Raw genomic sequence first — 115,343 nt, forward strand, 5'->3', positions numbered from 1 at the left:
CCGTGAAGTCGCGTTAAAAGAAGCGGGCTATAATCCATTTCTTCTTCGTAGTGATGATGTTTATATCGATTTGCTGACTGACTCTGGCACTGGTGCCATGAGTGATAATCAGTGGGCTGGCATCATGATGGGGGATGAATCCTATGCGGGGAGTCGAAATTACTACAACCTGTGTGATGCAGTGGAGCACTTCTTCGGTTATAAGCTCACCGTGCCTGCACACCAAGGGCGTGGTGCCGAGCAAATTTTGTTCCCAGCTTTGATTGAGCGTATGCGTCAGGTGCGTGGTGGCGAAACGCCAGTATTTATCTCGAACTACCATTTTGATACCACAGCGGGTCACATTGAACTCAATGGCGGTAAAGCGATTAACGTGGTAACGGAAGAAGCATTCGACACCACTACGCCTTATGATTGGAAGGGCAATTTTGATATCGATAAGCTGGTGGCAACAATTGAAGCGCACGGTTCGCATAACATTTGTGCAATTATCACCACGATTACTTGTAATAGCTCCGGTGGTCAGCCTGTGTCGATGGAAAACATGCGCAGTGTGTACGAGATTGCAACCAAGTACGATATTCCAGTGGTGATTGACTCGGCTCGTTACTGTGAGAACGCCTACTTTATCAAGCAGCGTGAAGGGGGTTACGAGAATAAATCGATTCTGGAAATCATCCGTGAGATGTACCAGTACGGTGATATGCTCACCATGTCAGCTAAGAAAGACCCGATGGTAAACATTGGTGGCATGTGTTGTATTCGTGATCATAAGGAGTTGTTCCAGGCGGTGCAGACGCGCTGCGTACCCATGGAAGGATTTGTAACATACGGCGGCATGGCTGGGCGTGATATGGAAGCGCTCGCTCGCGGTTTGTATGAAGCCGCGGATGAGGATTTTCTTCACTATAGAATTAGCCAAGTTCAATACTTAGGTGAGCGCTTACGTGAAGGCGGTATTCCGATTCAATACCCAACGGGTGGTCATGCGGTGTTTGTGGATGCCGCTAAGATTTTGCCACATATTCCAGCGGATCAGTTTCCTGCGCAGGTATTGTGTAATGCTTTGTACTTGGAAGCGGGTATTCGAGCAGTAGAGATAGGATCGTTGCTGCTTGGTAGAGATCCGGAAACGGGCAAACAAAAAGTGTCAGAGCTTGAGTTGATGCGTTTGACCATTCCACGTCGTGTCTACACAAACGATCATATGGATTACATTGCGGATGCGATTATCGAACTGAAAAATCGTGCACATGAGTTAAAAGGGCTCACTTTCGAGTACGAGCCACCAGTGCTGCGCCACTTTACTGCTCGATTTAAAGAGATCGATTAACTCAAGTTTAAATCTAGATAAGCAAAAGGCCGCGAGTTTCGCGGCCTTTTTCGATTCGTTTATTTCTTAGCGTTACAGTTACGCTAACTCTAATGTGATGCGAACGAACTGGTCGTCTTGATACTGCACTTCATAATTGAAGGTACCACTGGCGTAAATGCTGCCAAGGAAAAGTGAGCGTTGACTCATTGGTCCGCGGAACAGCATCGAAATAGGAGCGATTAGGGCGTTATTATCATCGAAGTGCTGATTTAAGTTCTCAGAAAGCACACACAGCAAACAGCCGTGTTGGTCGTGAGATAAGTCGACGTCTTCCGGTCGCGATAATAACACGGTAGTCCCCAGTTTCTTCTCAATCTCGTTGATCAGCAGCAAGTAGCTATCTAGATCGGGTTGAGGATTTCTGGGTTTGTCTGCACCGACGCAGCGCTCGAGTAATTCTTCCAGATTTCCGTTCTCACCTTTTGCCTGCTGAGTCAAAGACTTTAACGGCTTTTTAATCAGCTTATAGCGATTACTCTTCAGTTTTGGTTTCAGCCATTTCTGAAGTAAGTCATTACGTTCTTTAAGGGAGAGGCCATGCGAGGACGCGTGAATTTTAAAGTGCAGGTGTAATAAAGCGTGAACCGCAAGCTCACTCAGAAGTTGATTAGCATCTGTAGACTGTCTTGCCTGCTTAGAACTTTGCATTACACTCGAACAAAATTAGGGAAGAAGGATAATGGTGCCGAGAGAGGGACTCGAACCCTCACACCAAAGGCACTAGCACCTCATGCTAGCGTGTCTACCAATTTCACCATCTCGGCATCATGATGCTCTGAATACTCAGAGGCCTCGAAAGAAGCAACGCGAATTGTATAACCAAAATCCACCTGTTGGCGAGAGCAAAATGACGAATTTTGGCTCTTTCGAGTTTGATTGCATATTTATTGGTCACTTTTATGTTTTTTACCATCAACGCCTATCCTTATGCCCTTACTTTTATTAATAGTATGACGACAAAAGAGTACTTTTGCCTAAATTTTGAACGCTTGAACGTTTGCGTAAATAAATGTGATGAATATCTCTTTTTGTTGGCTATACTTGCGTCCCGTTTAAGCGGGAATTAGGGTTTAGTTGTTCAGGACCCTTACCCATACAAGCCGTCACATGGAGCAGGCCAAGCAACATGCTCGCCAGCAGTGAATGACCCCACGGACCGGACCAGCTACGTTCAATTGCTTGTATAAGGTAAAAATAAGATGTCGAACTATTCGTTCTGTCTACATTCTGGATCTAAAAGTGAGTTATCACTCGCTGCGTTGTCCCTTTCTTCTGCCAATTCCTTTGGCTCTTTTTTCTTTTTCAACGTTTAGTAGGTCCAGCTCATGAGTGTTCTATTTAGTCTATTTGGTATTGTTGCACTGCTAGGTTGTGCTTTCCTACTTTCTGAGGGTCGTTCTTCCATTAATTGGAAAACTGTATCTCGCGCCTTGATGCTACAAATGGGGTTTGCTGCGTTAGTGCTCTATTTCCCGTTGGGTCAAGCGGCGCTGGCGAGTTTAAGTAATGGTGTCGCGGGGCTACTCAGCTTTGCTGATGAAGGGATTAAATTCCTCTTTGGTGACCTCGCTTCTTCTGGCTTTATCTTCGCTATCCGTGTCCTTCCTATCATCATCTTCTTCAGTGCTCTTATCTCCGCCCTTTACTATTTGGGCATTATGCAAAAAGTGATTCAATTTATTGGCGGCGCTATCCAGAAGTTCTTGGGTACGAGTAAAGCAGAGTCTTTGGTTGCAACAGGGAACATTTTCTTATCTCAAGGCGAGTCACCACTTCTTATTCGTCCATTTCTTTCTAACATGACTCGCTCTGAACTGTTTGCCGTGATGGCTGGTGGTATGGCTTCAGTGGCGGGCAGTGTGCTTGGTGGTTATGCTGGTTTGGGTGTCGACCTCAAATACTTGATCGCGGCAAGCTTTATGGCAGCACCAGGTAGTTTGATGATGGCAAAAATCATCGTTCCTGAGCGTCAAACGCCAAGCGATTACAACAATATTGAGCTAGATAAATCAGAAGAAAGCAACGTAATTGATGCGCTAGCAAGCGGTGCCATGGGCGGTATGAAAGTTGCCGTTGCTGTTGGTACCATGCTTATCGCTTTCGTGAGTGTTATCGCGATGGTGAACACGGGGCTAGAAAACTTGGGTGAGATACTTGGTTTCTCTGGCGTAACGCTACAAGCGATTTTTGGTTATTTGTTTGCACCTCTAGCGTGGTTGATTGGTGTGCCAAGCCACGAAATTCTAGCTGCGGGTTCATACATTGGTCAGAAAGTGGTGATGAATGAGTTTGTTGCGTTTATCGATTTTGTGCAGCACAAAGCGACACTGTCTGAGCATACTCAAATTATTATCACTTTTGCGTTGTGTGGTTTTGCGAACATTGGCTCAATTGCGATTCAGTTGGGTTCTATCGGCGTGATGGCACCTGAGCGCCGCAAAGATGTTGCAAGTCTAGGCCTAAAAGCGGTTGCTGCTGGTACACTCGCTAACCTGATGAGTGCGTGCTTAGCGGGCATTTTTATCTCTCTCTAATTTAGATTGAAGATACACACTAAAAACCCGCCTAAATGGCGGGTTTTGTTATTTCTAAGGCTTGGGCATTAAGCCGTAAGGTATCGATTTAAAAGCCTCTGGGTGCTCTTGATAAGTTGGCGCTTTATGTACCCCTTTCCAATCGAGCAGCATGATGGCTAGTACGTTACGGTGTTCGCCGTACTTGAGATCAAAGTTACCGTCGACCGACGGAATCATCCCTTTTTCTGCGTTGATTGCGTGACGAATGGCTTGGCGGGTTTTCTTTACGACCGGATCATGGTCCAAGCCTGCTAACAAAAACGAAATGCCGACTTCCGCAATCACGTCTTCTTTGGCGCGCAGTAGGATAGTGTCGATATTGTTGCGAAAGTAATCATAAATCCATTGGTGTTTCTTCTCGCTTACTCGCTCCTGATAATACTGTGAATCGGCAAAGATGATGTGCGTCATACCATAAAGTTTGTTCCAATACTGCTGAGCTGAAAGCATCTTATCTTTATCGTCGGGGTAGGTGTCACGGAAGGTTTGAGTGAATTCCTCGACCACATCTTGCTCTCCTAACTGACGAAGCCAGTAGACTTGGTTTGCAAGCTGAGCTGCCCATGCTTCTATCATCTCTTTGTCCGTAACGTAACGCGAGAAATCGTAGCGCCTAATAATTTTTCTCAGCGTTTTGTCTTGTTTATGCTTTAGGCCGTATTCGTTTGCTCTTGCCATTGCGCCAAGCAAATCCACACCAAGATAAAGGTACTCAGGATGGTGTTTAGTCACGGTATAGCGTCGCTGCCCTCGTTCGGTTTCTTTCTCTTGATACGTGGTCAGCCTTTGAGATGAATAGAGAATGATGTCTTCTGGTTCAACAACTTCATTAGCAAATTGGTTTAACCGGCTGGCTACTTGTGCCATGTCGGTCCAAATGGCAGCGTGATATTTCTCATCTAATGTTTGGCGGTACATGCGTAAGCCAAAATGGCCCTCTTTAAACGCCGGGAAAGTGAACAGTTCCTGTTCGTAGGTACTACGAATCAACTGCGCTGATTGAGTATTATCTAGAAGCGGTACCTCTTCCTGTGATGCCTGAGCTGCAAAGGTAAGTGAGCAAGAGAGTAAGACCGCTAAGCTAAGAGGTTTAATACGCATAAATCCATTCCCTATGAAGTCCTGAACCTAAACCTACCATCAATATTAATTGAGAATGTAAAAGCTGAGTCAATAGTTAAAAATTTGCCTAAAAGTCAGGTTGATACGTTCATCTTTGGTTTTCGCGGTTTTTGGTACGCAGTGCTTCCAGTGATGCTGTAGCTCGCCAGCCATAATCAGTAAGGAGCCGTGAGAAAGCTCGTATTCAATCTCAGTTTTACAATGTAAATTTCTAAGCAAAAATCGACGTGTTTCACCTAAGTTCAAAGATGCGATAACAGGGTTTCTACCTAACTCTGGTTCATTATCTTGGTGCCAGCCCATTGAGTCTTGGCCGTGTCGATATAAGTTAGCGAGAACAGAATTAAAAGTGACATCAGCAACTGATTCACAACGCACGTTGAGCTGAGTTAACTCAGGAGTCCAAGGGTGAGGCTGCATGGTTAAGCCTGAGTAAGTATATGCTGCATCACCGTGCCACGCTTGTAAGCGAGGTTGAAGTACTGACTTGCTGAACATAGTAATGTGTTCTTGGTGCCATGGCAGTGTCTTTCGAAGTTGGTCAAAGTAATTATCCGCCTCAAGATGGTTAAGAAATTGAGGATCATAATAAAGTTTTCCTCTTTCTACTTCTTGCCATAGATCGCCGCCAAATAAATCGCCTTGTTGATGCATCATCTCACACCTAAAACATAAAAGTTGTCAATCACTGTTACCTTTCTGATTATGATTGGTTATTCTTGTGATAATAAGAATTTTAACAATAAATAAAAAATCTCGTAGTTGTATACGAGTTGTGGGGAGAAAATGCGTTATTTACCCAGAAAACGATGCTATTTTGCATTGTTCTTCCTCACCTTTTTCGCTTTGTGTATTGGGGTTATCGAGCTGTTAAATCGAAACCAGCAAGAGCTTCACAAAGAGCGAGTTCAAGTTGAGGCCAAAGAACAACTTTCCATTCTCCGTTCCAATTTGGAAGCGGTACTTATGGCGGATATCTACAAAGCCAGTACTTTAGCGACACTCATTACGTTACTTCCTAAAAATCAAGAAGAAGAATTGAGTATCGCCGCTCACCGAATCCTAAATAAAAGTAAACATATTACAATCATCGGTATCGCGAAAAATGATGTAATTAGTCACGTATTTCCACGCCAAGGTAATGAGCGCCTAATCGGCCTTGATTACCGCGCAGTGCCACAGCAGTGGGTACAGGTGCAAAAAGCCAAGGATGTACAAGAAATTTTCATCGCAGGGCCCGTTACATTGATCCAAGGTGGCCGAGGTTTGATCGTGCGTGTGCCTGTTTTTCTTGATCCTCCAATGAATCAGGACTATTGGGGAGTGATCAGTGCGGTGATTGATTTCGATGCTCTGATGAGAGAAACCGGCGTAATTGATTTCTCGTATCGTTACCCTTTAATGATCCGTGGTTACGATAGCGGTGGCTCATTTGGTGATGCTTTCTTTGGCGCGCAAAGTGTAAATAGCATGGTATATGCAAAAGAGATGGTTCATTTTCCTTATGGTGGGTGGAGTATGGTGGTTTTCTCTGGAGGCAAAGCTGATCGCCAAATCTCTTGGCATCAGTTGCATTTAGCTAGAGTAATCGGCTATCCCATTATATTCGCACTTAGCCTCGCGCTGTTCGCCATTTATCGACTGTATACCATTGCAGATGACAGAGCTTTACACGATGAACTCACGAATTTACCAAACCGTCGCTATTTTATGAAGTTTTACAAGCAGCAGTTCGAAATAGCGAAACGTTATAAAAAGCGTTATAGCTTCGCCTTAATTAATATTGACCTAGATAGGTTTAAACACATTAACGATACCTATGGTCACGACGCAGGTGACAAAGTTTTAATCGCTACGGCTGAAAGGGTAAAAAGCTCTCTGCGTAAATCAGACATCGTGGCCAGAATGGGCGGTGATGAGTTTTTAGTTGTAGTCCATCACCCTGGAACGGAAGAAAATGTTCAGTCCCTTCTACAAAAACTTCGATTAGCGCTATGCTCGACGCCCGTCATTTACGATGAAACGCTTATCTATTTGAAAGCCAGTATTGGGTACGCGATATTTGACCCGAAAATGTCATCTCCTGAGCAAATGATGAAAATAGCCGATGAGAGAATGTATCAACAAAAGCATGGCGGATGAGCCTGAACCCAGTTTCAATAAGGGGTTAGAGGAATGGTAAAGTTGGGAGCCCGAAATCTCATCATCATTGAGGTGCAAGAATATGTGACTTCATATGTTCACAGACACTTTGCTGAGAGAGTCGTTATTAGCAGTGCATTCAGTGGAATATTTGCATAATGTTGCATTTTGCAAATGCAGTTTGCGAAATTAATGGTTAATAAAGCAACGATATGCATCTGGATCTACTAAAAAACGGCTTTTTTAAAGTTGGCACGCATCGTGCTTTACTTAGAGTGACCCTTATTAAGCCGAGGGTCACCTAGCCAACTGACGTTGTTAGTGAATACAAATTGTTCACAAGTATATACCGCCAATCACGTTTATTGTGATTGGCGTTTTTTCTTTCTAAAGCCTGATGATATTCACATCGTTGCCCGTCTCATCAGCTTCTCCGCACTTGCTGTAACAACTAGGTTGTCTTGGACAAACCGCCCCTCTGGAGCAGATCAACCTTGCTTGGGTTTGAATCCCGCGCTCTATCCAGTTGATGTTTAATATCTTAGCGATAGTCGTTAAGTCTTTTTTGATGTGGGGAGGAATAACACTACTTCCGCCGGAAGCGACACAAAGGGACTTAAGTTCTTCCGCTATGGAAACGGCATCGCCACCTTGTGCAGAAATGGCAGGGTTAAGATCAATACCGGCACATAGCACCCGATTATTCCCCGCAGGATCAAATACGTTGACCGATTCGCAGCAGTAGATACGTGGCTCGTCACCAACATTTAAAATCGAAATTTGCGCTGAACTTGTATCCAAAGGCTGGGAAAGGCGTCGGAATACGGCCCAGTGCTGGCAAGGGTCGTTCACTTTGCGCATGTTGCCCCAAGGCAATGGAATACCATTTCCGCGATACACGGCTTTTAACTTGCCAGGGCCATAGGCATCAAAATAGTGCCAATGAGGGTAAGGCGAGACCACCGTCATGCGACGCATTGCAACGGAAGGAGAAACCCCCGCCTTTTTGTGAACATCAATCTCGTAACCAGAACGGTCAAGCAACTGACGAAAGGGTACTTTGGGGCAGAGTAGGGCACCGGCAAAGAAGCTGGACTCAAAATCACGCCAAGCTTGCAGGATATCTTGCGAATTGAGTTCAGAGTTCGACACAGGGCTGTCCATTTGCTCCCAATTGTTTTGATGCCCGATAGATAAAACGTTATTCATTGCATCGCTGCTATGGAGCACTCGATGGCCGATATATACCGCCAAGTCATACTTCAATCGGGTTGGATAGTCACGCATTCGTTTATTGAGATAAATAGTCCCAGGTGGCTCCATGAAAGACGTAATCAACTGTTTGGCGCTGACGCCCAGTTCATCAATCACATCTTGTGGCGCTCGGTCTACCCAGCGAATATCCAACCCCATGCTTTTTGCAATGTCGATCAGATCTTCCACTGACAGATTAAGTCGCTTTAAGCCCACTTCTTCCGCTGCCCGTTCTAAGTCTGGGAAATGGTTTTGGTGGTTCTCTTGGTGTGCGCGGATCAGTAAGTGGGCGAATTGACGCCCTGTGATACCTGTTTGGGAGAGCATTTCTGGTATCGCGATTTGAAGAATATCATTGGAGAACAGGAAGCTCGGCTCCAGCGCCATGCCACTAATCCCACCACGATTCCCTTTGTTGGGTGTGATGGCTTCTAATTCGGGTTCATCATCTAAAAACCACGCAGGATCTTTTTGAAAAACTTCCGCGATCACTTCGAGCATATCGATACTCGGTACGCGTTTTCCGCGCTCAATCATCGAAAGGTAAGAAACCGAAGGAGCGTACTCTGGATTAATTCTTACACAACGGGCAGATAAATCCTCCATCGTTAAATGGTTGTTTTTTCTTAGATTACGAATTTTCGTACCAAGAAAATGAGACTGACGAATAAGGCTTTTTGACACAGACATTTTGTAAAATTCACATTGTAAAATTTTTGTTGTGAAATTGTAGTCAATATTTCGCTAGTCTACATAATGAGCAGGCAAGGAAATTAACCATCCACTTCACAGAATTGCCTGAAACTTAAATAAAGGATTTAAGTTTTTACTCTAGGACGAGTTTTTAAGTGCGAGGATATGACGATGAATATGCTGAACTTCGATAAAAAAGAGATGCAACAACAACAACGCCCATTTATCGCTGAAGCCGTATTTGCCGTCGAAGCGGTAAGTGCCGAGCAGCAGAGTGAGAAACAAGTAAAAGCGAAGCAACTGCTTGACCGCATGTTCCCATTGGAGAACGGGTCGCACCAAGACGTATCAAGTTACGTGATTGATTACCGCCATGTTTTGGCTTATTTCAAAGACGGTACACACAGCGGCCTGAAAAGCCCAAAACACTTCGTGGCGTACACTGGTGAAAAGGAAGATCCAAAATCGATTTTGTTTAAAGATGATTCGGGTAATCATGTAGAAGTGCTGTTTGGCTGTCACAAAGGTACTGGTTGCGTGGAATTAGTGGACATTGACGATATTCAATTGGAAACTCGCACGACGTTTCATCCTGAACTAACTGGCAATGCACCAACCGCGATGCGCCATTGGATAAGTCTAATCAAAGGCGACAAAAAAGGTAAGCCGATGGCATGCAGTGAAGATAGGGAATATACCGCAAAAAATGGTGACGACTACATTCTAAGTTACTGTTACAGCGTCGATTAAGATACTCATGATTGGATACAAAAACCCCGCACTTTACGTCGCGGGGTTTTCTTTTTCATCGTAAAAGTCGTTTTCGCTTAGTCAGTTTATTTAAATTGGCATCACGCGGTTACGACCGAGTTGTTTTGCTTCATAAAGCTGTTTATCGGCTTTATTGATTAAGGCTTCAGGCGTATCACCCGGCTCAAATTCTGCTACCCCAAAAGAAGCGGTAATGCTGTGAACTTGTGTGCCTGAGCGCTTATCTCTGATACGCAGTTTTTCTATCATCCGGCGTAGTGTGTCTGCATATTGGCGAGCAATTCGCAGAGATTTGTTAGGTACAATTAACGCGAATTCTTCACCACCAAAACGGTACGCACATATCCCATCTCGACAGCTTTGTTGTAGCCGGCGGGCAATGGCTTTTAACACTGTATCGCCAAAAAGGTGCCCGTAATTGTCGTTAAATGATTTGAAATGATCGATATCAAGCATGATTAAGGTCATTGCCTGATTTGATGCGATAAGTGAAGAGAGATCTTTGTCAAATGCTCGGCGGTTGTATAGGTTTGACAAACCATCGAACAACGCATCTTGCTGTACTTCAGCCAGTTGGTTTTTGAGGCGAGAAATTTCTTCACTCGCGTTAGTCAATTGGCTATTCAAAAACTTTGTTGAGTGACGAATTTCGTGTGACTCTGCGACAAGTTGACGAATCACCACCATCACTTCTTCAATGCTTAGGCTATTGTCCTCAACTTTTTCCAGTTTATTAAAGCTTTTGTCTACCATCTCAGAAAAGGAGGAAGTATCTGAAATCGTATCGCTCATTGAACTGGATACTTCATGTAGCAGAACTTCTACATTGGTTCTAAGATCTTCAAGGCTGGTTTCTGCTTTGCTGGCCACATAGTTGTTGTAAAGCTGTTTATTGGTTGCTGGCGGGCAAATACCGTAGTTTTCTAACACCGTGTCTAACTCAAAGTTGAGTTCTGGAATGGTCTTGTCAACGTAGGTATACCAAAGCGCGTAGTTGGCTGGCGTGGCAGCAACATGGTTTTTGATCATCAGTGGGACCGCTTTTTTTAAATTAGCGGTTGATTTCTTAAACTCGTCGGTCATTTCTGCGATGGTACTAGCAAAATGGGATTGGGCTTAGATTAACGGATATTAACTAATGTCGCTTTAATTTTTATCACTTTTGCATGGTTTATATAGAAAATGAGTGATTAAGATCGTGATCAATACCGTTGGATTCAAATTTTATAAAATATCAGTATGAAACATGTACAGGAATTTGGTGGTATTGCGTGTTTTGAGATATCCAGCAAATGGATTCCGTGTGAACGTTAGTAACCTAATGATCGTCAAACTCTCGTTTTCGTATAAAAGCAAGTAAATCAAAAGGCTTAACGTCAGGGTCTCCGTGAAAAGAACTCGTAGACGAAGAATTAACATCTGAGGGTGCGAATTGAAAAAGAAAATAGGACTTTATTGGTTCACGAACGACTTGCGATTGCACGACAACCCACTGTTGAAAAGCGCCAGTGTAGAAATGGACGAGTTAATTTGCTTGTATTGCTACCCTTCAATGACGCCTTACTTGCATCACTTTGCGCAGGAAGCCTCTTTCGGGCGCGCGAAATTGCAGTTTCTCGACTCATCGCTTAGTGAACTCAATCAATCTTTGAATCACCTTGGTCAGCGATTATGGGCGGTTGAACTAACGCCCGATCAAGCAATCAAGTATGCTGTTAATCGCTTCGGCGTCACACATATATATGCTGACGCCTTTCCCGGTTCGGATGAGCAACAAGCGTTAGATCGCGCAGTTGAAGGCGCGTCTCATGTAAAAATAAAACAGCAAGCAATCCGGACCCTGTTAAGGGAAGAACAACTGCCATTTGACTTGAGCAATCTGCCTACCACTTTCACGCAGTTTAGAAAGCAAGTTGAAGGTTTAGACATCTCTCGGCCCCACGAGAGTGTCCGTTCGTTACCTCCAATTCCCTTAGGTGTGAATCTTCCTTCCGTTACTGCATATTACTTTGACACAAAAGCTGCGTTTCATGGTGGAGAAAGCCGCGGGCTTGAACATTGTCGCCAGTATTTTGCTTCCACACTAGCCAGTGAATACAAACAAACACGCAATGGTTTAGATGGCATGGATTACTCCACCAAGTTCTCTCCTTGGCTAGCTCATGGGTGCGTTTCTCCGAAAACTATTTATGCCATGTTGAAACGTTATGAAGCCGCGAATGGCGCAAATGATTCAACCTATTGGATTTACTTCGAACTGCTTTGGCGTGAATACTTTTATTGGTATGCCCGTCGATACAAGCGGCAGCTGTTCCGATTCGGTGGCATCCAAAATCAAGCACCACTCACCAGCTTTTATGCGCACCGTTTTCAACAATGGAAGAAAGGTGAAACGCCATTTCCTATCGTGAACGCGTGTATGCACCAGCTTAATGAAACCGGTTATATGTCGAATCGTGGCAGACAGTTAGTCGCCAGTTGTTTAGTGCATGAGCTTGGCCTCGATTGGCGTTATGGCGCGGCGTACTTTGAGTCACAACTGGTTGATTACGATGTGGCATCAAACTGGGGAAATTGGCAATACCTAGCGGGCGTTGGTGCTGATCCGCGTGGTTCACGACAATTCAACCTCGAAAAGCAAACCGAAATGTACGACCCGCACATGGAGTTCATCGATAGGTGGCAAGGTCGTTGTCCTGGCGCGCATTTGGATAGTGTAGACATGGTCGATTGGCCGATTGTGATGGGCAGCAGTGACAAAGCTTCGTCATCGGAGAAACCGTAATGCAATTTGAAACCGTACGATTGATCTTGGGCGATCAACTTAACAGTGAGCACTCTTGGTTTCAGCAACCGGATGAGCAAGTGCTTTACCTGATTGCGGAGCTCAAGCAAGAGAATACTTACGTCACGCATCATATTCAGAAAGTGTGTGCGTTCTTTTCCGCAATGGAACAGTTTGCGAAAGAGCGTCAGAGTGAAGGTCACCAAGTTCTGCACCTCACGTTGGATGACACACAATCCTTCGACGATCTTGAGCAAGTCTTGCAACACTACGCGAGTGAAGTTGGTGCAAGTAAGTTTGAATATCAACGCCCGGATGAATACCGTCTTCTGGAGCAGTTAGCCAAACTAAAGCTTGATGGGGTCGTGACGCGTTGTGTCGACTCGGAACATTTTTTGTTGCCGTTTGAGGAAATAGAATCGCAGTTTCCTCAAGGTAAACACATCATGATGGAGCACTTTTACCGCCGTATGCGCAAGCGCTTCGACATCTTGATGCAAGACGGAAAGCCCGTCGGCGGAAAATGGAATTACGATGCCAATAATCGTAACAAGCTCAAAGCCAAAGACATTGAACAACTGCCACAACCTTTGATGTTCAGTACCGACGTGCGCGATATTACTGAGCGGTTGGCACGACATGACATCAAAACTATCGGAAATCTCGAAGGAGACTTGTTGTGGCCGATCAATCGCGCGCAAAGCCTCTCTTTACTCGCGCATTTCTGCCAAGTCTGTCTGCCGTTATTCGGACGTTTTCAAGATGCTATGACAGGCCAGCACGACGCTAAGTGGAGCTTGTATCACAGCCGAATTTCATTCTCGCTTAACAGCAAATTACTGCACCCGAGAGAAGTCATTGATGCTTCACTCAAGGCATTTCATTCCAACGCGGACATCGACATTTCTCAAGTTGAAGGGTTTATTCGCCAAATATTAGGATGGCGAGAGTACATTCGAGGCGTCTATTGGGCGAACATGCCTCATTACCCGAAAAAGAACGAGTTGGGCGCAGAAAGAAAGCTGCCAAACTTCTTTTGGAGTGGCGAAACCAAAATGGCCTGTATGCGCAATGCGATTGGGCAGTCCCTCGATTACGCCTACGCACACCACATCCAACGTTTGATGGTCACTGGTAACTTTTGCTTGCTAACCGAGATCGACCCAGATCAAGTGGATGAGTGGTATCTCGGTATCTATGTTGATGCGATTGAATGGGTCGAAATGCCGAACACACGTGGCATGGCATTGTTTGCGGATGGCGGCATTGTTGGCACCAAACCTTACGCGGCGAGTGGTTCTTACATCAACAAAATGAGCGACTACTGTAAGGGTTGCCATTACGACAATAAGGCGAGGAGTGGGGAAGGATCGTGTCCGTTTAACAGCCTTTATTGGCGCTTTATGAACAAGCACGACAAGCGCCTCGCAGCCAATCCACGAATCGGGATGATTTTCCGCTCTTGGGACAACATGGAAGAACAGCAACGCCAAGCGATTCTTGATACCGCAGAGCACTACATAGAAAACGTGGAGAACTTGTGATGGAAATACTCATCGTCGGTGGCAATGGTGGAATTGGTTTGGCGATGGTGAGAGAAGCCGCAGCTCGGTTTCCTCAAGCTCGCGTGCATGCCACTTATCGTAAGCAGCAACCAGATTGGCAACACCCAAATGTCGTTTGGCATCAAGTGGATGTATCGCAAGACGAGCAGGTAAAAGCGTTCAGTGAGCAGATTGAACACGTCGATTGGTTGGTGAACTGTGTTGGTATGTTGCACACCCAAGAGAAAGGTCCTGAGAAGAATCTTAGCTCGCTCGACGCAGACTTCTTTCAGCAAACCATCACGGTTAATACTTTGCCAAGTTTGCTGTTGGCGAAATACTTCACGCCCAAACTAAAACGCAGTACTGCACCTAAGTTTGCGACCATTTCGGCCAAAGTTGGCAGCATTTGCGATAATCAGTTAGGTGGTTGGTACAGCTATCGAGCATCGAAAGCCGCATTAAACATGTTCCTTAAAACCATGTCGATCGAATGGCAAAGAATGGTCAAACATGGCACGGTGCTGTCACTTCACCCAGGTACTACAGACACCGCTTTGTCGGCACCTTTTCAAACCAATGTGCCAGAGGGAAAGCTGTTCACACCAGAGCGAGTAGCTAAGGATCTATTAGGCTTGATAGAAAAAGCAACCCCGCAAGATAGCGGGGCGTTTTGGGCTTATGACGGGACGTTATTGCCTTGGTAAGAGAACGCGTACAAACGTTAATACAAAGGAAATAGCGTTCTCCAGAGAGGTTCGGAGTGACCTACGTTTTCGTTGATTTATTTCTTCGGCAACGCTCAGAACAATAAACGATTTCCTCCCAATTTCGCGCCCACTTCTTTCTCCAAGAAAATGGGCGCTGACAGACCGGACAGACTTTCATGGGAAGGTTGGATTTAAAACCTTTCATCGCGCTGAATGTTCACTCCTAATTTGGTTAAAACTAGCTACTTATCAAATAGGTACAGGTACTCGCCGTAGCCTAAACTCGCCATCTTGTTCACAGGTACAAATTTCATCGCAGCAGAGTTCATGCAATAGCGTAATCCCGTCGGCTTCGGACCATCTTTAAACACATGACCTAGGTGTGAATCACCAAACTTACTGCGGATCTCCGTTCTAGGGTAGAGCAGTTTATAATCGGTTTTCTCCACGATGTAACCCGGGTTAATTGGTCGAGTAAAGCTTGGCCAACCTGTGCCAGATTTGTATTTATCAGTAGAAGAAAATAGCGGTTCACCGGTCACAATATCCACATAAATTCCCGCTTCTTTGTTGTCCCAGTATTCATTATCAAACGGACGCTCCGTGCCTTCTTCTTGCGTCACGTAATACTGTAGCTCTGTTAAGTTTGATTTGATTTCAGACTGAGCAGGTTTACTGTACGCTTTCACTTTCGAAAGCAGCTTTTTTTCTTCAATCAACTGTCGAAGTGTTTTAGGACTTTCTTTTCGATCTTCACCAAATACTTCGTCGAGATATTTATCGCGACCTGATGCGTAGCGGTAGTATTTGTACTTCAAGCTACTCTTCTTGTAGTAATCCTGATGGTACGACTCCGCAGGGTAAAACTTTTCAAACTCGATCAGCTCTGTTTTCAACGGTTTTGGATAGATCATCGCCTTGTCGATTTCCATCATAAACTGCTTAGCAATCTGCTTTTGCTCCGCATTATGGTAGAAGATCGCTGGACGGTATTGAGGACCACGGTCAACAAATGAACCTTTATCGTCGGTAGGGTCGATATGACGGAAGAAGTAATCCAGCACTTGTTCGTAGTTCACAACAGCAGGATCGTACTTCACCTCAATCACTTCAATATGACCAGATTTACCAGAAGAGACTTGGCGGTAAGTCGGGTTTTCAATATGACCACCTGAATAACCTGATACAACATCGATTACGCCGGGCAGTTGCTCTAAATCCGATTCTGTACACCAGAAACAACCGCCAGCTAGCGTTGCGATTCTTGTATTCTCTGAAGCCTTCAGCTTATCCATCGTATCGGCGGTACCTGTTTTACTCAATAGTAGAAACAAGACTGGAAGTGCGAAGGAGAAACCGGCCAATAACTTAGACATATTCTTCATAGCTACCTCATCGTTATTTTTGTAGAAAGTGTTACTTAAATAAAAAGTGTTACGTATAGAGAAAGGTAACCGAGCGAAAAAATTACAGTAATGTTGAAAATTCCGTTGCCCTTTTATGCGATAGAGCTAAAGTATCGACAAGAAACACACCGCTAGTAAGGGCAACGATGCCTTGAATAAGCGATGCTAAATGAGGTAAATCATGCAAGCTGAAGTTAAATGGATAGAAGATTTTAAATTCCTTGGGCAATCTCAGTCGGGCCACTCCGTAGTGATGGATGGCAATGGTGGTGCAACCGCACCAAGCCCAATGGAAATGGTACTAATGGCTGCTGGTGGCTGTAGCTCTGTCGATGTTGTTGATGGTTTGAAAACAGCAGGCCAAAAGGTTTCGTCAGTTAATGCCAAGCTAACCACAGAGCGTCGTGAAACCGCACCGCGTATCTTTACGCAAGTGAATATCCACTTTGAAGTGTCAGGTGACGAGCTTGACCCAGCAGTCGTAGCAAAAGTGGCGGCTGACTCGCTAGAAAAATACTGCTCGGTTTGCTTAATGCTAGGTGAAGGTGTTGAGATGACCCACAGCTGGGAAATTGTGTAAGCCGACAGACTCCACAAAATATAAAAACAGGAAAGAGAAAAGTCCGGGCTTTTCTCTTTTTTTATTTCGCAATTCACGTACCTTGTGAAGAATCTGAAAGCAGTAATTGCAGGTTGTAGGAGTCTTCCAGTGACAGAACTAGAAAAAATGATGTCTGGCCAGGTCTTTGATGGCATGGACAAAGAAATTGACGCCATTAGAAGCCATGCTCTTCAAGCACTTAGAGCACTTAATAATAACACCGACGAAAGTCAGCGCGACGAATTGCAAAAGCAGCTATTTGGCAAGGTAGGCCGTTGTATTGTCCAGTCCCCTTTTCATTGTGAATTTGGTAAGACCATCGAAATAGGTGAAGAAACCTTTATCAACATGAACGTGGTCATGCTCGATGGTGCCAAAATTACCATCGGGAACCACGTGCTCATTGGACCGAGCGTGCAATTTTATACCGCTTCTCATTCTGTTGATTACCGAAGTCGTCGACGTTGGGAAACGTTTTGTAAACCTATCACGATTGAAGATGATGTGTGGATTGGCGGAAATTCCGTCATCAACCAAGGTGTAACAGTTGGCGCTCGCTCGGTGATTGCGGCGAACTCGGTCGTTAACCATGATGTGCCGCCAGATTGTCTATACGGAGGCACGCCAGCTAAGTTGATTCGTCGTCTCAACGAAGAAGAGTAAGAATCGATAGTGATGGCATGATGACTCGCTTTACAGGCGTAAGAGAATCATGCCAGCAGAAAGGGATAATTCATCAAGGAGTCTAAGATGTCGAACAAGACAGAAGTCCTCATGTGCCCTACATGTGGGGGTAGAAACGCATCATGTCGTGGTGTTAGTTAGAAAAAAAGTGGTTTTGAAGGTGATAAAAATCGCAAAAAGAAAGAGTTCATCGCTGGCTTTCTCAAAAGTGTAGTATTCGGCGCCTTCCTTGCCTCTATGGATGAATTTGAACGTCATTTGATCTGCGAAAACTGTGGTCATAAAACCATTCAATAGTAACTGATAGTCCTTCTTTCTCTGCATAAGTTCATAAGTGCGGTTTGAAGCACTGGTTATTCAAGTCGCATCATCCTCTTTTAGTGCTTTTGCTCTTCTTGTGTTCCTCTCTCAAATATGAGTCACATCAGTACGCATTTTAACCGCTTGGATACAGATAACTCACTGCTATATATAATAAATTTTGGTGGGAAATACGTGTTTCAGCTCGATGTTTAAACTCTGTTCTATCGACACGTTTTGGGTCAGTAAACACTTAAATTTCGTTTGCTTTATGTTGTATGTAGCGCAATTGTGTGAAATTGGTCACATTAACGTTTAATTTATAAAAAAATAATTAATGAATAGTAATTCACAAATATGCTGACCGTATGTGCTATTTAGTTTTGATTTATCTTTTGTGTATTCACTTGGTGAATGTTTTTTTGTTTTTAGATTGACTAAAGGTTTGATTTTCTATTCAAACTTGTGAAAGGTTGAATGGATATATTAGAAAACATGAATTTGATCTTGTTTCTATCTTTTGTTTTAAATGCGAAATTCATTATTAACAACGGATGGTTTTGATGATTTCTCTTATGTGTATCCCACCAATTTTAGAAATTGAAAATTAAACTCTCTCAATACAATAACGACTAAAATTAAACGGAATGATGTTCTTGTATTTTTATTGTATTTTAACTTATACATTTTTACTCATTCATTTTAACTGTTTTTGTTGATTTTAAGTTGTTGATAATAATTATCTTTTAACTTTTGTTTTAATGACGTTGCTTTGCTGCTTCTTTAATGTTGTGGTGTGTGGCTTTATTTATAAAAAGTCATTTTAAAGTACGTTTTTAAGCAAAGTAGAACGCAACAATACTCAGATAAATAGTATTAAAAAGTTAAATAAGGATTTAACCATAAGAGTAATTTTATGGTTGATAGGTTTATTGGGGTTGATTATCTGAATTTTTATGGAATTTCATCCCAATAATCTGTTTGTCTTTAAGTTTATTCAAATGAACTTAATTCTCATGGAAGTTTCAAAACATGCAGCACACAACAAAGTGGATGATGACGCCGCTTGCAATGTTGTTGGGTACGCTGTTTTCAGCGCCATCATTCGCGGTGGAAACGAGTGTAATTGATAGCACTAGCACGCCTGAATCTACACAAAATGAAGGAGATACGTCCTGTATTGTTTGTAAGTTTAGTGGGGCCGTTTACCTATCTTACGATACAAACATTTACGATAAAGACGACTACCGTTCTGTCCGCAATTTCTCGTGGGGAGGCGATCTCGTTTATTCCTTTTCGAGCGACACAAAAGCCTATTTTTCTACGGGGGGCTATCGTGCCCTAGAAGATGAAGTCGGCACCTACGCGACAGATTCGGTGTTGGGCTTGCAATACACGAACCTATATCGCTTTGGAGATACAGGGAAAATCGGCGTTGCGGGTCAGCTCACCATTCCAACTTCAGAAACATCTCGTAAAGATGAACTGCACACCGCGGTTCGTTTAGATGTGCCGATCTCTTTTTCAGTTTGGAGCGTCGATTTTTCGGTTTCGCCAAGACTGAGAAAAAATTTCCACGAATACAAAACCATGGGTGGACGCTCGCTGACTGAGTGGACTTACTCGTTGTTTGCTGTTGCGGAAAAGTCGTGGGAATCGTTCGCAGTGGGGATTACGGCGTTAGGTGGTAACAGCATCAGTTATCAAGGTACGCGCAGAAGCAGTTGGCAGTATGAGGGGGCGTTGTACGGCACATACGAGTTTGATGAAAGCTGGTCATTGCTACTCGCGGCATCATCAACGGGTTTCTATCAAGATGCAGAGCGAGGCACCTTGGGCAACATCGATTTGTTGGACCAAGAGAAAGCGTCTTACATCGTGACAGTGACTTACTCCTTCTAGGAAAACTACAACAATTAAGGATATCCAAATAATGTTTAAAAAATTGACTCTGGTGTCAGCAATAACGGCCGCACTTGCAGGCTGTGGCGCAGATGATCAGGCGTATGACTATGTCGAAAGAGATGCAAAAGAAGTCGCAGTAAAAGATCTTAAAGACGGTCGTTGGTTTTACGTTCCGACGACTGGTGCCGCTCCACGCTTTGCTCTTAACCAATTCCCATTCTTACAAGGTTCACCTCGTTACGTTGAGCTTTGTTTTACCAAAGAAGGTCTGGAAGTTCGCAGTTACGATAAAAACTACCCAGACGCGCATCTAAGCAAAGATGCTAATAACTACTGCGGTGAAGAGAAATTTGTCGCAGACGACGACGGCGTTAACTTCGCGCAAGTGCTGACGATTCCGGGTGACTTTGCGGCGTATCGCTGTCAAGAAGACGCGCATGGTGATTGCACCAACAAAGAAGAAACCAACGAAGACGCAAGCCTAAACTACAAGAAGAAAACCCACTTCACTCCTCGCCCTGAAGATCTCGAAATTGCAGAATTCAATATGGAAGATCTGTATGGCATTACCGAGGGCATTGATGAAATTGGCGCACCACGATTGATCTCGTGGGACTTTGACCCTAAAAACGGTCTTCTCAATTTCGAACTAGAGCGCACGTTCCGTATCGATTTAGATAATATTTCTGACTACATCAACTTTGCAACGAAAGCGAGCTTGGATGAAGCGCTTGTGGATGGCGCGTTTAAATCTCGTTTCTACTACTCGTTAGTGCACGAAAGTGAAGTGGCAACCGAAGGTTACCAACCGATCTTGTACCCAGTGGGTGATGAGAACGACATTGGTTTCTTCACCACATCGACGAAAAAGCTTAACCCAGTCACGAATAAATACGACCGTGATGTGGTTTACCTCAATCGTTTCAACCCAGATCAAGGCTCTATCAAATATTACTTGAGCGACAATTTCTTTGAAGAGAAGAACAAGTTGTTCTTGGATGCAACGCTGCAATCGATCGACAGGATGAACCAAGCGCTGAATGTATTTGGGGCGGATGCAGGCAAGCCTGAAATCGAGATTGTGAACAAAACCAAAGCGGCTGGTATTCACCCAGGAGATCTGCGTTACAACGTGATTAACCTGATTGACGAGCCTTTAGCTAACGGTCTGCTTGGCTATGGCCCGTCGGTTTCTAACCCGATGACGGGGGAAATCATCAAAGGCCACGTGAACCAATACGCAGGCGTTGCAAGAACGGGTGTGCCTTTCTATTGGGATAACTTGGCGCGTTTCTATAATCGTAATCAACTGGACTTAGATGGCTTAGATCCATTGCCAACCAGCAGCGAATCTGTGAAAACAGAAGTTGCGGATAGAATTGAAGCGCTTTCTACAATGGCGGCGATGGCGAGCCTGAAATCGGATGAAAACATTCATGCGCCGCTCGTTTCAAAAGAAGACATCGTTTCTGGAAAAGCAGCGACGAAGAGCCCAACTCAGCTAATGAAAAACTTCAATGATGACATGGAGTTTGAAAAGGTGGTTGAAGCTGAAGAGAACCGTTTGTCTTTCTGGGCAGAGAACAACGTCTATCCAATCGAAGCGTCGTGGGTTTCTTCAACCAACAAGGCCATGTTGGACAACTTGAAGTTGGATGACGAGCGTTACTTTGAGATCAAACTTGATGACGCAGGTAACGAAGTATCGCGTCAGCTTAAGCGTTGGAAATACCTGCCAAAAGAGTTGCAAGTGAAAGCCGCAGATGCGATTACGGTTGCGACTTACAGCAATACGCTTGTTCACGAGCTTGGTCATAACATGGGTCTGCGCCATAACTTTAAAGGCTCAAATGACAAAGCGAACTACTACACGCTAGAGCAAGCGCATCAACTCGGCTTGAACAACATTCCTGCTTACAGTTCGACAATGGACTACGCACCAAGCATGTTGGATGAAACGCCAACTTGGGGTCTGTACGACATTGCGGCGTTTAAGTTCGGCTACGGCCGTAAAGTCGAGACGATTCAAGATTCTTCAGGTTCAGCTCCTACACCTGTTGCGAAACCGGCAGACAGTGCGAGCGATGAAGACAAAGCGGCATATGCTCGTTACCTCGCTGATCAGCAAGCCTACCAACAAAGCTTTGCATACAAGTTTGGCAACAATCCAGACAACACATCGCTGATGGTGTGTTCTGAAGTGAAGGCGCTAACGGGGGACGAGAAAGGCAAATCACTCTACAACTGTGACTTTAGCCGATTCGATATCGCTGCGTTGTCTGATGATCCTGAACTGAATGCGAAAACTCGTTATGGCGCACTTTACTACCTAGATAAAGTGAATGAAATTGAGCGTAAGTCTTACGATTTCTGTACCGATGGGAACGTTTCTCTAAACAGCGACTGTAACCGTTTTGACGAAGGTACAAACCTAGAAGAAATTGTTTCTTACGAGTGGCAGAACTATCTCGATAGCTATGATCGACGCAACTTGGAGTTATATGGGACCACAGGATTATTCTCGTCCGATTATCCTGGTTACTTAGTGCGCCGTTACATGGAAATGAGCGCTATCCGTGACAAGATGGAAGATCTTGAGCGCATCGATAACCTGTACACCAATTTAGGTTACACTTCGTCAACGGATAAGCCGGGTGATTTCTTATTGCGCCTTGCTTCAAACCCTCAATACTGTAGCGAAGGCAAAGCCGATAACTCATGGTTCTGTGATTATGCGAATGGGGCGAAAAAATCCGCGGCGTTCTTCCTTGATATCTTGCGCACACCAGAGCATCAATGTGTGATAGAAAATGCGGCAGGCAACCAAAAAGTGATTTCTTTTGGTCAACTGTTAGACAACAACTCACACCAAATTCCGGCTGATTACGATCTTTCAACAGCCAGCTGTTTTGATGATTTGGCAGCACGCTTTATCGAAGATTCAGATGAGGGCTATATAGCTGTTGCGGAAACTGCGAATGGACGCTTCCTAAACTCAATTGGTAGCTTTGACCCGGATTACCCTTGGTCAAATGCGGTGTCTGTGTTGGGTAACTGGCCAGACAAAGCGCTTGCGAGCCACTTCTTAGCACGTCGATTCTCGAACCGTTTTACCGATGAGGTGAGCTTTGCATCGCTGCTTGATATCCCTGGGGTGCAAGCTGAATACGAAGACATCATGGGCAACATCGTGGCAAATGATGCGTTAAATACGCCAGTTAAATTGGTGGGTAAAGACGGTAAGGAATACACCAATCTAAAAGGTGTTACCGTGAACCTACACATCACTGAGCAAATGGAGTCCCTACCACCAATGCCTCGTGGTATTGCAAGGTTCCTTGATATTGGCGCAGAAGGTCGCGGACGTGTTGGCGATGTCATCTTGAGAATGGGTGTGCGCCAAATGAAGTCTTACGACTACACAGTGAAGACTCGTGGTCAATCTCAGTTTGATACGTTTACGAAGCAACAAGACCGCTACGGTATTATCGCGGGTGACAAGGTTGAGTTTGTTATCGACGGCGAGAAGTTTGTGGCAACAAAAGCAAACAAGCTGGCTTACGACTACGCAAATCAACTGGTGACGTCCAAAGGTTACGATCTAAAAACGTACCTAGATAGCTATGAGCATGCAACACTAAACAAGGTTGCAGAGAGCATCGATAGCGCTTGGGGGCCATTCCGAACAGCGATTGTCCCAGCGTTCCACGATCCTGTATTGCTGCTGGATGCGCCAATGGTCAACGCAATGAAGCGAACCATTGATGCGGATATCGCGGCAGGTGTGCTGTCGTTCAGCCAGTCTTTCATCAACTTTACGACAGCGAATGTGACTTCGGGTGATTTGGTCATCGATGCAACTTCGGGCACATTGAGCTACAAAGGTGGTAAAGCGCACGATGAGCTGAAAGCGTTCGAAGCTTACACTGATGCGATGCTTTTGATTTACAACGATCACGCCGAAGACATGATGTTCGCGGTCGACAATGTGTACGCAGGGTACATGGCGTCTTCAGATGCTGACAAAGAACTTTGGCTGAAAGATCTCAATATGATTCAAGCGTATTTGCGTGGTGATATTGGCGCTGTAGCTGGTGATTACTACAAGATGCTTGATCGCCTACCAACGGCAGTGAGTTTCCAGTAAATAACTCTTAATTCACTCATACAAAGGCCTGCAGCAATGCAGGCCTTTTTCGTCATAGGATTGATGGAATTTAGGAGTGAAAGATGATCTGTCCGTCTTCTGTCATCACAAGTGTCGCTTTGCTTTGTTCGATAAGTTGGGCAGCATAAGAAGGGGTAACTGCCTGCATATCACCTTTAGATCGAAGAGTTAAAGACTCCCACGCTTGATCTCGATATTTCCCTGCTTGGGTGTATTGAATCAGTACTTTCATAGCTTCACGCTCCGGTGTGGTTGACGTGCTACTTAAGTTAACGATCTTAGGTTGGTTGCGCATCTGTTAAAAATGAAACATTAGTTTAACTAAATGTGCCTTTCCAAATATCTCGCATTGAGCAGAGCAATTTGGAATCCTTGTGATGGAGGGATGAAAAATACTCAATCTTTCGATTCATACTGCGCAATATAATGTTTGAGAGATTTGGTTTCCGCACTCTGAAACTCTTCATCGTGCATACGCAGTGCTTGGATACGGTCGAGGCGGAACTGGCGGTAGCCATCGCGCAATTCGCACCAGGCGACCAGCGTCCAGACTTTGCCCCAAAAGAACTGGCCTAACGGTTGGATTTTTCTTTCGGTCACTTGTCCGCTTTCATCTTGGTAATCCAAACTGACCTTAAACTGATGATCAATCGCGTGGCGCAGAAGCTGCCCTCGTTTGGCAGTCTCGGATTGGGTGTGATAATCGGGCACAATCAGCGGACAATCTTCCACTTGTTGTTTGAGCTTATCGGGCAATACCGAAAGTATTTTGGTGGACGCAGAGTGAGACGCTTCGGCGAGTTCAACATCCGACCAGGCTCGAACCATCCGCATACCCAGTTCAAGCGCCATCATCTCTTTTTCTGAGAACATCAAAGGCGGCAGATGAGAGCCAGCTTGCAACAGGTAGCCAACACCTGCTTCACCTTGAATCGGAACACCAGAACTAAGCAACGACTGAATATCGCGATAAATCGTACGTTCGCTAACTTCCATTCTTTCTGCGAGCTCTTTCGCTGTCACGGCGTAACGCTTTGCGCGCAGAAGCGTCAGTAGCTCAAACAGTCGTTCTGATTTGCTCATGATGTTCCTTATCTAGACCTACTGGTTGTTAGTGGTAGTGTGGCTGATTACTTCTCTAGTTCACTGCACATTTTTAAGTTGTGATGTTTAAGCTCGAAGCTTTCGCAGTCAATCATTGATAACAGAGGCTGAAATTCAACGGCTTGCTTAATCTGTTTTCCCGCCTGTTTTGCATCGTCCATTGAACGCCAGTAAATGATGTCTGTCCACACACCGTCAGTCGCTTCGTGACTGAGTGAGCGATACAAAAAGCCCGGCAGATTCTTCACAAACGTTTGTGACTGTTTGGCAGCGGCGATCACGTCTTGCTCTGTTGTGCCTGCGGTTAGACGAAATTGCACAGTTTCGATAACGGTTTCCATATTGTGATTCCTTATTGGTTTTGGCGGATTGCCTGTTGAGTTCCAAATAAGGTTACGCGGATGGAATGTCAGAACATGTCAGTAGTGAAATCTCACTCACTTATCATCAATATGGTTATTTTTCTGGGCTGTTGTAACGATCCCAGTAAGGTAAATCTGTGCCGAGTTTTTCGCTGATAAAATCGATAAAGGCCCTTACTTTCAACGGCATGTGCTTGCGCTCAGGGAACACTGCATAAATGGCGTGTTCTGGTAGAGAGTACTCTTCCATCACCGGTTTTAGATTTCCTGCGGCAAAGTCTCTTCCTGCAATAAATGTTGGCAGTTGCGCAATGCCCGAACCTCTTAACAGCAACTGGCGAATGGCTTCGCTGTTATTGACGATAAAGTTTCCTTTTGGAAGTACCTTGTATTCGCTGCCGTTGTTGATGAACATCCATTCGACGCCGCCACGGAAATAGGAGTAGCGCAGGCAGTTGTGACCGACTAAATCACTTGGTTTTTGTGGTGTTCCAAACTCCTCTAAGTAATCTGGTGAGGCACAAAGCACACTTTTACAAGGGGCGAGACGTTTTGCGATTAGATTGGAAGAGGTGAGTTCACCAATACGGATCCCCAAATCAAAACCGTCTTTAACCAGATCGACCATTTTGTCTTCGAGGTTTAAATCCACTTCAATTTTCGGGTAACGAGCGAGAAACTCGCTGATCAAAGGTGCGATATGCAGTACACCGAAAGACATCGGCACGGTAATTTTGAGCCGACCTTGTGGAGAGCCTTGCAGTTCCGATACCGCGTCTACACCTTGCTGGGCTAGGTTGAGCGCTTGAGAGGCGTACTCAAAATAGCGTTCTCCTGCTTCGGTCAGACTCAGCTTACGCGTCGTTCGGTTAAGGAGACGAATGCCCAAATCGTCTTCTAGTTGGTTGATGCGTTTGCTGATCGCCGATTTCGTCAGATTCAGCTGTTTGGCCGCAAGGGAAAAGCTGCCGCATTCGACAACAGCAACAAAAACGGGCAGGGAGGCAATCGCGTTCACATCAATCTCCTATTATCGTGAAGCATTTATTGTTGAGCACAAGGATACAATTAATTTCCAATTATAGAGATTATCTTCAAGAAGAAAACAATCTAGACTATGCACCAGTATTACGACCTTGATTTTGGGAAGAAGAAAATGAAGTACGATTGGATCCTGTTTGACGCTGACGAAACCTTATTCCACTTTGATGCTTTCAAAGGTTTGCAGCTTATGTTTTCTCGCAAAGGCGTAGATTTTACTGAACAAGATTTTGCTCATTACCAAACCGTAAACAAACCGCTTTGGGTGGATTACCAAGACGGCAAAGTAACGGCAGATGAGCTAAAACATAAGCGTTTTACCGAGTGGGCTGAGAAGTTGAATACCACAACAGCAGATCTCAACAGCGCATTTTTAGAAGCAATGGCCGATATTTGCAGCTTGTTGCCAGGTGCAAAAGAGCTGATGGAAGCGCTGCAAGGCAAAGCTAAAATGGGCATCATCACCAACGGTTTTACAGAGTTGCAAGCAATTCGCCTTGAGCGCACAGGGATGACTGAGTACTTCGATAAAGTGGTGATCTCTGAACAAGTGGGCGTAGCAAAACCGGACTTAGGTATTTTTGAATACGCGATGCAGCAAATGGGCAACCCATGCAAAACGCGCGTACTGATGGTGGGTGACAACCTGCATTCCGATATTCTGGGTGGTAATAATTTTGGTATTGAAACTTGCTGGTTAAATACCACAGGCGCAAGCGTCGATGAGCGTATCGCACCAAATTACACCGTTGAGTCTTTGAGTGAACTAAAGAACATTTTGGTGACGTAACTGAATCGGGTATTATTCCGCACTAACCCTCAGAAAAATCAAGGAATAACCATGTCAGACATCAAACAGCTAGACAGCAAAGTCGTTTACCAGAATAAGTGGATGACGGTGCGTGAGGACAAAATTTTACGTCCGAGCGGCGCAGAGGGCATCTATGGTGTGGTCGACAAACCTGATTGTGCTGCGATTCTGGCTATCGATAACGGGATGATTCACTTGGTTCAGCAGTACCGTTACACCGTAGGTCAACGTTGTTGGGAGATCCCACAAGGGGCGTGGGAATCAAACCCAAATGCGGATCATCTTGAGCTTGCCAAAGGCGAGCTGCGTGAAGAAACGGGCATGCAGGCGAGCGCCATGGCGTATGTCGGCGCGCAGTTTATCGCATACGGCTTTTTGAATCAGACATGTCACGTCTACTTCGCCACTGATTTAACGGACGTGGGCAATCAACTCGACAGTGAAGAAGAGGATTTGATCACTCGCGCTTTTTCTGTTGAGGAGTTCGAACAGATGATGATCGACGGCACGATCAAAGATTGTGTCACCATCGCCGCTTATGGTTTGGCGAAGCTGAAGAAATTCATTTAGTTATCCATGACGATTTTTTAATGAAAACAGCGGCCTAGTGCCGCTGTTTTTAGTTTGGGTGAGCTCGTTGAGCCATCGCTTACTCGTCGATTTTCTTACCTAAGATTTCCACTTGCGCTTTTTTAGTCACCCCCGCGACTTGCAGCGCAGTGCTGCCAACCGATTCATAGTTCAACTCGATTTTGTCTAACTTCGCGTTATCTTTTGTTGGTAGGCTTAAGCTTCTTGATGACATGCCTTTAGTCAGAACACCTAAACTGTCGAACGTCTTTTCCTGACCATCTTTCATGATTACTTTAACGCTTTTCAGATCGACCGTACCTTGCGTACATTTGATTTTGATGTGGCTGAAACGAGCGTTAGCAAATGGTGACAGTGGATTGACTGTGTCGGTTTCCGATTTAAAACTGACGGTTTTATCTGCAATCTTGTCCCAATCGTTGTCTCCAGCAATCGATTGGAAAGAGGCTACAGCCGCTAAAAGACAGAGCGCGATGGTGTTGAACAGTTTCATAACTTTTCCTTACCTTAGGTTTAGATATTCTGTTTAATCAGTTCGATGACGTGTGTGACTTCGTCTTGAGTTAAAGCCCCTTCTTTCACGAGTAAAATTTCACCTTGTTTATTTTGTACGATAATCGCAGAACTTTCTTGCTGCAGATCCCAAGTTGTTGCTAATACGCCATTTTTGTCTAACACCATGGAAGACCAAGAGAATGTCTTTTTGCTGTCCTCTGCCGACGATTTTACAAATGTACCGGTTCCCCAGATGGCGTCTTCTTGGTTGATCACGGTTGTGGTCTGATACTGATCTTCAGGAAAGTGAGCGGCAGTGATTGCTGACATCAGCGGCGCGTTCATCTCTTTGGCTTTACTACGACCTGCAATGGCTTGTATCACACAGACTTTGCCTAACATCTGCTGAGTTGTCCAAGGTTGATAAGCCACATCGTCTCCTTGCAGCGTCATTTCGCCATAGGTATCAATGCTGACGGAAGGGGTGGTTTGACCGACAGAAAGGTTATGAGAGAAGGCGAGTGTCGGGGCGAGTGAGAGTAAGAGTGACAGAACAGATGGAGTTTTCATTGGGGGGGCCTGTAACGAAGTGAGGTTAGAGCGAATCAAAATAAGGGGCAAATACGATGCCCCTTATCGGATTTGGCGATTAGTTAGAAAGTACAACGCGCGCATTTAACGGTTGTAGCGGACGATTGTTTTGTCCCATGACTTCCATAAGTTTCGCGGCTTGATCTTTGGATAAGGTTTGAGTGTCTTTAAGCACAAACCAGCGCACACCTTCTGAACATGGCGGTGTGGTTAAAGAGCCGTTAAATCGATAGTAGTTTGCAGTTTTTGGCAGTAAGTCGTTAATCTCAAACGTATCTTTAAAGAACGTGGTTTGATTCTCTTGTGGGATTGCGTTGATCAGTTTAGACAGTGCTGCGTTTTGACCGCCAGCATCAAACATCACCGAAATTACCGCCAACTCGCCGTCTGTGTTGGCGTGTACAAAGTGCGCTTCAAGTGGATATTGGCGGCCTTTGATTTGGTTTTCTGATGGTGTGTGGAAATGGAACTGTTGCAGCTCGAACGTCTCGCCATCAATGGTGAAGCTGTTACGTCCGTTCACTTGCGCTTGCAGCGTATGACCATTGTTGGTTAAACCAATGACCTGACCAGTGTACGAAAGGTTCAGTGCTTCCAGTTTTGCATCGGCTGGGTTGTCGATGTTGATTGGGCTTTGGTTTTTCGTGGTTGCGCAGTCTTTGGCGATTTCTCCCCAGTGTTCTGGCCCGTGTTTGTCATTGCCATAGCCCCATTCCGAAGCCTGAGCCGCGCTTAGAGTGAGAAGTGAGAGTGAAAAAGCAAGTAGTGTTTTGTTCATAATAATGTCTCTGTTCGGTCGCTTTGATAAGCGTTGTTACAAGGCAATGACCTAGAGGTTTGATCACTGCCTGACAAATTAGAAACGGTGGCTGAGTTGGGCACCAATTAGGAACGCATTTGAATGGGTCACGCCCGTTACCATCGGTGCAGGAACACCTTCATACGCGTACTCTTCTACGTTGACATCTTCACCAATCAAGTACGTCATGCCGATGTCAACCGTGGTATCTGATGACCATTGGTAAGAGGCACCCGCAGATAACCAGTGACGGTTCGAATCTGGGATAGAAAGCGAAGTCAGCTCATCGACAGGTGTTTTGTCGAACATGTAACCCGTGCGAAGTGTCCAACGTTCATTGGCGTACCAAGTCGCACCGATGGAGTAGTGCGCGGAGTCTTGCCACTGAAAATCTTTTAGCAACTGATCATCAGCTTTCAAGCTGTCAAATGCTGACCAACCAATCCACTGCACAGAATAGTGCAGGGCAAATTTAGGTAAGACGCGGTGATAACCGGAAAACTCCGCAATATCCGGTAGCGGCATAGCAAGTGAGTCGTACGATTCGCCAGCAAAGTGGATGTCACCCTTGGCATCGATGTTAGGGCTGTGCTTGTAGCTCAAACCCAAGCGATGACGTTCGTTAAACTCGTACATCATGCCAATGTTCGCGCCAAGCCCAATGCCGCCAGCTTCCACATCAAGTGCGTTGCCTTTTACGGCTCCGCAACGTTGTTCTAGTTCGTTTCCAAGTATGTTCCCACCAACGCAAACACCCACGTCCATATCGCGGTACAGCTCACCAGAGCCGTAAATCACATCAATACCACCACCGATACTAAAACGATCGTTCACCTTGTATGCCAAGCTTGCGCCAAGGTTGACACTCGCTACGCTGGTGACACCGCCAAAAACAGGTGCGCCATAGTTTGGTTTAAACTCCATGTCGGTTCCGAAGTTGGAGTATGCCGATAAGCCTAGATACCAGTCGTCGTTGATAGGGTGAATAAAGTAAAAATTGGGTACAACGGCTGGTTGACCAACGCCATCGACGTCATCAATGTCGGTCACGGTTTGAGAGAAGGACGGGGTAATGTCAACTTGAGGGGACGGAGGAAAACCGCCCATACCAACATTGACATCCGCATTAATGTTAGCTCGATGATATTGCGCATTTTTAACGGTAACGTCAGGTTTGACGTAAGTGACACCGAACGATAAGGCACTTTGTTTAAACAGCGTCATCGCTGCGGCGTTGCGGCTGACTACAGATGCATTATCACCAATGACGGCATCACCAGCAAAAGCACGACCAAGACCCGTCGCAGAATGTTCGTTAATTTGAAAACCACCGGCAAACGCCGTCGAGGAGGCTAACCCGATTAATAAATAAATCGGTGAAAGAGTTAATTGTCGCTGCATGTTTTTCTCATGAATTAATTAGAAGTTGTATTGCAACTAAAATTAGTAAAATAAACAAATCTGACCAGTGTATTTAGGAGTAAAACTAACAGTGTGCTGACAATAAGTAAATTTAACTTAATAAATATTTATTGTTGAATTTATTAATGCTTCATGGCGTGAATATAGTAGTTATTTTAAGTGTAAATTAAACCCTGAACCTCTATTTTTATTTTTGCGGTATTACTTCTCTATTTTTATTGTGCTGACTGTTCCCTAACAAATAGAGGGAAATCCAGCGATAAAGTGTCCGTGATGGAAACTCTGAGTCATTTGTATTTCCATTGCATCCCAACGTTGGTAGTTCGAATTAGCAAGAGAACTATCGTTTTAAACCCACATGACACACCCCTCTCGGTCTTACCTGTGTTATGTGGGTATTTTTTATTTAACTTGTCACTTAACTCCTCTTTAAATTCAATCATCAAAATGGCCATCATGAAATTTAAATTAATGGAATGTTGAATAATTTTGGATTTTACTGGTTTGTTAGTATTTAAAAGTTTTGTTTATAATACTTATAACTTGAATTTCTATATTAAAGATGGTCTTTGTTATATGTATTGAATGATAAAGTTTTGAAGTGACTATAATATCTCTGATTTTTCACGTTAGTGAAGTTATTCATTCAGTTTCTTGACGTTAATTTACCTATCTTTACGTCTCGTACCCTGTACGGCTAAGAAAAATAGCAGTATAAAATCAAAACGACTATTTACTTCACTCCTGCTATGAAACTCAATAAAAAATGGCTCGTTTTGTGTGGCCTACTTACTATTGGTGCTGGTGGTTATCATTATCTGCAACGTCCAGAACCCATTTCTCCTTACGCGACAGAAGTCGTTCGCAAAGGCAATATCGAAAAGGCGGTATTAGCCAACGGCATGTTGCAAGCGTCCAAATTGGTGAATGTAGGTGCGCAAGTATCTGGGCAAATTCAACGCCTCGCTGTGAACTTAGGGGATGAGATCAAACAGGGAGATTTGATTGCACAGATTGACAGCCTGACTCAGCAAAACAGCCTCAAAGAAGCCCAAGCGTCTCTTAATAGTCTCAACGCTCAGTACCAGGCTAAGCAAGCGCAGATTAAACAAGCAAACTATGAATACGTGCGCCAAAAAGGCATGTTGGCAGCGAAAGCGAGCTCACGAGCTGATTACGAGAATGCCGAAGCGACGCTCGCCATCTACAAAGCCGAGTTAGCGCAACTGGATGCCGAAATCGAGAAAGCCAAAATCAACGTCGACAATGCGCAGTTAGATCTCGGTTACACCACCATCAACGCACCGATGGATGGCACGGTGGTCTACACCGCGGTGGAAGAAGGACAAACCGTAAACGCCAATCAAACCACGCCAACTATTATCGAGTTAGCTAAGTTAGATACGATGACAGTGAAAGCCGAAATTTCGGAAGCAGATGTGATTTTTGTTCACCCCGGCCAAACGGCGCTGTTCACCATTTTAGGCAAACCGAATCAGCAGTTTAAAGGCACATTGCGCGCCATTGAGCCGGGGCCAACCATCATGGATGGCGATGACAGCGATTTGAGCATTTCAGATAGCGACGCCATTTACTACAACGCTGTATTTGATGTGAAGAACCCGCAAGGTATTTTGCGCATCGGCATGACTGCGCAAGTTTCGATTGTCCTTGAGCAATCGGAAAATACCTTGATTGTCCCTTCACAAGTGCTGCAAAAATCTGGCGGCAAAGGCAACTATACCGTGCCAGTGCTTGAACAGGGCCAAGTGGTGCAAAAGCCCGTGACAGTGGGTATTAACAACAAAGTGAACGCAGAAATTCTCTCAGGTTTGAAGGAGGGCGACCAAGTTGTTCTTGGCAATGCTATGGATGGAGAATCATCAAGCCGAGGTGATCGTCGTCGACCTCCAATGAGGTTCTAAGATGAGTGACGTGCTTTTAAAAGTTGAGGATTTAACTCGACGATTTGTCTCTGGCGACGAGTCGCTTACCGTGTTGAACCACATTAATTTAGAGATAAAACGCGGTGAAATGGTCGCGATCGTGGGTGCATCGGGCTCAGGGAAATCGACGCTGATGAATGTGCTCGGCTGCTTGGATAAACCGTCCAGCGGTCGATACTTCATTAATGGGCAAGATGTCTCGACGTTGGAATCTGATCAACTGGCGGAACTGCGCCGCGAGTATTTTGGCTTTATATTCCAGCGTTACCATCTGCTGGGGGATTTAACCGCGGTGGCAAATGTGGAAGTGCCTGCGGTTTACGCGGGAGTTCCTCATCGTCAAAGAACGGAGCGAGCGCAGTCGTTATTGGCTCGCTTAGGGCTGGAAGATCGTTTGACTCACAAGCCCAGCCAACTAAGTGGTGGCCAGCAACAGCGCGTGAGTGTTGCTCGTGCACTGATGAACGGTGGTGAGGTGATTCTCGCTGATGAGCCCACTGGCGCATTAGACAGTCACAGTGGGCAAGAGATGATGGCACTGCTTAAAGAGTTGCATCAACTTGGGCATACTATCATCTTAGTGACTCATGATATGAACGTGGCGAACTTTTCGGATCGCATCATTGAAATCAAAGATGGTGAAATCATTGCAGATACGCCAAATGCACAAGTTGTAATCAATGAGCAAGCAGCAAAGACACCGAGCGCGTCTTTTCATCGCCCAGCGCAAGCCGCCAGTAAGTGGTGGAAGTGGGACAGTTTTATTGACGCGCTAAAAATGGCGCTGCTGGCGATGTCTAGCCACAGAATGCGCACGTTTTTGACCATGCTCGGCATCATTATTGGTATAGCCTCGGTGGTTTCCGTGGTGGCCCTAGGTAATGGTTCACAACAGCAAATTTTGTCGAATATTTCATCCATGGGAACAAACACCATTGATGTCAGGCCGGGCAAAGGGTTTGGTGACCGCCGCTCCGGACGAGTGAAAACGCTAACCGCCGACGATGCTAAATCGTTGGAGAGTCTGCCTTTTGTCGACAGTGTCACGCCGTCTTTATCCAACAGTTTAACCGTGCGGTACGCCAATCAGGATGCAACCGCGTCTGTGGAAGGGGTTGGGGAAGATTATTTCCGTGTGCGCGGTTATGAGATCGCCAAAGGTCAGTTTTGGGATGAAGAGAGCGTGAACTCACTCGCGCAAGAAGCAGTGATTGATGACAACACTAGAAAGGAAATGTTTGCGGATAGAAATCCGATTGGTGAAGTGATTTTTCTAGGTTCATTGCCAGTGCGTATTGTGGGTGTCACGCAGAAAAAAGAAGACGCGTTTGGCAACAGCGACGCGCTGAAAATTTGGGTGCCATACACCACCATGTCGGGACGAATGATGGGACAACGCTACCTCAATGGCATTACTGTGCGGATTGATGAGAACGCCCCAAGCGCAGCGGTAGAACAGAGCATCATCAACTTGTTAAAAATGCGCCACGGTACAGAAGATTTCTTCACGATTAACACTGACACCATTCGTAAGAGCATCGAGAAAACCACCGCCACCATGACGTTACTGATCTCAGCGATTGCGGTGATCTCCCTAATTGTCGGAGGAATTGGCGTAATGAACATCATGTTGGTGTCGGTGACAGAGCGCACGAAAGAGATCGGTGTGCGAATGGCAGTGGGGGCGCGGCAAGCGGATATTTTGCGTCAGTTTTTGATTGAAGCGGTACTAGTGTGTTTGTGTGGTGGTATTGCTGGTATTGGCTTGGCGTTTTTGATTGGTTTTGCATTCAGTACATCTGGCAGCAGCTTCCAAATGATTTACTCAATGAACTCGATCATCTGGGCGTTTATTTGCTCAACGTTGATTGGCATCGCTTTCGGCTTTTTACCCGCTCGCAATGCCGCCAAACTCGATCCGATAGAAGCGCTAGCGAGAGACTAAAAATGAGTAACACAATGAAATTCAAAACTCGATTGGTCGCGGCTGCCTTAAGCGCAGTGTGGTTGTCAGGTTGTGGTTCGCTTATGCGTAGCGACTATCAAGCTCCTGAGGTGCAAGTGCCTGCAAATTGGCAACAGATGCATGTTGCGGGTGATGTCAGTATGGATCCTTGGTGGTTGGCGTTTAACGACCCAACTCTTAATCAATACATTACTCAGGTGTTGGCTCAAAATAACGATTTGACGCTGGCAACGCTAACGCTAAAGAAAGCGCGTTTACAGCTGGGTTTAGCGCAAGATGACCTTTTCCCTACGTTGAGTTCTTCCACATCAGGACAAGCTCAAAAATCTCTTGATAGCGGGGAATCGGCAGATAGTTACAGCACTAACTTATCCGTCAATTACGAGTTGGATTTATGGGGAAAAATCTCGGCAGACGTTGACCAAGCCAAGTGGTCGGCGATGGCAAGTCAACAAGATCGCGAGGCGACCGCACAAAGTTTGGTAGCAACGACGGCATCGCTATATTGGCAAATCGGCTATCTGCAACAGCGCTTAAACCTCAGCCAGCGTAATGTGGTAGACGCAGCTCAAACGCTACAATTGATTGAAAAACAGTACCAACTTGGCGCTGTGGATCAGTTAGATGTGCTTGAAGCCAAACGTACGTTGGCAAGCTTACAAGCGCAGCAAAGTGAGTTTGAACAGAGTTTACTTGAGGCAAACAACGCCTTTGCGATTTTGTTCAATCAACCGCCGAAGAGCATCAGTGCAAACATCCAAATGCTGCCTGAAGGCGATATGCCATCGTTGAGTGTTGGTGCTCCGTCTGATTTATTGATCCGCAGACCCGACATTAAAGCCGCGATTTATGACGTCAAAGCCGCGCTAGCAAATAAAGACGCAGCAGATTTGGACTACTTGCCTAAGCTGACGCTCACTGGGGCTTTGGGGGGATCGTCACAAGCGCTCAAAGACCTGCTTTCCAACCCGATCGGCAGTTTAGGTGCGGATATGACGCTACCGTTTTTGCAGTGGAATGAGATGAAAAACAGCCAAGCCATTGCCGATTTAGACTATCAATCGGCCATTGTGAGCTATCGCCAAGTGTTGTACGCCGCATTCCAAGATGTCGAAAATGCCTTGTCAGCACGCGAAAAATTGAAGTATCAGGCGGCGCGTTTACAAGAGCAATATGATGCCGCAAGTGCCGCTGAGTCCATTTATGCTGCGCGGTATCAGTATGGCTCGACGTCGATCATGGACTATTTGAATGCACAAGAAGACACCAGAAACGCGCAAGCTTCTTTGTTGGAAAACCGCTACAACCAGTTTCTCACTCAGGTTACGCTTTACCAGTCTTTAGGAGGAACCGACGTTGCGCCGTTGTAATTAGGGGTCAGCACACACTAGCGAAGCGCCATGCAACAAAGCTTTTTTTGAAGGTATTACTGGTCCCATGAATGGGACCAGTAATAAAAGCTTAAGTTACTTGGCGAACTTCTTGAAAGGTGCATCAACCGGGGTGTCAGCTAGGTGATTGGTGTAGTTACTCATCACTTTTTGCGCTAGACCAAGAACAATTTCAAGCAGTTGCTGCTGTCCGTAACCCGCCGCAAAGAATTTCTCTATCTGAGACTCTTCAACTACACCACGTTGGCGCACCATTTGAAGCGTTGTCTCTCGTAGTGTTTCAAGTTTTTCGTCTGCCAATGGTGTTTGGTTGACGAGAGCATCGACAATCTCCTGATCCACTTTCATTGACGCCGCGATCGCACTATGAGCAGGAACGCAGTAGTGACAACCATGTTCAACGTTGATGGTTTGCCATACGACGGTCAATTCTTCTGCGTTAAATGATGTTTGTTGAAAGAGCTCATGCACAACTTGATAACCCTCAAGCAAGGTTGGCGCTTCAGCCATAACAGCATGAAGATTTGGTAGCATGCCAAACGCTTTGACTGAATTTTCAATCAGATGCTTTGATCCTTCGGGTGCGTTTTCTGCGGTATACAGTTTAAATTCTGCCATGTTTAAATCTCCTGTAATTGGATATGAGCGGATTAGGCAAGAACAGGATAGTTGATTTTGAGCGGTCGCTCAATATAAAATTGAGCATATGTTCAAAATTGATAATTGCTCATGGCGAATACAAAGAAATTCCAACGTGATGAAGTGGTGAAAGCCGCCTCGGATCTATTCTGGAAGAAAGGTTTTCATGCAACATCTACACGTGATTTACAAGATAGCGTGAATCTGCGTCCTGGAAGTATTTATGCGACGTTTGGGTCAAAAGAGGGGCTATATTGTGAAGCGCTAAAAATGTACGTTGCGAACTTGCAAGCCCTGTTTGAGTTGCATTTAGCTCAGAACACAACGGTTCTAGATGCAATAGAAGCTTTCGCGATTGATGTGGTTATCAATCAGCGAGACTCCAATCCCAGTGAAGTGTGCATGTTAGTCAAATCAGCAAGTGAATTTGCTGAGGATTTTAATGCGCTGCGCAATCAAACAAACAGCTTAGCAAACCAATTTGAATCTTTTCTTGCAAAGCTGTTTGAGCGAGCAATCGAGAATGGCGAAATTGAAGCCCAGGATACATTGCTTCTTGCTCAGTTGTTCCAGGTTCAGTTTACGGGTATACGAGCCTACTCATACCGCAGTGATGATGTAACCTTAAAGACGTTGATCTCTATTATGGTGGACAGCTTCCGCGGTAACGTACCAAAAACAGAAAGCTGAATGAGGCTGCTCAAAGTCAACGTCTCTAAATCAACGGCTTGAAGTAAGCGAGCTCAAATAAACCCTTTATCGGGGGTCGATATCGATAAAAAATGACCACGAAGCATCGTGGTCATTTTTATGCAGATTAACTTGCAATGAACAACAACGGCTTATTAAAAGCGAAACTCTTCTAAGTTATTGCTGCTTTCTAACATTTTTTCAGCCACATAACGATGCGTTGCTGTGGTTGGGTGAGTCACATCCCAGAACACGAACTTATCTGCGCCAGATGCTGCACATTCAGAACGTAATGAGTGAGTGTACATGTAGTCAACAGAGGATGAACGGTTGATGTCTAAGCAAGGGTCGCTTGCATTTACGAAACCGTGTTCTTCTGGTGCCGAGGTTAACTTCTCAAACAGTGCGTGTGTATCAAACAATGCGATGTTGTAGCCTTGGGCTTTGTAGTACATCGCTTGTGCTTTGATGAACTCGTTCATTTTCAATACTTTCGCACGAATCGTTTCAATTTCTTCCTGTGTTGAGTATTTGAACTGTGGTGCTTTGGTTGCATCTGGCAGTGTCATCAACATGAAGTTCTTCGCGCCAGCGTCTGTTAAACGAATCAGAGCTTCAGCGTAATCCGCTTTTACTTCCGGCACGCTACGGTTGTAGTTCATGAAATCATTTAAACCAAACTCTAACGTAAACAATGTGTTAGCAGGGTTGTAGTTCTTCGCCAGCTTTGTGTAGGTTAAGTAAGAAGAAACTTGTTCGCCGACACCAGTTAGCGCGATGTATTGGTTTTCACCTGCTGCGCCACCAACTGCCCAGTTGTATAGCGGTAAGTTTTTGGCTTTAGCAACGTATTCCGTCCAAACAAAACCGTTTGAGAAGTGACCCAAGAACCAGCTATTCGGGTTAGGGAAGCGCCATTGGGACGCGTTAAAGATGTTGCCTGTATCAGACAAGCTATCGCCCAAAGCCACTACTTTGTTTATCTGATCTGGTTGCATTGCAGCATCATTGCTCCAGATCGTGTGGTTATAAGAATAACGATTGTCGGCAGCAAAAAATGTAATGTCTGCGTTCTCGTTCGCTAGATCTAGTGTTTCTTCACAACGCTGGCGAATTACGTTTTGTGAGGTATTGGTGTAGAACATGTTTTTAAGTGAAACAGAGCTCCACCAATAACCATCGATAGTGAAGTCACTACCATCTTTGTTTTTTGCCCATTTCCAATCGGTAGCCGCATCGTCCTTAGAGTGGCTCGTACGATACCAGCATCGAACGTACGTATAAGTTTGATTTTCTTGCGCGCTAACCACTTCAGCCGCAGAAACCATTGCTGGTGATAAAGTTGGCTCCTCTGCAATGGCGGAGGCAAGCGGAAGTAATGCAGTTAATAGTGTGATTGTTTTTTTCATCATTCACTCTTCTTGTAATGGTTATTGTTCCGAATGCGTGAATACGCTCGGCTATAACAGTATTTAGATGAGAATTTTTCTCACTAAACCTTCTAATTCTGAGTAAATGCTCAAGACAGTCAACAACTAAATATTCAATATTTCAGTTTTGGCACCACGGTCAAAAAATCCATTCAGCATAGCAATCGATTAAATGGGTGATATTTAGAATAATTACTCACTAACATTAATTTAACATTCACTTTTTGTTAATTAAGTAATTGCTTTATAAGGTTTTGTCGGTGATTTTTAATGTTAACTTAAAGTGTTTATTGAATGATCTTTTGTACAAGTTTGTATATTCATGAAACAAATTGTTTGGCATTTTTGCTCTGTAAACTATAGCTGAAGCTCTCATGCAAACATCATGGTGATGACTTTTCATGAGAATATAGTGAATAAAAATTAGCTCAAATAAGGAATAGGGCAAATGCACTACACAACAAGTAAAAAACAAGGCTTATTTTCGTTGTCTGCCGTAGCAATAGCACTGACCACTTCGATGTCAGCGTTTGCGGCTCCACCAATGGGATTTGATGAATCTAAGTTACCGACGAAGTACATCGTCAAATTCAAAGAAGATGCAGTCAGCCGTTCTTCAATGGGTGGTAACTCATTCTGGGGGCCACGAATCGCGCAGGAGTCTGTTCTAGAACAGGTGAAGGCACGTAAGGTGGAAAAACTAGGCAATCGCGCCATTTACAGCGTTGAATTGGATGGCGATGACTTAGAGCCGCTTCGCAATCGTAGTGATGTGGAATACGTGGAAGTCGATCCACCTCGCTATTTGCTCAGCGAAACGACCCCATGGGGATATGAAGCGGTTAATGCTCAACTGCTAGCTGACTTCAATGCGGGTAATCGCACTGTATGTATTATCGATTCAGGGTACGACATTTCGCACAACGACCTAAGCGGTAACCGCGTTGCTGGTACTAACGATAGTGGTACGGGATCATGGAGTGATCCGGGTAACAACAATGCCCACGGTACTCACGTCGCGGGTACGATTGCTGCGATTGCCAACACCGAAGGTGTAAAGGGTGTGATGCCAAACCAGAATGTTAATTTGCACATCGTGAAAGTATTTAACGAATCGGGTTGGGGTTACTCATCTGGGCTTGTTAAAGCTATCCAGACCTGTGCCGATAATGGTGCTAACGTTGTGAACATGAGCCTTGGTGGTAGTCAATCAAGCCGAACTGAGCAAAATGCACTGCAAAATATTTACGATCAAGGCGTTCTATTGATCGCCGCTGCGGGTAATGATGGCAATACAGCGCACAGCTATCCAGCTTCTTATGACTCAGTGATGTCTGTTGCGGCTGTTGATAATCAAAATGATCATGCAGCGTTCTCACAATCTACTAATCAAGTTGAGATCTCAGGCCCGGGTGTGGCGATCTTATCAACGGTTACGGTAGGTGAAGGTAAACTTTCTGATATTACCTTGAATGGTGTCAGTCAGTTTGATCGTGGGATTGTTCCTCACAATCGTTTGATCAATAACGGTTCTTCGTATGTTCCGGATCCAATCGCGGGTTCAGTAACGGCAACGCTAGATAGCTGTGATGTCTCTGGCGGTAACGTTAACTGTGGTGATATGTCGGGCAAAATTTGTTTGACTGAGCGTATCGGCAACCAGTCTTCAGGAAACTACCCTGAAGTAGATGCGGTTCAGGCTTGTTACAATGCGGGTGCGCGAGCTGCAATCGTGTACAGCAACTCTGAACTACCTGGTTTACAAAACCCTTTCTTGGTAGACACAAACAACGCTTATCGTATGGTTTCGGTAACGGTTGATCGTGCATTTGGTCAAGAGCTGTTGGGGTATGTTGGTCAGGAAATTACTGTTGCAACAACCTCTGGTGAAGATTACGAGTACTACAATGGTACATCAATGGCGACACCGCACGTAACGGGCGTAGCTGGCTTGGTGTGGAGTTACCACCCAACCTGTACCGCAGCGCAAGTACGTAATGCCCTAGTGAAAACTGCAACAGATATTGATGTTGCTGGTCGAGACAACCGTACTGGCCACGGCCTAGTTAATGCTGAAGCGGCGAAGCTGTTCTTGGACGCTGGCTGTAATGGACCTGATGGTGGTAGCTCTTCGGACTCTAGCTTCTCAAATACCAGCCCTGTTGCGATTCCAGATAATAAATCTTCTGGCGCAATCAGTGCAGTAGAAGTCGATCGCTCTGGTGATTCAGGCACAGTAAGTATTGACGTTGATATTAGCCACACTTACATCGGTGATCTACGAGTGACTTTAACGTCACCGACTGGTGGAGAAGTTGTACTTCACAATAATACTGGCGGCAGCGCTAACGATATAAAAAACACGTTCCAAGCGGATTTTTCTGGCTTTGAATCGCAAGGTACATGGGAACTAAAAGCGGTGGACAGTGCCAGAAGAGACACAGGCACCATCAACAGTTGGACTCTGACCTTTCAATAAGGAGTGGCTATGAAGAAGTTGACCTTACTTTCTTTGTCTGCGGTAGGCGCTGCCGCACTATTGGCAATCGGACTGAGCTCAAGCAGCTTGGCAAACAATCAAGGATTTCCTCTCGTGGATGAACGCCAAGATCAAGCCGAGCAGCAACCTGCACGTTACTTTGTTAAGTATCATGAAGGAAAAGAGAGCGAAGTGAGAGCGCTTCTTCGTCAGCACAACATTGAAGTGGTCGACGCTCTGGTGAAACAACACGTGTTGGTTGTGGTGGGTGAACAGGCGGAAGTCGATAAGCTCGCGGATCACGATGCGGTCGAATACACTGAGCAAGAGCCGACAAGAAAGCTGCTATCTAACGGAACTACGCTTCAATAAGCCAAACTTCCTTGAGATAGTGCCAAAAAGAAAAACGCCCCTCACGTGAGGGGCGTTTGTTTCATTTATTTGTGGAAGATGAAGACTAAGGACGTTCACCTGCCGCTAGGCGACGTTCGATATCTGCAACCACTTCTGGGAAGTCAGCGATCGTATCGATAAGGTAGTGCGGCGAGCTCTTGAGCAATTTTGCACGCGCTTTTTCACGGGCGGCATTAAGCGTTGCTTCGTCCGCAGCTTGGTATTCTTCAAACGTTAGACCTGCTTCGTTACCAGAAAGTAATAGACCAACGGTCCACATACCGGCGTTATGACCTTCATCGATGCCCGGTGCGGCGTCATCCACTTTGATACACGTATTAACGTCCGTTACATTCAGCTCAATCACGTTTTTCAGTGCCATAAATGGTGCTGGGCGACCACCTTGCGGCAGGTCATCCGTTGCTACCACGTAATCCGGTTTGTAGCCGTAATCCGCTGCCACTGGAATCAGTACGTCCATCACTTCGCGAGGGTAACCAGAACAAGAACCGATCTTGATGCCTTTGTCTTTCAGAGCGTTCACAACTTCAATCGCATTAAGGATTGGCTCTGCGTGGTCAGCCACTTTTGCTTTTTGCAGCGGCATGAATGCTGCGTAGATAGCGTCGATGTCTTCGCTGGTCATTGAGCGACCAAACTTCTCATTCCAGCGCTTATCAACTGCAGGAATACGACCCACTGCTTGGATGTGATCCCACTTACCAAGACCCATTGGTTCGCGCGCTTCTTCAAGGTCGATTTCAAAATCAAAGCCTTGTTTGAATGCTTCCACAAAGATGCTGGTTGGCGCAAAAGAGCCGAAATCGACGATAGTGCCAGCCCAGTCAAAGATCACTGCTTGAATTGGTGAGTTGCTCATGTTCAATCCTTATTCTTGCTTGCTAGAGCGCTTGCCTACACGTTGGAACCGCGCTCTGGGTAAATTGGTTTATGTTGAGGTTAGAAGTAGTTAAAGTCTTTACACACTTTGGCGATGGCTTCTTCGAAGATCGCCAACGCTTCTGTCAGTTGTTCGCGAGTGATGATCAGCGGTGGGCTGAGTTGAATCACATTGCCTTGCGATACCTTGAAGCTCACGCCATTGTTGAGGCATTGGTACAGCACAGCTTCCGCTTCCTCATACGCGCGCGATTTGCTCTCGTGGTCGGTGACCAGCTCAATGCCCCATAACATGCCGATGCCACGAACATCACCAATCACTGGGTACTTGGCTTTCATCTCTAGCAGCTTTTCACGCATGAACTGGCTGTCGGCTTTGGTTTTATCTAGCAAGCCGTCTTGCTCAATGGCTTCCATGGTTGCCAGTGCTGCAGCACAACCGATAGGGCTCTTCTCGTGAGTGTAGTGACCCATGGAGATTTGCTCGGCGGTGTTGTATTTGTCTTTGGTTACCATGGCTGCGATAGGCACTAAGCCTCCGCCCAAACCTTTACCGACGCAGAGCATATCTGGCTCGATGTCGTAGGCTTGGTAGGTAAACCATTCACCGCTGCGACCCATGCCGTTAGGGATGTCGTCGATGATCAACATGACATTGTGTTTGTCACAGATTTCTCGAATGCGTTTCCAGTAGGCTTTGCTCGGCACTTGTACGTCGGTATTACGAACCGCTTCTGCGATAAATGCGCCCACGCCGCCTTCTTTCTCAATCACGTATTCAAGGTAGTCGGCGTAATGCACGTCGCTGCCGTTCGCGACTGGGAAAGCACCACGATAAGATACGGCTGGTGGAATGCGCTCAACACCTGCCATTAATGGTCCCATACCTTGGCGGAAACACGCTTCGCCGCCCACTGAGATGGCATCCAAAGATGCGCCGTGGAAGGAATCCCACAGAGACACCACCTTGTAGTTGCCCGTGATATGGCGCGCTAGTTTAAGTGCCATGCCCACTGCAGATGTGCCACCTGGAGCAAACAACACGCGGTTCAATTCGCCGCCACAGATTTGGGTGAGTTTTTCGGCACATTCAATCGCGGTTTCGTTGGTAAAACGACGTGGTGAAAACGGTAGTTTGGCAATTTGTTCTTGCACGCGTTTAATCACATGCGGATGACCGTAGCCCAGCTGATGGACGTTATTGCCATGGAAGTCCATGTACTTTTTGCCGGTGGCATCTTGGATGTAGATGCCTTCTGCTGCTTCCAAGGTATCTAAGCAAGGCGTCGACATGGCTTGATGAAGAAAGACCTCCGAATCACGCTTCAATAATGTTTGCGTGCGTTCGTCATCCATCGATGCATTCCAAGCTTGGCGCGCTGGTGTCGTGTTGACATCGCCTTCACTACGAAAATGAGTCGGTTTGATATTCTGAGTCATAACGCTCTCTCAATCAGAAGGCTGCTTTACGCAACTTGCCAGTACATTGCTTTTTCAATCGCACCGATTAAGCGCTCGATATCTGCTGGGTAAACTTCGCCAATGTTGCCGATACGGAAGCAATCTGCGTTCGACACCTTACCCGGATAAATCACGAAGCCTTGCTCTTTCAAACGCGTGTAGAACGCTTTGAATTGATAATCACTGTGAGTTGGAGAGTAGAAAGAGGTGATGATTGGTGAGTGAAGGTCATCACTCAGTAGCGGTTCGAAACCCAGAGAACGCATACCTGCAACCAGTGTTTTCTGGTTAGTTTGGTAGCGGTTATGACGAGCCTCAATGCCGCCTTCTTGTTCCAGCTCTAACAAGGCTTGATAGAAAGCGCGAACCGTGTGCGTTGGAGACGTGAAACGCCATTTGCCGTGGTTCACTTCCATGCACTTCCACTGGTCGTAAAGATCAAGGCTTAAAGAACGTGCCTGACCTTGGCACTTTTCGAGCTCTGTTTGTTTTGCAATCACAAAGCCAAAACCCGGTACGCCTTGAATACATTTGTTTGCAGAGCTGATCATAAAATCGATGCCTAGCTCAGCAATATCGATAGGAATGCCACCAAAGCTCGACATGGCATCGAGAATCACCACTTTACCGTGTGCTTTCGCTGCAGAAGCAAATGTCTCAATTGGGTTAAGCATGCCAGTGGTTGTCTCGCAATGAACAATCGCCACGTGTGTGATTGTAGGATCCGATGCCAATGCAGTTTCCACCTCGTTCAAGTGTGGCTGTGATGTTTCGCCTGGGGAAACTACATGGCATGGAATATTTAGGTAATCAGCGATCTGAGCGATACGCGCACCGTAAGCGCCGTTGTCGACAACCAACAATTTTCCATCTTTGCCAATGGCACTGCCAATCGTCGCTTCTACTGATGCGGTGCCACTACCTTGCATTAGTACGCTGGTGTAGCCGTCTTGCTCCGTCGCCAGTTTTACAAGCTTAGTGCGGATCACTTCTACAATGTCTTTGTTGTATTCATCATCCCAAGTACACCAGTCTTTAAGCATGGCTTCACGTACCGTTTCAGAAGTAGATAGAGGACCTGGAGTCAGTAGTAGGTATTCGTTTTTCATCTCGATTTCCATCAGAATAGGCTAGTTGGTCTACACCAAATTTAAAGTTCACTCTATCGAGGAAGAAAAGGGCAGTAAATAGGCGAATCTTCAATTTCATAAAACTTTAATATCCAGAAAATGGCGGAGCAATTGAACGATTATTCATCGCAAATTTTCGTAAAACTGCCATTTAATGGTCATGATTTCGTCACAAAGGCTCAGTAGGGTGTATATCGTCAACTGGTACAGACCAAATGAAACTTAGCCAAATTAACTGGAGAAAATGATGAAAAACCGTTTGATGAAAGGATCGCTGGCTGCACTTGTCTCTCTGCTAGCTACGAATGCAATGGCAGCACAGGAAGTCACGGTTTACACCGCTTTCGAAACTGACATTCTTGCTAAATACAAGTCTGCGTTTGAGAAAGATAACCCAGATATCAAGATTAAGTGGGTTCGTGATTCAACAGGTATCATGACGGCGAAATTGCTGGCCGAAAAGAACAACCCTCAAGCAGAAGTGGTTTGGGGTCTTGCTGGCTCGTCAATGGCACTGCTTAAAGATGAAGGTCTTCTTAAGCCTTACACACCAAAAGGTTTGGAAGAGCTGCACGCGAACCTAAACGACCCTCAATCAAACCAAGCTTGGTTCGGTAACGATGCGTTCTTTAACGCAGTTTGTTTCAACGAAGCGGTAGCGAAACAACTTAACCTACCGAAACCAACGTCTTGGGAAGACCTAACGAAGCCGGTTTACAAAGGTCACATTGCAATGCCTAACCCAGCGTCTTCAGGCACTGGCTACATGCAGGTTTCTGCGTGGCTACAAAACATGGGTGAAGATCAGGCATGGAACTACATGCGTGACCTAGACAAGAACATTGCACACTACACGCACTCTGGCTCTAAGCCATGTGTTCAAGCGGGCATGGGTGAAGTGGCTATCGGTATTTCGATGGCAAGCCGCGGCGCGAAGTTGAAAACACAAGGCGCGCCACTAGCGGTGATCACACCAAAAGGCATCGGTTGGGAATCAGAAGCCGTTGGTCTAGTAAAAGAGTCGGATGCAGCGAAACGTGTTGTCGACTGGTCAATCTCTAAAGCGGCAAACGAGCTTTACGTAGAAATGTACCCAGTGGTTGCACATAAAGAAGTGAAAGCTACTGTGTCTAACTTCCCTAATGTTCAAGAGAACATGGCGAAGATGGACTTCGCGCAAATGGGCAGTAAGCGTGCAGAGATTCTAGCAGCATGGTCTGAGAAGTTCGATGCGAAATCAGAGCCAAAATCTTAATTGAATTTGCTTTGAGTTGAATGCTGAAATCCACCTCGGTTGAGGTGGATTTTTATTTTGTTTTCTCTTTTATTTCAGAGTTTGCTGAAAGTAGATTCCTAGTCTCACCTAGGTTCGCTGGAATGACGGACTCAAGAAAGTTGGGATCTTCTATCCACACTCACCACGTCATTCTCGAGAGTGACGAAGGAGTGAGTCGGGAATCTCTAATTGTCACCTAAACAAACCTCATCGCCCTTCATCTATTTGTCATCTTCTGGCTATAAATTTGTCATTGGAACGTAACACTCCAAAACTAAAGTTGGTATATACCATTTGGAGCGTGTGTTATGTCAACTAACCAACATTACCTAAATATTGAAAATGTAGTGAAGCAATTCGGACAGTTCACTGCATTAAAGAAAATCTCGCTAGCGATTGAAAAGGGCGAGTTCGTTTGTTTTCTTGGTCCTTCTGGCTGCGGTAAAACCACTCTGCTACGTGCCATTGCAGGTTTAGACTTGCCAACGTCTGGTGCGATTTTTCAAAACGGTCAAGAGACCACATTCCTACCACCAGAGAAGCGCGATTTCGGCATCGTATTCCAATCTTATGCTTTGTTTCCGAACCTAACTGTGCAAGAGAATATTGCAGTGGGTTTGAAGAACCAAGGTATGCCGACCAAAGAAGCGCTAGAGAAAGTAGATTACTGGTTAGAAACCATTGGTCTTCCAACCTCTGGCGAGAAATTCCCTAACCAACTTTCTGGTGGTCAGCAGCAGCGTGTGGCACTTGCTCGCGCATTGGCGTTGTCTCCGGGTCTACTGCTGCTTGATGAGCCGCTGTCAGCGCTGGATGCAAAAGTACGTGTTCACTTACGTGATGAGATTTGTAAGCTACAACGTAAGCTTGGCATCACCACCATCATGGTTACGCACGATCAGGATGAAGCGTTGTCGATGGCGGATCGTATCGTGGTAATGAACCATGGTGTGATTGAGCAAGTCGGCACACCTCAAGAGATCTACCAACAACCAGCAACGCGCTTTGTCGCTGAGTTTGTCGGCAGCATGAACTTTATTGAAACCTCAGCCGCAACGGACTCCCAAGTACGCATTGCAGAAACCCTAATGCCAGCGCCAAGCTTGACTAATCGTAAGATCCAACGCGGTGACCGCTTCGACCTTGCGGTGCGTCCTGAAAGCATCAAGTTCGTTGAAAACTACAATAACTCTTTACCTGTGCGAGTTACCGCTACCGAGTTTTTGGGGGCGTTTTTCCGCATTGATTGCGTATTGCAAAACGACAGTTCAACGAAAACCATCGTCGTGGATGTGCCTGTGGAAACGGTTCAAAAACTCAATATCAAAGCGGGCGATGTACGTTACATCCAGTTTGCTGAAGAAGGGCTGCATGGTTACGCCGTGCCCTCGGTTGATAAAGCGCTAGCAGCGTAGGTGTAAACATGGATGCGAAGACAATGACGATGAATAGCCTAACCACGCAATACAAAGCAAAATCCATACTCGGACGTGTTAGCCGCGACAACCTTGTGTTGTTCGGTTTGCTCGCTGGTTTGTCGACTATGATGGTGCTGTTCATCTTAATGCCGCTTTGGGCAATGTTGACCAAGAGTGTGCAAAATGCCAATGGCGAATTTGTCGGTTTGGCAAACTTTGCGACGTACTTTTCCTCTTCAAGCTTGTGGGTGTCGGTGGGAAACACCTTCACTTTGGGCGTGATTGTGACCTCGGTAGTGGGTGTGCTTGCGTTCGGTTATGCCTACGCGCTAACTCTTTCATGCATGCCGTTTAAAGGTTTGTTCCAAATCCTAGGTACTGCGCCAATCCTTGCGCCTTCGTTGTTACCGGCGATCAGTTTGATCTTCCTTTTCGGTAATCAAGGCATTGCTAAAGAGATGCTGTTAGGAAACTCGATTTATGGCGTGATTGGTATCTCGATGGGTTTGATCTTCTGGACCTTTCCTCATGCATTGATGATCTTAACCACTTCGCTGCGCACTTCAGATGCCCGCTTGTATGAAGCAGCCCGCGCACTTAAAACCTCACCAATCAAAACCTTCTTTATGGTGACGCTACCTGCGGCGAAATACGGTTTGATCAGTACGCTTATCGTCGTCTTTACGCTAGTTATCACGGACTTTGGTGTGCCGAAAGTGATTGGAGGCAGCTACAACGTTCTGGCGACTGACATCTTCAAGCAAGTAGTGGGACAGCAAAACTTTGCCATGGGGGCGGTGACCAGCATTATGTTGTTATTCCCTGCGGTAATGGCGTTCGGTGCAGACCGCTGGGTACAGAAAAAACAAAAGAGCTTATTCGACACACGTTCAGTGCCTTATCAGCCAGAACCTAACAAAGCGCGCGACAGCATTTGTTTGGTTTACTGCAGCATCATTTCTATCGCAGTGTTGGCGGTTTTGGGTATGGCGGTGTATGGCTCGTTAGTTACATTCTGGCCTTGGAACAAAGCGCTGACGCTAAACAACTACAACTTTGCCGAAATGAGCACTTACGGTTGGAGCCCATTCTTCAACTCACTAACACTGGCTGGTTGGACGGCAGTGATTGGTACAGCCATCATCTTTGTCGGTGCTTACTGCATTGAGAAAGGGCGTGCGTTTGGTCCAATTCGTCAGGTGATGCAAATGCTTAGCGTGGTGCCAATGGCGGTACCGGGTATGGTGCTTGGCTTGGGTTACATCTTTTACTTCAACGATGCGAACAATCCTCTGAATGTGCTTTATGGCACCATGGCGTTCTTGGTGATTAACACGGTAGTGCATTACTATACAGTGGGTCACATGACCGCCCTGACAGCGCTAAAGCAGTTGCCATCAGAGATTGAAGCCACAGCAGCATCGGTGAAGCTTCCTCAATACAAGTTGTTCTTTAAAGTGACATTACCTGTGTGTTTACCTGCGATTTTGGACATTGCGACTTACTTGTTTGTTAATGCATTGACCACCACTTCTGCGGTAGTATTCCTTTACTCAACTGATACGATTCCGGCTTCGGTCTCAATTCTGAATATGGACGATGCAGGTCAAACTGGCGCTGCAGCAGCGATGGCTGTGATGATCATGATTGCTGCCGCAATTGCGAAGATTGTTCAGATGACTTTGGGTAAATTGTTAGAAAATCGCACACAAGCTTGGCGCAAAAGATAAGGACACTTCGTGCAATACGTAAAAATTAAAGATTCGATTGTTGAACAGATTGAAGCGGGCATGCTATCGCCGCGTCAAAAACTGCCAGCAGAGCGTAAGTTGGCGGAGTCGTTCGATACTACACGCGTTACTTTGCGTGAAGCTTTATCACTGCTAGAAGCAGAAGGTCGAATCTATCGCGAAGATCGCCGAGGTTGGTTTATCTCACCTGAGCCATTGCGTTACGATCCAACCCAAACTCTGAACTTCCCGAACATGGCGAAAGCGCAAAATCGCGTGCCAAAAACGGACTTGGTCGCAGCAAAAGGGACGTTGGCAAACAAACAAGCGGCGCGCTTGCTGGACTTGCAGCCTTTCTCGGATGTGTATCGAGTCGACCGTGTACGATACCTTGAAGACAGACCTGTGGTGTTCGTAACAAACTACATTCGTCCAGAGCTGTTTCCGAACCTGCTGGATTACGATTTATCAAATTCATTGACGGACATTTACCGCGATCATTATGGCGTGACGTATCAAAAGATTCGCTACCGCATTTCAACCAGCACTTTGTTGGGTGAAATGGCTCAGGCACTGCGTGCGACAGCCGGTACGCCTGCGATGGTAGTGGAGCGCATCAACTACAACCAACACGGTGAGTTGATTGATTGCGATATCGAGTATTGGCGACACGATGCCATCAGCATTGAATCTCTGGCGGAACTCAATCGTTAAGTGGATTTTCTCATTATCTAAGGCTCCATCTCGGGGCCTTTATTTTATTCAGACAGGAACATTGAAATGGATTTGTTGGCGATTGGTCTCGTCGTTTTTTCTGCTGTTCTCCATGCGGGTTGGAATATCCTTGGCAAAAGCAACTCTGGGTCAGGGCTCGCGTTTACCATGGCCGCCAGCTTCTCTGCCTGTGCCATTCTTACCCCTTATTTGATTTGGTATTTGGCAACCATTGGCTGGACATCATTACCGAGTGAGTTTTGGGGATTGCTGTTCATTAGCGGCATTTCACAAATGGTTTATCTGGTTGGTTTGATTGTCGCTTATAAGCACGCTGATGTGGGTGTGGTTTATCCGATTGCTCGGGCACTGCCTGTGATGATGGTCGGCGCAATCAGTGTGGCATTGGGGCATGAGTTATCCAGTCAGCAGTGGTTTGGATTCTTGCTGATTACCCTTGGTTGTATGCTGGTGCCACTGACGAATTTTCGTCAGATGACATTGGGTTCTTATTTGAACGTTGGTGTGTTCTGGGCATTGATTGCCGCGATAGGCACAACGGGTTACTCGGTGGTCGACAAAGAAGCGCTGAGTTTACTCACAGGGCAAGCATCAGAGATCTTGAATGATCAGTACAGTGCAATCTTCTACTTGGGTGTGCAGTTTTGGGCAATTGGTATTCCTGCCCTTGTGTGGTGCTTGGTTACAGGCAAACCAGATGAGATTAAGACAGCGTGGCAGATCCGCAAAACAGCCAGCATGGCAGGGGTAATGATGGCATCCACCTACGGCTTGGTGCTGTTTGCGATGACCATGACAGACAACGTGAGTTTGGTCGTAGCACTAAGGCAAATCAGCATTGTGTTTGGATTGTTTATGGGGATTTGGTTTCTGTCTGAGAAATGGTATCTCACCCGAGGGCTTGGCGTTACTTCTATCGTGGCGGGGATCATTCTCGCGCTTGCGTATTGACCTATATTCACGAAAAAAGGCAGCGAATGAGCCTCTCGCTGCCTTTTGTACTAACTTGTAAGCCTTGTTTAAAAACGCAGTTGCGCACCAAACATCATGCCGCTAGAGTCAAAATCGCTGTTTTTTGAGTACACATATTCTGCATTCAAACCAAAGTGTTTATAGCTCCAGCCGATACCGCCAGCCGCTTCACCTCCGACACTTGAGTGTTCGATGTTCTTGCTCTGACCGTTCACTTTATAAGTGTATTCGAGAGTGTAGAGAGTGACACCTGCCTTGCCGTACAGTTCGAAACCTGAACCCAGAGGATAGCTAGCATAGCCACTCAAGCGAGGTCCGGAGAAGCTCGTATCGGTGACTTCTGAAATCGGACTCACGAGTATCGAGCCGATACCGTCAAACGCGCCTTTATAACCTGCTTCGATACCAAAGTTATGTGTTGGCATGTAGCGGTAATATATTTCACCTAAGAACATGTCGCCTGATTCTTTGCTTGTCGGAGCATCGTAGTTCACATCGCCATAGCCAATGTTTGTACCTATGATGTGCTCACTGGTTTCTGCATTGGTTGACAAAGAAAAAGCCGACAGCACTAAAGCAGTAATGAATGAATAACGCATGAACGCTTCTCCTTAGCTTTTAGCTTGCTCGCCTTTTAATATTTGTTCGAAAGTGACCTTGGTGTTGTCTAGCCATTCATAACGGCGACGATACATCGAACGCTTAGAGCGCGACATGCCTTCGATATCTCGACGGGGTGCATTTACATCAATTGAGTAAAAATGACGATTGTATTCGGTGCCGCCCAATTCTTGCCAGAGTGCATCGTAATCCGTTTTTATTCGCCCTTTGCTGTAACGTTTAGCTGCGTAAGTATGGGACTGCGTTTTCACCGCTAGAATCGTATTTACTTCCCAAATTTGTGCGAGCAAAGTGAGCAAGCTCACCATCAAGCTTTTTGGTCTCTGTCCGTAAAGCTTACGAGTTAGCTTTTTAATTTTCGCGTTGTTTTCTTCACTGCTTCGCGGTCCTTGTAAGCCGCCAATCATAATGCTGCGTCCAGATTCGATGTGACCGAGCGTAAAAGAGAGCGTGTAGAAGTTGCCATCTTCAGCGCTGTGCAGCACTAGGCTCATATCGCCTTCTTTTTGATAACGTGCTTCGTATACTAATCTCACCGAGTACAGGATTTCGTCAATTTCAAAAGAGGCTAATGTTAGGCCTTTCGAGTCTGTGTAGATTTCTTCGATTGTTTGTTTAGAAAACAGTTCTGAAATCGTTTTATAGTGATCAACCACCAAGTTAGAACGATCGAACGCTGAGTTGTTTTTGATGATATACGGACGAAACGGCTTCTCTAAAAATCGATGCGTACGTGTACAAAGCAACTCTAACAATGACGATTCAATATTGTCTGAAAGGTGCTTAAACGCACGTTTGTAATAAAGCGCACGAAAGATGAACTTAGCTCTGTAGGTCCAAATTGGCTTGTAGACATCAGCATAATCATCTGAGTAAATGGTTTTGCTATGGTAAAAAATGGATTTGTTCGCGGTCATTTTCACTCCAGATTAACTTGTGCTCAATAGCGACAATTAAGAACCGACGGACGAGCAGCGAAGAACCCGAAAAAGGAGGAATGCAAAGCACGACTGAAAAGAGGTGGTTTTTGCTGTGTCCGACATTTGTGTGAGGTTTTGAACACTGTTCTTTTGCTGGAATTCTAAGAGAAAATTGACCTTAGGTATTGTATGGTTTGGTAAGGAAGTGTCAGGTTGAAACCCATTGTTCAAAAGGAAGAAAATGCGAATGTCGGCTGAATATGACGTTGAGTTGCTAAGTTATTGTGAAATAAGTTGAACGAAAATTGAACATTATTTGAAATTGTTTTGACGTGTTTTAGGTCTTTATACGTACCTTATAAGTATCGAGCCAATTTTGGCCCGATGTAAAGGTAAGTAAGGAGAGGTTTATGAAACGCTTAACAACTTTAGCAAGTACGATTGCTCTGATTGCTGCACCTTCTATGGCTCTTGCTAGTGGTTATCATTGGACAAACGATACCGAAACTATCCATGGCGACGTAATGGATAGCAAACAAGCGGCTTATGAAATGGGCCGAGACATGATCCAAAGCTACCAAAATAAATCACCTGGACAACTCCGTGATGAGTTTACGAGCCTTACAACGTATGTTGATCGCCAATCGTTTTCTATCACTGACTCAAAAGTCATGGTAAATGAGTTCTTGCAAAGTGACGGGCAAGTTGTTTACCAGCCTATTCTCAATGTTCAATACGAGTACCGCATGCGTGATACCGGTAAATACTAACCAGTAAGACGGACTTGAATTGTTTACCACTAATATTTTTTGCTGTTTGTTTTGGGGAGCCACGAGCTCCCCATTTTGTTTTTGTCGAAAGCGAAAATTTTCACACTCTCAGTGCAACATTTTCTATCGCTCAGCGTTAGATTTTCTTGCTCGTTGATTGTCATCATCGTTTGTAAAGTGTTTGCGGAAATGGATGTAACGCACTAACGAGGATACCCGATGACACATCATTCATATTGGTTCAAGCAGGCAATTGACGCTGAGCAACCAGAAACGCCACAACCGTTACAGCAGAACATTAATACTGACGTTGCGATTGTTGGTGGCGGATACACCGGACTTTGGACCGCGATTATGATTAAGCAGCAATCTCCGGAAAAAAAGGTAGTCGCGATTGAAAAAGGCCTTTGTGGCAGTGGTGCATCGGGCGCAAACGGCGGTTGTATGCTGACTTGGTCGACAAAGTTTCCGACATTGAAACGGTTATTCGGTGAAGAACATGCTGCTTGGTTAGTAAAAGAGTCGGAACAAGCAGTGCTAGAGATTGACGACTTTTGTCAGCAGCACAACATCGATGCGCAATTATCGTTAAAAGGGGTTTATTACACTGCAACCAATCCGGCTCAAACTGGGGGAATGCAGCCAGTTGTGGACGAGTTAAAGCGATTAGAAGTGAACAGTTGGCGTCGTTGCTCGGTGGAGGAACTGCGTGCCAATGCGGGATCGCCGCGCAATATAGAAGGCTTTCACTCTCCAGTTGCAGCCAGCGTTCAACCTGCTTTATTGGCGAGAGGATTAAGACGCGTCGCAATGGAGTTGGGTGTTGAAATCTATGAGAATACGCCGATGACGCGTTTAGATTATGGAAAACCTGCCACTGTCTGTACACCTAAAGGAAATGTTCAAGCGCAGCAGGTGGTGTTGGCATTGAACGCATGGATGGTGGAGCAGTTTAAACAGTTTAAAAACAGTATCGTGGTGGTCTCTTCCGACATGGTGATCACCAAGCCGCTTGGTGACGCACTACCTCAATCTGGTTGGCAGGCAGGTTCTAGCGTGTTGGATTCACGTATCTTCGTCCACTATTACCGAGATACGCCAGATGGCCGTTTGATGTTGGGGAAAGGCGGCAATCAGTTTTCTTTCAATAACCAAGTTGACGCAATGTTTAACAAGCCAACACGCTACCAAGGTCTACTGCGCAAGTCGTTCGATAAGTTGTTTCCTCATTTGAGAGGAGAGGAGTTTGCTTATTCATGGACGGGGGGCTCTGATCGTTCTGCTACTGGTTTCCCTTTTTTCGGCGAGCTAGATAAACAGAGCAATATCTTTTACGGATTTGGTTATTCAGGCAATGGTGTAGCGCAGACTCGAATGGGCGGAAAGATCTTATCTTCATTGATATTGGGAATCGATAACGAGTGGACGAACAGTGGTTTAGCCAAAGGACCGTTGGGGTATTTCCCACCAGAACCGCTTCGCTGGACCGGGGCTATGATAGTGCGCAACGCGGTACGTCGAAAAGAGGAAGCAGAAGATAACGAGAAAACGCCGTTTATCTGGGATAAGTGGCTAGCAAAACTCGCGGGACCAGCAGGCAAAGCGGATAAGCTTGACTAAACTGAAGACTTTAGCCACAAACGAGACAGTTTGCAGTGAAAGTCATTGGGGCGCGATGAAGCCTTGTGTTAGCCTCTGTCTTTCAAGCTCAGATTTAAAAGGTGAGTCATAAAATGAAAGTATTCAGCAACTTCGATAGCGGCAGCATTCACGTAGTGAAAGCGGACGACAAAAACGACATCCAACTCAAAATTCCTAACGACAATATGTCGGAATTCTACCAGTGGTTCCACTTCCGTCTTGAGACAGAAGCCGAGCAATCACACACCATCAAATTGCTTGATTTGGCTAAATCGGCTTATCCAGAAGGATGGCAAGGTTACGATGTGGTTGCGTCTTACGATCGTGAAGAATGGTTCCGAGTACCGGCAGAGTTCGATGGCGACACGCTGACTTTCACTGTAATCCCTGAGCGCAGCTCAATTTACTTCGCGTACTTTGCGCCATACACGTACGATCGTCATTTAGACTTGTTACACATGGCACAAAGCGCGCACCACTGCCAACTTGAAACACTAGGCCACACATTAGACGGCAACGACATGAGCTTGCTTACTTTCGGTGAGCCAGAAGAAGGTAAAAAGAAAATCTGGATGATTGCACGTCAGCACCCAGGTGAGACGATGGCAGAATGGTTCATGGAAGGTATGATCCAACGTCTGTTAGATGAAAACGACACGGTTGCGCGTGCATTGCTTGAAAAAGCGGTGCTTTACGTCGTACCAAACATGAACCCAGACGGTGGTATTCGCGGTCACTTGCGTACCAACGCAGTAGGTGTAAACCTAAATCGTGAATGGCAAACGCCATCAATGGAAAAGAGCCCAGAAGTCTACCTTGTGCGTCAGCGCATGCTGGAAACGGGTGTTGACATGTTTTTAGATATTCATGGCGATGAAGCGATTCCGTATAACTTCGTCGCTGGCTCAGAAGGTATTCCTTCTTACGATGAAAATCTTGCCGCTTTAGAGACATCATTTAAGCAAGCGTTACTGACTATTACGCCAGAGTTCCAAGATGAGATTGGTTACGATAAAGATGAGCCTGGTAAAGCGAATTTGACTGTGGGTTCAAATTGGGTTGCAGAGCAGTTCAAATGCTTGTCTTACACAATCGAAATGCCATTTAAAGATAACAACAATCACCCAGATCCACTTTACGGTTGGTCTCCTGAGCGTAGTGTCTTGTTTGGGCAAGATGTATTAGCTGCAACGTTAACCGTAGCGGATAAAATTTAGCGCGACGAGTTAACGCTTTTTCATTATTTCGAAAACAGCTCATTTAAATGAGCTGTTTTTTTGTGCTCTCCACATCCATGCTCCCCTGTAAAAATTTGTTGCCATTCACAAGCTTAAATGATGATTCTTAAATTTGAGAAAGTGGTTTTTTATGGTGATTTGCGTCACAGAAAGTTGGCTTCTTTGTGATATTCTCCGCAACGAATTGACTATGGCTAAACCAACGCAACGAACTTTATTTTTCGGTTGGGTATGCGGATGAAGCTCATGAATAGATGGTCTTGAGGTTACCTTTTTCCGTTTTACGTCATTGGCGTTTGAATATCATTTTTGATTCTTTCCTACGCTATTTAGCTATTTCTATTCGAAGAAAAGAGAAAGTTACGGCTTCATATTTTACGGCAGTATGCTGCCGCGATGTGTTGCTTTGTGTACAAGAAAAAGGAAAAGAATAATGAAAAAAATCGCTATAGCAGTGGCTACTGTACTTGCTGGTGGTGTGATCTCAAACGTTGCACTTGCTGACACTTACATGGGCGGTAAAGTAGGTTACAACTCTCTAAACGATGCGTGTTACCTAAACGAACCTTGTGACGACGACAGTTTTGCAGCATCTATGCACTTAGGCTACAGCTTCAACAAGTACGTTGCGGCAGAGTATGGTGTTGATTACCTTGGTGACTTCACTGCAAACTTCAAAAAGCCTGGCCTAAACACCGTTGATGGTGATCTTTGGGCATTGACGCTTGCTCCTAAATTTAACCTACCACTAACGGATTCTTGGAATCTATTCGCGAAAGTTGGAGCTGCATACATGATGGCTGGTGACGAGAAAGATTTCGTACCAACTGGCTCTCTGGGTGCTGAATACCAAATCAACTACAACTGGAGCCTACGTGCTGAATACCAACGCTACCAAGATATGTCTGATGATGTAATTGAAGACATGGATTCAGATTTCTTCGGTATCGGTTTCAACTACAAGTTTGGTTCTGAGCCAGTCGTTCAAGAAAAAGCCGTTGAAGAGGTGGTAGAAGCACGTCCTGCAACCCGCATTGTAGATCACGTTTACCCTGCTCAAACAACAGCGACAGTACAATTCGACTTAGAAAGTGCAGAAGTGAAAGATGCGTCGAACCTTTCTGGTACCGTTGATTTGATGAATACTTACCCACAAGCTCAAGTTGAGATCACGGGTTACAGCGATACGACAGGTTCTGCTGCTTACAACAAGCAACTCACAGAAAAACGTGCGAAAGCCGTTGCTGACGAGTTCCAAGCAAAAGGTATTGCGGCTGAGCGTATGACAGTGAAAGGCATGGGTGAAGCTAACCCAGTAGCAAGCAACGAGACACGTCAAGGTCGTCAAATGAACCGTCGTGTTGAAGTAGTTGTCCCTGCGTTTGAATACCAAACCACTGAGAAAGCAGAATAATTCCTGCTTAAGATAAAGTTCCAAAAGCCAGCGTGTATCACGCTGGCTTTTTTGATCCCGCTTAACAAACTCAGCACTTTCATCAATTTGTCATCACCAGTTCATACCATGGCTGCCAAGTGTTTGGGAGAGTGTTATGCAAAGTTTACCGCCGCTCAATTTGCTCCGAGCTTTTGAAGCCACGGCGCGACTACAGAGTTTTACAAAAGCCGCAGAGGAGCTAAATGTGACTCGTGCGGCCGTCAGCCAACAGGTGAAATCGCTAGAGTCACAGCTCAATGCGACGTTATTCGAGCGCAAGGGCACTCACCTTACGCTGACCTGCTCCGCACAAGAATACTGGCCTGTGGTTAATCATGTGCTTCAAACATTATCGACCACGACGCAGCATTTATTTACTCGTCCCAAGAATACGCAAGTTAACTTACATGTCGCTCACAGCTTTTGCTCTCAGTGGTTAATGCCAAGATTGTCTGATTTTCAGCGACAATTCCCAGACATTTCCTTTAAAATCTCGACCACTGCTAATACAGTTCCAAACGCCAGTGCAATTGCGGATATCGAAATTATTAACGGAGATGGAGATTGGCAAGAGCAAGAAGCCATACGATTAACCCAAGAAAACTGGATCGTTGTCGCAAGCCCGGGCTTTATGCATTTAAACCCGATAAATGACCTCTCGCAGTTAGCTAAAGTGCCTAAAATCTGTACTAGCGGTTATCATGAATCTTGGCAAGATTGGCTTGCGCACCAAGGTTATCAAGGGAAGGTGAGCAAAGTCGTCGCCGAGTTTGAGCATTCATTGCTTGCTATTCATGCTGCGATGAATCAACTTGGCGTGTTGTTGGTAAGAGACTTTCTTGTTGAGGATGAGCTGCAACAGGGCGTATTAGTCCAGGTTGGAACTTGGCATATGCCAAGTTCTGGTGCACATTATATGATGGTTCGAGCATCCGAAAAATCACACGTAAACACCTTTGCTCAATGGTTAATACAGAGTCTTTAATGTTCGTTCAGCGAGTGAGTAGAGCGCATGTGTGGTTTGGCTATTATTAGCAGTAGCAAGTCATCAGTCTAGGACTGAGCGACATGCTTAATGACATCTAATAACCACTGATTTACCGGAGCTTGCTGTTGAGAGCGACGACAGCTCATCACGTAGCGAACATCAAGCTCTAGCCCAGCAGGAAGCGCGATACTTCGGCAACCCTTAGGAACATGTCCACTCATCGTTATGCCAAAATGATTCGTTTGCAAAAGCACTTTTTGAATCATCGCTGGGTGCTCAATTTCCACTTTAGGTGTGGTTCTAAAACCCATATGTTTGAGCCTTTCCAACACAGGGTATCGGTAGTCGTTCCATCCCGGCGTTTTAAAAAGTATAAAAGGGTATTCTTCTAGCTCTTGGGAGTTTTGAGCGGGATGATCTTGTCGAACAAAAAATACCGCTTTTCCTCGCCCCAGTTCGGTCTGAACAATTGACTGTGGCAGATCTTCATCAAAGTAATGAATCGCAATGGCGTTTTCACCGTCAATTAATCGTTTTTTTGCTTCGCTACCCCAGCGCAAACATGAGAATTTTGCTTCTGGAGCGTGCTTTAGTAACTCCAAGTAAAACTTGTCACCAAAGTACTCCCAAAACAATGTGTTAGCATAAATAGTGATTGAACCGTCAAAATGAGCTGGTGAAAAATGCTGTGGTTTGATGGAATCAATACTGTTGATTATTTGCTCAAAATGCGCAATATTCGCTTCCACAAAAGCTGTTGGTTCAAAGCCATTTTTGGTCTGAACGAATAGCGGATCATTGAGCTTAGTTTTCATCTTTGTCAGATTTTTGCTGATTGCTCCTGACGTTTTACCGAGTGATTCTGCGACTAACCGGACGTTACGTAACTCATACATCCGTTTTAATACCAAAATATTTTGAATATCCAGATTAACGCTCATACATTGTCTCGCTTGGCTTTTGTCGACAAATCATATCGCTGAATTTCTTAAGAAAAGACAACGCTCGGTCAATTTAAGTTGCTGCCTTATCCCTGATTTATTGAAGGTAACGATAAGTTATTCTTGGTTACACCAGTTTATTAGCATGGATTTCCATTTGGTAAATAATGGCTTTCCTCGTATGAGCGCGTTTCTGTTGTTACAGTTTTTCCACCGAAAGAAAGTTAGAACGATAATAGAGGTGATGTATGAAAAAACTAATCGCACTTGTTTTGATGATTTGCTCAACAAACGTAGCATTTGCTGGCGATGGGTCATACACGGGCACGATTGATATGACGATGGCAACGAAAAATCAGGTTGACGTAGAGCGTGCAGATTCTCAATTGACGCTGAAGGGTCGCAATGAAATGGCCTATGGCGGTGTAACAATCCATTCGGATGCTGCAACTCAAAAAATTGAACTTCGTGGTCGACGTGATTAATCGAATAGTTTCTTGTTAAGAAAATGCCGCGAAGAACGCGGCATTTCTATATGTAATATCATCAGATCACAATTACCAGATAAGCGTATGGTGAGAAGCTAAGCGCAATGACCACTTGCCATTATTCGCATGGCGGTGCCATATGAATGACAGCTAAGCCCCCCAAAGAGGTTTCACGGTATTTTTTATTCATATCTTTACCAGTCTGATACATGGTTTCGATAACTTTATCTAACGAAATTAAGCATTTACTTGTGCGCTTTAATGCCATACGCGATGCATTAATCGCTTTCATTGCTCCCATGGCATTTCTTTCAATACAAGGTACTTGAACCAAGCCGCCAATCGGGTCACAAGTCATACCCAATGAATGCTCCATCGCAATTTCCGCAGCAATACAAATCTGCTCGTTACTGCCCCCTCTTAGCGCTGTTAAGCCAGCGGCAGCCATGGATGAAGAAACCCCAACTTCTCCCTGACACCCCACTTCTGCACCAGAAATTGACGCGTTAGTTTTATATAAGATGCCGATAGCGCCGGCGACTGCGAGAAAGTCTTTTAGCTGTTTAACATCGAGCTCTTTGATGAAGCGATGGTAGTACATCAATACCGCCGGAATCACCCCTGCTGCACCATTCGTTGGAGAAGTGACGACTTGCCCTCCTGCTGCATTTTCTTCACTAACCGCAAAGGCGAAGAGATTGATCCAATCCATGATCTCCATCGGATCGTTTTCAACTGCAGCGTTGGCTTCGAGCTTTTTCAAAAGGTTTGGTGCTCGACGAGTGACATTTAGACCACCTTCCAAAATCCCTTCCGTGTCGAAGCCACGTTGCATGCAGAGCGACATCACTTTCCAAATTTGCTCTGCTCTTTGGTTGATTTCTTCGTCTGAGCGAAATGCGAGTTCGTTTTGGAGGATCATGCCTCCCAAGCTGAAACCGTTCGTCTCGGCTTTTTCCAGCATCTCATCTGCGGATGTAAACGGAAATGGTACTGCGACCTCATTTTGTTGCGTGCCGTTCTCTAGTTCGTCGGCGGTGGCGATGAATCCGCCCCCAATGGAGTAATAAATTTCAAACGCTACTTGATCTCCAGCTGCGTCTAATGCCGTAATCGTCATACCATTTTCATGCAGGGGAAGGTTGTCGCTATGAAAGACGATGTCATGGTCGTAGCTAAACTCAATCTGGTGTGTACCGGCGAGCATGAGCGTATTATTGTCTATGGTATTTTGTAGCGCACTTTTGGCACTGCTCATTCTGATGGTATCAGGTTTATTTCCCATCAAACCAAGGACCGTGGCTCGGTCTGTATGGTGCCCTCGACCTGTCAGTGACAATGAGCCATAAAGGTCCACTTGCACCCGATGCACTTTCGCCATAGAGTCGCTAACTAGCTGAGTGAAATGGAATCCGGCAAGCATAGGACCATTAGTGTGGGAGCTGGATGGCCCGACACCAATTTTAAATATATCGAAAATCGACAGCATAATTGACTTCCTTTAGCAGTGAACCTTTATAAAGGTCTCTAGAACAGTGTTGTTAACTAGATGTTAAAGCTTGTGGGTCGGGAGTGAAAGAAGATTTTTGTAACACTGCCAACTAAGCGCGAGATTTTAAAATGAAGTTAGACAACATCGTCATCGTTTTAGGTAAACGCCTCGTCAATAACAGGTTGACCTCTGAGGGCATAACAAGAGTCGAAGCTTTGTCTTGTAGGACTGCATCACTACCGACAGAGCGAACGGCGATTATTTTTTGTGGCGGAGTAACGCAAGGACAAAGTGTTTCTGAAGCAGAGGCGATGTACGCGTATTTTAGAACCCTAAACGCAGACTCTGTGAATCCGTTCCCTGAACGTCATATACTCTTAGAAACGGAGTCGTTGAACACGTTTCAAAACATGCGTTATGTTTCCCAAGTTTTGTGCAAAAGTGGGTTGTTCGAGTTATGGTCGGGGCATCCGGTTGAGGTTATCTTGCTGTCTAATGACTACCACCTCGAACGAATCATTGATATCCAGAATTTGATGGATGAGCAAGGCTTATTACGAGTACTTAAATCCGATTGCGAATCCATGGGGGTGACTCTCAATATTCCACTGGATATCAGCAAACATATTAGCGTGCCATACCCACATAAAGGGCTTATGGCGGAGACATTCTTGCTACTCGATGAACTCACAACCTACCGAGTTTATTTAGAAGGGGTCAAGCATGGCGTATTTTTCCGAGATTTATCAATTGTCCGAAAAAAGCCACTTATGATCGCAAGAGATGCTATTCACAAATTGCTCTCTTTCCCGCTCGATAAAGAGGCTTTGCAACATATTGGAGAAATGAAAAAGGCCGTCGAAATGACGGCCTTGGATGAATCTATAGGTGCTGCGGAAAAGGCATTAAGTATCTTCCATCCGATACTGACTGCATTGAACCGTCGCTTTGACCCAGAGTCTATTCATTAAGCTCGCGTTTTGTGCGGACGGCGCTTAATGCGATCAAACAGTAGCAAAGCAGTTCTATACCTTCTTCTGAGATATTTTTAACATCACGGATGTAATTTTCGTCCATCACTTGTTGCCAAAAACTACCCATACCATACAAACGAGAGAAGACTAATAATAGCATTACAGCACCAACTAATAGCTTCATATGTGGCACCGTTAAAATGGTCGCCATTTCGTTCATGGTACCTTTACCACCTTGGTAAGCTTTGGCGCAAGCCAGTGCGGTGACAGCAAGTGCTGGGAAAACCCAAGAGCCATGATGAATCATGTCTGTCCAATAGTCCGTTTCGCGAATAATCAGTACTGCAAAAAATCCTGCAATCAAAATAGCCGCATGCTTTAGCTGAGGCTGTTGTTTCGATAAGCTGAAAAACGACCATGATGCAATAGCAAGCATCACAAGCTGGAGCGTTTCTGTAACGGAAAGCTCGCCAAGGCTTGATCCCAACACGACATAATCAAGACGAAGACTAAGGTTAACGAGAATACTTATAGCGACAATCATCAAGGCGTTTAAACTCGATTTATAAATAATGCGCTTTGATTTTTCAGTAACAACGTTGCTTGGGGCTGACTCGGCTTCTTTTACTATTTGTGTTTTCATCTTGCTCACCTGTCCCAGAAAATGTGGAAGAAATGTGAATTAGTGTGATCTGTGTTTGGAATTTTATTGTCCAAGTGGAAAGTTATGTCAGGGGAATGTCAAGAATAGAACACTGTTCGATATAGGGTCGATGTGCGGTAAAGTCAGAGATATGTAAAAACAACGTAAGAACACTTTGATAAATCAAATAAAAAAGGAGCCCAAAGGCTCCTAAGTGATAGAGGGAAGGTGACGTATCGATAAAAATAATTAGTAGTTGTCACCCTCATTTTCTTTGTGATTCTCGCGATAGTATTCCCATTGCTCGACGCGTTCATTGTCCGACAGCACACAGTAAGTGACACGTTCGCCGTTTTCCGACACGGTATCCAGCTCACCACCTTGCTGAACACAGTATACGGCTGCGGGATTTGCAACGGAGGTATACTCAGTTGATCGGGTCGCTCCCTCGTAAGTTGAACAACCAGCCAGTACCAATGTTGCAGCCATAGCCATCATTAAATTTGTCTTTTTCATTCTTTATCTCCGCATGGGGTGGGCGAGTATTGTATTGATTATAGGCAACTTTAAGAGATTATTGTCTTATCGATGTTAAAAGTAAGAGGGACGTATAAGAATTTAGATATTCTCATTTATTGCTGATTAGCACGTCACACTTCTGTTCTTGGCGTATTGTTGTGAAGGTCATATCAATCACTTCCTGACAAGCGCTCGAACGTACTTGGCCTACAACAATGATTTAAAGTGTGAAATTCGGTAATATGCGCACAAAACATTGACCGTGGTATTTTCGATGAGACATTTAAAATCGACCGTTCATCCAGACATAGAGCATTTGGATGACAAAATTGTTTTTCAGCGCAATGCAGCGCGAGCCATTGTACTTGATGGTGAAGATGTGCTGTTGCTCTATACAGAACGTTACCATGACTACACTCTACCAGGCGGTGGTATTGATGATGGTGAAGATGTCATTGCTGGATTAGTCCGTGAATTAGAGGAAGAAACGGGCGCCCAAAATATACATGGTATTAAGCCTTTCGGAATCTTTGAGGAGTTTCGTCCGTGGTACAAGGATGACGCTGACGTGATGCACATGGTGTCGTATTGTTATACATGTAAAATCGAACGTGAGCTAGGCGAAACGGCGTATGAAGATTACGAAGTTAAAAATGGAATGCGCCCGGTATGGATGAACATACACGAAGCAATTGCACACAATGAAAAAACGATGGCAGAAAGCCCGAAAAAAGGCATGAGCATTGAGCGCGAAACGTTTTTACTTCAGTTGATTTCTAAAGAATTACTATAAACAGCTAGTTTGCATCATTACGACTTAGCTTCTGTTGGCTCTATTGTGGGCAAAGATTTTAGAGCAATAAAAAAGTCCGGACTCCCCCCCGGAACCCGGACTTATTCCAGACGCGCAAGCGAAGCGTCATCTTGATATGTTAGATTTGTTTCGAACTATGAAAACAATAGCTGTTTTACATTTAGTGTGTAAATAATTATTAGGTCTGACCATTGGTTTTCATGTTTTTTTGCAAACACAATGTGACGCATATCTACCCAATTGCCAAGCGTAATTGGGGCGCTTTTTAGTAAACCACTACTCTTTCTTATCTTTGAGATACCTTACCTCAACTTTTTTGCACACGTTTGCATAGAGATCACGAGTTTTCAAATTCGCCGAACAGGATCTTGTAATTTTACGTTTCTCTGACATTGAGCTCTGTCGTCGCTTTTATCACAAATTAACTAGCGGAGGCAGTCGGCTAAAGTCGACCAGCGGTTGTGAAATCATAGGAGCGTCTGGAGCAAATAAGAGTAAAGGTTGAAATGATGAGGATTGTAACTGACCGATATCTATCAACTTTTCCAATGCATAGAAGCGGCTGACATATTGGCGAGTCTCGTTAGGCAGCGTGAGTTGTTGGAAATCTCGACTTCCTGCTCGCTGAATAGCACGTGCAACACGTCCTTCTCCGGCATTGTATGCAGCTAAAGTGAGAGCCATATTTTGATCGAATTTGTTGTATAAAAACGCCAGGTACTTGAGCGCGGCCGTTGTGCTGGCTTCTGTGTCAAAGCGATCGTCTTGTTTTGTATTTATCGTTAATCCGAATCGTTTCGCTGTGGTTGGTATCAATTGCCAAAGTCCGGCGGCGTTAGCATGAGAAACGGCTTTGGGATTGTAAGAAGACTCTAACATTGGCACTAAGGCTAGGCTATTTGGTAATGAGTGGTTTTGAAGCTGTTTGAAAATGTGGTTAATTACCGGTTTGGATGAATCGAGACGCTTGGCAATTTGTGGCTTGTATGGGGCTAATACTTGATACTGCGTTTGAATATCGACAGCATTTGGTTTTGCCTGGCATGTGAATGGAAGGTAGGACAGAAAGGCAATAAAAATAAAAAGGCCTACAGTACTCAGCCGAGATGGCGACTGAATCTGTAGGCAAGACGAACATCGTTTAGAACGATTTATCTTCATAAGTGTGTTGCACAGGTTGTTTGAGTTGACTGACCAACTCATGGAACGCCGCAGAGCTGTGGCCATTGCTCTGATTGTATTGTTGGCACTGACTTACCAACGTTTCCAATAGCGCCCATTGTTTTCTAGCTTGCATACCTATTTGGGCAGGCAAAGCATTGAAAATTCGTTTTACGCTGGCGTCATTACACGCTAACCCCAGCGCTCGCATACACTGGCTTCTGTCATTGGCGGAGCGGCTGAGTTTATTGAGTATCGGCATTTGTTTCTGAACATTGTCGTTCAGTGCCTCTCCATCAAACTTTAAGTACAATACCTTTTGCTGCTGAAGCAAAGGAAGCAGTTGTTGATAAAGCTTAATATCCTCAGATATAGAGCGAACAAATTGTTGAATTCGCTGCGATACTGCGCTTGCCATGATGTCTTCCTAGCGTTTTATTACTCGTGACCTGTATGGAACTGCATGATTGCCTTGGATAGCACTTTTGTATCTAGGCTAAGTTCACCACGCGCTAATGCGTTGCGTACTTGTTCTACTTTTTCCATATCAACATCAGGTAGTGATGCCATTTCAGCTTGAGCACGATCTATCGCTACGGTATTCGCTTGAAATGCAGGCTCGTGTACTTTGCTCTGTTCGACGACGTCGACAGGCTGTTTGCTTGCTTGCTGTAATTTTGTTTGTGGGACATGACCGCCCGCGACTTTGTCGATTTTCATGCTGTGGTCCTCATCATCATGTTCTAAATTAAGTAGGCGGTTAGAATGTGATAAACATTAAATATTTTTTTTGTACTCGAAGTTCAGTGTTACTGACGAGAGCCAAAATTAAAAAATGTTACCCCGAGTCAAAAAATCAAAATTGAGTATGAACCTGGTTTAATCCAGTTACGACTGCTCTTATGACCTTGCCCGAACTTGGGTTTTCCACGTCAATTTGTTGCCCTTTCGCTCCATCTTCTAAGGCGACTCCTTTTGTGCTGGCACTAAATCCATTTTTGCTCGCAATGACTATGACTTCATTGCCTTTCTCGATTAGAGGTGGGGCCGACAAATTGGATGGATTAACCACTTGTCCAGCCCTCAAACGACGAGAGGTTTCTAAGCCTACTGCTTGCTCGGGGCGAGTATAAAAATCGTCTTGGCGAGAGATGGTTCGGGTTTCAAGCTTTATGTGTTTAGCCGTTACGACTTCATTTCGGCCAACCGTGGTTGTCGCGACCAAAACAGGCAGAGTCAGCGAAGACTTTATCGTAACGTTAATTCGCCATGGTGATGCGATATTGTCGCAGCTGACTGAGCGCTTGAGGTTACCGACTGGCAACGTGTTGTTGTCACGACCTGTGATAACTAAAGGAGATTCACATTCTGGCAAGTGATTGGCTGAACCGGGCACCCACATGTCGAAGTCTAGTTTGTACTCCCCCCACTGATTGGAGAGCGCTACGCGATCCACCTCTTGTTCGAAATCCGTTGCTACAACGGACCTTATCTCTTCAACGCTTAGGGTTTTGTCATTGGTGTTGGCGAATGCTTGTTCTGATGTCAAAGCGAGTAACGTCAGCATTATTGTTGAGGAAGTAGACACTTTCCTCTTGTTTTTAATGCTTTCCGAGAACCGGAAGTCTGGCTTCCATCCTTGTTTGTAAATCATTGATATATATGGCTATTTTTTATGGCACGTATCTTGTTTGTATGTTGGCGTATTCGAGCCAACTGTAAGGAAGATGCATGGCGATCACATTTGAAAATGCTTTAGGAGTACATCCAGAGGCACTTAATTTTCGCGTTCAGCGTACCAAAGTCCTCGCCAGTAACCTAGCAAATGTTGACACCCCTGGGTATTTGGCGAAAGACCTAAGTTTCACCACCGTAATGAACCAAGTAACGGCAGGTGGTGTGAACAAACCGGTGCCAAAGTTCCAGGTTCAGGCCCAATACTCGGTGCCTTACCAGAATAGCAAAAATGGCAACACCGTAGAGCTTGGTGTTGAACAAGCAAAATTCACGCAAAACAACATGGACTTTCAAACTAGCCTGACGTTTCTCAACATGAAATTTAATGGCTTAGCGAAAGCGATTGAGGGACGTTAATTATGTCATTCACTGATATTTACTCGATCACTGGTTCCGCGATGACAGCACAAACTGTGCGTCTGAATACGGTAGCCAGTAACTTAGCAAACGCAGATGCAGTATCTGCAAATCCAGAAGATGCTTATAAAGCGCTTAAGCCAGTATTTGCGACTGTGTACCAAAAAACGCAAATGACAACAGAAAATGGAGCTTATCCCAATGCAGAAGTTCGCATTGTTGACGTTGTTAAAAATGCTGGAGATGCAGAGAAGCGTTTTGAGCCGAACAACCCACTGGCTAATGATGAAGGCTATGTGTTTTACCCAGATATTGATGTAGTTGCTGAAATGGCAGACATGATGTCCGCAACACGCAGCTTCGAAACGAATGTTGAAGTATTAGCCAATGTAAAAAGTATGCAGCAAGGTCTGCTTAGATTAGGGCAGGGCAGCTAATGAGTATTGCACAATACACCCCTTTATCGTCTGACGCTCCAGTAAATACAAAAGCAAAAGACAGCAACGGTATCTCACCAAACCCTAAAGACATGAACAGCGCTTCTTCATTGGAGAATGAGTTTATTTCTTTGATGGTGGCTCAAATTCAAAACCAAGACCCACTTAATCCCCTTGATGGTACGGAATACGTTGGTCAATTGGCTCAGTTCTCGCAGGTACAAAGTACCGAGAATATGTCTAAGACAATGCAACAGAGCATGGTGTTACTGGACAACATGCAAGTGCTATCAACAGCGGGCCTTGTTGGGCAAACGGTTTACGTCAATGCGGATGAATTTCAGCTTGGTGAAGACGTACAAAACGGAAAAATCGAACTCGCTCATAGCTCAAACCAAGTCACGTTAGTTGTTAAAGATGAATTTGGTCAATCAACTAAAGTGCCACTAGGTGCTCACGGCAAAGGTGACGTCGACTTTTCAATTAATCCTGAAGAACTTGGTCTTAAACCAGGCAAATACTCAGTGGCCGTAGAAGTGCAAGAAGGGCAAGCAAGTCCAAATGTGCTGATGGCAGGCACTGTTGAGCAAGTGCGCATTCCTAATACCGGTGGCGCAGCATTAGTCAATGTCCATGGCGTTGGCAACGTTCCTTTCTATCAAATCACTCAGTTTGGTGCTTAACCAAATACGGAAATCAGAGGTCTATTTATGAGTTTTAACATCGCACTAAGTGGTCTGGACGCGACCAACACAGAGCTAAACACAATCAGTCACAACATTGCCAACGCATCAACGTATGGTTTTAAAGGTGGCCGCACAGAATTCTCCGCTGTATATAACGGCATGCAACCTGGTGGTGTGGAAGTCGCGTCAATTTCACAGAACTTCGACAAAGACGGCAGTATCACAGGAACTGGCCGTGCGATGGACCTAGCTATTAATGGCGGTGGCTTTTTTGTTACTAAAGATAATATGGGTCAAATGTTGTACACACGTTCAGGTGTGTTCTCAACGGATAAGAACAACTTTGTTACGGCTAACAGCGGTGCAAAGCTTCAAGGTTACAGTGTCGATAGCAACAACAACCTAATGACAGGTTCTGTGGGTAATATTCAGGTATCGACTTCCTCGCTGAATGCTAAAGCAACAGACAGCTTAGATTTTGTTGCGAACTTCGACGCAAGCGCGTCTGTTATTGATAAAGCCGTAACGCCATTCAATCCAAAAGATCCAAGCTCATTTAACTCGTCTTACACAACAAAAGTCTACGACTCATTGGGTAACTCGCACACGGTAACTCAGTACTTTACTAAGACTGCTTCTAACTCGTGGGAAGTGAACGTTCAAGTAGATGGCGGTACGACGCCAGTAGCAACTGTGCCTGTAACGTTTGGTAAAGACGGCTCGCTTTCAGCACCAACTGCGCCGTTTAATGTTTCATTCCCTGCAGCAGGCGCGAACGCGATGAGTGTAGACATTAACCTGAAAGGCAGCACGCAATTTGGTGCAGCTTTTGGCGTAAGTACTAATAGCCCTAACGGTTACACATCAGGTGAACTTGCAGGTGTACGCGTTGAAGGTAACGGCATGGTTTACGCGACTTACACTAACGGCCAATCACAGCTACAAGGTCAGGTTGTTCTTGCTGATTTTGCAAACACACAAGGCTTAGCGAAAGTGAGTGGAACATCATGGACTCAAAGCTTTAGCTCAGGTGCTCCAATTATGGGTGTTCCGGGTTCAGGTACGATGGGTGACCTAACTCCGGGTGCATTAGAAGGTTCTAACGTTGACTTAACCAGCGAGCTTGTTGCTCTAATGACTGCACAACGCAACTACCAAGCAAACGCAAAGACAATTTCTACCAGCGACAAGCTTACTCAAGCTTTGTTTAACGCGGTGTAATGGGAGTTTTGCATGGATAGTTTGTTATTTACGGCAACGTCGGGTGCCAGCCGAGTTCTTAAAGCGCAGCACGTTCGTTCAAACAACTTATCAAATGCTGATACTGCGGGTTTTCGAGCGGATATGGAGCGTGTGCGTAGTGTAGAGATGCAAGGCCCAGGTTTTGATGGTCGCACTATGGTTGTGACCAACTCTGCCTCAACACGTTTCGACGCTGGCGATATTGTGAAAACAGGACGTCCGTTGGACGTTGCGGTTATGGGGGAGGGATATCTCTCTGTAGAAACCCCAGCGGGTAACGAAGCTTACACCCGTGCAGGCAATATTCAGGTCGATACTTTTGGCGCTCTAACAATCAATGGGTTCCCTGTCCTGGGTGACAATGGTCCTTTGGTTGTGCCGGATTATCAAAAGATTGAAATCAGCGAGCGTGGTCAAGTCTCAGTGATCCCACCAGGTGGCGGCGCAGAAATTGTGGCAGGCACTTTGAAGTTGGTTAAACCAGAAATTAATCAACTGCAAAAAGAGAGCGATAGCTTGCTGCACAGCGTAGATGGCGTGCCATTCGCGGCAGATGAAACCGTGCAACTCTCTCCTGAGCACATTGAGGGCAGTAACGTATCTGCTATTGATGAATTGGTTAGTGTGATGTCGCTGACGCGCAACTTTGAAATGCAAGTTCGCATGATGAAAACGGCGGAAACTCTAGCAAAAGCTGGTAACAAATTAATGGCGGCGAGCTAAGTCTCGCCCCGCAAGGAGTAAAAAATGCATTCAGCATTATGGGTAAGTAAGACAGGCATGGCAGCGCAAGACACGAAGATGACTGCCATTTCTAACAACCTAGCAAACGTAAACACGGTTGGCTTTAAGCGTGACCGAGTCGTATTTGAAGATCTTTTCTACAGCATTCAGCGTCAACCAGGCGCACAAGTAGACCAAGTTAACGAACTACCAAGTGGTATTCAGCTAGGTAGCGGTGTTCGCGTTGTTGGCACACAAAAAGTGTTCACGCAAGGTAATACCCAAAACACAACGCAAGAGTTGGATCTTGCTGTAATGGGTCAGGGTTTCTTCCAAATAGAAAACTCGGACGGACAGATCATGTATACACGTAATGGTCAGTTCCATCGAAACTCAGAAGGCTTAATGGTGAACAGTCAGGGCCTGCCTTTAGAGCCTCAAATCCAGATCCCAGACAATGCGGTCTCTTTCTCTGTGGGTGTTGATGGCACAGTGACTACAACAACAGCAGACGATCCAACACCTCAGCAGCTTGGTCAAATTACACTTGCAAAATTCATCAATCCAGCCGGCTTAGAGGCCATGGGTGGCAACTTATTCCGTGAAACGGAAGCCAGCGGTCCAGCTGATGAGCTGATTGCAGGGGCTGATGGCGCCGGCATTATCAAGCAAGGTGCACTGGAAGGGTCAAACGTACAAGTAGTAGAAGAGATGGTCGACATGATCACCACTCAACGTGCGTATGAGATGAATGCGAAAGTGGTCTCTGCTGCAGATGACATGCTGAAGTTTGTTTCGCAATCAATGTAAGTATGAAATTGGTGATGATGAAGGAAAAAGCAATGAAATGGCTTTCTAAGAGTTGGGCAGTAGCCGCCGTGTTGCTGGTGGGATGTGCTGGCCGTCAGGAATTTATTCCGCCTGAGCCGAATGCTGAGGAATATGCACCACCAACGCTCGATTACACGCTGCCGGAAACCCAATCTGGTAGCCTTTATCGTCACCAATACACGATGACCCTGTTCCAGGATCGTCGTGCTTACCGAGTTGGCGATGTATTAACGGTTCAACTATCAGAAGAAACCTCATCGAGTAAAAATGCGGGTACTAAGTTCGGTAAAAGTTCAGCAATTAACTTTGTGGCGCCGACCATAGGCACGAAAACTATCGATGAGTTAGGGGTTAGCGTGGATGGCAAACGTAACTTCGATGGCAGTGCATCAAGTTCACAAGGCAACAAGCTTCAAGGTGCCATTACGGTAACGGTACACGAAGTATTACCTAATGGCGTATTGCGTATCAGCGGTGAAAAATGGCTTCGTCTTAATCAAGGCGACGAGTTTATTCGCCTAACCGGTATCGTCCGTGTGGATGATATTAACCGCAGTAACCAAGTTTCTTCTCAACGAATTGCTGATGCAAGAATTACCTACGCAGGTCGCGGAGCCCTAGCTGACAGCAACGCAGCCGGGTGGCTAACTCAGTTCTTCAACAGCCCATGGGTACCTTTCTAATGAAGACAATGCAATCTTTCTTTATGTCTCTCCTATTGGTGTTGACCTTGGGACTACCAGGCACTTCACGTGCTGAAGCGGAAATTCCGATCATGGACTTGGTCGATGTTCGCGGCATTCGAGAAAACCAACTGGTTGGTTATGGTTTGGTGGTTGGCTTAGCCGGCCAAGGTGACCGAAACCAAGTGAAATTTACCTCTCAATCTATTACCAACATGCTACGTCAGTTTGGGGTTCAAATTGATGACAGTATGAACCCTAAGTTACGAAATGTGGCTTCTGTGAGTGTGACAGCGTCCGTTGATCCAATGGCAGGCCCAGGACAAACGTTGGATGTGGTTGTGTCTTCAATCGGTGATGCAAAGAGCCTTCGCGGTGGTACGTTATTGCTAACGCCTTTACGTGGTATTGATGGCGAAGTGTACGCGATTGCGCAAGGCAACGTGGTTGTGGGGGGCTTATCTGCAGAGGGGCGAAGTGGCTCCAAAGTAGAAGTAAACACACCAACGGCGGGTCGCGTTCCGAATGGTGCGACTTTAGAGAGAGAAATCAAAACCGATTTCAACCAACGTGATGAAATCACCCTAAACCTGCGCAAGCCTAGCTTCACTACAGCAAAAAATATTGCGCGTGAAATTAACAACACTTTTGGACCTAACGTTGCAGTTGCGATCAATAAAGCGCGCATTGATATGCGTGCACCAAAAGATACACAGCAGCGTGTCGTCATGATGTCGATGCTTGAAGAAATGAGCGTTGTTGAAGGCCGTAAACCTGCTCGTATTGTCTTTAACTCTCGCACTGGCACAGTGGTGATCGGTAAGAGTGTCAAAGTGAGTGAAGCAGCAGTAAGTCACGGTAACTTAACCGTGCGAATTTCTGAATCACAACAAGTTAGTCAGCCTAATGCGTTTGCAAATGGCGATACGAAAGTCGTTAACCAAACGGATCTTGATGTGAATGAAGATCTCGCTCAGATGGTGATTTGGCCTCCAGGCACGGAACTTAACACCATAGTTAATGCGGTAAATAGTTTAGGTGCCACGCCTACAGACTTGATGTCTATCCTGCAAGCTTTGAGTGAAGCGGGTGCATTGAACGCTGAATTGGTCGTGATATAAGGAGTTAAGGATGAAGCTAGACAGTACCAATGAACAAACTCAGTTAAATTCGATGCTTTATCACGACAACAGTGCATTGGCTAACATCAAGCATAGTCGTGATCAAGAAGGCGCACTTGAAGTCGTCGCAGGTCAATTTGAGGCAATGTTCCTACAAATGGTGTTACGCCAAATGCGTAGCAGTAGTGACGCTCTTGCTGATAAAGACAGCCCGTTTGCCAGTCAGCAACAAGGGGTATTCCGTGATATGTATGACGGTCAGCTGGCGATGGAACTAGCAAAGAAACAGAGCTCAGGCATTGCCAATATGCTCATCCAGCAGCTGAGCCCGTCTATGCGTGAGGTTGCTTTCGATGCTGCGCGCAACATCTCATCCGCTAACGATGGTAAAGGTTCGAATTCTGAATCTATCTCACAAGTAGATTCTAAAGAGGTGGAGAAGAATTCAAGCCTATTTAATACCGCTTCTCAAGCCGTCGCCTCTGTTAAACAGGTATTCGGTGAGGCCGGTATGACTACCGCGTTTTCTCAGCCGTTGATCAGAAAAATGGAGCTGTAAATGAACCTAGTTAATATTGCCCTTTCAGGTTTAGGCGCGAACCGTGTGGCCCTAGACGTAACCGCGCAAAACGTGGCAAACGTGAATACCGTGGGTTACAGTCGTCAACAAGCGTTGATGGCGTCTGTCGATGATGGTAAAGCCAATCGCTTAAGTCCAGGTTTAGGGGTAGAAGTCACTAGCATTCGCCGCGTTACTGATCAATTTCTGATTAAGCAAACGTGGTCGACTAACAGTATGGCGGCATACGCATCTGGATACACCAGTAACATGAGTCAGCTGGAGAATACGCTTGGTGCCGATGGTTTCAGTATATCGGCTGGCTTGGACTCGCTAAACGCTGCGCTTAACGATGCGACCGTTAAGCCGGAATCCATACCTTACCGCCAGCAGATCATTAACGAATCTGAAGCTTTGGCCCGCCGTTTTAATACGCTTACCGAGTCTTTATACAATCAACATAAAGACATGAGCGATCAACGTAATGCAGCGCTTAACCACGCGAATAGCCTTATGGAAAATATCGCGAAGGTGAACAAGCAACTGGTAGAGATGCAAGGTACAGGTGGTAACCCATCACAGTTAATGGATGAACGAGATAGGTTAATCGGTGAGTTATCTCAAACCATTGAAATCAAAACAACACAGCAGCATGACGGCAGTGTTCAGGTCACACTAACCTCTGGTCAACCGCTTGTGATGGGTACGGACCATGGCAAACTGGAAGCCATTCCTGACCCGAGTGATCCTTACTTGGCGGACTTACACGTCACGTTCTCGAATCAAAGTTTTGCGATTGGTGACTCGCTTGGTGGCAAATTAGGTGCGATTAATGACTATCAAACCGAAGTGTTGAAACCAAACCAATTGGCTCTGAATGACATGGCGAAAGCTCTCGCGGATGAATACAACGCCGTGCTTGCGACTGGCAAAGACTTAAATGGCAACCCAGGTAAACCTTTGTTCAGCTATGACCCAGCAAACCCTGCAGCCAGTTTGGATATTACCAAGCTAACTCCAGATGAGCTTGCGTTCTCAAGTGATGGAACACCTGGTAACGCAGATGCGTTGCAATCATTGATCGAGTTAAGCAACAAGCCAGTGGCGGTATCAGGTTACGGCTCAGTAAGCTTGAACGATGCCTTTAGTTCAATGGTGGGTCAAACCGCAATTAAAGCACGCCAAGCTAATGCTGATTATCAAGCGAAGTTAGCCATGAACAAGCAAGCGCACGCAGCTCGCGATAATGTTAGTTCCGTAAACAGCGATGAAGAAGCGGCTAACCTAATGATGTTTGCTAATGCGCACAATGCCAACATGAAAGTGATCAGCACAGCAAATCAACTGCTCGATTCTATTCTGCAGTTATTCTAAGAGGAAAGTTTAGATGCGAATTAGTGACAATCAATTTAGTCAAATGATGTTGCACAGCTTGCAGAGCAATAGCGCGGGATTAGGCGAAGCTCTGCAACAGATGTCTACTGGCAAGCGCTTGACCAAGCTGTCTGACGATCCAATGGCTTCGATCAAGTTGCTTAACTTAGACCGAGAAACCAGTGCGATTGCTCAGTACAAAAACAACATTGAAAACGTAAAAACGACGCTATCGAGTCAAGAAACCCATTTAGATTCGATCAAAGAAAGCTTAAAAAGCATGCGAGACATCGCGCTTTGGGGTGCGAACGGCTCTCTTACTGACGAAAGTCGTGGCGGTATGATTACAGAGCTTAAGAGTTACCGTGATTCTATTGAGTCGTCTTTTAACGCGCAGGATGAAGAAGGGCACTACCTTTTCTCTGGTACTAAAACGGATACTGCGGCTGTAAGTAAAGCGAGCGGCAGCTACGTAATTGAAGGTAATAGTGACAAGCGCGTAGTAACAATTGCTAAAGGCGTCACGATGGATTCCAATATGACTGCAAAAGAAATATTGGACCTTGGGGGAGGCCATAACGTGCTTAACCAAATTGATGCGCTGATCAAAGAGTTTGAGAGCCCTACCGCCAACTTCAGAGCTGAAGTTGAGGCGAGTATCAGTGCTATCGACGATACTTTTTCAAACGTACTAGGGACCATGACTGAGATTGGTGGTCGACACAACAACTTAGATCTTGTTGGTGGCGCGCACAGTGAAAACAAGCTGTTCGTTGACAAAGTATCTGGAGACCTCTCTGCTCTGGACTATGGTGAAGCGTCGGTACGATTGAGTAATTACATGGCCGCTTTGCAAGCAACGCAAGCAAGCTATGTGAAGATCGATGGTTTGTCGCTGTTTGACCGTTTATAAGGTTAGGAAGTTCTTTTTATGGTAATGAGTACAGTAGAGGTTAGACCCCATAGCATACGCTTAGGTGGACAAGAACAAGCCTCTATCATGCCGACCCGTTCTGCAGACTCAAGTACGGCAATTAAACCGCGCCCGGCGCAAATTCAGGCTGACACTGCGTCAGCCTACTCTGTATCTGGTATTCAGCTTACGCAGGGTCAGCAGCAAGCCACGGCGGTTCAGATCGCGTCCAAATCGCTGCAGGTGATTGGCAAAGAGCTCACGCAAATTAAACGTGGTTTGACGCAAGCTGTGAATCAAGGCGTACAAAATGTTCCTAGTTTGCAGGATACATTGGTTCGCTCTAAAGCCACCATCCAAAAAGTCGTTGAGCAAGCACGTTTCGATGGCCAGAAAGTCCTAAATAACGAACTGCACTTAAAACTGGATAAAGCGGACATTCGTCGCTTTTCTATTCCAGGTTTGAATGTTCATCGCTTAAGCGACAAGGCCGAGCAAATCCGTTTGGATTTTCCTCAAGGTCAAGCGGTGATGATTCAGTTTGATGGACAATCAGACGGTGAGCGAACGGTCAAAATGCTGGATCGCAGCTTGATTGCGTTAGGAATGCGAGCCTCATTAGCCGATGATGGCAGCATTTTATTTGAAGCCAGAGACAACGCTTATCAACAAATGCAGCAAAAGGTGATGGTAACGGGGGAAGGGCACCGATTCCCTGCGGGGCAGCCTAACGTTTTGAACTTAAAGTCTGAGCCAGATGGTATTGCGGAGCTCGGGTTTGATTTAGGCTCACGCGACGGCATCAAGCAGACGATTGCCAAAGTAAATCAGCATCTGAAACAAGTTCAAACGAGCTTGCAGGAGGCGAAAGCTTTTCATGGTGAACTGAATACTCAAATGCGTTCTATCCAAACCAAAACCGCACAGCTTTCAGTCAATGAGGTGAATGCAAAACTGGATGGATTCATGCAAAAGTCTGGCGAGTTTACTTCGACTTTTCAGGCATTGAATGCGCAAGCAAACGTGCGTCGTCATACCGTGGTCGCTTTACTGAAGTAACGAACACTCCAATGATTCCCGGCTTTACACTGTTATCGTCCCCCAATAACGAAAACAGCGCACTGTCGGGAATCTCTCTTTGACTCGTCTAGGGCTCGAGTGCTTTTGCCACCGAACGATTCAATTTCTGGAATAGCCATCCAAGTGCTATCAAAGATGCACCTAAGCCTAAGAAGCTTATTGCTCGCCAGAACCCATCCAGAGAGCTCACATCCCATAAGAATACTTTCAGTGCGACACCGGCAAGGACCACTAGACCGACACGCTGCATCATCAGCCCCTGTTGGGTCACGCCGCGCCAAGTCAGCAATCCACCTACGAGCAAGCCAGCCACTGAATAACTGAACAACTCTGCCATGCTGGTTGGCTGATACAGCATCATCGATGTGGTTTGCCAGAATTGACGGATAGACATCCCCAACCAAATGGCTGCAAGTAAAAAGCCTAGACTAGCAATCGCAAATCGATGAACTTGCAACGTATTCCAGCGTTTAAAGGTTGCGATAAGCAGGATGCAAGCTGGTAACAGCCAGCCGATACTCAGCATGTTAAAGATGGGAAGTGCTTGTGCCGAGACGTTATCAGTCACCAACGGCGATTCTGCCGTATTAAGCAAAATAATCAATATAGCGAACGCGCACCAAAGCAAGTAACTATAGATTTCGTAGATACGGCTTAAGCGTTGCGCAAATTGGCTGCGGTAGCTGTATACCAAACCCATAACTAATGCTTGATTGGCAAAGACTGCCGCACTTGTGAAGTCGATGTTCCCCAAGTAACCATATTGCCCCGTTAACCAGTAGTTAGTTTGGGTGAACAATGCCATTAAGAATACATGTAAAAACGCCCCTTCAAACCAGTTGGTCAGTTCTCGGTCCACTTGTTTTAGTGTTGAACGAGCATAAGACAAGATGAAGAGAGAAGGCAGATAACTCACCAGAACCCAAGCCCAATGCCCAGCTTCTACCGGTTGCCATTCGGGTATGAAAGGTAGCAGCGTGAGTCGGATAACCAGTATTCCCATTGCCACTTTAATCGCCCAACTCGCAGGTCGAAATAACCCGACTTGAGCCTGTAAGGCCATTATCGCAACTTGTATTGAGATTGCTGTTGTTAACCAAGTATCACTCAACCAAACAAAAGCGATACCTACGATTAAAGCATGCATAACGGCAGAGCATTCTAATGCCAACGAACGTGCACGCTGACCAAGCACAACGTAGTAAGTGGCCATCAATGCGCAGAATGCAGTCCAATACCACAGGTAGCCTTGCATAAATTCGTCAATATAAAACAACGTAATTAAGCTCATCGCGGGAGCCAGTACCAGCAGAAGCAGCCCACTGAGTTGCGAACGGTCACTAAGTGATTGGCAATATGTTCGATAGCAGATCAGCGCAATACTCACCGCCAATGCGAATAGGATGCTAGCTTCTCGCTCTAACATATACAGCGCATTAAAAGCGATGGTAAGAACAATCAGCGCGGTTGCTGAGACGAGAATGGATGGCAAAAATACACGTAATGACCAGCCTGTACGAAGTGCTGGTAGCCAGATGATCGCAACAAGCAGCGTATAACAGTACGCCATTTGTAGAGTGTTCAGATCCGGCATTCTGGTGACGGCAGAAAAGGTCAATAAAGCAGTTGCGAGAGCGGTAGCGGTCGGCGAGTTTGTCCACTTGCTTTGATAGTGACGAAAGCGAGGATTGAGCATCCAACCCATTCTCGGAACCGCGAAAATGAGATACAAAGTGATGGAGAGATAAATCGCGAGCCACGAGAACAACAGTTCTGTTGGTGTACTCTCAATCAACAGCAACATCCAAATGACATGTGGAATCGCGATACTTGGCGTAATCCATGACCTACGCACTTTTTGCATCAATAAGGTCGCCGCGAACGAAATTGCGCAGATGTATCCGGCTAACAAAAAGTAGTTGGGTTCATTACCCCCAATCCACAGTGGTGCTGTGTAGCCACCAATTAAGCCAAGCACGGCCATTAACGGCCCTTGTCGCAATGATAATGCTAAACTGAAAAATGCCGCTGAAGCCAAGATGATCAACGAGATACTCGGCGTTAGCATTTGATAAACCACAAAGGCAAAAATGACGGTGCAGTAAATGCCCGTTAATCCCGTACCGGTAACAGCAGCAGGAACATACGTAAAGCCTTGGGCTCGTGCTGCCCGTTGCGGATTCTGTTGTTCTTTACGGTGAAACCACTCGCCAACAAGCACCATAAGTAATGAGATCACAAAGGCAAAGGACACTCGCATAAATGGCGAAAACTGGATGTGACTACCAATCACCTGTACGAGATAACCTCCACCGATCAGCATGGCCAATGCGCCTACCCAAACCAACCAATTTTCTTGAATGTTGCTAAGCAGGCTCTGAACTTTACTCTGAAGGAATGACTCATTTTCTTGACTAAAAACATCCAGTTGCACTTCTCTTGTCTGGGCGTACCCTTGATTCGCAGCGCTCTGGTCCAAGTCTAGGTTGGCAGCTGGATCATGTTCCCCAGAGGATGAGACATTTTTCTGTGGTGATTCTATGTGAGGTGACGTCGCTACAGATGGTGTGTCTTTTTCGATGCTGGATTGTTGGTGCGCTTGTGGGTTTGAGCCCCCATGGACACTGGCTCGTAGTGATGTGACTTCCTCACGAAGTTTGGTTAGTTCTTTTTCTAAAAGTGCAGCTCGGTTGGCGGCTTTCACTCCGATGAGGATGGCGAGACACGCCATGAACAGTGCTAGTATTACGTACAATCCATTTCTCCTTGCGTACGTCGCGTGACCCACGATTCTTAACTTTGAGCACTTACGCTAAAGCTTAGTTCATGCTCTATGCCTTAGCCTCATATAGTGCTAGGTTCCGCGCTTTCTTCAGAAATCATTCTACATAATGAAACTCAATGCGTAATGATGAATTCGACAAAGTCGCACACTTGTGTGCCACTTTAAGACCTGATGAACAAAAATGAGTCGTTAAGTCATTGGGGGTCAACTATATTCATAGTTCTGATGCGATCGCCAAAGGACTTCAAACATGTGCGTTTCGTAGCGATGTCATCGAAGGTCAGTCGTTTGATTTGCACGTTCGGTTGTTTCTATTTGACCGTAAGGCTGAATGTATTCGGGTATAGCGCATTCACGCGAAAAAAGACAAAAACAGGTAATTATTGATGCAAGTGGGTAATGAAGCGCTGGTGCTGTCAGCGGTTGGGGTTATTGGTTTAGGTTGCCAATGGTTAGCTTGGCGATTGCGTTTGCCAGCGATTTTATTTTTGTTGTTGGCAGGGCTGATCGTCGGGCCATTTATGCAGTGGTTAAATCCTGATGAGATATTAGGTAATTTGCTCTTTCCGTTGGTCTCTTTGGCGGTGGCAGTGATTTTATTTGAAGGCAGTTTGACCTTAAATTTTAAAGAAATTCGTGGCGTGAGTGGTTCGGTATGGAGCATTGTTTCCATCGGGGCGATCATTTCGTGGGCGGCGACCAGTATCGCAACACACTATTTCCTCGGCTTTACTTGGGAGCTTGCCATGTTGTTCGGCAGCTTAACCGTAGTAACAGGGCCGACGGTCATCGTGCCACTTCTACGAACCGTAAGACCTAACAGTACGCTTGCTAACATTTTGCGATGGGAAGGGATTTTGATTGACCCGCTCGGTGCGCTTTTTGTTGTGATGGTTTACGAGTTTATCGTATCTCACAGCGCGATAAATAGCGTCGAAGTGTTTGGGACGATCATTGCTGTCGGCGTCATGCTAGGTGCGGCCTCAGGCTATGCAGTTGCGACGATCATGCGTCGCTCTTGGCTACCGGAATATTTGCAGCCATTTGCGGTTTTGATGGTGGTTCTAGGTGTATTTTCGGTCTCTAACCACATTGAGTCTGAAGCTGGGTTACTAACCGTCACCGTAATGGGTATGTGGCTCGCAAACGCTAAAGACATCAATATTCAGCAAATTCTGCACTTTAAAGAGCATTTAACCATTTTACTGATCACCGGATTGTTCATCTTCCTTGCGGCTCGAATCAGTCTGGATGATTTTGCTGCGCTAGGTAGCGGTGCGTTATTGTTGTTTGTATTTATGCAGTTAGTGTCGCGTCCGTTATCGATTTTTCTTTCAACCTTCCGCAGCAACTTGCGTCTTAAAGATAAGCTGTTTTTGTCTTGGGTTGCACCGCGCGGTATTGTTGCTGCTTCGATTTCGTCTCTTTTCGCGATCAAATTGACCGAATACGGCATTGATGAAGCGATTTTACTGGTCCCTATGACCTTCATGGTGATTATAGGAACGGTCGTGTTACAAAGTGCGACGGCACGTCCTGTAGCGCTGACGTTGGGCGTTGCAGAGCCAGCACCACGCGGCTTCTTGTTGATTGGTGCTAACCGAGTAGCAAGAGAAATAGGGCAGGCGCTGGCGCGTTATGACCGCCGCGTATTAATGACTGACTCAAACTGGGAGTACATCAGTCAGGTTCGTATGTTGGGATTGGATTACTATTACGGCAACCCTATTTCTAGTCACGCGGACGACAACTTGAACTTGATAGGAGTTGGACAAGTGGTTGCATTAACGCCCGATCAGCATTTCAACATTATGGCTTGCATGCAATTCGTCGACGAGTTTGGGGAAGATAAAGTTCACTGCTTACAAAAAGTGAAAACCAACGGCAATGGCAGCGAGAAGCACTCCGTGGCTCAGGAGTACCATGGTAAATTGCTGATGGGCGGCAATGTAAGCTATACCCAGCTAGCCAGTATGTTAAGTCGTGGTGCAGAGGTTAAACACACGAAATTGAGCGATAACTTCACGTATCAAGATTATTTAGCGCATCACAAAGGTAGTTCAGTTGTACCGCTGTTCCATGTAGAAGAAAAAGGAAAAATTCAATTCTGTGATGATCCCGAACAGTTTGAACCAACGACGACAAGCACTGTTGTGTCGCTAATTCTGTCGGACAGCGTAAAGTAAACTACAGAGCAATGTGATCCATTTGCATCATGGGTATCGTACGCTGATTATCTCAATTTGAAGAGAAACTTGCCGGCTTGTTTAAAACGGAAAGCGAGTTTCTTTTCTTATAATGTCAGGGGCAGTCGAGATTCATTACTCGTTTCGGAAAAGTAATCCGGCAAATTCACAAAATTCGCATTGACGTTACTGATAAGGATCGCAATACTGCGCGACTGTTTTACTTTAGGGTGACATTATGGCTCCGCAAACTAACCGAAAAGATTTACACCTAGATGCTGTTTTACATCATGATATGAGCATGAAGCATAAAACGGCGGGTTTTGAGTCTGTCGAGTTTGAACACTGTGCGCTGCCAGAATGTGACTTTCACGCGATTGATTTATCGACAGAGTTTCTTGGTCATCAATTAGCGCTACCGTTTTTGATTAGCTCTATGACTGGCGGAGCAAAAGACGCAGAAACGATCAATTGTCGTCTAGCTGAAGCAGCAAGTGAATTAGGTATTGCCATGGGTGTGGGCTCGCAACGGATTAGCTTAGAAGAAAGTCAGCATTCGGGCTTGGGTAAAACCATTCGTGAGTTGGCGAAAGAAGTACCGTTGTATTCCAATCTTGGAGCCGCTCAATTGCTCGATAAAGGTAAACTCGATAATGCGCAACGTGCGGTTGAGGCGATTCAAGCAGATGCCTTGTTTGTGCACGTTAATCCAATGCAGGAAGCGTTTCAGAAAAATGGCGACCACAATTGGGTTGGTGTTTTCCAGGCAATTGAGATGCTTAAATCTCGCGTGAAGGTTCCTATCATTATCAAAGAAGTCGGTTTTGGTATTAGCGGACACGTTGCGCAGCGATTAATTGATGCTGGTGTGGATGCAATTGACGTTGCGGGCGCGGGTGGTACAAGCTGGAGTGCGGTTGAAGGGTATTGCCAAGACAATCCGAAAATGCAGCGTGCAGCCGAGCTTTTCCGCGATTGGGGTGTCCCTACAGCAACATGTTTGGCTCAAATCCGCGCACTGCATCCTACATTACCGTTGATCGCCTCGGGAGGTGTTCATAACGGACTTGAAGCGGCGAAAGCCATTCATTTGGGTGCTAATCTCATTGGGCAAGCTGGTGCGGTATTAAAAGCTGCGACGATCAGCACGCAGTCTGTCGTCGAACATTTTGAACAAATGGCATTAGAGCTGCGTTTAGCGTGCTTTGGTACTGGCTCTTCTAAGGTTGGTGAGCTAACGAAAGCGCGCTGCCTATAGCTTTTAGAATGGCGCGCTTTACACAGAGTCGCTCAATAATTTTTCGATGTCTTAACACGTAGACTGATAATTTCGTTATAGTTGATACAAAAGTCACTTCAGCTAGTGACGCCTTTATTCAGACACCTGAATGGGCACGTGTTGAAGAGATTGAGTTTAATTTTACTATTGTTTGCAACTGGAACCTTAAATTTATGAAAAAACTAGTCATGCTGATGTTGGCGGCTTCTGCTTTGACCGCTTGTAGTGATGAAGTGGGCACTGAAGGCTGGTGTAACGACATGCGCGATAAGCCAAAAACAGAATGGACAGCAGACAACGCGGTAGACTTTGCAAAGCATTGTGTTCTGCAAGATGGTGTCGGCAGCGAGCAATGGTGTGAAAACCTGAAAGATAAGCCGAAAGGTGACTGGACTGCAAACGAAGCGACCAGCTTTACTAAACACTGCATTTTTTAAGCACAGCGGAAAGCGCCTTTTCTGAGGCGACATTCTGTGAGGTAAACACCAAGCGTTATTGCTTGGTGTTTTTGTATCTAAAATAGCTCGATTTTTCACGTGTCGAGCGCACTTCACTCTGAATGGAATGTTTTACATTTTCGTTTCATTTTTGAAAACCTGTATTGCCTGTCTTTAATTTTTCGTATTGCAGTGGCATGGTGTCGAGATAGCCATCTAATTCAATTAGATTCATAACAAAAAGGAATTCAAATGGAAGTACTGAAAGGCTCATGTCTGTGCGGCAAGGTAAAGTTGGAAGTGGCAGATGAATTCAAGTACATGGGAAATTGCCATTGCTCTGAATGCCGCAAGTTCACAGGTTCTGACTATTCATCTGCCGGTGGTATTGCGTTGGATAAACTGCTTATTATCCAAGGGAAAGAAGATATTCAAACTTATCAGAAAAGCGAAAATACCATGCTATGCTTTTGTCGCCACTGCGGATCAAGTCTGTATTCGAAAAAGAACAATGGGATCGTCAATATTCGCCTTGGTATCTTGGATGACACACCTTCTCACAAGCCCGATTTCCATATTTTTGTCGCGTCGAAAGCGCCGTGGCTCGAGATATCGGATAACCTGACTCAATTTGATGCAGGGCCAAAATAGAGTTGTTGTAGATAAGTATTTAGAAACAGAGCGCGTTACAATACGCTTGGGACACGCTCTGTGCTTTTACTTTGTATATTAGAACGGAGACGACTATTTGGCGTCTTGTAGTTCTTCTAAGCCACCTGCATTGTGCAGATTCGTAAAGCCTTGCGTTTGTAAGTATTGATACGCTTTGCCAGAGCGGTTACCACTGCGACAGTACAACACGATAGCTTGATCTTTATCGACGTCTTGAAAATGTTTATCAAGTTCAGATAAAGGGAAGTTGACGGCATTATCCAAATGCCCTTCAGAAAACTCTTGCGGCGTACGCACATCGACAATCATCGCGCCCTTGTCAATCAATTGCCACCCTTGTTCAGCGCGTTCAGAAGCCGACACGTTGGGGGAGAGGAAGCTCACGCACAACGTTGCAAGAAATAGAGATACGGCCTTTTTCATTGTTTGATTATCCTTTTTAAGAGTACGTAACCACTCTAGATTTGATTGAGCATATTTTCCATCATAAAGAGATGCTAAGTGGTTGTGAATGCGATAATTCGATAGAAAATTTTATTTAATTTAATAAAAAATTTTTATCAAATTCACCTCTTGAACTCTCATTTTTCGACCTTATTATTTTCATCGAAAGCGAGCTGTCGACTCGCAAATCCATCTTGATGTTTATTTTGTCTTTTATTTTTGGTTCCAAGTAGGAGGCACTTAAAAATGAAAATTCGTCCTTTAAATGACAAGCTAATTGTTGAAAGACAAGAGGTGGAAAATAAATCTGAAGGGGGAATCGTTTTAACTTCTCAGTCGGTGAAAAAATCAAACCGCGGGAAAGTCATTGCTGTTGGTTTAGGTAAACGTCTTGAAAATGGCGAACGCGCTGCGATGGAAGTCAAAGTGGGCGACCAAATCATTTTCAATGACGGTTACGGCGTGAAAACCGAGAAAATTGACGGCGCAGAATACTTAATTCTGTCCGAATCTGATGTGTTAGCAATCGTTGAGTAATTATTTTTGTAGTAGTTTTTTGAGGAGATAACCATGGCTGCAAAAGACGTATTATTTGCTAATGACGCACGTCAAAAAATGCTGAAAGGTGTGAACTTACTGGCGGACGCAGTAAAAGTGACACTAGGCCCGAAAGGCCGCAACGTTGTGCTTGATAAATCTTACGGCGCGCCAACCATCACCAAAGATGGCGTGTCTGTAGCGAAAGAAATCGAACTGAAAGATAAGTTCGAAAACATGGGCGCACAAATGGTGAAACAAGTGGCGTCCAAAGCGAATGATGAAGCGGGGGACGGTACAACGACCGCTACCGTACTGGCGCAATCTTTCATCAATGAAGGTCTTAAAGCGGTAGCCTCTGGCATGAACCCAATGGACCTAAAACGTGGTATCGACAAAGCCACTGAAGCGGCGGTTGAGAAACTACGTGAAATGTCTAAGCCATGCAGCGACAAAGAATCTATCACCCAAGTGGGTAGCATTTCTGCAAACAGCGATCGCGCGATCGGTGAAATCATTGCAGAAGCGATGGAGAAAGTGGGTCGCAATGGCGTGATTACGGTTGAAGAAGGCCAAGGTCTAAACAACGAATTGTCTGTGGTTGAAGGTATGCAATTTGACCGCGGTTACTTGTCGCCATACTTCATCACTAACCAAGAAAATGGCAGCGTCGAGCTAGACAACCCTTACATCCTATTGGTGGACAAAAAAGTCAGCAGCATCCGCGAGCTATTGCCTGTACTAGAAGAAGTGGCGAAATCTTCTCGCTCGCTATTGATCATTGCTGAAGACATCGAAGGTGAAGCGCTAGCGACATTGGTTGTGAACAACATGCGCGGCATCGTGCGTGCGACCGCGGTGAAAGCGCCTGGCTTTGGTGACAATCGTAAAGCGATGATGGAAGACATTGCGGTACTAACTGCTGGTACGGTCATCTCTGAAGAAATCGGCCTAGAGCTCGAAAAAGCAACGTTAGAGCAACTAGGTAGTGCGAAGAAAGTGACCATCACCAAAGACACAACAACCATTGTGGGTGGCGCAGCAGAAGCAAGCGCGATTGCCGATCGTGTGGCTTCGATTGAAAAACAAATCGAAACAACCACCTCTCAATACGATAAAGACAAGCTTCAACAACGTGTTGCGAAGCTTTCTGGCGGCGTAGCGGTGATCAAGATCGGCGCTGCAACCGAAGTTGAGATGAAAGAGAAGAAAGATCGCGTGGACGATGCGCTACACGCTACTCGCGCAGCGGTTGAAGAAGGTATTGTTGCTGGTGGTGGTGTTGCCCTAACTAAGATCGCGAAAGAATTGGCGGATCTAAAAGGCGACAATGATGACCAAAACGTGGGTATCCGAGTTGCGCTACGTGCAATGGAAGAGCCTCTTCGTCAAATCGCAACTAACGCAGGTGACGAAGCTTCTGTTGTGGCGAACGCTGTCAAAGCTGGTGATTCCGATTACGGTTACAACGCTGCAACAGGTGAATACGGCAACATGATCGAAATGGGCATCTTGGACCCTGCGAAAGTAACACGTTCAGCGCTTCAATTCGCAGCGTCTGTTGCTGGCTTGATGATCACCACTGAAGCGATGATCACCAACCACGTTGAAGACAAAGAACTTGATATCTAACGTCATCAATCGTTAGTGATTAAGTAAGCGTTAAAATAACAATAACATTGCAAAACCTAAGCGGGCTCGCTTGAGCCCGCTAATCAGTCATTTGAGGTAAGTGTTATGACCCGTTTACCTGCGTTTTCTTTCTCAATATCTGAGCCGGGCGGTAATGAAGCTTCGTCAACGTGGCCGACTGCTATTCACTTCCCCCTCGTTCCAGCTGGGCCAGAGTTTTCGATCGAAAATGCTCTGCCTAAACGTCCGACAGTGACGATATTCACTATCGATCTGTCTCAGTTATTTAAAGGGGACGCTCGGGTCATCCATTAACTGTATCGAAACAGCCAGCGCACGTTGGCTGTTTTTTCTAATTTAAAGTATTGATAATGTAGATTTTTATTTGATTACTGCCACTTGTTCAATGATCAATTTGAACTGGGGTAATCGGACCGCAAGCGCACTACACCTTTAAGCCCAGCATTGCGCCGAAAATGATCAATCCCGCCCCACATGCTTGATTGAGTCGATGCTTAATCTTCAACAAGAAAGCTTGTAGCTGGGATGACGTGAATAAAACAGCAACGATAGAAAACCAAATACCATGCAGCGCAATCATATAAATCCCGTAAAAAAAGGCGATGTGTTGCTGATTAGAGTCGGGAGAAATCACTTGGCTAAAAATACTCAGAAAAAACAGCATCGTCTTGGGATTGAGTAAATTACACAGAAATCCCTGCATGAAAAATCGCCACATTGAATACTCGCTCTGTTGAATGGTTTCTGAGTTTGACGTAGGCTGCGAGGAGAATATTCCTTTAATCCCAAGGTAGACAAGATAAGCGGCCCCAAGATAGCGCACGAGATTAAACAACCATTCATTTTGTGAAATTAAGTAACTGATCCCCAGCATGGAGTAAGCGATGTGGATGCTGATCGCCATGCTGATACCAATCGCACTGTACACGCCTGCTTTTCGTCCTTGATTTAAGCTATTTCTTAATACCAAAACAAAGTCTGCGCCAGGGCTAATAACAATAAGCACACCTAATAACGCAAGAGTTACAAATTCCATATCGATTTCCTGTTTGAATGATGAAGTCTGGGATGTAGCGGAATTGTAGGCGTCTTTATTACTGACTATAATCGAAAAATATTCCCATATTGGTGAGAAAAACTCACAGATGCGTCACCTGAAATCTTTTTATGTCTTCCACGTTGCGGCGAGTTCTTCAAGCTACACTGAAGCGGCTGACAAACTGAACATTACCCACGGAGCCGTGAGTAAGCAGATCAAGCAACTTGAGCAATATCTGTCTCAACCTTTGTTCTTCAAAGAGGGCAGGAAAGTCGTGTTGACGGCAGAAGGCGAATTACTCAAGACATACACAGAAACGGCATTCCAAACGCTAGAAACAGGCGTGAATACGCTTATGCAAGAGAAGCATCAGCATCTTGAAGTGTCTTGTGAACCGACATTAACCATGCGCTGGTTGATGCCAAGGTTGGCCGCGTTTAATGATGAACACCGTGCTGATGTTCGTTTGTCGACGGCTGGTGGCCCGGTAACATTAGGATCAACTGGGCTTTCGATGGCGATTCGTCGAGACGATTTTGCGCAGCATCACGATTACGACAAAACCATTCTTGTGGAAGAGTGGGTGGGGCCGGTATTTTCTCCTGAGTATTGGCAATCCATTAAAGACAATTTGAAAGCAGCTCGATTGTTGAATAGCCAAACCAGACCGAATGCTTGGGCGGATTGGCAGCAATCAACACGTTGTGAAACTTTCAACGGCAACACTCAGCAATCATTCACGCATTTTTATTTTTGCATACAAGCAGCGGTGGATGGCTTAGGCGTCGCAATGGGATCGTATCCTTTTGTCATGGACGATATTAAGCGTGGTAATTTGGTCGCACCATTTGGGTTTTCTCCATCAAGTTGCAATTACGTTTTATTGAGTCAAGATAAAAAGCGTACAGAACTCGAACATAAATTTATCACGTGGTTACAAACGCAAATGGCAGAGTGTGTGCCACTGTCATCACAGCAGATTACGCAAGGCGAATAGAAGGCATAGAGCGAGATTACGTCAGTCAGTTTTATGGAAAAAGGCTTAGGAAATTGGAAATGGAAAACCTCAATATTGTTGAAATCAAATCATTTGTTCCGGCGAAAGATTACGCGCTATCAAAACGTTTTTATGAGGCGATTGGCTTTGAAATGGCATCGGACTTCGGTGATGTAGCATACTTCTCTCAAGGTAGCTGCGCGTTTCTTTTACAGAATTTTTATGAGCCAGAACACGGCAATAACTTCATGATGCACTTGCTCGTAGAAGACGCAGAAAGCTGGCATCAGCACTTATCCAAAGTGGGTCATGAAGAATTTGGTTCGCGTTTGACTGAGTTGGTCGAGCAACCTTGGGGCATGCGCGAATGTTGTTTGTTTGACCCTAGTGGCGTTTTATGGCGAATTGGCCAGAACATGAATACTGACTAACGCCAGTCTTATTTTCACCACATCTACGCGCAGGTATTGAGATCTCGATATCTGCGCGTTTTCTTTTTTACTTAGCCTTGCCAACGTTTGTAGCGCACTCACGCCTTTTTCGAGGTGGTGTGCGATGGGCTAACGCCAAAAAACTCCTCAAGCAGCATGGCTTTGAGTTCTGCTCTGACTTCTGCGCCACCGATTAACGCCAAAAGTGCGAGTCCTCCTGGAATAAGGATGACCATTAATATCGGTCTTAAAATATACGAAAAGCAGAAGATGGTCGGGAAGAAAATCAATCCTTGGCCTAGTTTGTTTAATACGTACATGAGCGATTCCTTTTGTTTTTATATAAAATGAGCATGCTCAATTTTATAAATGAGCGCGCTCAATTTGTCAATCTCAACCACGCAAGGTATGATCCTTTCAGGCTCATTAAGCAGACACATCAATGACGAAGCGACAACAAACCAGAGATAAAATTCTAAAAGCCGCATGGGCATCTTTTGCTCAAAATGGCTATGACATGACGACCACAAGGCAGATAGCGAGAGAAGCAGGAGTAGCCGATGGCACAGTGTTTAGCCATTTCCCGACTAAACTGTCGATTTTGCGCGAAGGGATGCTGGCGCAACTGCAACAGATCAGCCAAGAAACGCTAGTCAGTGTGGAAGGTAAAACCGATATCGACATTGGTTTGGCGCTGACGGAGAAATACTATCGCTACTATTTTGCGAACGTTGAGCTGAGCCGAGCTTTGTTGAAAGAAGTGATTTGGGATTTGGATTATTATCAGTCGTTTAACCAAGCTTTGTTTCAATCTGTAAACGGAAGCTCCGTCCTTGAGGGAAAAATACCGCTGATTTTTGACTGCTATTTTATGACGTTAATCTCGCACTTGAGCCGTGCAGAACCGGATGTTGAAGCGGCACTTGAAGAGCTTCATGCTAAGTTTCAGCAAATCATTGCGACTGCATAACATGGCCCCAACGCAGGATCTGAAAGAATATACTGCCTGTCATTTTATTTGCTGGGCTCCCATTTTCTCGTTTCAGTTGGCGTCTCACCAAATAGCCGCTTGTAGCTTTGACTGAACTGCCCGAGATGGAAAAAACCAAAGTCAAAAGCGATTTCTGCAATTGTTCGATTATCTTCAGGGTTTTGTAGCACTCTACGTACTTGATTCAGGCGCATTCGATGTATGAACTGCTTTGGGGAAGTATTACAGCAATGTTCAAAGGTGTACTGTAGTGTGCGACGACTGACGTGTACTGCGTCACACAGTTCACTGACGGTTATCGGTGTACGGTAGTCTAGATCCTGTAGCTGTTGTTTTATACGGTGCATCACGTGTTGACGATGAGAGATTGATATCGGACGGCTCGTGTGCAGTGAACTGAGTGAGAACAACTCCAGCACAATATCTTTTAAGATTGCTTGATGTGTGGTTTCAGACCATCTTGGCTCGGCGGAACCAAGTAACGTGCCTAAGTAGTATTTAAGTTGTTGAATGTGTTTTTCCGTCAAACCCGTTAAGTGTAATGTGTTGTTTTGGATACTCCCAAGCTCAAGTTGATTTTCTATGATGTGAACGAAGTTTTTGTCGAGCACTATTCCATAGATAGAAAACTGCTCCGGTGTCATTAACTCAAAATCAGCGCCACCTTGCCTAAGCAAAAGTTGGCTTGAATTAAACTGACTGTGATTTAGGTGTAGCGGCTTATTTTCCGCACTCAAACCCAACCAAATACCTCCCTCTTCAACCCTGCATTGCTGTCTTAGCGAGCGGTTACTGTCTTCACGAAACACATGGAAATTGGGAAATCGTCGTTCTCGAATTTGACCTAAAAATCGACCATCGCTGAGTTGGTCATATTCCTGTTGCCAGTTTATCAGACTCGCAGCTTGTTGGTTTGCATCCTTAGTGTGATGGATGCACAGCATTGGTGCAGTTTGGGGCATTTGGTTACTCATCCTTGTGATGCTCATTCCTTTTTTGTGAGTCATGTTGGAGCAGTATTTACATAACTCATTGTTTATTATTGGTTTATAAATGTTGCCAGTTTTTGATAACGCTACGGAACACATTTGGCAATACTTTCTTAAAGCTTATTGATAGTTCAGCAAAAAGCGAACCAAATAGTGAAGAGGAAGAGCAATGACGGCAACTTATCGTCGGCAACAAGGAAGTAAAGTCTATACCTTTAAGTCATTAGCTGACTTGATGGCGAAAGCGACACCGGAGCGCTCAGGCGATGCGTTAGCCGGGGTTTGTGCTCAGTCAGCGGCAGAACGTGTAGTCGCACAAATGGCGCTGTCTGAGTTACCACTTAAAACGTTTCTTAACGAGGCGGTTATTCCATACGAAAGCGACGATATCACTCGCCTAATTATCGATACGCATGACCTTGAAGCCTTTAAGCAGATTGAGCACTTGACGGTCGGAGATTTTCGAAATTGGCTGCTGAGTGAAGAAGCCGATGGTGAAACGTTGGCTAAAATTCGTCAAGGTTTAACACCAGAAATGGTGGCCGCAGTCAGTAAGATTATGCGCAACCAGGATTTGATTCTCGTTGCTAAAAAATGCCAAGTTGTCACGGCTTTTCGGAATACGATAGGTTTGCCGAGTCGCCTGTCTACTCGCTTACAGCCGAATCATCCCACTGATTCTCTCAACGGTATCGCAGCGACCATTTTTGATGGTCTGATGTACGGAAATGGCGATGCGGTTATCGGTATCAATCCGGCAACAGATAATGTGCCTCAAGCTATCAAGTTAATGAACCTAATGGATGAGGTGATTCAACACTATCAAATACCGACTCAGTCTTGTGTGTTAACTCATGTAACGAACACGATCGAAGCCATTGAAATGGGCGCACCAGTCGATCTCGTTTTTCAGTCGATAGGCGGCACGCAAGGGACGAATGATACCTTCGGAATCGACTTGTCGATTTTGAAAGAGGCCCATGAAGCCGCGTTGTCTTTGAATCGAGGTAGCGTAGGAAACAATGTGATGTATTTTGAAACCGGACAAGGTACCGCGCTGTCTGCGAATGCATTTCATGGGGTCGATCAACAGACTTGTGAAGCCCGTGCTTATGCTGTCGCGAAACAGTTCGATCCTTTGTTGGTTAATACAGTTGTTGGGTTTATTGGCCCTGAGTATCTGTTTGATGGCAAACAGATCATTCGTGCTGGGCTTGAAGATCATTTTTGTGGGAAGCTGCTTGGTTTACCCATGGGTTGCGACATCTGTTACACCAATCATGCCTATGCCGATCAGAATGACATGGATAATTTGCTGACACTGTTAGGCGTGGCCGAGTGCTCTTTCATCATGGGTATTCCAGGGTCTGATGACATCATGCTCAACTATCAAACTACCTCATTTCACGATGCCCTTTACGCAAGAAAAGTACTCGGTCTGAAGCCAGCTCCAGAGTTTGAACAATGGTTAATGGAGATGCAGATTTTCGAGAGCGTGCAAGACGTTCGGTTAAGTGAGCAAATCTCTCGCTCGTTTTCGGGAGCAATTAATCAACTGAATAAGGGGTATTCTCATGGGTAAAGTAATCACCATTGCTCAGTCCCCACAAGATGAGTCTGAAGTTGTCACACACAACCCTTGGGGCAAGTTACGCGACTTCACCTCTGCTCGGATCGCTCTGGGTCGCAGCGGAAACAGTGTACCAACCAACGAGTTACTCTCATTTCAGCTGGATCATGCCCAAGCTATGGATGCAGTGCATTGCAGTTTGAATATTGAGTCTCTCGTTGCTGGTTTGTCGGACTCTTACTCGATTCTTGAAAATACCTTAGAGCCTCCAGTGGTAGTGAGCAGCCAAGTGAGTGATCGGCTTATGTACTTGCAAAGGCCCGATTTAGGACGGCAGCTCGATGAATCTTCTTGGAAAACGCTCAACTCGATAGCAAATGAGCATAACACTGACATTGATCTTGCGATTGTTATTGCTGATGGACTTTCTTCCGTCGCAATTCAAAACCATGCCGTGCCTGTTGTTACGCGATTGATTTCTCTTTTAAGCGCTGATGATGAACATCAATGGAAATTCACACCTATCACAATCGTAAAGCAAGGAAGAGTAGCGGTAGGGGATGATGTTGGTGAATGTTTTAACGCTAAGGCCGTGCTGGTTTTAATTGGAGAGAGGCCCGGTCTAACTTCTCCGGATAGCATGGGTATGTATCTCACTTGGGGGGCTAAACGAGGCTCTAAAGATTCCCAAAGAAACTGCATTTCCAATGTGCGCCCTCAGGGGCTCAACTATGACGATGCCTGTGAACGCGCATTTTACTTGCTCAAGGAAGCTCGAAAATTACAACTGTCAGGAGTGAATCTGAAAGATCGCTCAGATATCAATGAGCCAAGTGGCGCAAGCGTTGAAGATAAACACAGCGACAACTTTTTAATTTCATCAAAGTAGAAGGATTTACTATGTCTAAACATCAGGAGTACTTGGCCAAAAGGCAGCTAAAAAGAGGCACCGCAGGTTGGATTTTACTTGCTGGCTTAGGTGTCTCGTATGTTATATCTGGTGACTTCGCCGGTTGGAACTTTGGCATCGCTCAAGCAGGATGGGGAGGCTTTCTTATTGCTGCTATCGCGATGGCAGTAATGTATTTCACGCTAGTATTGTCTTTAGCTGAAATGTCTGCGGCTATTCCTGCTGCGGGTGGTGGTTACAGCTTCGCAAGACAGGCGATGGGGCCGACAGGCGGCTTTTTCACTGGCTTATCAGTTTTGATTGAATATGCGCTCGCGCCTGCTGCGATAGTGATTTTTATTGGCTCAGCCGTGAATGAATTGGTTGGTATCGATGGCCCTGTTGTTTACGCACTTTTCTACGCCGTCTTTATCGCTATTCATATGGCAGGTGTTGGCGAAGCTCTCAAAGTGATGATGGTCATCAGCGGTTTGGCTGTGCTAGCTATTCTCATTACTGCTGCTGTGCTTATTGGTCACTTTGATGTTAATAACTTATTCGATATTGCTCCGGCGACGGCTCAGGCAACAGAAATCTTGCCGTTTGGGTGGTATGGCGTATGGGCTGCGTTGCCATTTGCAATGTGGTTGTTTCTTGCGGTTGAAGGTGTGCCTTTAGCGGCAGAGGAGGCAAAAAATCCGGCAAAAGATGTTCCCAAAGGCATCATTGGTGCGATGCTGTTTTTATTGCTAACCGCAACTCTCGTAGTCGTCCTTTTGGCTGGTGCGGTTGGCTCAAAGGTCATAGGCGATAGCGCGGTGCCATTAGTTGACGCCCTAAAGCTTACGGGCAATTCAACGGTAGCAATGGCCGTGAACTTACTTGGATTGGCTGGCCTTATCGCTTCTTTCTTTTCAATCATTTATGGTTACAGTCGCTTGGTGTTTGCGCTTTCCCGCGCGGGTTATTTACCGCAAACTTTGTCATTAACCAGTGACAAAAAAGTGCCTTCTCGTGCGCTTTTGGTTCCGGGCGTTTTTGGGTTCTTGGTTTCACTTACGGGTGAGGGGGACTTAATCTTGGCGATGGCTGTTGTCGGTGCGACTGTATCGTACGCATTAATGTCCTTGAGCCATATTTTATTGCGAATTAAACAGCCGGAATTAACTCGTCCATATAAAACGCCTGGTGGGATAATTACTTCGAGTATTTCTCTGGTGCTTTCTTTGATCGCAATGACAGGTGTTTATGCTTTTGATCCCTCAGCCTTTTTCATGACAATGGGATTGTTTCTTATCGGTGGTGTTTATTATGGGTTATACAGCCGCAACAAACTGGTGGCAGCAACCGCCGAGGAAGAGTTTGCCATGCTGTCTGTAGCAGAGCTAGAGCTTGAATCAGATGTCGTACGATAGTCACTTTGATTCTTGTTATTCAGCATATTAAGGGAGCCATAGGCTCCCTTTGTCATTTCTATCAAAAGTGCATAGCGCACAAATGCATCACTTTAACTTTATAAGTGTTTAATCATGTGAAAGTCTAGTCTGGATAACGATGGCGCAGATCCATCACAGGTAAAGGTTAAGTTTTCAAGGAAAGATCATGATAAACAAGGTATTTAATACACTTTTGGGAACAGAGTTACCGATTATTCAAGCGCCAATGGCCGGTGTGCAAGACAGCCAAATGACCATCGCCGTCAGTAATGTTGGCGGGCTTGGCTCGTTACCTTGTGGAATGCTGAACAAAGACGCCATCGTAAAAGAACTTCAACTTATCAAGCAGGCAACTAACCGACCGTTTAACCTCAATTTCTTTTGCCATGAAATGCCGGAGTATGACGCCAACAAGCACGAAAAGTGGCAAAAAACGCTGCAACCGTATTTTTCCGAGGTTGATGCAACCGTTCAGGCTCAGCCAAACGCTCCGACAAGGATGCCTTTCAATCATGATATTGCTGACGCGATTGAACCATTTGCACCGCCAGTGATCAGTTTCCACTTTGGTTTGCCAGACGATGATCTGTTAGCTCGAATTAGAGGGTGGGGAGGGAAGATCCTTTCGTCAGCGACCACGGTGGACGAAGCACTTTGGCTAGAAGCAAAAGGCGTTGACGGTATTATCGCCCAAGGCTTGGAGGCTGGTGGACACCGAGGTATGTTTTTATCGGATGATTTAACTACTCAATTAAGTTTGATGGCGTTATTACCACAAATCGCCAAACGGGTGAATTTGCCCGTTATTGCTGCAGGCGGAATCGCTGATAGAAGTGGGGTGGAAGCCGCGTTGAGATTAGGAGCGAGTGCCGTTCAAGTTGGCAGCGTCTATTTGTTGTGTGATGAGGCGAAAACATCGTCTTTACATCGATATGCCATTGCCAGTGAACGCGCGCAACATACCGCAGTGACCAATGTTTTCTCGGGCCGACCAGCGAGAGGCATTGTGAATCGCGCGATGTCGGAGCTAGGCTACATCAGTGAGTTTGCGCCGAAATTCCCATACGCCTCCATTGAAATGGCTCAACTAAGAGCGCTTATGGAAAAGCAAAACCGAGATGAATTCACACCGTTGTGGTGCGGACAAAACTCGTCGGGTTGTAAGGAAATATCGGCGGCAGAAATGACATTGTCATTAGTGGAAGGCATCGATTTAAACTGATATGCATCTTGCCTTTTAAAGCGATGCTGACTGAATGGTTACGAGTTATCCCTGTATTTATGTAGTAAATCTAATGGGATGTGGCAGTAATCATTCGGAAAGTTTGTGAGTCTGTCTTGGTGCTCATCATCACTTGGCACATAATTTGTGAGTGGCAGTACTTCTACGGCGATCTTGTCGGCGTCCGGTCGTGCTGCGATAAACGCTTTCGCGATGGTGAGATGCTGTTCGTTTTGGCTATAAACACCAGTACGGTACTTCTCACCTACGTCTTCACCTTGCTTGTTAACGCTGTAAGGGTCGATTATCTCAAACAAATACCCCATTAAAGTTTCAACCGAAACTTGCTCAGCATCGAACTGGGTTTTCACGCACTCTGCGTAGCCATCGTATTCGGATTGAGTGTTATCCGTTGTGCCATTTGCTCGCCCGGCTTCTGTGTTGATTACGCCCGGAAGGTGGCGCATAAATTCTTGCACGCCCCAAAGGCAGCCGCCTGCGAAGTAAATTTCTTCCATTACTTTGATCCTAGTCTCTATCGTTGTTGGGATGTAGGGAGTTAACCCCTCTTCTTCCATCCCATTTTCGTTGCCCTATTATCTGTTGATGGGAGCGATATTCGCAAGGTACAGCTTGGCTAATCAGACCACGCGTTTTTTCCTTTTTACTTTCAAGTTCTTTTCATATGAAACATCAGGTGAGTATACTGTAAGCTCATCAATAAGGAGCGAACCTGTGAACCCAAGACAAAATGAAATCCTGCAATTAGTGAACGACCGTAAACGCGTTCAAGTCACAGAGCTTTCTGACATCATTGGCGTGTCGGGTGTGACCATCAGACAGGATTTGAACTTTCTGGAGCAACAGGGCTACCTAAAGCGCGTTCACGGCGCAGCTACCGCGTTGCAAAGTGATGACATTGATGCCCGTCTAGAAGTACGTTTCGATATTAAACAATCGCTCGCAAACCAAGCTGCGGATTTGGTCGCACCGAATGAGACAGTGCTGATTGAAGGAGGCAGTGCCAATGCGTTGTTGGCTCGGACATTGGCTGAGCGCGGCGATGTGACCATCATTACGCCATCGGCGTATATCGCCCATCTCATCCGTAACACTTCTGCCAACATTATCTTGCTTGGTGGCGTGTATCAGCACCAAGGCGAGAGCTTGGTCGGACCGCTGACTAAGTTGTGTATTGAGAACATTCATTTCAGCACGGCCTTCTTGGGTATTGACGGCTTCCATCAAGACACTGGCTTTACTAGCCGCGACATGATGCGCGCTGAGATCGCAGAAACCATCATTGCGAAAAAAAGGCGCAATATTGTTCTAACGGATTCTAGTAAATTTGGGCAAATTTATCCCTCATCAATTGGTAAGACTGACGAAATATCAGTGCTGCTGACTGACAAAGCCGCTCCGAAAAGCGACCTTGAGCAAATCAAAAAGCGAGGTGTGGAAGTTATATTAGGCTGATTAAGCCACGCTTCGTTTTCGCTTCGCGAGCATTGCTGTTGGGGAGAAACCGGTGACTAGCATAGTGCCGCTAAGCACTAGAATTGTTCCTATGATGGTGTTAGAGCCGACGGGCTCATCTAGCACCAAGTAGCCCCATAAGATACCAAAAACAGGAACAAGAAAAGTGACAGTCAGTGCTGACGCTGGGCCGATATCAGAAACTAAGCGGAAATAGAGCAAATAAGCGAACCCTGTACATACAACGCCGAGCGTGACAACAGAGCTCCATTCGAAATGACTTGGTTCTGCACGCATTGGTAAGAATGGTAGCAGCGGCAGTACCCAAATAACCGCCGCCCACATGCTGCCGTGAGCATTGTCAAAAGCAGGCACTTGTGGCGCATTTTTAGTGTAGTTGGTAGCAATGCCATAGCTGAAAGAAGCCATCAAACTGGCGGCAATAGGGAGCATGGCTTCTTCACCTATGGTTGAAGTATCTAAGCCGACCAAGACTGCAACGCCTCCAATGCCTATTAGCATACCGAGAACAGATTTCGCTGTGAGTGGGCTGCGGTACCAAACAAAGCCAACTAGTGCTCCCCATATTGGGGCGGTTGAGTTCAATATTGCTAAAGTTGATGCATTCAGTGTCTGGGCTGCGTACGCAAAGAGTAAAAATGGAACTGCGCTATTGAATAAGCCAATAATAAAGAAGTGTTTAGTATGCGCAGTTAACGTGAGTTTCTTCTTCAAATATACGGCGATCAATAACAAAGCGACGGCGGCAAATGTAACTCGAAATTCGATTAAGTAAGCCGGCCCGAATGTGTTGGCGGCGACTCGCATAAACAGAAACGAGCCACCCCAAATAGCAGCGAGGCAGAGTAAGCGAAAAAAACTGACGGCAGTCATTTGACATCCTTGGTCGAGGTCTAGCGCCTCATCGATTAATTGTTGCGCTAACAGTGAATTAAACCAAGGATGAGGTCAACCAGAAATGTAATGCCAGTTCCGGATCTGGCTAGCTTGGGCTCACGTTGATGGTGTGTTGTTGATTTGTGATGACTTAATGGCTCTCTGACCATACTGCGAATTCATTTCCACTCGGTTCAGTGAAGTGGAATCGACAGCCGCCGGGGAATTCGAAAATAGGGCGGATAATTTTTCCACCATGCTGCTCTACTTTTGTCTGAGTGGCCTGAATGTCTGAGCTATAAAATACTAAAAGTGCGCCACCATTTGCGGTTTGGTTTATAAACTCAGATTTGAAGAATCCGCCATCCAACCCTTGTCCTGAAAATGCAGAATATTCTGGACCATAATCGGTAAAGCTCCAGTCAAAAGCACGCTCAAAAAATTGTTTGGTCGCACTGACATTAGTGGAACCAAATTCAACGTAATTCAATTTTTCATGTTGATGCATGGTGAAATCCTTCTCGGTTACTATCGTTTCTAGGCGAACTTTTCTACGATGATGTCGTCCGCTTTTTCGACAAATAATGTGCCATTATCTCTGAGCTCTGTCAGCACATTCTCTACATTATCAGGCAGCACCGCACGAGTTGAAGCAAGATTAACTACCACATTGTAGCCAAGTTCCAGTGCTTGCATGACGGATTTTTTCACACAAAAGTCTAAGGCAAGGCCACCGATAACTAAGGTATCAATCCCGTTGAACTTTAGAAATTCATGCGCGCCTGTCGTTTTGGTGTCGGCAATATCATGGAAAAAAATACCGTAAGGGTGTGCGTCAGGATCCATACCTTTATTAACTTGAAAATCATAGTCCAACACGGGTGGTAAGCCATCTAGCAGCTCAGAACCTGTTGTGCCAAGCACACAGTGGCGGTTCCACTTTATATCCACATTCGGTAAACCAACGGGCTCAAGCATATTGGCTGGCGATTCTGCATCCCATTTTGCTTTCGGTGGGTGCAAGTCACGACTGACCAGTTTTAATCGGCCTTTGGCATGATTGTTCAAAAGTTCCGGTACGATTTCCAACGCACCTGCAACGGGCAGTTCATCTGGACATAACTCACTAAAGCCTTTCTCTGGATCAACGTCGATCACTGCTGTAGTTTGATAGTTTACTCGAACAGTCATGGCAGACTCCTTGTCTGTCTGATTGTCTGCGTTTATCCACGCAAACAGTTTTGAAAAAAGGTTACTTCGTCGCTAGTCAGCGTATATACCATTGCGGGTTTTCCACCTTTGCCTTTGTTGGTTGAAGCGACTTTATTAGTGGGTTTTAGTACGCCTGAATCTATCAAGCGGCGCTTAATCGTCATTCGGCTGATATCAATACCAAACTCTTGATAAGCAGAAATGATGTCCGCAACCAAAAACTCTTTGTCTAATGCAAACAAAAGAACCGATGTGTATTCAATGGATGCACGAAGCTTTTGCCACGCTTTTTCAATGGTTTTTTGATGATCAAATGCGAGGGTTTCTTCTCCATTGAGAATAGCCTGTAGCGAAAACCATTTAAGTTGGCATTCCGGTACACCTGCATTATTTATTTGCTCTACATTGTTACGATCAACTAAGGCGTAGTGCGTAATGTTTAAGCTCCAGTCTTCTGGATCGCGCTTTGGATCACCGTCGATAAACGCTTCGCTAAAATGGCGAGGGTAGGTATGGATTTTCTCACGGCAAATTCGGCGACGCGCCGCTTCAAAGTTTTCATCGGCCGGGCGTCCGCCTTCACTGGTTAAGTCTTTATCAAAGACAAATCCGCCCGGTAGTGCCCAGACTCCATGGTATGGCCGATTTGGATTTGAACGTTTAATCAACAACACTTCCAATCCCTTATCGGCACAGCCAGATAGCCTGAATGGAATAATGTCGACAGATACGATCATGGTTGGGTCCTAATATTGATTTGTAAGTAATCTAGCGCATAACAAGTGGTCAATCAATGGGTAAGTAACGAGTTGTTAGAAACGTTTTTGGTAGTGTTCGTAATACGGCTTGAGCATAAATTTACGGATGACTCTGACTTATTCACAATGCTTGCTCGAATTCTAGACAAAAAAACCTTATAAAAATGAGTGGTTAGTAACAAAAGTTGACAAACTATAGATGGGTGTTTATTGTTTACGCAAATTAGTTAGTAACAAAAAGTTATATACCCAGGAAGGGCATGTAGAAGGGCACCTAATGACCACCAAACTATTTTCTTCCCGCATCATTCAAAGCGCTTTGGATTTCGATGTCTACAAAGTCAATATGATGAGCGCTGTAACAGCGCTTTACCCTGATGCGATGGTGTCATATAAGTTTATCGTGCGCAGTGAGGAAGACCTCTCTGAGCTTTTGCCCGAGGTAAAAGCCGAAGTCTTTAAACTGCAAGATATTCAATTTACGCAAGAAGAAATTGAATATATTAAGCGTGTCGCGCCTTACCTGAATCCTGACTTTGTTGATGCACTGCGCCATTTCCGTTTCAACCCACAAAGTGATGTCTCTTTCCATAATAAAGCCATGGCTGATGGCTCAAGCCAGTTAAGAATTACCATTAACGGTTTGTGGCGAGATACCATCTTGTACGAAACGATCATCATGAGTATCGTGTCTGAAGTTCGTAGCCGTCAGCGTTGGTCAGATATCCCTGTTGCGCAATTTACCACTGTTTTAGAAGAGAAAGTTCGGCACCTAAAGTCGGAACTAAAACGTCGTAACATTACTAACTTTAAATTTTCTGACATGTCGACGCGTCGACGTTTTTCCTTCCAAGCTCAGCGCACTATGCTGGAATATTTGTGCCAGGAAGTGCCGGAATGTTTGACAGGAACAAGTAACTATCACTTAGCAAAAGAGCTGAATTTGACGCCTATCGGCACCGTTGCTCATGAATGGTTTATGGGACACCAAGCTCTGGTGAATGTGCGAGATTCGCAAAAAGTGGCGTTGCAACGTTGGCAAAAAATGTTTAATGGTGCACTAGGTATTGCGTTAACCGATACGATTGGTATCGATGCTTTCCTTAAAGACTTTGATGAAGAACTAAGTAACGCGTACTTCGGTGTACGTCACGATAGTGGTTGCCCTTATAGCTGGGGTGAAAAAATCATTGCACACTACCAGTCGCTGAATATAGACCCATTAACAAAAACACTGGTGTTTACCGACGGACTTAACTTCGAACAAGCGTTAGATATTTGCGAGTATTTCCAAGGACGTATTCAGGTGAGTTTTGGTATCGGTACTTTTCTTGCCAATGATATGGGTGATTATGTCAATAAAGATGGTGAAGCCTACCAGCCACTTTCTATCGTGATAAAAATGGTCACGTGCAATGGTTCACCGGTCGCCAAAATCAGTGACGAACCTGAGAAAGCCATGTGTGAAGATATCTTCTTTTTGATGAATCTCAAGCGCCGCTTTGAACAACCTCTTGATTTAAATGAGTGTCGTAAAATGATTGATCGTTTAGAAACTGAAGGTCAAAATTATCTCATCGACGCGTAGGCGTTATCCTCTCATCCATGATAAGCACCCTCTATCGTTACGACAAATTTATATAGGTAAACGTGGAGGGTGATTTCGTTATAGTAATATACAGAAGTAACCAGATACAGCGCAGGAAAGCACTCAAAAGTTGATGTGTTATCTGCCTTTGATAGGTGTAAATCGATACGTTACAGCATCGTGGACGGTGTATCTCATCCGACACTAAACTCAGTCTAATCACGTAGTTTATTCCCACGTACCATGAGCTCACTCGGGTATAGACGTCTATCTGCTTTTATGACTTTGGGCTTCACGTAGTTGCTTGAATCAGGAGTCAAAATGAACCTAGTAGTACATTTGCAAAAGAAAGCGATCCGAAAATATGGCTATGAGATGGCCACTCGCCAAGCATGGAGGTGTGGTATCAAGGCAAATCTTGTAAAGCGCGTGATTGGCCTTTTTAAAGGACAAATTGTTTGTGTGGTTGAAGGTTGCCGAGCAGAGTTTTCTTCTCCTCTTAATAACCCCCTTCACGAAGATGACAAGCAGGGGCGATATGTGTTTGTTGGCGGTGTATGCTGGGAACCAAATAACATTATAGCGCCTGGTTTCCCTGATTTTATGTTTATGCACGTGCGTAATCTAAGCCACCGTCATAAGTATTTAACGGATGACGAACTATTTTTGAGCTTGGCTTAAAAATAAATCTCATAGACTAGTCCAGCCCAATCATAATCAGTAGTGATACAGTTTTATCTCTGTTGACATTCTGCTGAGTGTTTCTTGACGTACCTCTTATAAAACAGTGTTTCTTTACTTGTTAATAACAGAGGGTTTGTTTTCGTCTGATGTGATTTCCCTTTTGCGATTTACCATAACGCTCATCAAAGCAAACCATACTGGGATGTAAATCATGAATATGAAATCTATCGCAATTGCAACGGCAGTTGTTGCTGTACTAGCAGGCTGTAAAGACAAAACGCCACCAGCTCCAACTCAAGCAAACATTACTTTGGTTGAAGCGGTGACTGAAACGGTGAAAAAGCCGCACCAAGTATGTAAAGACGTGGTAGTAACCGAGCAAGTTGCCCCTGCGGATGACAATAAAATTATTGGTACGGTTGGTGGCGCAGCAGCTGGAGCAGCGCTGGGCAACCAAATCGGTGGTGGCTCAGGTAAAGTGATTGCAACTGCAGCTGGTACGATTGCTGGTGCACTGACAGGTCGTAAGATCCAGGAGAATGTGCAAAAAGGTGATGTAGTAACAACGACGAAAAAACAGTGTCATACAGAATATACGACATCTGATAAAGTAGTGGGTTACGACGTCACTTACGAAGTTTCAGGTGCACCAACGACGGTTCGTTTGGCGAGCAAACCAGCGACAAAAACGTTCCCAATTCAAGATGGTAACGTTGTTCTACCACAATAGTTAGCGACTTAACCGAAGCGATTAACAAGCCCTTTTATCTTTGAGATGAAAGGGCTTTTTCACATACGCGGCGTTTTCATCTGTTTTCCTATTGGAATGTGCGGCCAGAAATACCCGTTAATTTCCGCGTTCGATACAATCACTTTTCTAAAAGTACGAACGGAAAAAACATGGAAGATTTTTACCTGACCGAGCACGGTCTGGCTGGTTATTTCGAAGCGCAATGGTTCGACAAGTTCATTGAGGATCAACAGATTGAGATGATAACCAGTCGCTCAAAACAAGTCCCACTTTCTTTTTTGTCATCACCTCACTGCTCCCAAGTTGCTGATTTTATTGCGCAGGCGGTAATCGAAATCAGCGTTCAGCCGTGTTCCCTACTTGAGGTTGGGGCGGCGCTGGGAAGAAATTATTATGAGTTAGTGCAACGCTTACCTAACCTTAAAGAAGCGACGCTTGTGGAGCCTTCAAATAGGTTAATGGATGGCTTGAAGCAACTATTAATAGAAGAACAACGCGTCGAGCTTACTTACCTTCACGATGTGAACACCTTAAACACTTTAGAGGTAGAGAATAGAGATATCGTACAGAAATGTGCTCATGTTGATTTGACGCTAATTAATCAGCCTTTTGAGCTCGATACTCTCCAATCTCGCTTTGATTTAGTCGTATGTTTAAATGTGATTGATCAATGTGAGTCGCCACTTAGCGTGATCAATGCTCTAAAAAAAACCACCAAGGTGGGTGGGCTGATCGTTGTCTCTTGCACTTATCAGTGGAACGCGAAACACATCAAAAATAAAGAAGAGGCGGTTGATGATATCAAAGAATACTTTGCTGAAGGCTGGCGTCTAGTGTCGGAAGCCGATCATGAATATCGCATCCGGTTTAATGATCGCTTCGCAAGGCAGTTTTTATCTCACGTAGTCGCTTACGTAAAAACCGATTAGAGCCACATAAAAAAACCGAGCACTTACGGCTCGGTTTTTTAGTCTTTGGGTTAGAGCACAACTTTAAGTAACGTGCGCTTCTTGTTGCTCTTGCAACTTTTTCTTGCGACGCTCTCGTTTAGAAAGCCAAACCAGAGGCACAACAATCATAATGGTTCCTATTGCCATAAATATGTCTGGCACTTCTCCAAACCAAATCAATCCCACAAACACGGCACCAATTAAGCCACTGTATTCAGCGCTGGCAATTTTGTTGCTATCGATCGAGCGGTAAGCGATGACACATGTTGCTGCATAAATCATGATGAACAAACTTGAGCCAGCAGCAACAGGGAAAGCACTCCAGTCCCAAGGTTCTGCTTCGATCAGAACAAGCAAGAAGGCTACTGGAATACCTGCCAAGTTTGTCATCAATAACGTTTGCATCACAGACTGATTTTTTGGCAGTTTTCGAATGAGCAAGTTATTGATTGCTAAAGTAATTGCAACAACTAAAGCTGAAATGGCTGCCCAATCGATTTGGTCTGGACGAATGATGACCAATACACCGGCAAAGCCCATTATCGCTGCGGCGACCGATTGCTTAGACAACTGTTCTCCAAAAAAGATTGCTGCAAGCGGCAACATGATTAATGGCGCGGCGTAAAAGATCGCGTTCGCAGTTGCGAGCGGTAAAGATGAGATCGCCAAAACCATGAATATTGCACCAAGTAACCATACGTGAGCGCGAACAGCATGCCACTTAAACCCTTCAAGAAAGGGCGCATTTTTTGTTAGCAAGTAGACTGGCAGCAGGAAAAGCACCGCTGAAATTTGTCGGAAAAAGACAAATTGAAAAATAGGCACTTCATTTCCGACACTTTTAATTAAAGAGTCCGAAAGCACCGCAATGAGATTTCCAACAATTAATAGCAGCATCGCTGCTCCGACCGATGTAACTTTCACTTTTTCCTCTCCTCTTTCTTTGCCAAAGAGTAGGTGATGTCATAGGATGAAGTGAAGTGATATTTATTAGTTTAAGTATGAGATTTTTAGATAATGAAATTGCCACCACTCAGAGCGGTTCACTGTTTTGAATCTGTTGCCAGAAACTCTAGCTTTTCGCTTGCTGCTGAAGAACTCAATGTGACGCAAAGTGCCGTTAGCCACCAGATACGATTATTAGAAGATTACTTGGGTGAATCATTGTTTATCCGCCAAGGCAGAAAGCTTTCTTTGTCCGATACGGGCACCCGCTATTTAGAGGATATTAGCCCAGCAATTAGCTCAATTGCGATGGCCAGCCAAAAGGTGCGAGAAGGGGACAAAGGCAGCATACGGTTGGCGATTTATAGCTCGCTTGCCGTAAAGTGGCTTATTCCGCGTTTGTCTGATTTTAAGCGCTTACATCCAGAAATCGATCTGACACTCAATATGGTCGTTGGTGATCCTGAACAGACAGACAGCGTTGGCGATTGTTTTATCACGGTAGAGAAGCCAAAGCGAAACTACATGTCGGTAAAGTTATACGCGGAGACGTTGTATCCGGTCTGCAGCCATAAAATTTGGAAAGAGTTGCAAGATCAACCGATTCCAGAAGCGCTTTGGCGATACCCTATTTTGTCGACAGACTCAATTTATCGAGAGAGAGGAAAAGATTGGGCTGAGTGGTGCAGAGCGGGCGGTTACACCTTGCCGAAAGATGTCGATGTTCAACATTTTAGTCATATGTTGTTGGCAATAGAGGCGGCGCGTTATGATCAAGGCATCGCATTTGCGAATGATTTTATGCTCAATGAAAGAGATAAAGCGCACGATTTGGTGTATATCCCTTCTCATGGATTGGAAACCGGCGACAGCTTCTATTTTATTCATAAAAAGAGTCGAGCCAAGCAAGCGGAAATCATCAAGCTCACTAACTGGTTGAAGCAGCAATGCTTGTGAAATGACTAAATTGTCAAAATTAAGAAAGAAAGTGGCAAAGTTGTGTCTAAATATTTCATGTTTTATTGAGTTTTTATTCATTAACATCCACTTGGTTTTGAAACCAAGTGAAATGGATAGCATGGCATGCTTAAGGATGGGCAAAACACAACCTCAATAATTAACAGGCAGTGAAATACAATGTTTAAAAAAACATGGCTAATGACAGCCCTTCTAGCAACATGTTCTGTTGTAAACGCAGCTCCTTACGTTGGTGCATCTGTAGGTCAAGCATCGTTTGGTGATGTTAATGGCTCTATCAATGGTGGTGGTACTAACGCTAGCACTAAACTTAAACTTGAAGATGACTCAAGCCTTTCAGGCAAAGTATTCGGTGGTTACAAATTCAACGAATACATTTCTCTAGAAGCAGCCATTGGTGGTTACGATGCTTTAGACGGCAAAGTTGTTACTGTTGGTGATATGAAGTATCTATCGATTCAGCCAAAAGCGACTCTACCGATTGGCGATCGTTTCAACCTTTTTGCTAAAGCTGGTCTTTCTTACTTCAATGCTGAATTCAAAATTAGCAACTCTGTGATTGACGGTAGCGCAGGCCATACCACCATTTCTGACAGCACTGTAACAGGCATGTACGGTTTAGGCGCAGAGTTCGCTATTACTGAAAACTTTGCTCTACAAGTTGAATGGGAATACATGATGCCTGAGCTAGACATTGCGAAATTTGGCAATGAAAAAGTAACGGTTGATGCAGACATCAATGTATTCTCTGTAGGTATGAGCTACCGTTTCTAAGAATACTTATTCAAGTTACCTCTTGGCTTAGTAAACGTTTGTGACTTCTGTTGGTCGAGCTGAGTCCAAGCTTTGAATTTGTTTAGATATAGCACAGGAAGTTTAGTTGCTAAGCGTCCTGTGCTATTTTTTTGCTTTGGAATAACTCTTAGGAATCTTTGTGAACGATGTCAATCTTAGGTATCTGGATCTACTGTTAAAGCACTTTGAACCTCACCAGTATCACCTTGTTACGCTTTCTGAGCTAGAAGCGGTGGTTTGCACGTCGAGGCGCAATGTTTCTATTGTGATGAAAAAGCTTGCCACTTACGATTGGGTCGATTGGCAACCTGCGATTGGCCGAAGTAACGCTAGCCGTCTCAGTATTAATATTTCCCTCCAACAAGCGATGACCGAGTTTTTGGTTGAGGAGCTTGGCAGAGGAAGAATGAACTCAATAACGAAACTTATTGATTGGTTCGGTCAAACCGCGGTTAGAGCACTAACTATCGCATCTGAAAAAGTGAATCGATTGAATGAATCAAATAACGCTATTTTGATTTCTTCTTACCCTTGGGTATCCAAAATCGACCCTGCGAATACTTACCGTCACACTGAATTACACGTCGCGAAAAGCGTTTATGACGTATTGCTGACCCAAAATTCCAATGGTGGTATCGAGCCATCGTTAGCACACGAATGGAAAATGGAAGGCAAGGTAATGACGTTATGGTTGCGGCCAGGCATATATCGCCATGATGGCGAGCCCCTTAACATACAGGATGTGGTTTGGAGTATAGAAAGACTTAGGGAGATAAAAGGACCAGTTCACGAGCTCTGGCAATGCATTGATAGCGTGGTTGCAGAAACATCTAACTGCTTAAAAATCATATTGAAGTATCCGAACAAGTTGTTTCCATACATGCTAGCAACTCCTCATGCGTCTATTCTGTGTCGAGATGTCGTCTCTTTCGGTTCTAGTTATTCCTACCACATAGGGACTGGGCCATTTAAAATCAGCGGCTGGAACCAGGAGAGTATGACTCTTGAAGCGCACAAAGAGTATTTTTCAGCACGCGCATTGTTAGATCAAATAACGCTGTCTCATGGTGATGTTAAAACCTTAAATATGTTGAGCTTTAACCAAAGCTCCGATCACGTTGAAGTGGAAAAAATTAGCGCATTTTCATATTTGACCTACCGCGAACGCGTGGAATCCCAACTCACAAAAGAGACTTGGTATCAACTCGCTGATTACATCCATGTGCAAAAGCGAATTTATGATGCGCCAAGTGCCGTTGACAGCATTCAGTTAGAGACTCACGAGCAAGATTTATCAATAACAGATGGTGTTGTGATACCTAAACTGAAAGGTAAAGTGGTATTAGCTGAACCTGTCTGGACGATTCCGAGTTTAATTCGTCATTCCGAATGGTTGCACAGTGTGATTCGTGCAACGGGATTAGAGTTAGAGATCATTGTTATTGATGACATTAGTTTTCCTGAGGTAGTGTCTCACCAAGCAGATTTGCTCTTCATTGAGGAAGTCATGGAAGCACCATTTGAATATGGCATCTTCGAATGGCTGTCGATAGCAACTGGACTGCGTTTTAGTTTTGATCAAAGCCAGATGTTAAGCCATAGAGAAAAGGTTCGCAGGGCGATGGCAGATGATCACTCGCTACAGTCTTTATTAAACCTAGAGAAAGCGCTGCGCGATCAGTACCTATATTTGCCTTTGTTTGTTGGCTATGAAGAAGTGACAAAAACACAGCAAGTGCGAGGTGTGCAGGTGAAGAATACAGGCTATAGCGATTTACATAGGTTATGGATTGCTCATTCACACTAGAGTCTGTGTTCAAGATTATGCAAATGTCCAACGCATAAAGCCATCGAAATGATGGCTTTATAAGGGCGTATCGGATTAGAAGTTGTACGACACACTTGCGCCAACAACCCATTGGTTTGCACTATCAACGATAGATGAGTCGCTGATACCGCTGCCTAGGCGCGTGTATTGTGTCATTTGGCTTACTTGCCAGTTGTCGTTGATTGGCATAACAAGTTTGTAGCCCACACCATAGCTTACCGTTGAATCACCTTTGTATGCTTTGCGGTTTGCGTTTGCTTCGCGTTGTTTTACACCAAAGTAGTAATCTACGTAGTCTTCACTTTGATAAGTTAGGTTAGCAAAAGGAACAAAATCAACACTACCGAATTTCATGATGTGGAAGTAAGTCGCGCCCGCTAAGTAACCTTTGTAAGCACCACTGATATCGTGCTGAAGGTACGTAGAAATGACGTTGTTTTGATCCAGTGTAAAGTCTGCGTTTAAACCTAGATCGACGGCGAAACGGCGTTTATCTGTGCCTTTCAGGCTTTTCGCTGTATCACCGTCGCGCATTACACCGCTACCTACAAGGTAGGCACTCATGTTGATTAACTCATTGGTGTTACCGAAGAAGCGGTAGTTAATGCCACTTAGGTCGGCATTAAAGTCGTCACCATGGTAACCACCGTTGAGAATTGGTGCTGTATTATGCTTTTGATCTTTGAAAAGATCGCTGCCTTGAGCCACACCAGCTTCTACGTTCCAACCGCCTTCGTTGTTGTAGATGTTACCGTTACGAATGTAAGTATCGCCAGCGAAAGCTGAGCCAGCAGCTGTCAGAGTAAGTAGTGCAATTAATGTTTTTTTCATCATTTTTCCGAGTTGTTCTGTTTTGTTTTGAACACTGTACAAAATGATGTTGTAAGCATCTATCGGCAAAGCGTATGGAAATGTAATGAACAATCAGGGTAAGAAGCGGAATGTTGCTTCAGAATAGAAAGGTTGCTGGAATAGCGTTCGTTAAAATAACGAAAAATCCGAGCTGGGGTGGCTCGGATTTGGGGTATTTATCAGGTATTGATACTAACTTCTTACTGTTTCGTTAAGTTGTATAGTGGTGCTAGGTCACCCGTTACTTTTTCGCCATTCATGTCTAGCTTCATAAGTACGTTTTCACCAACAAAGTATTGGTTTGGTGCATCTTCATTTGTCAACGTTACGATGCTGCCATTTGCGTCCCAAGTGAATTGACCTTCAGATTTTGATTGACCGTCTTCTTTGTCTTGGTAGCTTTCTTCAAGTACGTAAGTGCCATCTTGATTTAGTGTGATGGTCATATCGATACCAGCACAATCCGCGCAAGGTAGTGTTCCTTTGTAGGTGCCGTTCCAGTCCAGAGCACTTTGTGCGTTGTGTTCAGAGTCTACAAATGTCTCTTCAGTAATTACCTGTTCTTCTTCTACTGGTAACGTGTCAATTGTCTCAGTCGTAACGTCTGCACTGGTGGTGACTTCAGTTTCCGTTGCCTGAGGTACTTCAACTGCGCTTGCTTCGGCAGGTTTCTCATCTTGACAGCCTGCAAGAATGATTACCGCGCCTGTTAGTGCCAACATTGTCTTTTTCATTTTATCCCTCTTTAAATCAAGATTTTGTATGAGAGTAATAGTAGACATTTATCGAGGATTTGCGTCATCAAAAAGCAATAGAATGATCTAACTATGTCAATAAAACCGGATATGAGCATGAAATTGTCAGGAAAATCAGAACAATGTAAATGTTGCTTTGGGTATCAAGCTTGAGCCCACAGATAAATATCTAAAAAGGGGAGTGGGAGCGAGTTAATTGATAACAGCCCACATAGTTGTGAGCTGTATTATCAACATCATCTAAGAAACGTTATTGAAGCTTGAGCGTGAAGTGCCTCGTTTTGTGCTTCGTTGATCAGAAAACAGCTCCGCAATAACCTGACGATTTAATTCGCCTTTCAAATGGCCGTGCTCATTGATGACGGGCAGTGAATGTTCACACGACATGACTTCAGTCAGCACTTGCTCAATGGCTAAATGTGGAGAGATGGTAGGCACCTCTTCATAGATATCATCACGCCAATCTGATAGGTGAGTTAACTTCGCTGCGTTTAGCAATCCTTGCTGTGTTATCACGCCTTGATAGCCTGCATTGGTCTCATGGTAGGCATAATCACGTTTAACACGTTTCATTTCACTCAGCGCATCTTCAATGGTTTCAGCGCGAACACAGTACGAAGGTGGCTGCATCAGCGTTTCGACTGTCAGTGCTCGCGCTCTATTGACGTCTTTTACAAAGGCTTCAACGTACTCATCGGCAGGATGCAGTAAAATTTTGTCTGGTGAACCTTGTTGGACAAGTTCACCGTCTTTAAGAATCGCGATGCGATCGCCAAGTCGAAGCGCTTCATCTAAATCATGAGTAATGAAAATAATGGTTTTGTGCAGCTTCTGTTGCAGCTCTACCAGCTGATCTTGCATTTCGCTCCGAATCAGAGGGTCCAATGCTGAAAAAGCCTCGTCCATCAACAGTATTTCGGCGTCGGTAGCCAGTGCCCGTGCAAGGCCCACACGCTGTTGCTGTCCACCCGATAGTTGAGCAGGATACTGGTGCTTATAACCCGTCAGTCCAACGGTTTCTAACCATTCATTTGCTTTTTCTAAGCGCGCCTCTTTATTCATTCCCTGAACTTCCAAACCATATGCGATGTTGTCGATAACAGTGCGATGAGGCAGCAAACCAAAGCGCTGGAACACCATAGACATCTTGTGACGGCGAAACTGTTCAAGCTCTTTGTTCGAAAGTTGCATGACATCCACCCCTTCTACCAAAATCTGCCCCATGGTTGGATCGATTAATCGGTTGAAGTGGCGAATCATGGTGGATTTTCCAGAACCGGATAATCCCATAATGACAAAAATTTCACCCTTTTGAATTTGCAGGTTGATGTCTTTTAGTCCGACCGTGTGGCCCGTTTCCGTTAAAACCTGCTCTTTACTATGTCCCAACTTAACGCGCTCAATCACGCTATTGGGCTTGGGGCCGAAGATTTTATACAGACCGCTGATTTCGATAAGTGGACTAGTCATGTTTTGAGTCTCCTAAATGAGCTTGAGTGCGTTTCGCATACGCTTGTGAAGCACGATCAAAAAGGATTGCTAGGGCGACAATTGCTAAACCATTGAGAAGACCAAGAGTGAAATATTGATTGGTAATAGACTTTAGAACAGGCTGACCTAAACCTTTTACCCCAATCATTGATGCGATGACCACCATTGACAGTGCCATCATGATCGTTTGGTTAATTCCCGCCATGATGGTTGGCATTGCAAGCGGAAGCTGAACCCCAAAAAGCCGTTGCCGAGTGCTGGCACCAAATGCGGTTGCGGCTTCCAATACTTCTTTATCAACTAGACGAATGCCCAAATTGGTTAAACGAATAACCGGTGGAATCGCGTAGATCACTACTGCGATAAGGCCAGGAATTTTCCCGATGCCCAATAACATCACAACTGGAATGAGATACACAAATGCCGGCATGGTTTGCATGACGTCGAGTAATGGTGTTACCACCGACTGAATGCGATTAGAGCGCGCCATAGCGATGCCGATAGGGATACCAAGTGCGATGGCAAGCATAGTACATACAGTGATGATACTGAGCGTGCGCATAGTATCTTCCCACATTCCAAAATAGCCAATCAGAATCAGCGAACCAAAACATGCAGCGGCCAGTTTCCAAGAGCGGCTAGCGGCATAAACGAGAGTGGTGCAGACACCTAAAATAATGAACCAAGGTGTAGAAATCAGAAGTTTTTCAAACCAGACAAGAAACGCCAGGAGCGGATCAAACAGAGACTCAATGAGTTCACCATACTCGCGAGAGAAATCTCTGTAGGCGCCGTCGAGTGTTTTGCGAATCGCCCTGAGATCAGAGGCATCCATTTCCGGGAATTCGCTGAGCCAATTTGAGTCAGACATATGTACTTCCTTTTTCTGATATACCTAAGCGCTTTCAAGAAACTTAATTTGGCAAGAAGAGTAGGGCACCTAGGCCAAGTAATGGTCGTTCGACAGGTTCTTTATCGAAAGTATTACCCTTTAAGCTCAGGCCAATGTCGTCAAACTTCTCTTTTTCGTTTCTTAGGTATACATCCTTTTAAATAAAACAATCATTAGTGTTCAAACTAATGATTTGCTTGGATTATAGTTTTTCTTCTTCAATAAAATGAACACATTAGCGTGTATTTGTATGAAAAATCTGCGCAAACTAACGTTTTTATTATCCGGTTAATTAGAATTGATCTTTTTGTTCGTTTGTCATCAAAATTCCTAAATTATTAGATGTCTAATTAATGCTGATGTATTACGTATTTGTCGTGTTGATTTTTGCAAACTTAGTTTATTGGCATATGCTAAAAATGTTATTGGCATATGCCAGTTTAAGGCGTAATTTGACTCTGTGTTTTTGAGGGACAATGATGGCAAGACCAAAGATAGAAAGACGAATATGCGGACGTGCGGCTCACCATTGCTTTAAGCCCAATGGCATTCCATTTAATCAGTTGGAGCAAGTCGCCATATTACCAGAAGAGTTAGAAGCGCTACGTTTAGCCGACTTAGAGGGGCTTAGCCAGCAGCAAGCTGCGGAGCAGATGGGCGTTTCTAGACAAACTTTTGGTAACACAGTAAAAAGTGCAAGATTGAAAGTCGCAAAAAGTTTAGTTGAAGGTCATGCAT

Annotated in this window: 112 protein-coding genes, 1 tRNA gene and 1 pseudogene (2 of these 114 cut by a window edge); 68 read left to right on the forward strand and 46 right to left on the reverse strand. The window is 45.1% G+C overall.

The window, feature by feature from the left end:
- Positions 1-1,333, forward strand: the 3' portion of a protein-coding gene (locus R7Q11_RS00255) for a tryptophanase (RefSeq protein WP_158155685.1). 68 nt of this gene lie to the left of the window's left edge; 1,333 of the gene's 1,401 nt are visible here — the last part of the coding sequence; its start codon lies off the left edge, out of view; its stop codon occupies positions 1,331-1,333.
- A 78-nt stretch (positions 1,334-1,411) separates the two neighbouring features.
- Here the strand turns inward: R7Q11_RS00255 and R7Q11_RS00260 are convergent, their stop codons facing one another.
- Together R7Q11_RS00260 and R7Q11_RS00265 are read right to left on the reverse strand one after the other, a co-directional pair.
- Positions 1,412-2,023, reverse strand: coding sequence for a DUF2913 family protein (locus R7Q11_RS00260; protein WP_005384170.1), 612 nt, complete (start codon positions 2,021-2,023; stop codon positions 1,412-1,414).
- Between the two features lie 32 nt (positions 2,024-2,055).
- Positions 2,056-2,139, reverse strand: a tRNA-Leu gene (locus tag R7Q11_RS00265).
- Positions 2,140-2,700: 561 nt separating this feature from the next.
- On the opposite strand from R7Q11_RS00265, the gene R7Q11_RS00270 reads away from it, so the two are divergent.
- Positions 2,701-3,909 carry a NupC/NupG family nucleoside CNT transporter gene (locus R7Q11_RS00270; protein WP_017635515.1) on the forward strand — a complete coding sequence of 403 codons (1,209 nt, stop codon included), beginning with the start codon at positions 2,701-2,703 and terminating at the stop codon, positions 3,907-3,909.
- A 54-nt stretch (positions 3,910-3,963) separates the two neighbouring features.
- Here R7Q11_RS00270 and R7Q11_RS00275 read toward each other — a convergent pair whose 3' ends face one another.
- Both R7Q11_RS00275 and R7Q11_RS00280 read right to left on the reverse strand, forming a co-directional pair.
- Positions 3,964-5,052: a DUF3541 domain-containing protein gene (locus tag R7Q11_RS00275; protein WP_005384167.1), complete on the reverse strand. Its 1,089-nt coding sequence runs from the start codon at positions 5,050-5,052 to the stop codon at positions 3,964-3,966.
- Positions 5,053-5,121: 69 nt separating this feature from the next.
- On the reverse strand, positions 5,122-5,727 hold the full coding sequence (locus tag R7Q11_RS00280) for an alpha-ketoglutarate-dependent dioxygenase AlkB family protein (RefSeq protein ID WP_225466150.1): 606 nt from the start codon (positions 5,725-5,727) through the stop codon (positions 5,122-5,124).
- A gap of 132 nt (positions 5,728-5,859) precedes the next feature.
- On the opposite strand from R7Q11_RS00280, the gene R7Q11_RS00285 reads away from it, so the two are divergent.
- Positions 5,860-7,215, forward strand: a complete 1,356-nt coding sequence (locus tag R7Q11_RS00285) for a diguanylate cyclase (RefSeq protein ID WP_021035911.1) — start codon at positions 5,860-5,862, stop codon at positions 7,213-7,215.
- A 387-nt stretch (positions 7,216-7,602) separates the two neighbouring features.
- On the opposite strand, the gene R7Q11_RS00290 is transcribed toward R7Q11_RS00285, so the two are convergent.
- Positions 7,603-9,159, reverse strand: coding sequence for a DUF3612 domain-containing protein (locus tag R7Q11_RS00290; protein WP_225466069.1), 1,557 nt, complete (start codon positions 9,157-9,159; stop codon positions 7,603-7,605).
- A 174-nt stretch (positions 9,160-9,333) separates the two neighbouring features.
- Here R7Q11_RS00290 and R7Q11_RS00295 point away from each other — a divergent pair, with 174 nt between their 5' ends.
- Entirely contained in the window at positions 9,334-9,912 is a 579-nt protein-coding gene (locus R7Q11_RS00295) for a hypothetical protein (RefSeq protein ID WP_225466070.1), read from the forward strand.
- Between the two features lie 90 nt (positions 9,913-10,002).
- Here R7Q11_RS00295 and R7Q11_RS00300 read toward each other — a convergent pair whose 3' ends face one another.
- Positions 10,003-11,016 (reverse strand): GGDEF domain-containing protein, encoded by a 1,014-nt coding sequence (locus R7Q11_RS00300; RefSeq protein ID WP_005374150.1) that lies wholly within the window; start codon positions 11,014-11,016, stop codon positions 10,003-10,005.
- Between the two features lie 349 nt (positions 11,017-11,365).
- On the opposite strand from R7Q11_RS00300, the gene R7Q11_RS00305 reads away from it, so the two are divergent.
- From R7Q11_RS00305 to R7Q11_RS00315, 3 genes are read left to right on the forward strand one after another with little or no spacing between them, the layout of a single operon-like run.
- Complete coding sequence (locus R7Q11_RS00305; RefSeq protein WP_025768046.1) at positions 11,366-12,718, forward strand: DASH family cryptochrome; 1,353 nt, start codon at positions 11,366-11,368, stop codon at positions 12,716-12,718.
- Complete coding sequence (locus R7Q11_RS00310) at positions 12,718-14,262, forward strand: cryptochrome/photolyase family protein (RefSeq protein ID WP_225466071.1); 1,545 nt, start codon at positions 12,718-12,720, stop codon at positions 14,260-14,262. Before R7Q11_RS00305 ends, R7Q11_RS00310 begins: the two co-directional genes overlap by 1 nt.
- Positions 14,262-14,969, forward strand: a complete 708-nt coding sequence (locus R7Q11_RS00315; protein ID WP_225466072.1) for an SDR family oxidoreductase — start codon at positions 14,262-14,264, stop codon at positions 14,967-14,969. The genes R7Q11_RS00310 and R7Q11_RS00315 overlap by 1 nt, the downstream gene beginning before the upstream one ends.
- Positions 14,970-15,030: 61 nt before the next feature.
- Here R7Q11_RS00315 and R7Q11_RS00320 read toward each other — a convergent pair whose 3' ends face one another.
- Entirely contained in the window at positions 15,031-15,177 is a 147-nt protein-coding gene (locus R7Q11_RS00320; protein WP_005374142.1) for a DUF2256 domain-containing protein, read from the reverse strand.
- 37 nt (positions 15,178-15,214) lie between these two features.
- Positions 15,215-16,357, reverse strand: coding sequence for a peptide-methionine (R)-S-oxide reductase MsrB (gene msrB, locus R7Q11_RS00325; protein WP_225466073.1), 1,143 nt, complete (start codon positions 16,355-16,357; stop codon positions 15,215-15,217).
- 202 nt (positions 16,358-16,559) lie between these two features.
- Between msrB and R7Q11_RS00330 the strand changes: the two genes are divergently transcribed.
- The 5 genes and pseudogenes from R7Q11_RS00330 to R7Q11_RS00350 all read left to right on the forward strand — a co-directional run bounded on the left by R7Q11_RS00330 (position 16,560) and on the right by R7Q11_RS00350 (position 24,015).
- Positions 16,560-16,958 (forward strand): OsmC family protein, encoded by a 399-nt coding sequence (locus R7Q11_RS00330; RefSeq protein WP_172563698.1) that lies wholly within the window; start codon positions 16,560-16,562, stop codon positions 16,956-16,958.
- A 129-nt stretch (positions 16,959-17,087) separates the two neighbouring features.
- Complete coding sequence (locus R7Q11_RS00335; protein ID WP_031780875.1) at positions 17,088-17,642, forward strand: sugar O-acetyltransferase; 555 nt, start codon at positions 17,088-17,090, stop codon at positions 17,640-17,642.
- An 87-nt stretch (positions 17,643-17,729) separates the two neighbouring features.
- Positions 17,730-17,960 (forward strand): annotated as a pseudogene (locus R7Q11_RS00340) (hypothetical protein).
- 1,035 nt (positions 17,961-18,995) lie between these two features.
- Positions 18,996-19,865 (forward strand): hypothetical protein, encoded by an 870-nt coding sequence (locus tag R7Q11_RS00345; RefSeq protein WP_225466074.1) that lies wholly within the window; start codon positions 18,996-18,998, stop codon positions 19,863-19,865.
- A 31-nt stretch (positions 19,866-19,896) separates the two neighbouring features.
- Positions 19,897-24,015 (forward strand): M66 family metalloprotease, encoded by a 4,119-nt coding sequence (locus tag R7Q11_RS00350; protein ID WP_225466075.1) that lies wholly within the window; start codon positions 19,897-19,899, stop codon positions 24,013-24,015.
- 70 nt (positions 24,016-24,085) lie between these two features.
- On the opposite strand, the gene R7Q11_RS00355 is transcribed toward R7Q11_RS00350, so the two are convergent.
- The 4 genes from R7Q11_RS00355 to R7Q11_RS00370 form a co-directional block, all read right to left on the reverse strand.
- A complete protein-coding gene (locus tag R7Q11_RS00355) occupies positions 24,086-24,268 on the reverse strand; it encodes a hypothetical protein (RefSeq protein WP_005393690.1) in 183 nt (60 codons plus the stop codon).
- Positions 24,269-24,432: 164 nt separating this feature from the next.
- Entirely contained in the window at positions 24,433-25,119 is a 687-nt protein-coding gene (locus tag R7Q11_RS00360; RefSeq protein WP_213867539.1) for a helix-turn-helix transcriptional regulator, read from the reverse strand.
- A gap of 47 nt (positions 25,120-25,166) precedes the next feature.
- Positions 25,167-25,481 carry a hypothetical protein gene (locus R7Q11_RS00365; protein WP_025637937.1) on the reverse strand — a complete coding sequence of 105 codons (315 nt, stop codon included), beginning with the start codon at positions 25,479-25,481 and terminating at the stop codon, positions 25,167-25,169.
- 115 nt (positions 25,482-25,596) lie between these two features.
- Positions 25,597-26,520, reverse strand: a complete 924-nt coding sequence (locus tag R7Q11_RS00370; RefSeq protein ID WP_005374110.1) for a LysR family transcriptional regulator — start codon at positions 26,518-26,520, stop codon at positions 25,597-25,599.
- A 138-nt stretch (positions 26,521-26,658) separates the two neighbouring features.
- Here R7Q11_RS00370 and yjjG point away from each other — a divergent pair, with 138 nt between their 5' ends.
- Positions 26,659-27,333, forward strand: coding sequence for a pyrimidine 5'-nucleotidase (gene yjjG, locus R7Q11_RS00375; protein WP_225466076.1), 675 nt, complete (start codon positions 26,659-26,661; stop codon positions 27,331-27,333).
- A gap of 51 nt (positions 27,334-27,384) precedes the next feature.
- Complete coding sequence (locus tag R7Q11_RS00380) at positions 27,385-27,924, forward strand: NUDIX domain-containing protein (RefSeq protein ID WP_203345276.1); 540 nt, start codon at positions 27,385-27,387, stop codon at positions 27,922-27,924.
- Positions 27,925-28,003: 79 nt separating this feature from the next.
- Here the strand turns inward: R7Q11_RS00380 and R7Q11_RS00385 are convergent, their stop codons facing one another.
- From R7Q11_RS00385 to R7Q11_RS00400, 4 genes are all read right to left on the reverse strand, one after another.
- Entirely contained in the window at positions 28,004-28,438 is a 435-nt protein-coding gene (locus R7Q11_RS00385) for a hypothetical protein (protein WP_005374106.1), read from the reverse strand.
- A gap of 20 nt (positions 28,439-28,458) precedes the next feature.
- Complete coding sequence (locus R7Q11_RS00390; protein WP_225466077.1) at positions 28,459-29,010, reverse strand: YtfJ family protein; 552 nt, start codon at positions 29,008-29,010, stop codon at positions 28,459-28,461.
- A gap of 79 nt (positions 29,011-29,089) precedes the next feature.
- Positions 29,090-29,809, reverse strand: a complete 720-nt coding sequence (locus R7Q11_RS00395) for a carbonic anhydrase (protein ID WP_104976303.1) — start codon at positions 29,807-29,809, stop codon at positions 29,090-29,092.
- Positions 29,810-29,887: 78 nt separating this feature from the next.
- Positions 29,888-31,231 (reverse strand): OmpP1/FadL family transporter, encoded by a 1,344-nt coding sequence (locus tag R7Q11_RS00400; RefSeq protein WP_225466078.1) that lies wholly within the window; start codon positions 31,229-31,231, stop codon positions 29,888-29,890.
- Positions 31,232-32,001: 770 nt separating this feature from the next.
- On the opposite strand from R7Q11_RS00400, the gene R7Q11_RS00405 reads away from it, so the two are divergent.
- From R7Q11_RS00405 to R7Q11_RS00415, 3 genes are read left to right on the forward strand one after another with little or no spacing between them, the layout of a single operon-like run.
- Positions 32,002-33,177, forward strand: coding sequence for an efflux RND transporter periplasmic adaptor subunit (locus tag R7Q11_RS00405; RefSeq protein WP_132936967.1), 1,176 nt, complete (start codon positions 32,002-32,004; stop codon positions 33,175-33,177).
- 1 nt (position 33,178) lies between these two features.
- Positions 33,179-35,143, forward strand: coding sequence for a MacB family efflux pump subunit (locus R7Q11_RS00410; RefSeq protein WP_104976301.1), 1,965 nt, complete (start codon positions 33,179-33,181; stop codon positions 35,141-35,143).
- 14 nt (positions 35,144-35,157) lie between these two features.
- Entirely contained in the window at positions 35,158-36,534 is a 1,377-nt protein-coding gene (locus R7Q11_RS00415) for an efflux transporter outer membrane subunit (protein ID WP_169644383.1), read from the forward strand.
- Positions 36,535-36,630: 96 nt separating this feature from the next.
- On the opposite strand, the gene R7Q11_RS00420 is transcribed toward R7Q11_RS00415, so the two are convergent.
- The gene (locus tag R7Q11_RS00420; protein ID WP_005374097.1) at positions 36,631-37,173 is read right to left on the reverse strand and encodes a carboxymuconolactone decarboxylase family protein; all 543 of its coding nucleotides are present in this window, start codon (positions 37,171-37,173) and stop codon (positions 36,631-36,633) included.
- Positions 37,174-37,284: 111 nt separating this feature from the next.
- On the opposite strand from R7Q11_RS00420, the gene R7Q11_RS00425 reads away from it, so the two are divergent.
- Positions 37,285-37,884, forward strand: coding sequence for a TetR/AcrR family transcriptional regulator (locus tag R7Q11_RS00425; protein WP_005374096.1), 600 nt, complete (start codon positions 37,285-37,287; stop codon positions 37,882-37,884).
- Between the two features lie 155 nt (positions 37,885-38,039).
- On the opposite strand, the gene R7Q11_RS00430 is transcribed toward R7Q11_RS00425, so the two are convergent.
- On the reverse strand, positions 38,040-39,296 hold the full coding sequence (locus R7Q11_RS00430; RefSeq protein ID WP_212734047.1) for an SGNH/GDSL hydrolase family protein: 1,257 nt from the start codon (positions 39,294-39,296) through the stop codon (positions 38,040-38,042).
- A gap of 466 nt (positions 39,297-39,762) precedes the next feature.
- Between R7Q11_RS00430 and R7Q11_RS00435 the strand changes: the two genes are divergently transcribed.
- On the forward strand, positions 39,763-41,793 hold the full coding sequence (locus tag R7Q11_RS00435; protein ID WP_053307150.1) for a S8 family serine peptidase: 2,031 nt from the start codon (positions 39,763-39,765) through the stop codon (positions 41,791-41,793).
- A gap of 9 nt (positions 41,794-41,802) precedes the next feature.
- Positions 41,803-42,165, forward strand: a complete 363-nt coding sequence (locus tag R7Q11_RS00440; protein ID WP_225466079.1) for an ATPase — start codon at positions 41,803-41,805, stop codon at positions 42,163-42,165.
- 85 nt (positions 42,166-42,250) lie between these two features.
- On the opposite strand, the gene phnX is transcribed toward R7Q11_RS00440, so the two are convergent.
- The 3 genes from phnX to phnW form a co-directional block, all read right to left on the reverse strand.
- Positions 42,251-43,066: a phosphonoacetaldehyde hydrolase gene (phnX, locus tag R7Q11_RS00445; protein ID WP_213870232.1), complete on the reverse strand. Its 816-nt coding sequence runs from the start codon at positions 43,064-43,066 to the stop codon at positions 42,251-42,253.
- Between the two features lie 80 nt (positions 43,067-43,146).
- Entirely contained in the window at positions 43,147-44,526 is a 1,380-nt protein-coding gene (locus R7Q11_RS00450) for an aspartate aminotransferase family protein (RefSeq protein ID WP_225466080.1), read from the reverse strand.
- A 26-nt stretch (positions 44,527-44,552) separates the two neighbouring features.
- A complete protein-coding gene (gene phnW, locus R7Q11_RS00455; protein WP_213870234.1) occupies positions 44,553-45,656 on the reverse strand; it encodes a 2-aminoethylphosphonate--pyruvate transaminase in 1,104 nt (367 codons plus the stop codon).
- Between the two features lie 265 nt (positions 45,657-45,921).
- Here phnW and R7Q11_RS00460 point away from each other — a divergent pair, with 265 nt between their 5' ends.
- The 5 genes from R7Q11_RS00460 to R7Q11_RS00480 all read left to right on the forward strand — a co-directional run bounded on the left by R7Q11_RS00460 (position 45,922) and on the right by R7Q11_RS00480 (position 51,787).
- Entirely contained in the window at positions 45,922-46,932 is a 1,011-nt protein-coding gene (locus R7Q11_RS00460; RefSeq protein ID WP_005384363.1) for a putative 2-aminoethylphosphonate ABC transporter substrate-binding protein, read from the forward strand.
- 329 nt (positions 46,933-47,261) lie between these two features.
- Positions 47,262-48,368, forward strand: a complete 1,107-nt coding sequence (locus R7Q11_RS00465) for a putative 2-aminoethylphosphonate ABC transporter ATP-binding protein (RefSeq protein WP_225466081.1) — start codon at positions 47,262-47,264, stop codon at positions 48,366-48,368.
- A gap of 8 nt (positions 48,369-48,376) precedes the next feature.
- The gene (locus R7Q11_RS00470; protein WP_225466082.1) at positions 48,377-50,101 is read left to right on the forward strand and encodes a putative 2-aminoethylphosphonate ABC transporter permease subunit; all 1,725 of its coding nucleotides are present in this window, start codon (positions 48,377-48,379) and stop codon (positions 50,099-50,101) included.
- A 9-nt stretch (positions 50,102-50,110) separates the two neighbouring features.
- Positions 50,111-50,815, forward strand: a complete 705-nt coding sequence (gene phnR / locus R7Q11_RS00475; RefSeq protein WP_041054140.1) for a phosphonate utilization transcriptional regulator PhnR — start codon at positions 50,111-50,113, stop codon at positions 50,813-50,815.
- Between the two features lie 66 nt (positions 50,816-50,881).
- A complete protein-coding gene (locus tag R7Q11_RS00480) occupies positions 50,882-51,787 on the forward strand; it encodes an EamA family transporter (protein ID WP_225466083.1) in 906 nt (301 codons plus the stop codon).
- Positions 51,788-51,855: 68 nt separating this feature from the next.
- On the opposite strand, the gene R7Q11_RS00485 is transcribed toward R7Q11_RS00480, so the two are convergent.
- A complete protein-coding gene (locus R7Q11_RS00485) occupies positions 51,856-52,407 on the reverse strand; it encodes an outer membrane beta-barrel protein (RefSeq protein WP_225466084.1) in 552 nt (183 codons plus the stop codon).
- A 12-nt stretch (positions 52,408-52,419) separates the two neighbouring features.
- Positions 52,420-53,346, reverse strand: coding sequence for a VirK/YbjX family protein (locus R7Q11_RS00490; RefSeq protein ID WP_213893578.1), 927 nt, complete (start codon positions 53,344-53,346; stop codon positions 52,420-52,422).
- A 413-nt stretch (positions 53,347-53,759) separates the two neighbouring features.
- On the opposite strand from R7Q11_RS00490, the gene R7Q11_RS00495 reads away from it, so the two are divergent.
- The 5 genes from R7Q11_RS00495 (at position 53,760) to R7Q11_RS00515 (ending at position 59,418) form a co-directional block, all read left to right on the forward strand.
- Positions 53,760-54,119, forward strand: a complete 360-nt coding sequence (locus tag R7Q11_RS00495) for a DUF3316 domain-containing protein (RefSeq protein WP_225466085.1) — start codon at positions 53,760-53,762, stop codon at positions 54,117-54,119.
- A 219-nt stretch (positions 54,120-54,338) separates the two neighbouring features.
- Positions 54,339-55,739, forward strand: coding sequence for an FAD-dependent oxidoreductase (locus R7Q11_RS00500; protein WP_225466086.1), 1,401 nt, complete (start codon positions 54,339-54,341; stop codon positions 55,737-55,739).
- Positions 55,740-55,852: 113 nt separating this feature from the next.
- A complete protein-coding gene (locus tag R7Q11_RS00505; RefSeq protein ID WP_017819760.1) occupies positions 55,853-56,977 on the forward strand; it encodes a M14-type cytosolic carboxypeptidase in 1,125 nt (374 codons plus the stop codon).
- A gap of 454 nt (positions 56,978-57,431) precedes the next feature.
- Positions 57,432-58,412: an OmpA family protein gene (locus R7Q11_RS00510; protein WP_005374035.1), complete on the forward strand. Its 981-nt coding sequence runs from the start codon at positions 57,432-57,434 to the stop codon at positions 58,410-58,412.
- A gap of 136 nt (positions 58,413-58,548) precedes the next feature.
- On the forward strand, positions 58,549-59,418 hold the full coding sequence (locus tag R7Q11_RS00515) for a LysR substrate-binding domain-containing protein (protein WP_225466087.1): 870 nt from the start codon (positions 58,549-58,551) through the stop codon (positions 59,416-59,418).
- A 68-nt stretch (positions 59,419-59,486) separates the two neighbouring features.
- On the opposite strand, the gene R7Q11_RS00520 is transcribed toward R7Q11_RS00515, so the two are convergent.
- On the reverse strand, positions 59,487-60,362 hold the full coding sequence (locus R7Q11_RS00520) for a LysR family transcriptional regulator (protein WP_225466088.1): 876 nt from the start codon (positions 60,360-60,362) through the stop codon (positions 59,487-59,489).
- A 248-nt stretch (positions 60,363-60,610) separates the two neighbouring features.
- Between R7Q11_RS00520 and R7Q11_RS00525 the strand changes: the two genes are divergently transcribed.
- Positions 60,611-60,847, forward strand: coding sequence for a hypothetical protein (locus R7Q11_RS00525; protein ID WP_017819763.1), 237 nt, complete (start codon positions 60,611-60,613; stop codon positions 60,845-60,847).
- Between the two features lie 121 nt (positions 60,848-60,968).
- Here the strand turns inward: R7Q11_RS00525 and R7Q11_RS00530 are convergent, their stop codons facing one another.
- A complete protein-coding gene (locus tag R7Q11_RS00530; protein ID WP_053349354.1) occupies positions 60,969-62,339 on the reverse strand; it encodes an L-serine ammonia-lyase in 1,371 nt (456 codons plus the stop codon).
- Positions 62,340-62,470: 131 nt separating this feature from the next.
- Here R7Q11_RS00530 and R7Q11_RS00535 point away from each other — a divergent pair, with 131 nt between their 5' ends.
- Positions 62,471-63,313, forward strand: coding sequence for a YdcF family protein (locus R7Q11_RS00535; RefSeq protein ID WP_005374027.1), 843 nt, complete (start codon positions 62,471-62,473; stop codon positions 63,311-63,313).
- On the opposite strand, the gene R7Q11_RS00540 is transcribed toward R7Q11_RS00535, so the two are convergent.
- The gene (locus tag R7Q11_RS00540) at positions 63,303-63,959 is read right to left on the reverse strand and encodes a hypothetical protein (protein ID WP_005374025.1); all 657 of its coding nucleotides are present in this window, start codon (positions 63,957-63,959) and stop codon (positions 63,303-63,305) included. The two genes, R7Q11_RS00535 and R7Q11_RS00540, sit on opposite strands and share 11 nt — an antisense overlap.
- Before the next feature lie 249 nt (positions 63,960-64,208).
- Complete coding sequence (locus R7Q11_RS00545) at positions 64,209-64,475, reverse strand: DUF333 domain-containing protein (RefSeq protein ID WP_005374023.1); 267 nt, start codon at positions 64,473-64,475, stop codon at positions 64,209-64,211.
- Positions 64,476-64,752: 277 nt separating this feature from the next.
- Here R7Q11_RS00545 and R7Q11_RS00550 point away from each other — a divergent pair, with 277 nt between their 5' ends.
- Entirely contained in the window at positions 64,753-65,271 is a 519-nt protein-coding gene (locus tag R7Q11_RS00550; protein WP_005374021.1) for an NUDIX hydrolase, read from the forward strand.
- A 435-nt stretch (positions 65,272-65,706) separates the two neighbouring features.
- Here the strand turns inward: R7Q11_RS00550 and R7Q11_RS00555 are convergent, their stop codons facing one another.
- The 4 genes from R7Q11_RS00555 to flgA form a co-directional block, all read right to left on the reverse strand.
- Complete coding sequence (locus R7Q11_RS00555; RefSeq protein WP_054579235.1) at positions 65,707-66,453, reverse strand: lytic transglycosylase domain-containing protein; 747 nt, start codon at positions 66,451-66,453, stop codon at positions 65,707-65,709.
- Positions 66,434-66,871, reverse strand: a complete 438-nt coding sequence (flgN, locus tag R7Q11_RS00560) for a flagellar export chaperone FlgN (RefSeq protein ID WP_005374018.1) — start codon at positions 66,869-66,871, stop codon at positions 66,434-66,436. Before flgN ends, R7Q11_RS00555 begins: the two co-directional genes overlap by 20 nt.
- A 20-nt stretch (positions 66,872-66,891) precedes the next feature.
- Positions 66,892-67,173: a flagellar biosynthesis anti-sigma factor FlgM gene (gene flgM, locus R7Q11_RS00565; protein ID WP_005374016.1), complete on the reverse strand. Its 282-nt coding sequence runs from the start codon at positions 67,171-67,173 to the stop codon at positions 66,892-66,894.
- A gap of 136 nt (positions 67,174-67,309) precedes the next feature.
- Positions 67,310-68,107, reverse strand: a complete 798-nt coding sequence (gene flgA / locus R7Q11_RS00570; protein ID WP_213970296.1) for a flagellar basal body P-ring formation chaperone FlgA — start codon at positions 68,105-68,107, stop codon at positions 67,310-67,312.
- Between the two features lie 77 nt (positions 68,108-68,184).
- Between flgA and flgB the strand changes: the two genes are divergently transcribed.
- From flgB to R7Q11_RS00630, 12 genes are read left to right on the forward strand one after another with little or no spacing between them, the layout of a single operon-like run.
- The gene (gene flgB, locus R7Q11_RS00575) at positions 68,185-68,547 is read left to right on the forward strand and encodes a flagellar basal body rod protein FlgB (protein ID WP_005374013.1); all 363 of its coding nucleotides are present in this window, start codon (positions 68,185-68,187) and stop codon (positions 68,545-68,547) included.
- A gap of 2 nt (positions 68,548-68,549) precedes the next feature.
- Entirely contained in the window at positions 68,550-68,984 is a 435-nt protein-coding gene (gene flgC / locus R7Q11_RS00580) for a flagellar basal body rod protein FlgC (protein WP_005374012.1), read from the forward strand.
- Entirely contained in the window at positions 68,984-69,667 is a 684-nt protein-coding gene (gene flgD, locus R7Q11_RS00585) for a flagellar hook assembly protein FlgD (RefSeq protein WP_005384410.1), read from the forward strand. The genes flgC and flgD overlap by 1 nt, the downstream gene beginning before the upstream one ends.
- Positions 69,668-69,694: 27 nt before the next feature.
- The gene (gene flgE, locus R7Q11_RS00590; protein ID WP_005374010.1) at positions 69,695-70,891 is read left to right on the forward strand and encodes a flagellar hook protein FlgE; all 1,197 of its coding nucleotides are present in this window, start codon (positions 69,695-69,697) and stop codon (positions 70,889-70,891) included.
- A 12-nt stretch (positions 70,892-70,903) separates the two neighbouring features.
- Positions 70,904-71,635 (forward strand): flagellar basal-body rod protein FlgF, encoded by a 732-nt coding sequence (gene flgF / locus R7Q11_RS00595; RefSeq protein WP_005374009.1) that lies wholly within the window; start codon positions 70,904-70,906, stop codon positions 71,633-71,635.
- A gap of 24 nt (positions 71,636-71,659) precedes the next feature.
- Positions 71,660-72,445 carry a flagellar basal-body rod protein FlgG gene (gene flgG, locus R7Q11_RS00600; protein ID WP_005374008.1) on the forward strand — a complete coding sequence of 262 codons (786 nt, stop codon included), beginning with the start codon at positions 71,660-71,662 and terminating at the stop codon, positions 72,443-72,445.
- Between the two features lie 32 nt (positions 72,446-72,477).
- Positions 72,478-73,149, forward strand: coding sequence for a flagellar basal body L-ring protein FlgH (gene flgH / locus R7Q11_RS00605; protein ID WP_017635111.1), 672 nt, complete (start codon positions 72,478-72,480; stop codon positions 73,147-73,149).
- Positions 73,134-74,270: a flagellar basal body P-ring protein FlgI gene (locus R7Q11_RS00610; protein WP_086026720.1), complete on the forward strand. Its 1,137-nt coding sequence runs from the start codon at positions 73,134-73,136 to the stop codon at positions 74,268-74,270. The genes flgH and R7Q11_RS00610 overlap by 16 nt, the downstream gene beginning before the upstream one ends.
- 10 nt (positions 74,271-74,280) lie before the next feature.
- Positions 74,281-74,829: a rod-binding protein gene (locus R7Q11_RS00615; protein WP_005384422.1), complete on the forward strand. Its 549-nt coding sequence runs from the start codon at positions 74,281-74,283 to the stop codon at positions 74,827-74,829.
- Entirely contained in the window at positions 74,830-76,203 is a 1,374-nt protein-coding gene (gene flgK / locus R7Q11_RS00620; RefSeq protein WP_005374000.1) for a flagellar hook-associated protein FlgK, read from the forward strand.
- A 13-nt stretch (positions 76,204-76,216) separates the two neighbouring features.
- Positions 76,217-77,116, forward strand: coding sequence for a flagellar hook-associated protein FlgL (gene flgL / locus R7Q11_RS00625; protein ID WP_005373998.1), 900 nt, complete (start codon positions 76,217-76,219; stop codon positions 77,114-77,116).
- An 18-nt stretch (positions 77,117-77,134) separates the two neighbouring features.
- The gene (locus R7Q11_RS00630) at positions 77,135-78,175 is read left to right on the forward strand and encodes a flagellin (RefSeq protein WP_042523339.1); all 1,041 of its coding nucleotides are present in this window, start codon (positions 77,135-77,137) and stop codon (positions 78,173-78,175) included.
- Between the two features lie 88 nt (positions 78,176-78,263).
- On the opposite strand, the gene R7Q11_RS00635 is transcribed toward R7Q11_RS00630, so the two are convergent.
- The gene (locus R7Q11_RS00635; RefSeq protein ID WP_054576171.1) at positions 78,264-80,927 is read right to left on the reverse strand and encodes a DUF2339 domain-containing protein; all 2,664 of its coding nucleotides are present in this window, start codon (positions 80,925-80,927) and stop codon (positions 78,264-78,266) included.
- Positions 80,928-81,367: 440 nt separating this feature from the next.
- Between R7Q11_RS00635 and R7Q11_RS00640 the strand changes: the two genes are divergently transcribed.
- The 4 genes from R7Q11_RS00640 to R7Q11_RS00655 all read left to right on the forward strand — a co-directional run bounded on the left by R7Q11_RS00640 (position 81,368) and on the right by R7Q11_RS00655 (position 85,534).
- Positions 81,368-83,167, forward strand: a complete 1,800-nt coding sequence (locus R7Q11_RS00640) for a cation:proton antiporter (protein ID WP_005373994.1) — start codon at positions 81,368-81,370, stop codon at positions 83,165-83,167.
- 238 nt (positions 83,168-83,405) lie between these two features.
- Positions 83,406-84,425 (forward strand): type 2 isopentenyl-diphosphate Delta-isomerase, encoded by a 1,020-nt coding sequence (fni, locus tag R7Q11_RS00645; RefSeq protein ID WP_025768016.1) that lies wholly within the window; start codon positions 83,406-83,408, stop codon positions 84,423-84,425.
- Positions 84,426-84,619: 194 nt separating this feature from the next.
- Positions 84,620-84,883, forward strand: coding sequence for a DUF3012 domain-containing protein (locus R7Q11_RS00650; RefSeq protein ID WP_005373992.1), 264 nt, complete (start codon positions 84,620-84,622; stop codon positions 84,881-84,883).
- Positions 84,884-85,135: 252 nt separating this feature from the next.
- Positions 85,136-85,534, forward strand: a complete 399-nt coding sequence (locus R7Q11_RS00655; protein ID WP_005388696.1) for a GFA family protein — start codon at positions 85,136-85,138, stop codon at positions 85,532-85,534.
- 93 nt (positions 85,535-85,627) lie between these two features.
- Here the strand turns inward: R7Q11_RS00655 and R7Q11_RS00660 are convergent, their stop codons facing one another.
- Entirely contained in the window at positions 85,628-85,978 is a 351-nt protein-coding gene (locus R7Q11_RS00660) for a rhodanese-like domain-containing protein (RefSeq protein WP_225466089.1), read from the reverse strand.
- A gap of 267 nt (positions 85,979-86,245) precedes the next feature.
- Here R7Q11_RS00660 and R7Q11_RS00665 point away from each other — a divergent pair, with 267 nt between their 5' ends.
- The 3 genes from R7Q11_RS00665 to R7Q11_RS00675 all read left to right on the forward strand — a co-directional run bounded on the left by R7Q11_RS00665 (position 86,246) and on the right by R7Q11_RS00675 (position 88,483).
- Entirely contained in the window at positions 86,246-86,536 is a 291-nt protein-coding gene (locus tag R7Q11_RS00665; RefSeq protein ID WP_005373989.1) for a co-chaperone GroES, read from the forward strand.
- A 33-nt stretch (positions 86,537-86,569) separates the two neighbouring features.
- Positions 86,570-88,168, forward strand: coding sequence for a chaperonin GroEL (gene groL / locus R7Q11_RS00670; RefSeq protein ID WP_053304624.1), 1,599 nt, complete (start codon positions 86,570-86,572; stop codon positions 88,166-88,168).
- A gap of 105 nt (positions 88,169-88,273) precedes the next feature.
- Entirely contained in the window at positions 88,274-88,483 is a 210-nt protein-coding gene (locus R7Q11_RS00675; RefSeq protein WP_005373984.1) for a hypothetical protein, read from the forward strand.
- Between the two features lie 130 nt (positions 88,484-88,613).
- Here the strand turns inward: R7Q11_RS00675 and R7Q11_RS00680 are convergent, their stop codons facing one another.
- Positions 88,614-89,225: a LysE family translocator gene (locus R7Q11_RS00680; RefSeq protein ID WP_225466090.1), complete on the reverse strand. Its 612-nt coding sequence runs from the start codon at positions 89,223-89,225 to the stop codon at positions 88,614-88,616.
- Between the two features lie 109 nt (positions 89,226-89,334).
- On the opposite strand from R7Q11_RS00680, the gene R7Q11_RS00685 reads away from it, so the two are divergent.
- Both R7Q11_RS00685 and R7Q11_RS00690 read left to right on the forward strand, forming a co-directional pair.
- Complete coding sequence (locus R7Q11_RS00685) at positions 89,335-90,225, forward strand: LysR family transcriptional regulator (RefSeq protein ID WP_213866878.1); 891 nt, start codon at positions 89,335-89,337, stop codon at positions 90,223-90,225.
- Between the two features lie 59 nt (positions 90,226-90,284).
- Entirely contained in the window at positions 90,285-90,656 is a 372-nt protein-coding gene (locus R7Q11_RS00690; protein WP_005373979.1) for a VOC family protein, read from the forward strand.
- A gap of 98 nt (positions 90,657-90,754) precedes the next feature.
- Here R7Q11_RS00690 and R7Q11_RS00695 read toward each other — a convergent pair whose 3' ends face one another.
- Positions 90,755-90,976 (reverse strand): hypothetical protein, encoded by a 222-nt coding sequence (locus tag R7Q11_RS00695; RefSeq protein WP_017635120.1) that lies wholly within the window; start codon positions 90,974-90,976, stop codon positions 90,755-90,757.
- A gap of 122 nt (positions 90,977-91,098) precedes the next feature.
- Here R7Q11_RS00695 and R7Q11_RS00700 point away from each other — a divergent pair, with 122 nt between their 5' ends.
- Entirely contained in the window at positions 91,099-91,626 is a 528-nt protein-coding gene (locus tag R7Q11_RS00700; protein WP_005373975.1) for a TetR/AcrR family transcriptional regulator, read from the forward strand.
- A gap of 44 nt (positions 91,627-91,670) precedes the next feature.
- Here R7Q11_RS00700 and R7Q11_RS00705 read toward each other — a convergent pair whose 3' ends face one another.
- Positions 91,671-92,621 carry a helix-turn-helix domain-containing protein gene (locus tag R7Q11_RS00705; RefSeq protein ID WP_225466091.1) on the reverse strand — a complete coding sequence of 317 codons (951 nt, stop codon included), beginning with the start codon at positions 92,619-92,621 and terminating at the stop codon, positions 91,671-91,673.
- A 184-nt stretch (positions 92,622-92,805) separates the two neighbouring features.
- On the opposite strand from R7Q11_RS00705, the gene R7Q11_RS00710 reads away from it, so the two are divergent.
- The 4 genes from R7Q11_RS00710 to R7Q11_RS00725 all read left to right on the forward strand — a co-directional run bounded on the left by R7Q11_RS00710 (position 92,806) and on the right by R7Q11_RS00725 (position 97,753).
- Positions 92,806-94,218: an ethanolamine ammonia-lyase subunit EutB gene (locus tag R7Q11_RS00710; RefSeq protein ID WP_005373972.1), complete on the forward strand. Its 1,413-nt coding sequence runs from the start codon at positions 92,806-92,808 to the stop codon at positions 94,216-94,218.
- Positions 94,211-95,095: an ethanolamine ammonia-lyase subunit EutC gene (eutC, locus tag R7Q11_RS00715; protein ID WP_005373971.1), complete on the forward strand. Its 885-nt coding sequence runs from the start codon at positions 94,211-94,213 to the stop codon at positions 95,093-95,095. The genes R7Q11_RS00710 and eutC overlap by 8 nt, the downstream gene beginning before the upstream one ends.
- Before the next feature lie 11 nt (positions 95,096-95,106).
- Positions 95,107-96,510: an ethanolamine permease gene (gene eat / locus R7Q11_RS00720; protein WP_005373969.1), complete on the forward strand. Its 1,404-nt coding sequence runs from the start codon at positions 95,107-95,109 to the stop codon at positions 96,508-96,510.
- A 187-nt stretch (positions 96,511-96,697) separates the two neighbouring features.
- Positions 96,698-97,753, forward strand: coding sequence for an NAD(P)H-dependent flavin oxidoreductase (locus R7Q11_RS00725; RefSeq protein ID WP_033906298.1), 1,056 nt, complete (start codon positions 96,698-96,700; stop codon positions 97,751-97,753).
- Positions 97,754-97,791: 38 nt separating this feature from the next.
- Here R7Q11_RS00725 and R7Q11_RS00730 read toward each other — a convergent pair whose 3' ends face one another.
- The gene (locus R7Q11_RS00730) at positions 97,792-98,271 is read right to left on the reverse strand and encodes a peptide-methionine (S)-S-oxide reductase (protein WP_005388723.1); all 480 of its coding nucleotides are present in this window, start codon (positions 98,269-98,271) and stop codon (positions 97,792-97,794) included.
- 217 nt (positions 98,272-98,488) lie between these two features.
- Between R7Q11_RS00730 and R7Q11_RS00735 the strand changes: the two genes are divergently transcribed.
- A complete protein-coding gene (locus R7Q11_RS00735) occupies positions 98,489-99,229 on the forward strand; it encodes a DNA-binding transcriptional regulator YciT (protein ID WP_017635127.1) in 741 nt (246 codons plus the stop codon).
- Here the strand turns inward: R7Q11_RS00735 and R7Q11_RS00740 are convergent, their stop codons facing one another.
- The 4 genes from R7Q11_RS00740 to R7Q11_RS00755 all read right to left on the reverse strand — a co-directional run bounded on the left by R7Q11_RS00740 (position 99,230) and on the right by R7Q11_RS00755 (position 102,075).
- Positions 99,230-100,123, reverse strand: a complete 894-nt coding sequence (locus R7Q11_RS00740; RefSeq protein WP_005373960.1) for a DMT family transporter — start codon at positions 100,121-100,123, stop codon at positions 99,230-99,232. It abuts the gene before it with no gap.
- A 154-nt stretch (positions 100,124-100,277) separates the two neighbouring features.
- Complete coding sequence (locus R7Q11_RS00745) at positions 100,278-100,634, reverse strand: VOC family protein (RefSeq protein WP_042523322.1); 357 nt, start codon at positions 100,632-100,634, stop codon at positions 100,278-100,280.
- Between the two features lie 29 nt (positions 100,635-100,663).
- Complete coding sequence (locus R7Q11_RS00750; protein ID WP_225466092.1) at positions 100,664-101,317, reverse strand: isochorismatase family protein; 654 nt, start codon at positions 101,315-101,317, stop codon at positions 100,664-100,666.
- Between the two features lie 32 nt (positions 101,318-101,349).
- Positions 101,350-102,075, reverse strand: a complete 726-nt coding sequence (locus R7Q11_RS00755) for an NUDIX domain-containing protein (RefSeq protein WP_005373953.1) — start codon at positions 102,073-102,075, stop codon at positions 101,350-101,352.
- 298 nt (positions 102,076-102,373) lie between these two features.
- Between R7Q11_RS00755 and pncB the strand changes: the two genes are divergently transcribed.
- From pncB to R7Q11_RS00775, 4 genes are all read left to right on the forward strand, one after another.
- Entirely contained in the window at positions 102,374-103,684 is a 1,311-nt protein-coding gene (pncB, locus tag R7Q11_RS00760; protein WP_225466093.1) for a nicotinate phosphoribosyltransferase, read from the forward strand.
- A gap of 321 nt (positions 103,685-104,005) precedes the next feature.
- Positions 104,006-104,365, forward strand: a complete 360-nt coding sequence (locus R7Q11_RS00765) for a hypothetical protein (protein ID WP_017819785.1) — start codon at positions 104,006-104,008, stop codon at positions 104,363-104,365.
- A 214-nt stretch (positions 104,366-104,579) separates the two neighbouring features.
- On the forward strand, positions 104,580-105,098 hold the full coding sequence (locus R7Q11_RS00770) for a glycine zipper 2TM domain-containing protein (protein WP_005373945.1): 519 nt from the start codon (positions 104,580-104,582) through the stop codon (positions 105,096-105,098).
- A gap of 170 nt (positions 105,099-105,268) precedes the next feature.
- Entirely contained in the window at positions 105,269-106,048 is a 780-nt protein-coding gene (locus tag R7Q11_RS00775) for a methyltransferase domain-containing protein (RefSeq protein ID WP_225466094.1), read from the forward strand.
- A 63-nt stretch (positions 106,049-106,111) separates the two neighbouring features.
- Here the strand turns inward: R7Q11_RS00775 and R7Q11_RS00780 are convergent, their stop codons facing one another.
- Positions 106,112-106,993, reverse strand: a complete 882-nt coding sequence (locus tag R7Q11_RS00780; protein WP_005373940.1) for a DMT family transporter — start codon at positions 106,991-106,993, stop codon at positions 106,112-106,114.
- Between the two features lie 93 nt (positions 106,994-107,086).
- Between R7Q11_RS00780 and R7Q11_RS00785 the strand changes: the two genes are divergently transcribed.
- From R7Q11_RS00785 to R7Q11_RS00795, 3 genes are all read left to right on the forward strand, one after another.
- Positions 107,087-107,971 (forward strand): LysR family transcriptional regulator, encoded by an 885-nt coding sequence (locus R7Q11_RS00785; RefSeq protein ID WP_005387224.1) that lies wholly within the window; start codon positions 107,087-107,089, stop codon positions 107,969-107,971.
- Between the two features lie 180 nt (positions 107,972-108,151).
- Entirely contained in the window at positions 108,152-108,766 is a 615-nt protein-coding gene (locus R7Q11_RS00790) for an outer membrane beta-barrel protein (protein ID WP_225466095.1), read from the forward strand.
- Between the two features lie 160 nt (positions 108,767-108,926).
- Positions 108,927-110,594, forward strand: coding sequence for an ABC transporter substrate-binding protein (locus R7Q11_RS00795; protein ID WP_225466096.1), 1,668 nt, complete (start codon positions 108,927-108,929; stop codon positions 110,592-110,594).
- Positions 110,595-110,669: 75 nt separating this feature from the next.
- Here R7Q11_RS00795 and ompV read toward each other — a convergent pair whose 3' ends face one another.
- From ompV to R7Q11_RS00815, 4 genes are all read right to left on the reverse strand, one after another.
- Positions 110,670-111,446 carry an outer membrane protein OmpV gene (ompV, locus tag R7Q11_RS00800; RefSeq protein WP_017635134.1) on the reverse strand — a complete coding sequence of 259 codons (777 nt, stop codon included), beginning with the start codon at positions 111,444-111,446 and terminating at the stop codon, positions 110,670-110,672.
- Between the two features lie 221 nt (positions 111,447-111,667).
- Complete coding sequence (locus R7Q11_RS00805; protein ID WP_138939746.1) at positions 111,668-112,201, reverse strand: copper resistance protein NlpE; 534 nt, start codon at positions 112,199-112,201, stop codon at positions 111,668-111,670.
- Positions 112,202-112,462: 261 nt separating this feature from the next.
- Positions 112,463-113,692 (reverse strand): glycine betaine/L-proline ABC transporter ATP-binding protein, encoded by a 1,230-nt coding sequence (locus R7Q11_RS00810; protein WP_225466097.1) that lies wholly within the window; start codon positions 113,690-113,692, stop codon positions 112,463-112,465.
- Positions 113,685-114,584 carry an ABC transporter permease gene (locus R7Q11_RS00815; RefSeq protein ID WP_005373926.1) on the reverse strand — a complete coding sequence of 300 codons (900 nt, stop codon included), beginning with the start codon at positions 114,582-114,584 and terminating at the stop codon, positions 113,685-113,687. Before R7Q11_RS00815 ends, R7Q11_RS00810 begins: the two co-directional genes overlap by 8 nt.
- 500 nt (positions 114,585-115,084) lie before the next feature.
- On the opposite strand from R7Q11_RS00815, the gene R7Q11_RS00820 reads away from it, so the two are divergent.
- Positions 115,085-115,343: the 5' portion of a DUF134 domain-containing protein gene (locus R7Q11_RS00820; RefSeq protein ID WP_005373924.1), read on the forward strand. Its footprint extends 32 nt past the window's final position; 259 of the gene's 291 nt are visible here — the first part of the coding sequence; the start codon lies at positions 115,085-115,087; its stop codon lies beyond the right edge, outside the window.

The sequence above is a fragment of the Vibrio sp. 970 genome, from assembly GCF_033339075.1.

Coding starts and splice junctions, on each gene's coding strand:
- R7Q11_RS00540 (WP_005374025.1), bottom strand. CDS start 63,959: ATGAAAACACAAATAGTAAAAGAAGCCGAGTCAGCCCCAAGCAACGTT.
- R7Q11_RS00350 (WP_225466075.1), top strand. CDS start 19,897: ATGTTTAAAAAATTGACTCTGGTGTCAGCAATAACGGCCGCACTTGCA.
- R7Q11_RS00495 (WP_225466085.1), top strand. CDS start 53,760: ATGAAACGCTTAACAACTTTAGCAAGTACGATTGCTCTGATTGCTGCA.
- R7Q11_RS00755 (WP_005373953.1), bottom strand. CDS start 102,075: ATGATCGTATCTGTCGACATTATTCCATTCAGGCTATCTGGCTGTGCC.
- ompV (WP_017635134.1), bottom strand. CDS start 111,446: ATGAAAAAAACATTAATTGCACTACTTACTCTGACAGCTGCTGGCTCA.
- R7Q11_RS00500 (WP_225466086.1), top strand. CDS start 54,339: ATGACACATCATTCATATTGGTTCAAGCAGGCAATTGACGCTGAGCAA.
- R7Q11_RS00425 (WP_005374096.1), top strand. CDS start 37,285: ATGGCGAATACAAAGAAATTCCAACGTGATGAAGTGGTGAAAGCCGCC.
- flgF (WP_005374009.1), top strand. CDS start 70,904: ATGGATAGTTTGTTATTTACGGCAACGTCGGGTGCCAGCCGAGTTCTT.
- eutC (WP_005373971.1), top strand. CDS start 94,211: ATGGGTAAAGTAATCACCATTGCTCAGTCCCCACAAGATGAGTCTGAA.
- flgG (WP_005374008.1), top strand. CDS start 71,660: ATGCATTCAGCATTATGGGTAAGTAAGACAGGCATGGCAGCGCAAGAC.
- R7Q11_RS00300 (WP_005374150.1), bottom strand. CDS start 11,016: ATGACCGACGAGTTTAAGAAATCAACCGCTAATTTAAAAAAAGCGGTC.
- R7Q11_RS00730 (WP_005388723.1), bottom strand. CDS start 98,271: ATGGAAGAAATTTACTTCGCAGGCGGCTGCCTTTGGGGCGTGCAAGAA.
- R7Q11_RS00480 (WP_225466083.1), top strand. CDS start 50,882: ATGGATTTGTTGGCGATTGGTCTCGTCGTTTTTTCTGCTGTTCTCCAT.
- R7Q11_RS00810 (WP_225466097.1), bottom strand. CDS start 113,692: ATGACTAGTCCACTTATCGAAATCAGCGGTCTGTATAAAATCTTCGGC.
- R7Q11_RS00665 (WP_005373989.1), top strand. CDS start 86,246: ATGAAAATTCGTCCTTTAAATGACAAGCTAATTGTTGAAAGACAAGAG.
- R7Q11_RS00315 (WP_225466072.1), top strand. CDS start 14,262: ATGGAAATACTCATCGTCGGTGGCAATGGTGGAATTGGTTTGGCGATG.
- R7Q11_RS00285 (WP_021035911.1), top strand. CDS start 5,860: ATGCGTTATTTACCCAGAAAACGATGCTATTTTGCATTGTTCTTCCTC.
- R7Q11_RS00630 (WP_042523339.1), top strand. CDS start 77,135: ATGGTAATGAGTACAGTAGAGGTTAGACCCCATAGCATACGCTTAGGT.
- R7Q11_RS00410 (WP_104976301.1), top strand. CDS start 33,179: ATGAGTGACGTGCTTTTAAAAGTTGAGGATTTAACTCGACGATTTGTC.
- R7Q11_RS00510 (WP_005374035.1), top strand. CDS start 57,432: ATGAAAAAAATCGCTATAGCAGTGGCTACTGTACTTGCTGGTGGTGTG.
- fni (WP_025768016.1), top strand. CDS start 83,406: ATGGCTCCGCAAACTAACCGAAAAGATTTACACCTAGATGCTGTTTTA.
- R7Q11_RS00725 (WP_033906298.1), top strand. CDS start 96,698: ATGATAAACAAGGTATTTAATACACTTTTGGGAACAGAGTTACCGATT.
- R7Q11_RS00695 (WP_017635120.1), bottom strand. CDS start 90,976: ATGTACGTATTAAACAAACTAGGCCAAGGATTGATTTTCTTCCCGACC.
- R7Q11_RS00355 (WP_005393690.1), bottom strand. CDS start 24,268: ATGAAAGTACTGATTCAATACACCCAAGCAGGGAAATATCGAGATCAA.
- R7Q11_RS00660 (WP_225466089.1), bottom strand. CDS start 85,978: ATGAAAAAGGCCGTATCTCTATTTCTTGCAACGTTGTGCGTGAGCTTC.
- eat (WP_005373969.1), top strand. CDS start 95,107: ATGTCTAAACATCAGGAGTACTTGGCCAAAAGGCAGCTAAAAAGAGGC.
- groL (WP_053304624.1), top strand. CDS start 86,570: ATGGCTGCAAAAGACGTATTATTTGCTAATGACGCACGTCAAAAAATG.
- R7Q11_RS00485 (WP_225466084.1), bottom strand. CDS start 52,407: ATGCGTTATTCATTCATTACTGCTTTAGTGCTGTCGGCTTTTTCTTTG.
- R7Q11_RS00770 (WP_005373945.1), top strand. CDS start 104,580: ATGAATATGAAATCTATCGCAATTGCAACGGCAGTTGTTGCTGTACTA.
- R7Q11_RS00365 (WP_025637937.1), bottom strand. CDS start 25,481: ATGGAAACCGTTATCGAAACTGTGCAATTTCGTCTAACCGCAGGCACA.
- R7Q11_RS00550 (WP_005374021.1), top strand. CDS start 64,753: ATGAGACATTTAAAATCGACCGTTCATCCAGACATAGAGCATTTGGAT.
- R7Q11_RS00815 (WP_005373926.1), bottom strand. CDS start 114,584: ATGTCTGACTCAAATTGGCTCAGCGAATTCCCGGAAATGGATGCCTCT.
- R7Q11_RS00710 (WP_005373972.1), top strand. CDS start 92,806: ATGACGGCAACTTATCGTCGGCAACAAGGAAGTAAAGTCTATACCTTT.
- R7Q11_RS00345 (WP_225466074.1), top strand. CDS start 18,996: ATGCAGCACACAACAAAGTGGATGATGACGCCGCTTGCAATGTTGTTG.
- R7Q11_RS00400 (WP_225466078.1), bottom strand. CDS start 31,231: ATGCAGCGACAATTAACTCTTTCACCGATTTATTTATTAATCGGGTTA.
- yjjG (WP_225466076.1), top strand. CDS start 26,659: ATGAAGTACGATTGGATCCTGTTTGACGCTGACGAAACCTTATTCCAC.
- R7Q11_RS00405 (WP_132936967.1), top strand. CDS start 32,002: ATGAAACTCAATAAAAAATGGCTCGTTTTGTGTGGCCTACTTACTATT.
- R7Q11_RS00785 (WP_005387224.1), top strand. CDS start 107,087: ATGAAATTGCCACCACTCAGAGCGGTTCACTGTTTTGAATCTGTTGCC.
- R7Q11_RS00775 (WP_225466094.1), top strand. CDS start 105,269: ATGGAAGATTTTTACCTGACCGAGCACGGTCTGGCTGGTTATTTCGAA.
- R7Q11_RS00740 (WP_005373960.1), bottom strand. CDS start 100,123: ATGACTGCCGTCAGTTTTTTTCGCTTACTCTGCCTCGCTGCTATTTGG.
- R7Q11_RS00640 (WP_005373994.1), top strand. CDS start 81,368: ATGCAAGTGGGTAATGAAGCGCTGGTGCTGTCAGCGGTTGGGGTTATT.
- R7Q11_RS00805 (WP_138939746.1), bottom strand. CDS start 112,201: ATGAAAAAGACAATGTTGGCACTAACAGGCGCGGTAATCATTCTTGCA.
- R7Q11_RS00515 (WP_225466087.1), top strand. CDS start 58,549: ATGCAAAGTTTACCGCCGCTCAATTTGCTCCGAGCTTTTGAAGCCACG.
- flgB (WP_005374013.1), top strand. CDS start 68,185: ATGGCGATCACATTTGAAAATGCTTTAGGAGTACATCCAGAGGCACTT.
- R7Q11_RS00270 (WP_017635515.1), top strand. CDS start 2,701: ATGAGTGTTCTATTTAGTCTATTTGGTATTGTTGCACTGCTAGGTTGT.
- R7Q11_RS00320 (WP_005374142.1), bottom strand. CDS start 15,177: ATGAAAGGTTTTAAATCCAACCTTCCCATGAAAGTCTGTCCGGTCTGT.
- flgE (WP_005374010.1), top strand. CDS start 69,695: ATGAGTTTTAACATCGCACTAAGTGGTCTGGACGCGACCAACACAGAG.
- R7Q11_RS00330 (WP_172563698.1), top strand. CDS start 16,560: ATGCAAGCTGAAGTTAAATGGATAGAAGATTTTAAATTCCTTGGGCAA.
- R7Q11_RS00420 (WP_005374097.1), bottom strand. CDS start 37,173: ATGGCAGAATTTAAACTGTATACCGCAGAAAACGCACCCGAAGGATCA.
- flgN (WP_005374018.1), bottom strand. CDS start 66,871: ATGGCAAGCGCAGTATCGCAGCGAATTCAACAATTTGTTCGCTCTATA.
- R7Q11_RS00465 (WP_225466081.1), top strand. CDS start 47,262: ATGTCAACTAACCAACATTACCTAAATATTGAAAATGTAGTGAAGCAA.
- R7Q11_RS00680 (WP_225466090.1), bottom strand. CDS start 89,225: ATGGAATTTGTAACTCTTGCGTTATTAGGTGTGCTTATTGTTATTAGC.
- R7Q11_RS00525 (WP_017819763.1), top strand. CDS start 60,611: ATGAAAAAACTAATCGCACTTGTTTTGATGATTTGCTCAACAAACGTA.
- R7Q11_RS00415 (WP_169644383.1), top strand. CDS start 35,158: ATGAAATTCAAAACTCGATTGGTCGCGGCTGCCTTAAGCGCAGTGTGG.
- R7Q11_RS00435 (WP_053307150.1), top strand. CDS start 39,763: ATGCACTACACAACAAGTAAAAAACAAGGCTTATTTTCGTTGTCTGCC.
- R7Q11_RS00790 (WP_225466095.1), top strand. CDS start 108,152: ATGTTTAAAAAAACATGGCTAATGACAGCCCTTCTAGCAACATGTTCT.
- flgM (WP_005374016.1), bottom strand. CDS start 67,173: ATGAAAATCGACAAAGTCGCGGGCGGTCATGTCCCACAAACAAAATTA.
- flgK (WP_005374000.1), top strand. CDS start 74,830: ATGAACCTAGTTAATATTGCCCTTTCAGGTTTAGGCGCGAACCGTGTG.
- flgH (WP_017635111.1), top strand. CDS start 72,478: ATGAAATGGCTTTCTAAGAGTTGGGCAGTAGCCGCCGTGTTGCTGGTG.
- flgC (WP_005374012.1), top strand. CDS start 68,550: ATGTCATTCACTGATATTTACTCGATCACTGGTTCCGCGATGACAGCA.
- R7Q11_RS00765 (WP_017819785.1), top strand. CDS start 104,006: ATGAACCTAGTAGTACATTTGCAAAAGAAAGCGATCCGAAAATATGGC.
- msrB (WP_225466073.1), bottom strand. CDS start 16,357: ATGAAGAATATGTCTAAGTTATTGGCCGGTTTCTCCTTCGCACTTCCA.
- flgA (WP_213970296.1), bottom strand. CDS start 68,107: ATGATTTACAAACAAGGATGGAAGCCAGACTTCCGGTTCTCGGAAAGC.
- R7Q11_RS00390 (WP_225466077.1), bottom strand. CDS start 29,010: ATGAAAACTCCATCTGTTCTGTCACTCTTACTCTCACTCGCCCCGACA.
- R7Q11_RS00310 (WP_225466071.1), top strand. CDS start 12,718: ATGCAATTTGAAACCGTACGATTGATCTTGGGCGATCAACTTAACAGT.
- R7Q11_RS00490 (WP_213893578.1), bottom strand. CDS start 53,346: ATGACCGCGAACAAATCCATTTTTTACCATAGCAAAACCATTTACTCA.
- flgL (WP_005373998.1), top strand. CDS start 76,217: ATGCGAATTAGTGACAATCAATTTAGTCAAATGATGTTGCACAGCTTG.
- R7Q11_RS00430 (WP_212734047.1), bottom strand. CDS start 39,296: ATGATGAAAAAAACAATCACACTATTAACTGCATTACTTCCGCTTGCC.
- R7Q11_RS00610 (WP_086026720.1), top strand. CDS start 73,134: ATGGGTACCTTTCTAATGAAGACAATGCAATCTTTCTTTATGTCTCTC.
- R7Q11_RS00450 (WP_225466080.1), bottom strand. CDS start 44,526: ATGACTCAGAATATCAAACCGACTCATTTTCGTAGTGAAGGCGATGTC.
- R7Q11_RS00700 (WP_005373975.1), top strand. CDS start 91,099: ATGACGAAGCGACAACAAACCAGAGATAAAATTCTAAAAGCCGCATGG.
- R7Q11_RS00395 (WP_104976303.1), bottom strand. CDS start 29,809: ATGAACAAAACACTACTTGCTTTTTCACTCTCACTTCTCACTCTAAGC.
- R7Q11_RS00470 (WP_225466082.1), top strand. CDS start 48,377: ATGGATGCGAAGACAATGACGATGAATAGCCTAACCACGCAATACAAA.
- R7Q11_RS00685 (WP_213866878.1), top strand. CDS start 89,335: ATGCGTCACCTGAAATCTTTTTATGTCTTCCACGTTGCGGCGAGTTCT.
- R7Q11_RS00675 (WP_005373984.1), top strand. CDS start 88,274: ATGACCCGTTTACCTGCGTTTTCTTTCTCAATATCTGAGCCGGGCGGT.
- R7Q11_RS00655 (WP_005388696.1), top strand. CDS start 85,136: ATGGAAGTACTGAAAGGCTCATGTCTGTGCGGCAAGGTAAAGTTGGAA.
- R7Q11_RS00750 (WP_225466092.1), bottom strand. CDS start 101,317: ATGACTGTTCGAGTAAACTATCAAACTACAGCAGTGATCGACGTTGAT.
- R7Q11_RS00505 (WP_017819760.1), top strand. CDS start 55,853: ATGAAAGTATTCAGCAACTTCGATAGCGGCAGCATTCACGTAGTGAAA.
- phnW (WP_213870234.1), bottom strand. CDS start 45,656: ATGAAAAACGAATACCTACTACTGACTCCAGGTCCTCTATCTACTTCT.
- R7Q11_RS00440 (WP_225466079.1), top strand. CDS start 41,803: ATGAAGAAGTTGACCTTACTTTCTTTGTCTGCGGTAGGCGCTGCCGCA.
- R7Q11_RS00535 (WP_005374027.1), top strand. CDS start 62,471: ATGAAGTTAGACAACATCGTCATCGTTTTAGGTAAACGCCTCGTCAAT.
- R7Q11_RS00635 (WP_054576171.1), bottom strand. CDS start 80,927: ATGGCGTGTCTCGCCATCCTCATCGGAGTGAAAGCCGCCAACCGAGCT.
- R7Q11_RS00260 (WP_005384170.1), bottom strand. CDS start 2,023: ATGCAAAGTTCTAAGCAGGCAAGACAGTCTACAGATGCTAATCAACTT.
- pncB (WP_225466093.1), top strand. CDS start 102,374: ATGACCACCAAACTATTTTCTTCCCGCATCATTCAAAGCGCTTTGGAT.
- phnX (WP_213870232.1), bottom strand. CDS start 43,066: ATGAGCAACTCACCAATTCAAGCAGTGATCTTTGACTGGGCTGGCACT.
- R7Q11_RS00280 (WP_225466150.1), bottom strand. CDS start 5,727: ATGCATCAACAAGGCGATTTATTTGGCGGCGATCTATGGCAAGAAGTA.
- R7Q11_RS00530 (WP_053349354.1), bottom strand. CDS start 62,339: ATGCTGTCGATTTTCGATATATTTAAAATTGGTGTCGGGCCATCCAGC.
- R7Q11_RS00690 (WP_005373979.1), top strand. CDS start 90,285: ATGGAAAACCTCAATATTGTTGAAATCAAATCATTTGTTCCGGCGAAA.
- R7Q11_RS00520 (WP_225466088.1), bottom strand. CDS start 60,362: ATGAGCGTTAATCTGGATATTCAAAATATTTTGGTATTAAAACGGATG.
- R7Q11_RS00555 (WP_054579235.1), bottom strand. CDS start 66,453: ATGAAGATAAATCGTTCTAAACGATGTTCGTCTTGCCTACAGATTCAG.
- R7Q11_RS00295 (WP_225466070.1), top strand. CDS start 9,334: ATGAATATGCTGAACTTCGATAAAAAAGAGATGCAACAACAACAACGC.
- R7Q11_RS00290 (WP_225466069.1), bottom strand. CDS start 9,159: ATGTCTGTGTCAAAAAGCCTTATTCGTCAGTCTCATTTTCTTGGTACG.
- R7Q11_RS00385 (WP_005374106.1), bottom strand. CDS start 28,438: ATGAAACTGTTCAACACCATCGCGCTCTGTCTTTTAGCGGCTGTAGCC.
- R7Q11_RS00460 (WP_005384363.1), top strand. CDS start 45,922: ATGATGAAAAACCGTTTGATGAAAGGATCGCTGGCTGCACTTGTCTCT.
- flgD (WP_005384410.1), top strand. CDS start 68,984: ATGAGTATTGCACAATACACCCCTTTATCGTCTGACGCTCCAGTAAAT.
- R7Q11_RS00745 (WP_042523322.1), bottom strand. CDS start 100,634: ATGCATCAACATGAAAAATTGAATTACGTTGAATTTGGTTCCACTAAT.
- R7Q11_RS00360 (WP_213867539.1), bottom strand. CDS start 25,119: ATGAGCAAATCAGAACGACTGTTTGAGCTACTGACGCTTCTGCGCGCA.
- R7Q11_RS00650 (WP_005373992.1), top strand. CDS start 84,620: ATGAAAAAACTAGTCATGCTGATGTTGGCGGCTTCTGCTTTGACCGCT.
- R7Q11_RS00615 (WP_005384422.1), top strand. CDS start 74,281: ATGAAGCTAGACAGTACCAATGAACAAACTCAGTTAAATTCGATGCTT.
- R7Q11_RS00380 (WP_203345276.1), top strand. CDS start 27,385: ATGTCAGACATCAAACAGCTAGACAGCAAAGTCGTTTACCAGAATAAG.
- R7Q11_RS00545 (WP_005374023.1), bottom strand. CDS start 64,475: ATGAAAAAGACAAATTTAATGATGGCTATGGCTGCAACATTGGTACTG.
- R7Q11_RS00705 (WP_225466091.1), bottom strand. CDS start 92,621: ATGAGTAACCAAATGCCCCAAACTGCACCAATGCTGTGCATCCATCAC.
- R7Q11_RS00275 (WP_005384167.1), bottom strand. CDS start 5,052: ATGCGTATTAAACCTCTTAGCTTAGCGGTCTTACTCTCTTGCTCACTT.